Origin of the sequence: Pseudooceanicola profundi (assembly GCF_050897955.1) — a bacterium.
Taxonomy (GTDB): Bacteria; Pseudomonadota; Alphaproteobacteria; order Rhodobacterales; family Rhodobacteraceae; genus Pseudooceanicola.
Genome location: NZ_JBPAXZ010000002.1, coordinates 1 through 115,343, shown reverse-complemented (window position 1 = coordinate 115,343; position 115,343 = coordinate 1). Strand labels below are relative to the sequence as shown.

Genomic DNA, 115,343 nt, shown 5'->3' with positions numbered 1-115,343 from the left:
CAGCGCCGACTGGACCGAAGACTGGATCGTGACCTCCGCCGCGCCCAGCGATTCCAGAATGCCCGCCGCATCCATCGCAATGATCAGCGTATCCTCCAGCACAAGCCCGCGTCCGGACAGCCGGAACGCCTGTGCGTCGGTCTTGGGCGCGACCGGGGCCTGCGGCTCTTCGTCGGTCTCGGCCACCGAAGCGATGCTATTGGCAGGAATACGGAAACGGGCTTCCACACCCGAGATCTTGTAGTCGATCTCGGCATCCCCGCGCAGCTCGTGAGGAATGGACTCCTCGATGATCATCGATCCGAAACCGCGCCGTTTCGGGGGCTGGACCGGCGGCCCGCCGGTTTCCTTCCAGCTCAGCAACAGCGCGTCGGAATGGTCGAACGTGATATCCACATGTACCTGGCCCGACTGATCGCACAGGGCGCCGTATTTGATCGAATTCGTTGCCATTTCGTGCAGGACGAGGGCCAGGGTCGTATAGGCCCGTGGCTGGATCATGGCATCACGGCCGCGGATGATGACCCGTTGCGATTTCGTATCCGCATAGGCTGCAAATTCGCACTGGATCAGCGATTTCAGAGACGTCGGCTCCCATCGTTCCGACGTCAGCTGGTCATGAGCACGGGCCAGCGCATGGATCCGCCCGTCAAGGTTTTCGGTAAATTCCTCCAGCGTGCGGGCCGTGGATTTGGTCTGCGCCAGCAGGCCGCGCATCAGATTGAGGATGTTCCGCACGCGGTGGTTCAGCTCAGAGATCAGCAGCTGCTGCTGTTCCGACGCCCGCTTTCGTTCCAGGTTCGAGGCATCCGTGACCTTCAGGAACACCTCAAGAAGGATTTGCCGCAGAATCTCGGCGGCGTGGGTTTCCTCGGCCAGCCAGGGGGCGCTGTAGCCCGATACCGTCTCCTGCCACAGCTCAAAGCTTTTGCGTGGGGTGAGCCGCGATCCGTTTGGCCCCAGCGTCACTGGTTTCTCCGGGTTTCCGGCCCATTTCACGGTTTTCTGGACCGGCCCGCGGAACAGAACCAGGTAATCGCGCGGCCGGCGCGAAATCGGCACAGCCAGCAGGCCCGTAATCCTGTCCTCGTACTCCCGCGCGGGCTCGTGGACATTGCCTAGATGGTCCGAGGCAAAGACGCTCGTGCCAATGCTTCTGTCCAGCATGCGGGAGATCGACAGAAATTCATCTTGGGTCGGCACCTGTCCTGTCGCGAAAAAGCGGTCCTTTTCAAAAAGGACCAGCCCGTCATGGGGAATGATCTCGGAAATATCTTCGGACACGTCCAGAAGGCTGTCTGAAAGCGGCCGCCCGTCGGCCATATGCCCCATCAGCATGGTCTGCAGACGGCTGGTTTTGGTCGCGGCGATCTTGCGCTGTTCGTCTTCGTGCCGGCTCAGCTCGTAGGAGAACATATGCCCGAACATTTCGACGGCCGTTCGCCGTTCGTAATCGATATAGCGGGGTGACTGATGGTGACAGGCAAACAGCCCCCAGAGCTCCCCGTCCTTGATGATCGACACGGACATGGAGGCTTCGATGCCCATGTTCCGCAGATATTCGATATGAATGGGCGACACGGCCCGGGTCACGGCCAGCGACAAGTCGAGCGGTGCGCCGCCGGGCAGAAGACCGGGGCGGATGACGCTGCCTGGATCGTTGATATCGGCGATCAGCCTGAGCAGGGACCGTTTGTACAGCGTGCGGGCCTGAGCGGGAATATCGGATGCGGGAAAGGCCATGCCACCATAGCGTTTCTGGCCGTCCAGCCGCTGCTCGGCCAGAACCCGCCCGGACTGGTCGGGCTGAAACTTGTAGACCATCACGCTGTCAAAGCCGCTGATCGCCTGCAAGCCGCGGGCCGCATCCCGTGCCAGTGTTTCCAGACCGTTGTTGCGGCGCAGCGCAGCGATATGCGGGTAGACCTCCGTCATCACATCGCGCCCGCGCGGGGTGAGTTTCGGTTCAAATTCAACGATCAGATGCTGGCCCGACTGATGCAGGCTGACATCAAAAGCGCGGCCCGTCGATTGCAAGGTGACGTTGAACAGACGCACGCAGCCATCCGGATTCTCGACCGCGCGCAGATTCTGCCGGACACGGTCGAACCCGTCGGATACGATCAGCTCGGCCAGCGGACGGCCAAGCGCGTCCTCAAAACCGATGCCCAGAATTTCGGACAGGTTTTCAGAGGCATGCTGCACGATCCAGTCGGAGGATACAGCCAGAAGCGCGCCGTAGCTCTGCACCCGGCCCAGCAGGTGTATCGGTTCGCGGTCGCAATTGGTCAGGTCGACTGTCGGAGGAGCGGGGCTGTCTGGCGGGGTGGATGTCAAAACGACCTCAGTGCGTCTGTATCTGTGCGGCGCGGGAAAACAACGAGAACCCGGTCCGGGCATCGTCAATAATGCGGGCCGCACGTGGCAAAGCCGGATCAAGCGCGTTCAGCCGCTTGAGAAAGCGCTGCCACAGCGGCGTATCAGACGGCGCCAGGAAATAGGCCGGGATGCCAGGGCCATTGGCGGCAAACAGACGCCGGTAGAGCATCGTCGTGCCAAGCCGCGACCCGAGGATGAGATAATCCACCGACAGAGGGTCCAGCGGGCCTTCGGGGTCGATCTGGCGGGGCGACACATTGCGGACGGCCAGATCGAAATCCAGCCGGTCGAGCAAATCTTCGATGATATGGGCGCTGAGCGTATCGCTGCCCTCTGTCCGGCTCATGTGGACGCTCAGAAGCCCCGCTCTCTGACTGGCAAGGAACCAGCTCAGATGGCGCTCCGGGTTGCGCATGAAGTCTTCAAACAGGGTTTCTGTCGCCACATGCATGTCGCGCGTTTCCCGGCGCAATGTCTGATGGAAAGTTTCCGGTTTCGTCTGTGCTCGTGAAACGGACGGCTCCTCGACCCGTCCTTGTGCGATTTGTCCGACTGTCAATTGCCTGCCCTGCTTTTTGTGCCCAGCCGTCAACGCATGAGGTCGTATCCGGTTCCCGTCTTCCTCGAATTTATTTCGGGCCATTGCTACGGATCATACGGACATCAGGATCAGCCAGAGCGGCAGGGTCAGACAGCCGAGGAATGTCATCTGTGCGATCAGCACGGCGACCTCCTCGCGGTTGGCTCCGAAAACCGACGCGAGGACATGCGCGGCAGAGGCTGTTGGCAAAGCCGCAAACACCATCAGCACCGTCGCCCGGTCATGCGACACGCCGGCCAGCGTGGTGACCGCGTAAACGGTCAGCGGCAGCGCAATCAGCTTGATCGCCAGCAATGCCATCTTGAACGGATCGACCCGCCGCAGTGCCTCCCAGTGCAGGGCGCCGCCAATCGACAGCATTGCAATCGGCAGCGTCGCCTGAGACAGCCGGTCGATCGGGGCCAGCACGATCTCCGGCGGACGCAGATCGGCCACCGACAGCGCCAGCCCGGCGAGCGAGGCCAGTAGAAACGGGTTCAGCGCGATCTGCGTCATCGTATGGCGCAGTGACATCGCATTGCCGCGCGACAGCCCGGCCACGGCGAGGATGTTCGCCACCGGGATCGCCAGCCCCACGGCGATCGACAAAAGCCCGCGGTATTCCGGCGGAAACCCCTGAATGGCAACAAACCCGAGCGCCGTATTGAATCGCCAGGCACATTGCCACATCCCCGCGAAATCCAGGAACCGCGCCGGCCCCAGCGGTCGTACCAGCCAGGCCAGCGCCAGACCCAGCCCCATGATCGCCCAGACCCCCGGCCCGATCAGCAGCAGGTCGGCCCAGTCCGGACGGCGGCCAAGCGCGGCCAGAAAGATCAGCGCCGGGAAGAGGACAAAGTAGTTCAGCTTGTCGATCGCAAGCCAGCCCGCCTGAGGAATGCTGCGCCGCAGGGCTGCGCCCAGGGCAATCAGCACGAAATCGGGCAGCAGGGACAGGAGGATGGCGGACAAAGGCGGCTCCGGACGGGTCTTTGGTCAACAAGACCGGAAATTGGCCCGGATGCAATGACAGGGGCGGCGTTGCGCCGGGTCAGGCCCGCACAGTCAGCCCATCCACGAAGATGTCGAGCAGTTGCAGCGCGCCCACCTGCCAGTCCGGCGCGTCGCGCCCGTAACAGATGCTGAAAAAGGCACGCATGACCTCTTCGGCGCCGACATCGTCTCTGATCCGCCCCTCAGACACGCCGCGCGTGACGATCCTGTCGACCGCGGCGAGGGTGCGGGCGGAATTCTCGGCAAAGAATGTGCCGTTTTTGTCGAACACCGGCTTCAGCGCGGCCAGCATGCCGCGTTTCGTCGCCACAAGCCGCACGCAGGCATGCATCCAGCGGCGCAGGGCCACGATGGCATCGGGTTCCGCCTCCAGCGCCTGCGCCAGCGCGACCATCTCGTCCACCTCGTGGCTGTAGACGGCCTGAAACAACGCCTCTCTCGTCGGGAAATGCCGGTAAAGCGTGCCGATCCCCACGCCCGCATGCCGCGCCACGGCCTCCAGGCTCGCCTCCGGCCCGCCGGTGGAAAACACCTCCGTGGCAGAGGCCAGCAGCTTTGCCCGGTTACGGATGGAATCCGCCCGGACCTTGCGTGTGGATTTCTGCGAAACCTCGCCCATCTTTCCCGTCTGCACCTTTCGACTTGATAAACGGAGGCACCCTCCGTATATTGAGGATCGAGGGGCCAAGGATAGCCCCCATTCTGCACCCGATCCTCCGGGGACGAAAGAGCCCCCGGCCATTGCCATACATATCATATAGGGAGGGACCATGCCCCTTTCCATCCGACTTGCCGTCAACGGCGAGCCGCGCGATGTCGTTCTGGACGATCCGCGCGCCACGCTTCTTGATGTTCTGCGCGACCGTATTGGCCTCACCGGCTCCAAAAAGGGCTGCGACCGCGGCCAGTGTGGCGCCTGCACCGTTCTGGTCGACGGCCGCCGAATCAACTCCTGCCTTGCCCTCGCCGTCAGCCTCGATGGCGCCGAGGTGACCACCATCGAAGGCCTCGCCCAGGGCGAGGACCTGCATCCCGTTCAACAGGCCTTCATTGAACATGACGGCTTTCAGTGCGGTTATTGCACGCCCGGCCAGATCATGTCCGCCGTGGGCCTGATCGGGGAGGGGGGCGCCGCCGATCCCGAACATGTCCGCGAAGGCATGAGCGGCAATATCTGCCGCTGTGCCGCCTATCCCGGCATCGCCGCCGCTGTCGCAGACGCGCAGCGCCGCATGGCCGGGCAGAAAGGATAACAGTATGAAGACGTTTGACTATTCCCGTCCCGCCACGCTGGCGGAGGCGCTCTCCAAAGGTGCCGAACCGGGCGCGCGTTACATCGCGGGCGGAACCAACCTGATGGATCTGATGAAGGCCAATGTCGCCCGGCCAGACAAGATCATCGACATCTCCCGCCTGCCGGAACTCTCCGGCATCGACATGGCCGAAGACGAGGGGCTGCGCATCGGCGCGCTGGTGCGCAATGCCGATATGGCCCGCGATCCGCGCATCGCCCGTACCTATCCCGCGCTGGCGGAGGCGCTGCTCTCCGGCGCCTCGCCCCAGCTGCGCAATATGGCGACGCTGGGCGGCAACCTGATGCAATCGACCCGCTGCCCCTATTTCTACGATGCCCATTCCGCCTGCAACCGGCGCGATCCGGGCGCGGGCTGCGATGCCATCGGCGGGGAGACGCATAATCAGGCGGTGCTCGGCTGGTCCGATCAATGCATCGCGACCCATCCCTCCGACATGGCCGTGCCGCTGGCAGCACTGGGCGCGGTGGTGGAAATCGCCGGGCCCGAAGGCCAGCGCGATGTTCCGGTGATGCAGTTCTACGCGCTGCCGGATGCGACCTCTCCGGGCGGGCCAAAGCTCAATCAAGGTGAAATAGTCACTGGTATCCATATTCCCGGCGGGATGGAGGCCTTTGCCGATCACTCCCGCTACCTCAAACTGCGCGAACGCACCTCCTTCGCCTTTGCGCTGGTCTCTGCCGCGGCGATGCTGCGGATCGCCGGTGGCCATATCACAGAGGCGCGGATCGCCCTTGGCGGTGTCGCCGCTGCCCCCTGGCGCGTGGAAGAAGCGGAGGCGCTTCTGACCGGTACGACGCCGGGCACCGAGGCTTTCGCCCGCGCCGCCGATATCCTGACCGCCGGGGCCGCGCCTTCCGGTGACAATGCTCACAAGATCGACCTCGCGAAACGGATCGCGGTGCGGGCGCTCACGCTGGCCGCCGCCGGGACGCCCGCCGAAATGCCGGCGCTGCCCGCCTCCGTCTTTGCCGCAGAAACAGGGGAACCCGCCCATGCCTGATACGCTCTACGAAACCGGTCACGTCCGGCTCGGCTCCAATGCCGGGCAGCCGATGACCCGCCGCGACGGCATCGCCAAGGTGACCGGGACGGCCACCTATGCCGCCGACAACCGCCCCGAGGGGCTCTTGCATGCGGTCATTGCTACGGCCAGCATTGCGCGCGGCCGGGTCACGGCGCTGGATACCGCAGCGGCACTGGCCCATCCCGGCGTCGTTCATGTGATGACGCCGGAGAACCGGCCGCCGCTGTCGCTCGATCCCGATGGAAAGGCCTACCCCTTTGGTTTCCGTACCGAAGCTTTGCAGAGCGACACTGTCCGCTATGCCGGCCAGCCAATCGCGCTGGTCGTTGCAGAAACCGTCGAGGCCGCGACCGAAGGCGCCCGCCTGCTGAATCCGCGCTACAGCATGGACCCCGCCCGCGTCGATTTCGATACGATTCCGCCTGAAAAAGCGGAAACCGTCGGGATGGGGATGGAGCCCGTTTTTACCAAGGGCGATGTCGACACAGCCCTGCGCGACGCGGCCGAGACCTCAGAGACGCATGTCGCGACGCCACCGCAATATCATAATGCGATGGAGCCGCATGCCATGGTCGCACAATGGGACGGGGATCGCCTGACCCTGGATTCGCCCAATCAGGCGTTGGTCATGGCCAGCCGGACCTATGCCGCCTTCTTCGGTCTGCCGGAGGAGAATGTGACACTCCGTTCGCCGTATCTCGGTGGTGGGTTCGGGTCGAAAGCCATCGTGCTCGGCCCCTATCTGATGGCGATCCTCGCGGCGCGGGACCTGGGCCGTCCGGTCAAGCTGACGTTCCGGCGCGACCAGATGTATGGGCCCACCGGCCATCGCGGGGCTACACGGCAAAAGCTGACGATTGGCACGGATGCGCAGGGGCATATCCAGGCAATTGACCACCATGCGACGGCCGTGTCCTCCAGTTTCGACGTCTTCTCCGAACCGGCGGCGCGGGCCTCGCTCAACACCTATGCGGCGCCGGCGCTGCGCAGCTCGCATGACCTGGTGCGGATGGATGTCGGCACGCCCGGACCCATGCGGGCACCGGGAGAGGCGAGCGGCTCCGCCGCGCTTGAAATCGCCATGGATGTTGCTGCGGAAAAGGCCGGGATAGACCCGCTTGAATTCCGCCTGCGCAATTATGCGGAGGTCGATCCCGCCTCTGGCAAGCCGTTCTCTGCCAAGTCGCTGCGTGAATGCTATGCCGAGGGCGCGAAGCGTTTCGGATGGGAGGGGCGGCCGCTTGCCCCCCGCAGCATGAGCGACGAACAGGGCATGCTGATCGGCTGGGGCATGGGTACGGCGCTTTTCCCAGCCCCCATGTTCGCGGCTTCCGCCCGCGCCGTGTTGCGCGCGGATGGCTCGGCCTTGGTCGAAACCTCCGGCGCCGATATGGGGCAGGGGGCCTGGACGGCGCTGGCCCAGATCGCCGCCGACGGGCTGGGCCTGCCAATCGACCGGGTTGAGTTCCGCTCCGGCAATTCGACCCTGCCCGATGCCGGTGTCGCCGGCGGGTCCGGCCATACGGCCTCCGCCGGATCGGCGCTTTTTGCGGCGGGCGGAGATGCCATCCGCCAACTGGCAGAACTGGCCGAAAACGACCCTGACTCGCCTCTTTTCGGGTCCGGCAATGCCGGGTTCGAGGCGCGCGACGGCTACCTCGTAAGCCGTGCCGATGAAAGCCGCCGTGAAAGCTACGTCGATATTCTGGCCCGCGCCGGTCGGGCGGAGATCGAGGGCAAGGGCCAAGGCAGCCGCAACCCCTCTTATGCCGATAGCCACGCGATGTTTTCCCACGGGGCCGTCTTTGCCGAGGTGAAGGTTGATCCCGATCTGCTCCAGATCCGGTGCACCCGGCTGATCGGCGCCTTTGCTGCCGGTCGCATCATCAACCCGCATCTGACGCGCAGTCAGTTGACGGGCGGAATGATCTGGGGTCTGGGCTTTGCCCTGCAGGAAGAGGCGCTGCACGACCGGCGGACGGGACGCATCATGAATGCCGATCTGGCAGGCTATCACGTGCCGATCCAGGCCGATGTTCCGAATGTGGAGGCGTTCACGGTCGCGGAGGACGATCCTTATGTGAACCCGCTGGGCGTCAAGGGTGTGGGCGAGATCGGGACCACCGGGACCGCCGGGGCGATTGCCAATGCGGTCTGGCATGCAACCGGCGTTCGGCCACGGTCCTACCCGATCCATATTGCCGATCTTCTGGTCTGACAGACAGCTGCGGGACCGTGCCGCAACGCGCGGTCCCGCAGGGCTGAAATAAGTTGCGATCCGGCAGCTGAATTCCGCCGCACCCACAGGTGCCGGAGATCCCGGTTGCCTTTGAGCCAAGGCTCAGGCCATTGTTCGCAAAAGTCATTCTTCGGTCGGACTATGGACAGCAGCAAATTTTCAGACGGTCGCAGGGTCGCGATCATACATTACTGGCTTGTCGGGATGCGGGGTGGCGAAAAGGTGATCGAAGCCTTGTGCCGGATGTTCCCGCAGGCCGACATATTTACCCATGTCGCGGACCCGGAACGCCTGTCCGCCACATTGACCAAACATCGCATTATCGAAACGCGTATCGGCCGCCTGCCGCTGGCCAAGAAGATGTATCAGAAGTACCTGCCGCTGATGCCGCGCGCGCTGGAAGAGATTGATCTGACGGGATACGACCTTGTCATCTCGTCTGAGTCCGGTCCGGCCAAAGGGGTCATCGCACCGCCGGACGCGCCGCATCTGTGCTATTGCCATTCGCCGATGCGGTATCTCTGGGATCAGTACCATGTTTACCGGAACGGCGCCGGCCGGTTGACCCGGATGATGATGCCAACCCTTGCGCATTCGCTGCGTCAGTGGGATGTCACCTCGGCCGCGCGGGTGGACGGCTTTGCCGCAAATTCGCGGTTTGTCGCACAGCGCATCGAGAAATACTGGCGCCGTGATGCCGATGTCGTTCATCCCCCCGTCGCGGTAGAGGATTTTTCCGCCATCCCCGCGTCCGAACGCGGGGATTTCTACCTCTGGGCCGGAGAGCTGGCGCCCTACAAGCGGCCGGATCTGGCGGTCGATGCCTTCACCCGTCTCAAATTGCCGCTGGTTGTGATCGGCGGACCGGATGACACGGTCGAAAAGCTCAAGGCGCGGGCCGGTGACAATGTCACCTTCCTGGGCAAAGTGCCGTTCGATGTCCTCAAATCTCATATGGCGCGGTGCAAGGCGCTGATCTTCCCGGGAGAAGAGGATTTCGGCATCGTCCCGGTTGAGGTCATGGCGTCTGGCCGTCCGGTGGTCGCTTACGGGCGCGGGGGCATTCTGGATACCGTGGTTGACGGCGAAACGGGCGTGTTCTTCGATACTCAGACAGTGGACAGCCTCGTCGACGCCGTTGAGCGGATCGAGGCATCGGGCCTGACGGATGCCGATCCGGCAGCCTGCCTCGCCCGGGCGCAACAGTTCACCGAGGCCCGGTTTGCCCAGGGCATCGAAGCCGCGCTAGCCAAGATCGGCGCCTGAACGGCGCCCGATCAAAGGTCAGGAACGGTCTTCCAGCAGCGCCAGTGCGGTCAGCCCCAGCAGGCAGACCGTCCCAATGGCGGAATAGATTGGCAGCGCCCAAAACAGGCTGAACTGCCCAAGTACCATGACGCTGAACGTCAGAACGACAGACAGGGGGATGCTGACGAATGCGGCCTCCACCGCATAGTATCGCCGATCTCCCAAATTCTGATCCGCCAAACGCTCCTGTTCGATGGCCTCCCAAAGCCAGCTCGAGTCTTCAACCATCCGGGCCTCCTCCTCGGTTGAGTCCGAAGAGGTTAGCCCGTGATGGTTTCAAAACGGCTATTAAATTTCACAAATCTGCAACAGTCGGCGAAGTGTTGCAGATTTGTTTACAGTTTTTAAACAATCTCCGCCGACTGGACCGGTGAGTTAGCCTTTTGCACCCTGGCCGCGGGAATACATGTCCTCGTAACGGACGATATCGTCCTCTCCGACATAAGACCCGGTCTGAACCTCGATCAGAACCATCGGGACCTTGCCCGGATTCTCCATCCGGTGAATGGCGCCCAGCGGAATGTAGACGGATTCGTTTTCGGTCACGAGCTTGACCTCATCATCCACGGTGACCCGTGCGGTGCCCTCGACCACGATCCAGTGTTCCGAACGATGGAAATGCGACTGCAGCGACAGCGATGCGCCGGGATGGACCATGATCCGTTTGACCTGGAACCGCCCGCCGACAACAAGGCTTTCAAACCAGCCCCAGGGACGGTGATCCTTGGGGAAGGATTCCGCCTGAACGGCCTTCTTTTCCTTCAGCTTCGACACGGCCAGTTTGACATCCTGCGACCGGTCTTTGGGCGCGACCAGGACGGCATCGTTCATGGCAACGGCGATGATGTCCTTCACGCCGATGCCGACAACTTCCAGATTGTCGGAATCCGAGCGCAGGATGGAATCGGTACAGTCGATGGCGGTCGCCGCGCCATATAGCGCATTGCCCGATTCGTCTTTTTCCGAGGTCCGCCAGACCGCATCCCAGCCGCCCAGGTCAGACCATTCGGCGGTGTAGGGCACGACCGACAAGGCGCTGGCCTTTTCCATGACCGCATAGTCGATCGACAGATCGGGCGCCTTTTCCCAGGGCTCCGGCGCGAGGCGCAGGAAGCCCAGGTCAGGCTCTGCCTCCTGGACGGAGGCAGACACAGGCGGCACAAATTCCGGCGCAAACTTTTCGAATGCCGCGATGATGTCGGACACTTTGAACAGGAAGATCCCGGCGTTCCAAAGATAGGTACCGCTGGCAAGCATCTTTTCCGCATTGGCGAGGTCGGGCTTTTCGACAAAGCGCTTCAGCGGAAGCGGGCCATCGCCGTCAGACGCGGCTTCGAGATAGCCATAGCCGGTTTCGGGGCGGTCAGGTTTGATGCCGAAAAGTGTCAGATCACCTTTGGACACGGCGCCCAGACCGGTTGCCACAGCCGCACGCAGGGCGGCGGCATCGGGCATCAGGTGATCGGAGGGGGCCACCAGCATGATGGCTTCGGGATCGCTGGCCTGCAGATGCAGCGCGGCGGCCAGAACGGCGGGGGCCGTATTGCGCCCCGAGGGTTCGATCAGGATCGTGCCGGGATCGACGCCCGCCGCGGCGAGCTGCTCTGTCACGATGAAGCGGAAATCGGAATTCGTGACAACGATGGGCTTTTCGAATGAAATCCCGTCGCCAGATCCGGACAGCCGGCTGGCCGTGGACTGAAACAGCGATGTCTCGCTGGTCAGCGGCGCGAATTGTTTGGGGTAGCTCTTCCGCGAGAGCGGCCACAGCCGAGTTCCGGAGCCGCCACACAGGATGACAGGGGTAATGCTCTGCATTCTTGAAAAGCCTTTATCGTAGTGTGATCTTGATTGGCCGCAGAAGGGCGACCCAGGGTCAGCCTACTGCAACCGGCGCAGATGGCCAGAATTTAGCCGCACGGCAGCATGAAAATATGACGGTGATGGCTCAAACGGGGGCAAATGCAGGAAATTCAGCGATCATCCGCAAACAATCGCACAGGTTGCGCCGGAATAAGCGCGTCCTGCCCACCAATCGATCCGGCGCCCGGCGAAACAATCTCGCCTTCTGGTCGGTATTGTTGGCGACCAGGCCGGCGGGCCCGAACGCCAAAGGATGATCAGGCGGCGGCCTGATTCATGTCGGCGACGTCGCTGCGGCCGGACCGGAGCAGCAGCAGCGCGGTCAGCACGGCGATCGTGAGAACGCCGGAAATCGACACGATTGCAAGGCCTTGAAGAAAGCTTGCGCCACCCAGCCAGGCGATGGCGCCGCTCAGGTAGCCGACGAATGTGCCAATGAGAACCAGTCCGAACATGATGAGTCCTTTCAAATATGCTGGGGTCAGATAACCAGCAGCGAAAGGCGGCCCGATGGTGCAAATCGGGTCATTTCATGGCAGCGGCGGTAACAGACGCAGAAGGTATCGGCCGTAGTCGGTTTTTTCGAACAGGCTAGCACGCTCACGCAGCGCCGCCGCATCGATCCAGCCGTTTTCAAACGCGATCTCGTCGGGGTTGCCGACATGCAGCCCCTGCCGCAATTGCAGCGTCCGGACAAAATTCGCGGCATCCAGCAGGCTGCCATGTGTGCCGGTATCCAGCCAGGCATAGCCGCGGCCCATACGTTCCACTGTCAGCGCCTCGTCTTTCAGATAGCTGTCCAGCAGCGACACGATTTCCAGCTCGCCACGGCTGGAGGGTGTCACCTGCCGGGCCCGCTCCGACGCGGTGGCATCCATGAAATAGAGACCCGTGACGGCATAATCCGAAGGCGGCACCTCCGGTTTCTCGATCAGCGCCCGCACCCGGCCATCGGTGTCGAAATCGACGACGCCGTACCGCTGCGGATCGGCAACATGATAGCCGAAGACCGTCGCCCCCGAGGGTCGCGCATCTGCCGCCTCCATGATCCGGGGCAGGCCATGGCCAAAGAAGATGTTGTCACCCAGAACCATGGCGGAGCCTGCGCCATCGAGAAAATCCTCAGCAAGGATATAGGCCTGGGCGAGCCCCTCGGGCCGGGGCTGTTCGATATAGCTCAGGCTCAGCCCCCATTGGCTGCCGTCTCCCAGAAGCCGGCGGAACTGGTCGCGGTCCTGCGACGTGGTAATGATCGCGATCTCGCGGATCCGGGCCAGCATCAGGACCGACAGCGGATAATAGATCATCGGCTTGTCATAGAGCGGCAACAGCTGTTTCGACACGCCCATGGTAATCGGATAGAGGCGGGACCCGGTGCCGCCAGCCAGAATGATGCCCTTGCGCGCGCTCATGTTCGGATGTCTCCCAGTTCCGTCAGGACGTCTGTCAGCCCGGCGCGCCAGTCGGGCCGCCTGATGCCAAACTGCCGTTCCGTGTCCGTACAGTCGAGCCTCGAATTCAGCGGACGCCGGGCCGGTGTGGGGTAGCCGCTGGTCGGGATATCCCGGACCGTCACGGGCCGCCCCGACATCTCAAAAATGGCCCGCGCGAAATCGGACCAGCTGACCTCGGGCTGGCCGCTCAGATGATAGGTGCCGGATCGTCCCGTCCCACCGGTCAGCGCGGTCAGCATAATCAGGCAGGCATCGGCCAGTGCGGCCGCAGGCGTTGGCCCCCCGATCTGATCGGACACGACAGACAGTTCAGACCGGGTTTCGGACAGGCGCAGCATCGTCCGGACAAAATTCGACCCATGGGCGGAAAACACCCAGCTGGTGCGCAGGATGACATGGCGCGCCCCGCTCTCCCGTATCGCCATTTCGCCGGCCAGCTTGCTGCGCCCATAGGCATTGATGGGGTCCGGCCGGTCACTGGGGCGGTGCGCCTGCGTGCCATGGCCGTCAAACACATACTCCGTCGACAGATGCACCAGCGGCAGATCCAGCGCGGCGCAGGCCTGTGCCATGGCCCCGGGGGACAGCCCGTTGACGCGCAATGCGGCGGCCTCCTCCTCTTCGGCGGCATCCACAGCGGTCCATGCCGCCGCATTGATCACACCGTCCGGACGGATATCCCGTATGGCGGCCGCACAGCTTTCTGGATCGTCCAAATCCGCCTCTGACCGGTCCAGCGCCTGTATCCCGGGGCACAGCCGGATCACCTCCTGCGCAACCTGGCCGGTGCGGCCGAACATCAGGAGCGTCATCCCCGGCCAAGCCTCTTGCCGACCCCGTCCCGGTCCAGCAGCGCGGACCACCAGCTTTCATTGTCAAGAAACCAGCGGACCGTCCGGTCTATCCCTTCGTTCAGGGTGACGGAGGGGGCCCAGCCCAGCTCCTCCCGGATACGTGTCGGATCGATGGCGTACCGCGCATCGTGACCCGGCCTGTCTTCCACAAAGGTGATCAAATCCGCGTAGGGCGTCGCGGCGGGCCGCAGCCTGTCGAGCGTGGCGCAGATCATCCGGACCAGCGCGATATTGGTGCATTCGCTTTCGCCGCCAATCGCATAGGTGCGCCCGACAGCGCCCGCGGTCACGACGCGCAGCAGCGCCTCAGCATGATCTTCGACAAAGAGCCAGTCGCGGATATTCGCCCCGGTGCCGTAGACAGGGATCGGCCGGCCGGCCAGCGCGTTCAGGATGACCACCGGAACCAGCTTTTCTGGAAAGTGATAGGGCCCGTAATTGTTGGAACAATTGCTGATCACCACAGGCAGGCCGTAGGTCTCGTGCCAGGCCCGGACAAAGAAGTCGGATGCCGCTTTTGAGGCGGAATAGGGACTGCGCGGGTCATATGGGCTGTCTTCGGTAAAGCGCTGCTCCGGGTCTGGCGGGAGGCTTCCGAAAACCTCGTCGGTAGAGACATGATGAAACCGGAAGCCGGCCGGGCGCCCGGACTGAACCCAATAGCCCTGCGCGGCCTGCAACAGGTTGGTTGTTCCGGTGACATTCGTCGCGACAAACGCGTCCGGGCCGTCGATCGACCGGTCGACATGGGTTTCGGCGGCCAGATGCATGACCGCGTCGGGCGCATGCCGCTCGAACACTTGATTCAGGGCGGGTTTGTCCCTGATATCGACATGTTCGAAGTGATACCGGGGGCTCTGCGCGACAGAGGCGAGGTTGTCCAGGCAGGCGGCATAGGTCAGCGCGTCGAGGTTGATAACCTCATGCCCCAGCCCGATGGCCCTGCGGACCACGGCCGAGCCGATAAATCCGGCGCCTCCGGTGACAAGCAGTCTCATGCGTCACCCATCTTGAAAGGGCTTTTTAAGGTCGAAAATGCCGGGGCCTTTTGGTCCTTTTCAGACAGGATAGGCTCTGTTCCGGGTGGCAGAGGCCAGCTGATGCCGCAGCTCTGCCAATGCACGCTGCCGTCGCAGTCCGGCGCGTAATAATCCGTGCATTTGTAAACGATCTCTGTGTTCGGTTCGAGCGTGACAAACCCGTGCAAAAACCCGGCCGGGATCCACAACTGCCGGCCCAGCTCTGCGCAGAGCTCCCGCCCGACCCAGGCGCCGTAGGTCGCGCTGCCCGTGCGGATATCGACAGCGACATCGAACAGCCGTCCGCGTCCGCATCGGACAAGCTTGCCCTGCGCATGCGGAGGGGACTGGAAATGCAGCCCCCGAACTGTCCCCGCCGCGACAGAGAGGGAGTGATTGTCCTGCACAAAATCCGGAAGGTTCAGCCCGTGGCTTTCCAGCGTCCGCCGGCTCCAGCTTTCGGAAAACATGCCACGGTCATCCGCGAACCGCGCCGGCACAAGGCTCAGAACCTCGGGAATTTCCGTTTTCTCAATGATCACGCGGCTGTCTCCGTCGGGCGGTCGGCTTCTGGTTACCTGCGCCTGATGTGGCTGTCACGTTCTATCAAGATCGTCGCCGGCGGTCACACCGCTGATCAGGGAATAGGACAACAGGTCCGGCATATGGCGCGGATCGCGAACTAGCGGTCTGATCAGCCTGCGCGCCTGAGCGATCAGGCCGGTCAGCGGGGTTGAGGCCGTCGCCAGCTCCTCCGATGGCAGGCGCCGGAACGTCAGACGCATATCCGGTCGCGCCTGCGCGATCAGCGGCAGGTCGTCCGGCACGACGGTCCCGATCCGGGGGTATCCGCCCATGGTCTGGCACTCCGCCAGCAGGACATAGGGCACGCCCGCGCCGGTCATCTGGATATCGCCTTCGAAAATGAACTCTGAGGCGAGGTTCTCCGGCGCCTCGGACACAAAGGGCGGCACCTCCATCTTCAGCCGGACACCCTGCCGGTTGCCGCTCCGGTCCCGGAAAAACTCCGTGGCTTCAAACCGGCTGACTTCGGCGGCGGAAAACAGCCCGGTCTGCGGTCCGTAGACATAACGGACCGTACCGCCCTCGAACCGGGAAGACGGTGGCAAAACATAGCCCGGCAGCGCCACGTCCGGGTCCGGTCCCACAGGCAAGCGATCCCCGTCTGTGATCAACCGTCCGACGCCGCCGGCCAGATGGGTGGACCGGCTTCCAAGGACAGGATCAGTCACGATTCCGCCCGGAAAGCTCAGATATCCATAAATGCCAGCCGTGGCGGCGCCGATCGTCAGAACCTCTCCCGGCTCCAATCGGTGGCTGGCATTCCAGCTGACGGACCTGTCGCCGATGCGCGCGGTCATCGGCGCGCCGGTCAACGCGATCCGGGTCGGCTGCGTGACCTCAAACCGGCCGCCCATGCCCGCCATCTCCAGCGCCGCGCCCGGCTGCGCCTGTCGCAAAAGCGCGGCGCCCTCTGCCAGTGCCAGCCTGTCTGCCGCGCCGCCCCGCGACAGACCAATGCCGGTCATGTCGGGCCGGCCCGCGTCCTGAACGCTCAGACCGGGGCCGGCCTGCCGGATCACCAACTGACCCGTCATGGCGCGCCGAGGCATCGCGCCCCGCCCATCACATCGCCACTGTTCAGCAACCGGTCCATTTCCTCGTCTGACGCCCGGATCAGCCGCACCTCGTCCCCGGCACAGAGCGGGGCCGGCGTCTCTGCCTGTGGCTGAAACACCTGGAACGCGCATCGCGCGACCTGCCGCCACCCGGTCGGCGACTTATTGGCAAACAGCACGATCTGGCGCACGGCGACGGCGAGCGCTCCGCGCGGGACCATCGGGTTGAGTTCGGTCATGCGCGGCAGGTTCCAGCGCTCTGGCAGCGGGCCGAGATAGGGCTGCCCGGGGGCAAATCCAACGGCCAGAACCCGCGTGGACGTGGCCAGCAGCTCGTCAACGGCCTGGTCCGGCGACAGACCGGCGAGCGCCGCCGCCTCTGTCAGGTCGGGCCCGTTGTCGCCGCCAAAGGCAACAGGGATCTCCCAGATGCGGGTCGCCGGTGGCGCGGTCGCCGTCTCCCATGACACCTCTGCCAAAACAGTCTCTGTTTCGCCTGCAACGCGCTCTCTTTCGGCAGGATCGGCAAGTTTGACAAGAACAGATGTCAGGCTGGGATGCACGGAAACAAGGCGGTCGCCAAACCGGTCGCGCAGGTTGCGGCTCAGCAGCTGGACGGCGCCGGTTGTCCAGGGTTGCACCGTCAGAGAGAGCCGGACCAGAAGCGAGTCGATCCCGACCGGCAGGATCTGAGGACCATCTGCATCTGCGCGTCCGGGACCGAGTGCCTGTTCCAGCATCACCTGCGCCTTTCCGTCTGCCAATTTTCGGCACCGCCCGAAAACCTTCATTGACTTTAATTTCATTTCGATGACATTTTGTCAACGTTATGACAATGAGGCGTATTCAGAACGCCACACCCAACAGGAGTATCGTGATGCGTAGATTTGTGACCACCCTGGCCCTGGGCCTTGGCCTTGCCGGTGCTGCACAGGCCGAGACATGGGACATGCCGACGCCTTATGGCGACGCCACTTTCCACACCGTCAATATCCGCGAATTCGCCGCCGATGTTGAAACCGCGACCGAAGGGGCGCTGACCATCACCGTGCATTCCGCCGGATCGCTTTTCCCGCATGGCGAGATCAAGAATGCCATCCGCTCCGGCCAGGTGCCGGCGGGCGAATTCTTCCTCTCGACCCTCGCCAATGAGGATCTGGCCTATGGGATCGACAGCCAGCCCTTCGTCGCGACCAGCTATGATGATGCCAAGAAACTCTGGGCCGCGCAGAAACCCGTTGTGACGAAGCTGCTGGAAGGGCAGGGGCTCATGCCGCTCTTCTCCGTCGCTTGGCCGGCGCAGGGGCTTTATACCAATGGCGAGATTAAGACGGTGGATGACCTCTCCGGTCTGCGGTTCCGCGCCTACAACCCGGTGCTGGAGCAATTCGCCGCGCTGGCCAAGGCCGCCCCGGTTCAGGTAGAGGCCGCGGATATTCCCCAGGCGTTTACCACCGGGCAGGTGCAGGCGATGATCACCTCGCCCTCCACCGGTGCCAATTCCAAGGCCTGGGATTTTGTCGACACCTACACGCCGATCAACGCCTGGGTTCCGAAGAACATCGTCGTGGTGAACAAGCGCGCCTTTGACCGGCTTGACCCCGCCGTGCAGGAGGCCGTTCTGGCCGCCGCCGCAACCGCCGAGACCCGCGGCTGGGAGATGTCCGCCAAGGAGACGGAAGAGAAGGTCGCGGTCATGAAGGAAAACGGCATGACCATCGCGGAGCCGTCGCCGGAGCTGGTCGAAGGTCTGCAGTCCATCGGTGCGGAGATGCTGGAAGCCTGGGAAGAGCAGGCCAGCGACGACGCCAAGGCGATCCTGTCGACCTATCAGAACTGAGCTCATTAGACCCTGTTTCAGGCGGAACAGGGTCTTTTTCTATCCCCTTCGGACCGGAGCCGCACCATGCGCCGTCTGCTCGACACCCTCTATCTGACCGCAGGCGGGATCGCCGCCTTTGCGATCCTGCTCATCTGCTTGCTGGTGACGGCCCAGGTCGGGCTGAATGTCCTGGCGCGTATTGGCGGCCCGGCCTGGTCCTACACCATCCCCTCCTACGCGGATTTCGCCGGGTATTTCCTCTCCACAGCCAGTTTCATGGCCTTTGCCTATACGTTGCGGCAGGGTGGCCATATCCGGGTGAACCTTTTTGTCGGGCGGATGTCGGCCCGGATCCGCTGGAAGCTTGAGATGATGACGCTGGCCGTGGCCGGTGCGGCTTCGGCGTTTGCTTTCTGTTACGGCACCAAACTGATGCTGGAGAGCCTGCATTACGGCGACAAATCCACCGGCATGATCGCCGTGCCGATCTGGATCCCGCAATGCGCCATGGTCGCGGGCCTTGCCCTGCTGACCCTCGCCTTCTTCGACACGCTGGTGCAGAGCCTCCGGGCCGGTCAGTCGGTCATCGTGGATCAGGAGGAAGCATGATGAGCGATCCCCTCGTTTTCGGCACCCTCCTCGGGCTGCTTCTGCTGATGTTGGCCAGTGGCGTCTGGGTCGCCGTGTCGCTGCTGATCGTGGCGCTTGCAGGGCTCACCTTCTTCTCCAACGCACCCACGGGCCTCGTCATGGCGACAACCCTCTGGGGCCATTCGCACAGCTGGCCATTGGCCGCGCTGCCGCTCTTCATCCTGATGGGGGAAATCCTGCTGAGATCGAGACTGTCGGAGGATATGTTCACCGGCCTCGCCCCCTGGCTGGGGCGGGCGCCGGGGCGGCTGCTGCATGTCAATGTGCTGGGCTGCGCGATCTTCGCCGCCGTCTCCGGCTCCTCCGCCGCGACGGCGGCCACGATCGGCCGTATGTCGGTGCCGGAACTCACCCGGCGCGGCTATCCCGAAAGTCTGATCCTAGGCACGCTGGCAGGCTCCGCCACCTTGGGCTTCCTGATCCCGCCGTCGGTGATCCTCATCGTCTATGGTGTCGCGACGGAGCAATCCATCGCCCGGCTCTTCATCGCGGGTATCCTGCCGGGGCTGATGCTGGTGCTGATGTTCGGCGGCTATGTTGCGCTGATGGCCCTGATGAACCCGGGCAGTATTCCGCAGGAAGAGGGTCGATTTTCTCTCCTGGAGAAGCTCAAAGCCTCCCGTCGGCTGATCCCTATCGTCCTGCTGATCGGCGGGGTGATCGGCACAATCTACACCGGCGTCGCCTCTCCCACGGATGCCGCTGCCGTGGGCGTCGTCTTCTCCGTCATCCTCGCCGTGGCGACCGGGACCTTCCGCGTGAAGGACTTTATCGAGGCGCTGCTGTCGGCCACCCGGACCAGTGCGATGATCGCCTTCATTCTGCTGGCCGCCGCGGTCCTGTCCGTCGCCATGGGCTTCACCGGCATCCCGCGCAACCTTGCCGCCTGGATTGGCACCTTTGGCCTGTCGCAATATGCGCTGCTCGCCGTGCTGACGGTCTTCTTCATCGTTCTGGGCTGCTTCCTTGACGGGATTTCGGTCGTGGTGCTGACCACGTCGATCATCCTGCCGATGGTGACTTCGGCTGGAATAGACCCGATGTGGTTCGGCATCTACCTCGTGCTGGTGGTGGAGATGAGCCAGATCACCCCGCCCGTCGGCTTCAACCTCTTCGTGATCCAGGGCCTCACCGGATTCAACATCATGAAGATCGCCAGGGCCGCGCTGCCCTTCTTCGGGCTGCTGCTGTTGGCGGTGGTGCTGATCACGCTGATCCCGGGGATCGTGACCTACCTGCCGGACGCGATGAACAACTAAAGAGACGAGGCCGCCCGCCCCGCCTGATCATAGAACCCCGAGAGCACCCGCAGGGTGGAGGCGATGTCGCGCAGGTCCTGCCCCGCGACGCCGCCTCGGCTCAGCGGTTCCAGCAGGCATTCCTCCCGCACCTTGCGGTAGCGTTCGCACAGCGCACGGCCCTCTTCGGAGGTCTTGTAAAACACCTCCTTGCCGCGCTTTTCAGAGGCCAGAAGCCCCATCTTCAGCAGTTTCCGCAGGGCATAGTTGACCGTATGCGTATCCTCGATGTTTAGCAGGAAACAGATGTCGGTCAGCCGTTTTTCCCGGTCCCGATGGTTGGTGTTGTGCAACACGAGGATTTCCAGCGGCGACAGTTCGCCCATACCGGCGGCGGCCATGCAGCGCTGCATCCAGCGGGAAAAACTGTTGTAAGCGATGATCATCCCGAATTCGAATTCGGAACTTTCCCATCCCTGCCCTTCGGCAAGGTGGCGGGAGGAGACGATGCGACGGTCGCCTGCGGGCATTTCGGGGCCTCTTTCGCTGCTGTTCACCTGCGAGATATAGATAAATCATCAGCGTAACGCCATCGTTTCCCCTGACCCAAACGGAAAAGGCGCCGCGGAAGCGACGCCTTTCCTGTTCATGGATGCAGAGATCAGATGTCGAAGCGGTCCGCTTCCATCACCTTGACCCAGGCTTTGACGAATTCGCCGACAAAGCGTTCAGCAGTGTCGTCCTGCGCATAGACCTCGGCCAGCGACCGCAGCTGGGAGTTGGAGCCAAAGACGAGGTCCACCCGCGTCGCCGTCCCCTTCACCGCGCCGGTCTCCCGGTCGCGACCTTCGAACAGGCGGTCTTCCTCGACCGGGACCCATTCATTCTCCATCTCCATCAGCGTGACGAAGAAGTCGGAGGTCAGTGCGCCCGGATGATCGGTCAGCACGCCATGCTTGGTGTCGCCATGGTTGATCCCCATGGCCCGCATCCCGCCGACCAGAACGGTCATCTCCGGCGCGCTCAGGGTCAGCAGGTTCGACCGGTCGATCAGCAGCCGTTCCGCCGGGATCGTATAGTCGGGGCGGACATAGTTGCGGAACCCGTCGGCCAGCGGCTCCAGCGGATCGAAGCTTTCGGCATCGGTCTGCGCCTCGGTCGCATCGGTCCGGCCCGGGGTGAAGGGCACGGTGATGTCATGCCCGCCCGCCTTCGCCGCCATTTCGACACCGACGGAGCCGCCCAGCACGATCAGATCGGCCAGGGAGATCTTCATCCCGCCGGAGGCGGAACCGTCGAACTCCGACTTGATCGCCTCATAGGCCATGAGGACGCGCGCCAGGTTCTCCGGCTCGTTGACCTCCCAGTCCTTCTGGGGCGCCAGACGGATACGGGCACCATTGGCCCCGCCGCGCTTGTCCGATCCGCGGAACGACGCGGCAGAGGACCAGGCGGTATAGACCATGTCCCGCTGCGACAGGCCGCTCTTGGCGATCATGTCCTTCAGCGTGGCGATCTCGGCGTCTCCCACCAGCGGGTGATCGACCTCCGGAACCGGATCCATCCAGATCAGCTCTTCCTCGGGCACTTCGGCACCGAGGTAGCGGACCTTCGGCCCCATGTCACGGTGGGTCAGCTTGAACCAGGCGCGGGCAAAGGCATCCGCGAACTGATCCGGGTTTTCATAGAACCGGCGAGAGATCTTCTCGTAATCCGGGTCCATCCGCAGGGCGAGGTCGGTGGTCAGCATGTTCGGCGTGCGCTTCTTGCCTGCGACATGCGGATCAGCGACGCTGTCCTGCGCCTCTGCGTTCTTGGGCGTCCACTGATGCGCACCGGCGGGGGATTTGGTCAGCTCCCACTCATATTCAAAGAGATTGTGGAAGAAGCCGTGGCCCCATTGCGTCGGCGTGGTGGTCCAGATCACTTCAAGCCCGGAGGTAAAGGCATTGTCGCCCCCCTTGCCGTCGCCGGAGGTCCAGCCAAAGCCCATCTCGTTGATCTCCGCCGCCTCGGGCTCCCGCCCGACCTTGGTCGGATCGCCCTTGCCGTGGGTCTTGCCAAAGGTATGGCCGCCCGCGATCAGCGCGACGGTTTCCTCGTCGTTCATCGCCATCCGGCCAAAGGTGTCGCGGATGTCAAAGGCCGCGGCCAGCGGGTCCGGATTGCCGTCCGGCCCCTCGGGGTTTACGTAGATCAGGCCCATCTGCACGGCGGCCAGCGGGTTATCCAGCGCCCGGCCTTCCTTGTAGCGGCTGTTGGGCTTGTCGGAGGTGGCGAGCCACTCTTCCTCCGTCCCCCAGTAGACGTCTTCCTCCGGTTCGTAGATATCCTCGCGCCCGCCGCCGAAACCAAAGGTCTTGAACCCCATGGATTCCAGCGCGACATTGCCGGTCAGGATCATCAGATCGGCCCAGCTGAGCGCGTTGCCGTATTTCTTTTTTACCGGCCAGAGCAGACGCCGCGCCTTGTCCAGGTTGGCATTGTCGGGCCAGGAGTTCAGCGGCGCGAAGCGTTGCGAGCCGGAGGTCGACCCGCCGCGCCCGTCGCCGATCCGGTAGGTGCCGGCGGAATGCCAGGCCATGCGGATCATGAAGGGGCCGTAATGCCCCCAGTCGGCGGGCCACCAGGACTTGCTGTCCTTCAGCACGGTTTCGATATCCGCCTTCACCTCAGCGAGGTCCAGCGTCTTGAAGGCCTCTGCATAGTCGAAGCCCTTTTCCATCGGATTCCCGGCGGGCGTGTTCTGATGCAGGATTTTCAGGTTCAGCGCATTCGGCCACCAGTCGCGATTGGTGCGGCCTTCAGTGCCAGTGTGAATGACCGGGCAGCCGCCGGCCTTGGGTGCGTCATTGCCATCCATGGTTCTCTCCCTCAGAGCAATACGTCGCGAGTCGACGTCCTTGCGCGGACGATACCAACGGAAATCAATAAGAAAAACACCAGTCTTCTTATCGTAAGCATAAGTAGGACTGATATATCTCGTGCGGCTGCGCCACACTCCACAATCGCCGAGCGTTGAAACCATCGATGAGACAGCGGCGAACACTGTTTCCGCTAACGCCGCAATTTAGGCAAATTGGCCTGTAATCAACACGATGTCACTCCAAAGCCGCCCCATTTCCACCACAGCCGTCCAGCAAGGTCCGCTCCGGGCGAGGACGGATTGAGACGGAGTAACCGGAATGGACTTGAGTGTAGCGACACATTTTTCCCACGGCGGAAAATATGGCGAGCGCCATCTTGCCGACCTGCTTGAGCTGATTTCCAGAAGCGGATCGGAAGAGATCCGCGACGGGTTGAACTGGTGCCTGGTCGAGACCGAACGCGGCACCTACGATTTCTCGGATTTCCGAACCAGCTATTTCGACGAGATGGCCGCCGCCGGGCTGGACGTGACGCTGACCCTGCATCCCGGTGGAAACCCGCTCTATGACAATGGCGATACGGTGACCTCCGCCCGTGGCATCGCCGCCTTTGCCCGCTACGTCGATGCTGTTCTCACCGAATTCCCGTCGATCGACAGCATCGTTATCGGAAACGAATTCAACGGGTTGGATGGCCAGTTCGTGACAGGCGCCGCAGCGACGACGGATCTGGAACAGAGGGCATCCTATTATACAGACATCCTCAAGGCTGTGCACGACCGGGTGGCCGACAGTCACAGCGACGTCCAGATCGTTGGCGGCGCGCTGCATTCCATCGCAACAGGCTATGTCCAGATCCTCGTCGATCAGGGCGCCTTTGAATATATGGATGCGCTGGATATCCATCCCTATGGCCAGGACCCGATCGAAGTTGCGCAATCCCTGGCGCAGCTGAACGCGGTTCTCGACACGCTTCCGGCCGATCAGCGGCCCGATCTCGTGGTGACGGAATTTGCCCTGCCGGCCGAGTCCTCTGATCCGATGGCGAATTCCGAATATCTGGCCAAAATGGCGGCCGTGCTGGCCGCCGGCGGCGTGTCCGCCGCCTCCTGGTATGCGCTTCTTGACGAAAACTATAACCGCACGGCGGATATGGGCCTGTTCGACACGACGGATACCGCCAACCCGGTGCTCGACAGCTTCCGCTTTGCGGAGACGTTGTTTGATACCGGCGCGACCCCGGTTCAGATGGAGGCCGGCCCCGGTGTTGAACTCTATGATTTCGGCAATGGAACCTGGCTGGTCTGGGGCTCTGCCCAGTCGGTACAGTTCTCCGGCACGGGTCTGACCTTCCGCGATGCCTCCGGTGCTGTGATCGATCGTCCGGCCACGCTTTCGGATGCACCGATCTATGTGCAGGGCGCGGATATGGTGCTCAGCGCCGATCCCGATCACGCGGCACTTCTGGCCGACAGCTTTTACGATTTTGACCTGACCGCCGATCCCGACGGACCCTGGAGCTATTTCGGCCTCAAGATCCAGAACGGGGTCGAGCGTGATTTCGACCTGACCGTCATGGACGGGCAAAGCCGCATGAGCGAAAGCTGGACGCCCTATCTGGGCAATCAGTGGAACCGGCCCTTCCAGATGTCGGCCGATGTGTTGACCCCGGTCAGCTTCGGGCGCCGCAATAACGATTTCCGCGCGACGGTGGAACGGTTCACGGCCGAACAGACCGGAGCGCTTGATATCGCGGGCAGCTGGGACGTTTCGGATGACAGCACGGACGGTATCCGTATCGAGATCCGCGTCAACGGCGAAACGATTGCAGAGCAGACGGTGACCGGCACGGCACAGATCGCCCTGCGTGGGGTCGAGGTCGCGGCCGGCGACACGGTTGATTTCATCGTGCATTCCGGGGCGTCTTCAACCGGGGACAATACCACCCGCCACATCCGCGTCTTTGAAGCCGACGCAAACCTGTCGACATCGGAATTCATGGCCGAACACCTGTCAAATGACGTGATCTCGGACAATGAAACGCCGTCCTTTGACGTCTACGACTTCCGCGCTCCGGTCGCCGAGGCGCGCCCCGATGCCCCGACCTTTGGCGCATCCGAGGATCAGCTTGCCCGCTATGCAGAGGCGGCGAACTATGTCGACGATCTGAACGACCTGCGCCCCGACGAGTTTGTCAGCGGCACCGTGCGCGGTGCGGCCGGCGGCGATGTTCTGGCAGGCGACGACGGGCGAAATGTTCTGCTGGGTCTGGGCGGGGACGATATGTTCTTTGGTGGTGGCGGAACCGACCGGCTGATGGGCCGGGGTGGCGACGATACGCTGTTCGGGGATTCCGGCAATGACCTGCTGGTCGGCGGCAACGGCGACGACATTCTGATTGGCGGCTCCGGCCGCGATCGCCTGCGTGGCGGTGAAGGCAGCGACACCTTTGTGTTTGGCCCCGGCTATGAAAAGGACATCGTGCTGGATTTTGACGCGGGCGAAGGTGACGTGCTCGACCTGACCAGCTTCGACCTGCAGTTTTCGGATCTCAAGATAACCGAACACGGCAATTCGCTGTTGCTGCAGGCACAGGAAGATAACGGCGTGTCCACCATCGCCGTCCTGCGCGGCGTCGCGGCAGATGACCTGACGGAGAGCAGTTTCCTCTTCTGACATGATCCTGATGGCCCTGCGATCGGCACGGGGTTGCCGACGCCGGGCGCGCGCTTCGGCGGATGCTGCCGTGCAGAATATTTCGGTTGCGTCGCCTTTGCTGCCTGCGTCATGATACCGGCACAGATTTCAGGAGAAGCCGATCATGCAATTGTCAGTCCGGACCATGTCTGCGGTTCTCGCGCTTGCACTCTCGGCACCAGCTGGCTGGGCAGAGGGGTACCGCATTGTCGCAGGCGACGAGCTGAACATTTTTTATGCCGGTGCCACCACTTCCGAACTGGTTTCGGTCGATGCCGACGGGCAGGTCCGGCTGGTCGATCTTGGCGGAGTGACGGTTGCAGGGCTGACCCTCGATGACGCGGAAACCGCGCTGGTAACGGCCATGGAAACTCAGGGGCTCTATGTGTCGCCCCGTGTCAGCCTTGCTGTCGCAGATTATGCGCCGATTGTGGTCGCGGGGGATGTCAGCAATCCGGGCCGGGTCGATTACCTGCCCGGCATGACCGTCGGCTCCGCTCTGGCCCTGTCCGGCGGCAGCCAGACCAGCGGCATGACGCGGAACGAACTGGTCCGCGCCCGGACCGAGGCGGAAAGCAATCTGCGGACAACCAATCTGGACATTGCCGCAGCGGTAGTCCGGATGGCCCGGTTCGAGGCCATGCTGAAAGAGGATGATCAGCCACTTGTCCTGAGCGATGCTCTCAAGGCGCGGATCCCTTCGCCGGCGGCTGTAGATCTGGACACGCTGCTGGCCAATGAACAAAGCGTTCTCTCCAGCCTGCGCCAGCGCACCACGGAGCTTCAGGACTTCTGGGATCGCGAGATCGAGGTTCTGACAGCGCAGAGTGAAAACTACGACCGCCGCATGGCCGTGCAGGAAGAAATCGTCCTCTCGGCCGCCAAGGCCCTGGACGATGCGCGCGAACTGCAGGAACGCGGGCTGCAGACATCAAGCCGCCTTTCTGTCGTCGAACAGCGCGACGCCGATGCGCGCAGCCGGGTGCTGGAGCTGGAATCGGCGAAAATGCAGGCCACCCGCGCCATCGGCAATGCCGAGCGTGACCGGGTACAATTCCTTGCAAATCAGCGGGACGAGGCCCTGACCGGCCAGCAGTCCGCCGGGGTTGAGCTTGACGGTCTTGAGCTGCGCTACCAGCGGTTCACAGACCTTCTGGGCCTTTTGACGGGCGGGAACTCCGGGGCTCTGCTGGCCTCCGACGCCGTGTCGCTGAACTTTACGCTTCAGACCCCGCGGTCGGGGCGCCCCTCCGGATCCGACGTATCGCTGGAGACGCCGCTTCTGCCCGGCGAGACGCTCATCGTCACCATTTCCGCCGCGCTGGACGACCTGGGCGGCTGACCCAAATCCTCCGCCATGCGGAAAATCCGCGGCAAGAAGGGCCAGACCGTTGAACTTTTGCAACGGATCTGCGGTAACACGCGTGCCCGTGTCCTTGATATGTCTTGAAATGGGCAATTCGATGGTATGCCTGCTTTAACAATTCAGCCGAACGGCAAGAGCAGTATCAATGACCATCAAGACATTTGTCGGCGCAGCGTCGCTGCTGGCCCTTGCATCCTGCGGAGTCGTGGGGCCGGACTTCATGAAGCCGAAGATCAATATGGCGGAGAGTTTCGCCTTTGCGCCGCATTCCGCGCTGCGACAGGCCGCGCAGGATGACTGGTGGAAAGCGTTCCGCGCCCCGGTTCTGAACTCTCTTATGGAGCGGGGCCTGCGCCAGAACCTGTCGGTCCAGGCCGCACAGGCCCGTATCCTGGAAGCGGAATATCTGTTGCAGGCGGCGGGCCCGAATTCGCAGATTTCCGGCGATATCACCCTCTCTGCGCTCGGCGTCAAAACTGAAGGTGTGGCCGGCGATACCAGCCTGCGCGGCTCCAGCTCACCGTCTTTTGTGATCGATCTGTTTGGCGGCGCAAAGCGGCAGCGGGAACAGAGCGGCGCCAACCTCATGGCGGCCGTTTTCAACAAGGCCTCCGCACGGCTGGCCATTCAGCTGGCCATTGTCAGCGCCTATCTCGATCTGCGGTATTTCCAGCAGACGCTGGCGATCCAGCAGCGCGCTGTCGCCAACAAGCGCGAGATCGTCAACAATATCAATCTGCGGGCGAATGTCGGCGATGCCACCCGGGTTGAGGTGCGGCGCGCCGAGGCAGAGCTGGACCTGGCCACCGCACAGCTGCCCGATTATATCGCCGGCCAGCGCGTGGCTGTCCTGGCACTGGCCGCCCTTCTGGCAGAGCCGGGCGCGACCATCAATGCAGAGCTTCGCAAGGGCGGGACGCAGCCCGTCCCGCGCAATGGCGTCCATACCGGCGTGCCCTCTGAACTGCTGCGCAACCGCCCCGACATCCGGTCTGCAGAAGCCCGGCTTGCCGCGGCCGTGGCCGAGGTGGGCGTGCTGGAGGCTCAGCTTTACCCCTCCCTTCGTCTGGGTGGTACCGTGACCGCGGCGACGACAAGCTCTGTCTCTTTCGGCCCCAGCCTGACCCTGCCCATATTCGACCGGCCGACGCGGCTGGCCCGGCGCAATGCAGCCGCCGCCCGCGTCGAACAGGCCGAAATCGACTGGCGCCAGACAGTTGTCGACGCGCTGGAAGAGGTCCAGACCGCGCTGGTTCGCCTCGATCAGGCCGACGACCGGATGAGCGCGCTGCGCAAGGCCGAGGTGACCTATCGTGACGCACAGAACCTGTCGGAAGAGGCGTTCCGGCTTGGCTCTGTCACCTTGCTTGACCTGCTCAGCACTCAGGACAGCCTGACATCGACCCAGCTTCAGCTCGCCTCGGCGCGGCGCAGCTATGCGCTGTCCTGGGCACAGGTGAACGTGGGGATCGGGCAGGGCTGGTATGCCGAGGCGCCGCTCAGCCATACGGCGGCGATCCAGTAGGGCCGCGGCCTGAAAGCTTTGCCTAAATCGTAAATCGTTTCTTACTAGACCGTACGGTCTGGTCCGATTTCTTTAACCAGTTTCGACAATCTTCCTCCCGTCCGGCGCTTTGGAGGAATGAACGTCATGAAGTCGATCAAGATCAACGCATCTGTCGCGGGCGAATACAGGAACATTCACTTTTTTGACGGCGAGGACCTGCGATTTGCAATTTCAGGCCGGACCGATCCGGCCGAGATCGTCGTCACCATAGCCACGGATCACAGCGCCGCGCCCTTTATCGAAGCGGTCGGCGGCGATGAGGTCATCCTGACTGCGGCGGTTCTGGCCGATATGCCCGAAGGCGAGCGCTGCGCCTATAATGTCTGGACCCGAACCGCCGCGACGCTGGTGCTGCTCTGCCGTGGCTATATCACGGCGCAGGATACCATTCAGCCGGGCGAGGAAGAGCCGGTGCCGCTCGCCATCTCCGGCCAGCCCGGGGGGACCGGACAGGTCGGCGAGAGCTACAGTTTTCAGCCTGCGGTCATTGGCGGGGCAGCGCCCTATATGTTCGCCAGTACCGGGACCGGCCTGCCGGCCGGGCTGGCTCTGGACCCCGATACCGGGCTTCTGTCCGGCACGCCGGTGACCCATGGCAGCTATACGGGCTTCGTGATCACCGTCACCGATGCGGAGGGGGCAAGCGCGGCTCTGCCCGCCTTCAGCCTGACTATCACCCCTGCGACCCTTTCAATAACGGGCACCCCATCCCTGAACGTGGCAGAGGGCGCCCCCTACCTGTTTGAACCTCAGATCACGGGGGGTGTCCCGCCCTATTTCTTTGATCTGGCCACCGGCACCCTGCCGGCTGGTATCGTTCTGGACAGCGCAACCGGCATCCTGTCGGGGGCCGCGACCGAATGGGGAAGTTTTGCGGATATCGCGATCCGGGTGACCGACGATACCGGGACGACAGCCCTGCTGCCCGCCTTCGACCTGACCGTCACGGAACTGATTGTGCCCGAAGGTATCGCCTTTGTCTGGCGTTGGGGTCAGTCGAATGAAGGCACGCTTGGCAATAACCCGGGCCAGACGGATGCCCAGTATCGCGGCGCCTTTCCCACCATCCGGCAGGCCGACAATGACGGTAACACGCTTGGCCCGGACGAGACCTACGCACTTGTGCCCTATGCGATCCTGAACGACGGGGATGCTGACGTGGTGATCGGCGGGGATACCATCAGCGCGCCGCAGGGCGAATACACCGTTATCGGGGACGGCATCCCCGTGGGTCCGTCCTTTGGTATTGCGGTTGATATCCGCGACAATGGGCTTTTTGCCCATGCGGAGGAAACCTGGTTCTGGAAGGCGTCGAGCGCCGGCAAACCGATCCGCTACTTCATGCCGCCCGGAGAGATCGCGGCCTATCATTCGGGTGAAAGCGACACGATCCGGGGCTGGCAATACAAATGCTACGCCAACCGGCAGCTCCGGGCCGAACTGGCCGCAGAAACGCGCCCGGTCTATATCCAGTGCACCGGGCAATGGCAGGGCGAGGCCGATACCAATCCCGCGCGCACGGCAGAGGATACAGGCAGCGCCTATATCGTGAATTACGGGGCAGAGCACCAGAAGGTCTACCAGTCCGATGTCGATGTGCTGGGGGTAGAACCGCCCTATTTCGTGGTGCAGCTCGCCCCGGTCTGGAACGACACCCTCTCGGCCCGTGATCCCTACACGGATGCGCTGAACGCCGCGCGTAAAGCGATGTGCCGCTACACCGTCGATATCAGTGGCGCGATCACGGATAACGGCTCGGGCCATGCCAAGATGTACTTTGTGGAGCATGATCTGGGCGGAAAGATCGCGGCGCAGAGCCCCGATCCGCATGTCACCTCCGATGAACAGCGCCGGATCGGCCAGGCGATTTCCGCTGCGCTGCGAACTCTGCACGGCAGCGACGGGTTTACCACGGCCTACCCGCTGACAGAGGTCAAACCGCAGCTTGTCGGCATCGGGTCCTCTCTGAACGGCACCGTTCTGACCGTCACCGGCTACTATTCGGATCCCGGCGTGATCACCGTGACGGCGCGTCAGGTCTCTGACGACAGCGTCGTGGCGACCGGCAGTGCCACGATCACCGACACCTATGCCGGGGCGACGCCCTTTTCCATCGATATCCCGCTGCCCGGCGACACAGAGATCGCCTGGTCTGCCGCGCTGGAACTGGCCAGCGGCGAAATCTCCGTGCCCAAGGGCGGAAGCCTGATAACGCCGTCGCTGGTCCGCTCCTATGATGCGACCTTCGGGACCGAAGATTTCACCTATTCGACGGTCACCTCCCTGAACGATACGGCTTTGCGAAGCTCGGCCACCGGATCGCGTTACGCGCGCGGGACACCGCCCAGCAATGGCGGCAAACGGTATTTCGAAATTGCGCTGACCGGCGATTGTGCATTTCTGGGCCTTGGTCTGCCCGACACGCCGCAGGCCGGCGGCACCAACGGCATTGACCGGTCCGGCATTCTGGGGACGAACATCCAATATTCCGGCGGGTCCGTTTCTGTCGGATCGGGGATTGTGACAGATTGCACGGCTCAGGTCGCTTTTGACGCGGACGCCGGGCTGATGTGGATCCGCGCTGACTATATGACGGACTGGAATGTGGACCCGGCGGCGGATCCGGCCAGCGGAACCGGCGGGCTGGACATATCCGGCATGGACCTGACCCGGATCGTGCCGCTGGTCGGGTTCTCTGCATCGCACACGGGCGCTCTCGCGACCCTGGTACTGGAGCCAGGGAACTGGACGCTGTCACCGCCTGCGGGATATGGGGCGATTGGCTAGGTTCCTGCGCTAAGTCGACGGCAGCTCTGCCAGACAGGCATTCAGCGTCTCGGCCGCGCGTCGCCATGTGAACCGGGCGACGCGCTGTCGACCCGCCTCTGCCAGACGGTGGCAGAGCTCGGTTGAAGCGGTGACCTGGTCCATCGCATCGGTCCATCCATCCCTGTCCGTCGGGTCGCGTGACAGGGTCGCATCGCCGCAGACCTCGGGCACCGCGCCGCCGGTGGAGGAGATGACCGGACAGCCGCAGAACATCGCCTCTGCCGGCGGAAGTCCGAACCCCTCGGTCAGTGACGGGAAGACCAGCGTAGTGGCCGTTTCATAAAGCGCCCGCAGCTCTTCATCAGAGACACGGCCGATCATGCGGACGTCTTCCGAGGCCTGCAGTCCGGCCGCCCCGAAGACCTGAGCATTGCCGCCGCCGGCGATCACCAGCGGAATGGACCGATCGGTCCGGCGCCGTGCCGCGTCGATCAGCATGGCGAGGTTCTTGTGTGGTGCAAGGCTGCCGATGGCCAGCAGGAACCGGCCGCGTTCCAGCCCGTGTTTCGCCAGCACGCCCAGGTCGGGTTGCACGCGCAGGATATGATCGGCCCCGTTGGGGATCACACGGGCCTTTCCGGGCGGGACCACGCCGAAATGTTCCAGCTCCTTCTTGGAATGTTCGGATACCGTGAGCACCATCGCGGCGCGGCGGCCAAGCCGGGGCTGCATAACGTGGTACCATGTCCGAAAGGCGCGGGAATAGCTCTCCGGCTGACGGAACACCTGAGCATCATGCAGCATTGCGATCTGCCGTCGCCGGAACACAGGCCCCATATTGCACAGCGACAGCAGCCAGTCCGATCCGGCCTCCCGGGGGAGGGCGATCTGTTCCCAGGGATGACCGCGCAGCTCGGAGTTCGTGGCGCGCGCCATGTCCAGAATCGCCTTCGGCCGGTCGCCCGGGGCGACGATATCGCCGCGGGGATGCAGCGCCGACAACCCGCCGAACCCGTCAGGCAGGCCAAGCTCGATCAAGGCAGCGATTAATTCTGTAGCGACACGGTCGACACCGGTCGGCTGACGCATCAGAAACCGGGCGTTCAGCAGAAGATCAGGCATTGCGGATTGTTCTTTCCCGAAAATTTGGTAACGTCGTTAGGAAATTTTTAAGACAAATTTCTGAGATTGGTACCAGTTGTCCGGCCAGGTTGGCCCCTTGCTTTGGTCCCATTGTTGCAGACAATTCGTAACCTTCAAGTGCTTCGCGCGGTGGCAGCCGGAATGGTTGTCGTCCACCATTCTATCGACATCCTGAGCAACACTTTTCCCGGTGTGCACAGCGTCGTTGTTGGGGCCGCGGGCGTCGACATTTTCTTTGTCCTGTCGGGCGTGGTGATCGCCCTGTCAGAACATGGCCGTCCGCCCGCGCCGGGTGGGTTCCTGCTGCGACGGATCATCCGCGTCTGGCCCATGTACTGGCTGGCGCTCTGGCTGATTGGTCTGGGTGTGATCGCCGGCGCCTCGCCTGTCGGGGTGCAGCCGGTCGACGGAACAATTGGCAACATGTTGAAATCCATGTTCTTTATCCCGTTCGAAAGGGCGCATGGCGCGATCATGCCGCTGCTGGGCGTGGGCTGGACACTGAACTACGAGATGTTCTTTTACCTGGTTTTCGCCCTGCTCATCTTCCTGCCGGACCGGGTCCGCGCGCTGGCGCTGATGGGAACGATGGTGGTGCTGGCCCTTCTGGGGCTTGCCCTGTCGCCGGAAAATGTCGTGCTGTCCTTCTTCTCCAATCCGATCCTGCTGGAATTTGCGGCAGGGGTCGGTCTGGCCCAGCTCTGGATCGCGAATTGGGGCGCGGGTCGCCATGACCGGGTCGCGGGCGCGGCTCTGCTGGCTCTGGGTGTGGCGGGTTTTGTGCTGATGAATAGCCCCGAAGGCTTTTCGCAGCTCATGCTGTCCCGGGTTCTGGTCTTTGGCATTCCGGCAGTGCTCTGCGTGGCCGGGGCGATGCTGATCGAACGCAGCGGCCTGTCGATCAAAAGCCGGTTCTGGATGGAACTGGGCGCGGCGAGCTATGTGCTCTACCTCTTCCATTCCTTCGTGCTGCAGATCGTGTTCAAGGGCGGCAATGCGGCGGGCCTTCAGTCGCTAGGGCCGGTGGCCCAGGTGGCCGCGGCGATCTTCGCATTCGTTCTGGCGCATCTGGTGGCTGTTTTCCTCCACCGCCGGGTGGAAAAGCCGGTGACGGCGATGCTGAACCGTATCGTTGGCCGTCAAAGCGACAGGCTGGCAAGCTCGCCGGTCAGCTGATGCCGGCGAGCGCTGCCTGATCCCTTACGAATAGATCGCCTGAAGGCCTTTGCCGATCAGCTGGATGGCAATACGCTCCGGCGCGGCGAATTTGGACCGGTCTGTCGCATGCTGGGGACGGATGACGATATCCTCCCGGCTGAACCGGTCCGGATTGCCCAGGACGGAGTGGTAATTCTCCGAAGGCCGGACAGAGTTTTCCGACACCCAGGAAATTTCACCGGCAAGCCCCGGAAAATCGGGCTCAAGCGCGCGCTCAAGCGCGGCTTTGGGATGCCGCGAGAAATCGGGATAGTCGATCCGGCGCAGCGTCGATTTGCGCGACAGGGACCGCGCCGCCTGTTCCACCTTGATCCAGTCCGCCGCGGCCTCGCGGATTGGTGGCTTTTTCATCGGCGAATTGGTCGAGGGTTCGAATTTTGGCCGCCGCCAGGAGGCGATCACATCCTCCGCCGCGCGATAGGCATGCAGAAAGACGGGCGAGAGGCCCGCGGCAAGCACCCAGGCCCGCGGCCCGGCTTTGGAACTGTCCAGCACGACGTCGCCACCGCCCGCCTTGCGCGTCCCGTCAAAGAGCCGCCGCTGCAGATCAATGAATTCCGCCAGCCGGTCATCGGCGCGGATCCGGTCCAGATTGTACCGCAGGGTCATCAGGTATTTGTTGCGCACGACGCTAGTCTCAAGCTCGGCCAGCCGCGCCAGTTCGGCGGGGCCGATATCGGCGTGGCCAAGCGCCTCCTGCCAGAATGAGCACTCCGGGACCCGCTTGCCGCAGGAACACAGCAGCGTCTCCACCGGCAACCGCCAGAGCGCGTGAATCTCTCCCACGCCGACAACGCGGGGCGCGGTGTTGAGAATGCGTTCCATGACGGTGGACCCGCTCCGGCCGGAACCGATGATATAAATGAGGTCAGCCAAAGAATTCTCCGATAATGTCTTAACAAGCTTTTATACGTTGTTGACGCGGGGCATGCTTGCAGGCAACCCCTTAGGTGGACAAGGATATCGTAACATGGCTTGCCGGACCCGGGCGGTAAAAAATGGGGCGCTTGCAGAGGTTTGCCTGCGCCGCTTCAAGATCGGGCAGGTAGGACCAAAGACAGATGAAGGCAGACAGAGACGTGACTGAAAAGGCCGCACTTCCGGGCAGGGACGATCGGATCGACCTGGCGCGGGGCATCGCGATGATCCTGGTTGTCTTTGGCCATGCGCTGGTCGGGGCCAAGGATGCCGGGCAGGATACATTCTGGGTCCGCTTTCTGCTGGTGGTGATCTATTCCACGCATATGGCGCTGTTTTTCGAAGTGTCGGGCATTTTGTCCGGCAGCATGGCAAAGCGTCCCTGGGCTCAGTTCACCACCTCGATGCTTCAGCGCATCGTCTGGCCCTATGTGCTGTGGAGTTTTGTGATCTACTCCATCCACTTCATGATGAGCGGCTACACCAATGCCGTGATCGCAGAATATCAGCCCTGGCGCATCTTTATCCGGCCGCCGGCTGTGATGTGGTTCCTCTATGTTCTGTTCATCGCCATGATCATTCTGCGGGTCCTCGCCCCGCTGGACCGTCGTGTGACCTTGGTCGTGGGGGCGGTCCTTCTGTTGGCGCCCTATGTCTATTCAGGCTGGCCGGAAAACAGCCGGTTCGTCGGGCTGTTTCTGCTGGCCGCGGTGGCGGGCAAGGCCGCAATTCCCTATCTGACGCGGCCCGCCTTTGTTGCCGTTTCAGCGGCGATCATGTGCGTGGTGGTCGTGATGGCCTGGATGCAGTCGCTTGAGCTTTTGCCCGGCTATCCCGCCAGCCAGGCCCGGTATATCCCGGCGCTTGTTGCGGGCCCCGCGCTGATCTTTGCGGCCTGTCATCTGGCCCGCTCCACTGGCGTGATGTCCGGCGTTCAGCGCTTCCTTGTCTATGTCGGGCAAAAGACGATGGCGATTTTCGTCACGCATATCCTGATCACCGCCGGAAGCCGGATCGGCCTGCGTCTGGTCGGGATCGACAGCTGGCCGCTGATCATTCTGATCGCGACGGTGCTGGGGGTCGGGCTTCCGCTGATCGCCGTGACCATCACGGACCGGCTGAACCTGTCGAAATGGCTGGGCTGGCGCTGATGCCGAAGCTGCTGATCAACGGCCGGTTCCTGGCCGGAGAGGCAACGGCGGTCAATGCCGTGGCGCGCGATCTGTCGCGGGCGCTTATTGAGGCGCCCGGCCGCTGGGACATCGCCCTCGCGATCCCGCCGGGGCTGGCTGATACCGCGCGCGACCTTGGCCTGCCGGCCCGGGTCACAGGCACCCGGGACGGGATTGCCTGGGAACAGCGCGATCTGCCCCGCCTGCGGAAAGAGGCGGTGATTGCCGGTTTTTTCAACACCGTGCCGCTGATCGGGTCGGGCTATGTCACGATGCTGCACGACGCCCATGTTTTCACGACGCCTGCCTCCTATTCGCTGCCAACCCGGCTGTGGCGGCAACTGCTGTCGCGTCGGGCTGGCGCGGCCGGAAACTACGTTTGCACGATTTCCGACTATTCGCGCGACAGCCTGCTGACCTGCGGGATCGGGTCCCCGGACAGGCTGGCGGTTGTGCCCAATGGCATCGGCGGGGCGGGATTGGCCGCACCGGACCGGACGGTGCTGGATCGGCTTGGTCTGACGGGGCGCGATTTTGTCGTCGGCCTGTCCAGCCTCTTGCCGCATAAGAACATCGGCGTGCTGCTGCAGGCATTTGCCGATCCGGCGCTGGCGGATATGCAGCTGGTTCTCTTCGGCAAGGCAGACCGCGCCGCCTTTGAGGCCGCAGGCCACAGCATCCCCGACAATGTGACCTTTGCCGGGTTTGTCTCGGATGCCGAGCTGGCGGCGCTTTACGACGCAGCCGTCGCCGCCTGCATCCCGTCGACAGAAGAAGGGTTCGGCCTGCCGGCGCTGGAATCGATGGCCCATGGGACGCCGGCCATCGTGGCCCCCTGCGCTGCCCTTCCCGAAGTGGTCGGACAGACCGGGCTTTATGCCTCTGCCACCGATCCGGGGGAATGGGTTGCCGCCATCCGGCGTCTGGCCGGAGAAGAGCCGGGACTGCGGGCGAGCCTTAGCGAACAGGCCAAAGAACGGGCGGAGGGCTTTAGCTGGGCGGCCTCGGCCCGGGCTTTTCTGACCGCGCTGGACGGCTGGTTCCCGGCCTGAACCGGGCCGGGGTCCTTGCGGGCCGCCGGTCTGACGGCATGACGCGATGGCGCCCCGGCGGTCAGTCGGAAAAGATCGACAGGTTGAGGACGCGCCACTTCAGGCCGACAAAGGCCAGGCTCAGCCCGAACACCACCGCAAAGCCGATGCTGGCGATCAGGGCCCAGGCTTCGGTCAGGCCGGACTGCGACACCAGAAGGTAAAAGCCGGCCAGAGCAACGGCATAGATCGCCACCAGCACGATCGCCTTGCCGCCGCGCTTCAGCCCCGGCCCGATGTCGATCCGGCCCCAGCGACGGATGACCAGCAGCGTGATCGGGACCGACAGCACCTGCAGCACCGCTTGCGCGATGGCGAGGGTCTGGAACCCCTGCGGCGCGAAGATCAGGATGGAGATCAGGATCATCGTCGTCAGGCCGAGGTTATTGTACATCGCGACCCGCGTATTGCCGCGCGCGGCAAAGATCGGTTCGACCATGCTTTGCGTGACCCGGGCGGCGGCGACGATGGACAGGGCCTGAACCGCGATGATGGCGGCCTGATATTCGGTGCGGAACATCGTGTCGACCACGGCCCCGCCCAGGACCATGACCGTGGCGGCAACGCCGCCGATCAAAAGCGTGCCCGCGCCAAAGAAATTGGCAAAGACCGGGTCGAGGCTCTGCCCCTTGCGGCTCTGCTGGCCGAAGCTTTTCAGCGAAAAACTGCGCAGCGGCTGCGCGACGATTTCCACCGTCGCCATGGCAAGCCGGTTGGCAAACCGGTAGAGGCCGGATTCGGCCGTGGAAAAGATGAAGGCCAGAATCAGGTCGGTGCCGAAGTTGGAAAAGAAGGTCAGCAGCCGTGCACCGTAGAGCCCGCTGGCATAGCCGGCGGCCTTGCGCGCCAGTGCCGCGTCGAACACGAATTTCGGCCGTTCCGGCACGCTAAAGAAGAACATGGCAAGCGCAAGAGCGATGCGCGCGGCCCGGAAGGCGACCAGCGCAAAGACCGACTGCCAGTAGATCAGTGCCAGAATGCCCACAAAAAGGGCACCAAAGTTGGACCCGCCGACACAAAGGAAATATCGCCGCATCATTCCGGCCCGGGTCAGCGCAGCCGACCCCCAGCCGATCATCGACGCAAAGGGTTGAAGCGCGCCAAGCCATCGCAGCACGGGCGCCAGGCGGGGCGCGTCAAAGACATTGGCCAGGACATCCGCAAAGATGAAAATCAGCCCGCCGCCGATGGCGCCGATGCCGGTCAGGACCCAGAACATGGTCGACAAAACGCTGGTATCGTCTGCATCGGAATTGACCACGAAGTGGAAAAAGCCGGTGTAGGTCAGCATGATCACGAATTCGACAAACACCACCGACAGCGTGTACACGCCATATTCCGCCGCCGTGAGGTAGCGCGCGGCAAGAAGGGTGATGACGAAGGCGGAAAGCTGCTGGGAACTGAGGCCGATCATCGACACGACGGCGTTGACGCTGCCTCGTCTGGAGGCACTTTGCCCTTGCTGGTCGGTCATTCGCCTCGCTCACGCAGAATTTTGTGTATTCTCAAAGCTATGATTGCCATTCGGGCAGTTCCGGAAAATAATTCTTTCCGAGACTTAAGGCACAAGGCTATGTAGTTGGCAACGAACTTTCCTTTCGTAAACATCAAGTTTGAGAGCCAGCCGTCCGGCGCCAAAATTCTTAGCAGTTGCAGGAGCGATTAGTACCATGGCCGAGTTAAAGCCCACACGTGCGGGCAGCAGTCCTGAACCCGGCGCTCTGACGACCAACCAGAACGACTATGGCGGTGAGGCGGACGATCGGATCGAATTTAGCCGGATCATTCGGTCGATCTGGTACCGCAAATGGCTGGTCGTTGCGATGATGGTGGGTCTGGCGGCGATCTTCTTTGCCTTTACGGTTGTGCAGCCCAAAACCTACATGGCCGGGGCAACTGTCATGCTCGACCCGCGGGAACAGCAGGTCATCGCGGCGCAGGATCAGGTGGTCTCCGATCTCAAGCTCAGCAATCCGATTGTGGAGAGCGAGGTCACGCTGCTTCGCTCCAGCACGTTGATGGGCCGCGTCGTTGATGCCATCGGGATCGACCGGTTCAACATTATCGACCCGGCTATGGCACAACCCGGCATGCTGGACCGTGTCAAATCGCGGATCACTTCGCTGATCCCCTCCGGACCGTCTGCACCTGCCGCAGATCCCGCCGCCGCGCCAGCCATGAGCCCCGAAGAACGGCGCAAGATGCGGATCGTGGATCAGCTCCGCCGGTCGCTGTCGGTGCGGCGTGTAGGTGAGTCCTATGTGATCGAAATTGCCGTCGCCACGGTCGATCCGGAACTTTCGGCAATGGTCGCGAATACCCTGGCCGAGACCTATATCGAACAGCAGCTGAACGAACGTCAGCGGGTCGCGGAATCGGCCACGCGCTGGTTGGCCCAGCAGGTCGAAGAGCGTCGCGGAGAGCTGGCCGCAGCTGAGGCCGAGGTCGAGGCGTTCAAACGGACCCAGCTGGACCAGACCGGCGCATCGATCGAGGTTCTGGAACAGCAGCTGGCCGAATTGAACCAGCAGCTTGCGCTGGCACGGTCGGACCGCGCGACGGAACAGGCCCGCCTGCAACAGATCGAAACGGTTCTGTCCTCCCAGGGGGCCGCCGCGGCGGCCGAACTGCAGAGCTCGACCTATATCAGCAGTCTCAGGGAAATCCGGGCGGAACTGATCCGCGAGGATTCGCGCCTGTCGCTGACCCGGGGGCCAAACCATCCGGACCGCGCCAGCATTCGTTCGGAACTCGAACAGGTGAACGGCTCCATCGAGGCTGAGGTCAGCAATATCGCGGCCACGCATCGCAACGAGATCGACATCCTGCGCACGCGGGAGGCGTCCTTGCAGGCGGATGTCGACGGGATCGAGGGTCAGCTGTCGGAAATCGCGACCTCCTCGCTGCAACTGCGGCAGCTGGAGCGGGAATCCGAAGCGGCGCGGTCGTCTTACGAAGAACTGCTGAGCCGGCTGGGCGAGATCCGGGCCCAGGCCGAAATTCAGCGCGCAGAGGCGCGCATGGTCAGCCCCGCTCAGATCCCCGGCGGGCCGTTTTCGCCCAGGGTCAAGCTGATGACAGCCTTTGGCGCAACGCTGGGCCTGACGATCGGGCTTCTGCTGGCGCTGGCGATGGAGATGATCAGTTCCGGCTATCTGCAGAGCACCGAACTGGAGCGCGCCACCGGCCTGTCTGTTCTGACCGTGATCCCGAAAGAGCGGCTGCAGCGGCCGTTGTCGGTTCTGGCGCGGCTCGACGGTGGGACATATTCGTTGTTTGCCGAACGAATACGGCAGCTGCGGACCGTCATCGGGCTGAACATGACCCGGGGCAAGCCGCATAGCGTTGTTGTCATCTCCTCCCTCCCGGACGAGGGCAAGACGGCGACCTCCATCGCTCTGGCCCGGTCCCATGCCATGGCCGGCAAACGCGCGATCCTTGTCGATCTCGATACCCGGCGGTCCGTCCTGCACAAGGAGCTGGGCGGCGCCGATGCGACCGACATTGCCGATTATGTCGCCGGGCGCGTGCCTTTGGAAAAGGCCATCGTCTATGTCAAACGGTTCGGGTTCTCTGTCACCGGCACACGCCAGCACGAGGCGCTGATGGCCGACAGCGTCTCCACCGCCGTGATCGAGGATCTGATCAAGGAACTGGGCAAGCGGTTCGATGTCATCATCGTCGACGTGCCCCCGGTTCTGGCCGTGTCCGATGGCCTGTCGATCGCCGCGGCCGTGGACAGCATTCTCTATCTTGTGCGCTACAGGAAGACCTCCAGAAAGTCCGTGGCCTATGGACTGGCGGCCCTGAAACACGTCGGTCTGCGGCCCACCGGGCTGGTCCTGACCATGGCAGACGTCGAGGCGGACCCAGATATCTATGCAGGAACATACACTTACTGATGTCTTAATTCGATTGTTGAGAATTAGGCAAAAAACTGGCAACACTGTGATTAGCGTTTGACTTTATTTGGGCGCTATACGACATTTTCCGCAGCGCAGCATCGCGGACCGAAAGATTCGCTCGGCTGCATTTTCATTTCGGGCCCACGTTTTGAGTGGCCAATTTTGATGCGAGGGTTTGGGCTAGGGAGGTAGCCGCGGAACTTGTCGCATGTGTCCAGAAGGACATGAAACCAATATCGATGGCTGATCAGGGCAGGGGGCGGCCCAGCGTTTGGCCATATCAAGATTTTTTTAAGGAAAGATCCATGAGTGACACTTCGACGACGGAAAATCGTATTTCCGAAATTTCAGAAGTGCGTGCCGGCCTCGTTTACGTTTCCAGCTATGCCGGGTTTCTGAAGCGCACGTTCGACATCCTGCTTTCGATTCTGATGCTGCCCGTACTCATCCCCGTGATCCTGCTGCTGGCGATTGCCGTGCGGCTTGAAGGCGGTCCGGGCTTTTTTGGCCATCATCGGGTCGGCCAGGGCGGCCGTCTGTTCCGCTGCTGGAAAATCCGGACCATGGTGCCTGATGCGCAGGCGCGTCTTGAGGCTCTGCTGGCCTCCGATGCTCTGGCCCGGGAGGAATGGGCGCGCGACCAGAAACTGCGCAACGACCCGCGCGTGACCCGCCTGGGCAATTTCCTGCGGAAGTCTTCGCTGGACGAGCTGCCGCAGATCTGGAACGTGCTGCGTGGCGACATGAGCCTGATCGGCCCGCGCCCCGTGACCGAACCGGAGCTGGTGAAATACGGTGCCAAGAAATGGGCCTATCTTGCGATGCGGCCGGGGATCACCGGGCTGTGGCAGGTGTCTGGCCGGAACGACGTCAGCTATGACGAACGGGTCCAGCTGGATGTCGACTATCACAACAGCATGTCCTTTGCCGGCGATTTGCGCATTCTGGTGCAGACGGTTGGCGCGGTGCTGGGAAAAACTGGCATGTGATCCGACAGCTGCGACAGTGGCAAATCAAGGGGGGCTGCGGTATCTGAAAGATGCCGTGGCCCTTTTCCTTAGAACAGGATGATCTCTCCATGACTCATAAAATCGCCGTCGTCATTTGCTCCGTCGGCAGGCCGGACGCGCTGACCGATACCCTGCCCTGGGTCTACCGTCAGACCGTGCCGGCAAGCGATGTGCTTCTCGTGGTGACGAAACCGGCAGACCTGCCGCCTGCGGATGTCCTTGAGGGCTATCCCGGTTTGCAGGTGATCTATTCGGAAAAGGGCCTGCCACGGCAGCGGAACAAGGGGCTGGACGCGGTCCAGAGCACTTGTGATGCGGTGTTCTTCATCGATGACGATTATCTGCCGGCGCGCGACGCCCTTGCCGGGATCGGTCGCGCACTGGACGCTTTCCCCGAAGCGGCCGGGTTCACCGGCCGGCTGCTGGCGGATGGCATCCATACCGGCGGGGTGGAGCTGGACGAGGCATCGCAGTTGATTACGGCCTATGAGGACAGCGCAGCAGGTACGGCGGCGGATGTCCCGGTGATCAAGCGGGAGCTCGTCGGCCTCTACGGGTGCAATATGGCCTATCGCTGCAGCATGATCGGCGAACACAGGTTCGATGAGCGGCTGCCGCTTTACGGCTGGCAGGAGGATGTCGATTTTGCCGCGCGTCTGCCGGGCGAAAAGATCAAGGTCGGATCGCTTGTCGGTGTCCATTGCGGCACACGGTCCGGGCGGGAAACCAGCGGCAAACTGTTGGGCTACAGCCAGGTGGCGAACGCGATTTACCTGTTGCGCAAGAAGTCGCTCCCCGCCGGGTTCGCGCTGAAGCTCATGGCGCGGAATGTGATGTCGAACCACGCAAAGCTATTGAAGCCGGAGCCCTGGATCGACCGTCGTGGCAGGGCGCGGGGCAATTGGATCGCCTTCCGCGATCTCTGCGTCGGACGGCTTCATCCTGAACGCATTCTCGATCTGATTGCCGGAAAATAAAGAGAAACCCCCGGATCCCAGGCGGGATCCGGGGGTATTGTATCAGCCGAACAGCAGCTGCTGGTTCAGGGCTTCCACCCCGGCTTCGGTAAAGAAGGCGAAGTAGTCGATGACGCCGTCATGTTCCAGCCCGAGATGGGTGCCGGTGCGTGTTTCGTCATAGACGAGCGTCCCGCTCACATCGTCGCCGAGACGGACAATGATGCTGTCCATTCCGCCGTCAAAATCGATCACGCGGTTGGACGCGCCGGCTTCGAAATTGAGGATGATCGTATCGGCGCCATCCTGACAGACATACCGGTCGCTGCCGAACCCGCCATCCATGACAGAGGACGCGCCACGGCTGGCCACAAGGGTATCGTCGCCCTCGCCGCCGAACAGGGTGTCGGCATCGCGCCCGCCGACAATCCGATCGTCACCGTCGCCGCCATAGAGCATGTTCTGGCCGGAGATCGCCGAAAGCACGTCATTGCCGTCGTCGCCCCAGATGGTGTCGTTGCCGGCACCACCGACGATCCGGTCGTCATCCGCGCCACCATGGATGGCGTCGTTTCCGGCATCGCCGAACAGGCGGTCGTCGCCCTCGTCGCCCCAGATCGTGTCACTGCCGGCACGGCCCCGGATGGTATCGTCGCCCGCATCGCCATAAAATTCATTGGCGTAACGGTCGCCCAGCAGCGTATCCGACCCGAGCGTGCCGTAGATCGCATCCGTCGCGTCGGGCGGGGTCGGGGTGTCTTCCGGCTCTTCCACAATCGGGTCTTCCTCGACCGGTGTCTCGACGACAGGTTCCTCGACAGCGGGTTCCTCGACCACCGGCTCCTCCGGCGTTTCGACCGGGGTTTCCGGTTCCTCGATCACGGGGGGTGTCACCACAGCGTCGCCCAGCTCTGCCAGAAGCTGCTCCAGCGTGTATTCGATATTGGTGAAGACGAAATTCTCGATCCCGGTGATGTATTCGATCGTCACGCTCTGGTTCTGATACCAGCTGAAACCGAAGAAGTTATCGAGGCTCTGCGTCGCCCGGCACAGCAGCGAGCTGTCGAAGTCAAAGACCAGAGTGTCATTGCCCTGACCGCCTTCGATCGTGTCATCGCCGCCGCTGATGTAGAACGTATCGTTCCCGCGTCCGCCGGAGAGGAAGTTGTCATCCTCCGACCCGAAGAGCGTGTCGTTGCCGTCGCCCCCAAAGGCATTCTCGATCGTATCCGGTTCGATCACGATGGTCTGACCGCCAACGTGGCTGCGCCGTTCGCCGGACAGGTCGATCTGGTTGCCGGTGGTGGTCATGGCCAGGTTGATGCTGTCGCGCCCGCCGTCGGTATCCGTGACGGTGGACCGGTCGGCCAGATCTTCGGCGTCGTAATAGCCGTTCGCGAATTCGTCGTTGAAGTAGTAAACGTCGTCCGCTTCGAGGTCGCTGCCATAGACCGACAGCTCAACACCGCGCAGGGCGGCAGACATCGGGCCGGACCCGTTGGTCAACAGGGCATCCGGGTTGGTGTTGTAGATATCCAGCGTCCAGGTGCCGCGCGCCAGTTCACCCAGCAAGGCGTTGGTCGTGAACGGGAAATTGGTAAAGCCGCCGCCGCCGTTGACCGTGGAATAGTCATATACCAGCTGGCTGACAGTGCCGTCGGGGCTGGTCAGGTAGACCTCAAGATCGTTGGAATGGAACCAGGCAAAACGCATGGAGAGCTGCGCGCTCTCGATCTCCATATCCTCGGTAAATTCGATCTCGACGCGCAGGTGATCGTTTTCGCCGGCGGTCATGACCTCGTTCATGCGCAGGCTGACGGTCTCTGTCCGGAGGGTGGCGTAGGTCTGCTGGTATTCCCAGGTTTCCGCCAGACGCACGGCATCATGCACGTTGAGGTAGCCATAGCCGTAGCTGTCGGAATAATGCATGCCGCCGCCGTTGAAATTGTCGGCGCCATTGGTCACCCAACCCAGCCCGACGCGGCTGTCGGTGCCCAGCTGATCGGCCCGTGCCGACAGCGCGAGGATTTCCATCACGTCGCGATAGCCCAGGTCTTCGTTCGCATCGAGGATCAGCGCGGCTGCCGCCGAAACGGCCGGCGCGGCGAAAGAGGTGCCGTTCATCTCACGGACACTGCCATAGGCCCAGCTGGTCAGAATGTCTTCGCCGGGCGCCGAGAGCAGCAGGTTGGACCCGAGCGAGCTGAAACCAGAGACTTCGCCTTCCGAATCGACCGAGCCCACGGCGATGGTGAAGGGAGAGTTCTGATAGCCGTGGTAGTTGGAGGATTCGCTGCCGCCTTCATTCCCGGCGGCAAATACGATGACGGTGCCCAGACCGTCACGTCCGTTTTCGACGGCATTGACCAGGGCGTTGTAGCCGTCCGACCCGATTGTCAGCTTGTCCGAAAAGGCGGTCGTGTAAGACCAGCTGCAATTCAGAACGTCGACATTCGTGGCAAGGTTGATGCCCATCAGAACCTGCGATGTGACGTCGGAGGAAGAGAAGTCCATCGCGTAGTTGGTGATGGTCGCGTCATAGGCGATACCCATGCCACCAAACCCATTGTCCTTTTCGGCCGCGATCACCCCGGCAACGGCGGTGCCGTGGGAATGCTGGCTGATCACGCTGTCCCAGTCGAAGTCATCGGTATTCTCGCCCAGGTGGTAGTCGAGCGAGGAATCGTAATTGTCATCGAGGTCCGGATGAAAGTTGTTGATGATGGAGTCCATCACCGCGACCACGATCCCGGATCCGGTGTAGTCTTCCCAGACGGATTCTACATTGATCGACATCTCGGACTGGTTGGGACGATCAAAATACCACTGCCCCGAGGTGTTCGGGTCTGAAAAGCCGGTAAGCTCAACAGTGGATTCTTCGACTGTGGAAGTGAAATCTTTGGGCATCTTTTTTCCTCTTCGGACAGTCGGGATTTCTCCGGACCATCGGGATGGCAAGTGCCGGCCTTCTGTCCGACGTCACCCAGAAGCTGACGGCGAAACATGGTTGAAAAACGGCGACCCGTGGAACTTTGTGAGGAAATAAGACACAAACCTTAGTGTATGGTTTACTAACCGTTCTCAGTTTGGAAACGACGAAAGCCCGCCAGATTGTGGCGGGCTTTCTTGTGGTTTCAGTCGTGTGGGGCGCGGGGCCCGGGACGTTACGAGTAGATGAAGTCGTCCATATCGATCTGCTGGTTGTGCACCGTGATCGTGGTTCCGCCGAAGGTGATAAAGGAGTTCTGAACAGACGGATCGTAAACAATCGTCGGTTCGACACTGCCCAGCACATAGCCATCCAGTTCGATGAAATCGGTGCCGGAGACAAAGTCCCAGATTTGGTCGTGCCCGCCATCGGTGGTGAAGACGAAGATATCGCTTCCGGAGGCGCCTTCATACTGGTTGTCGGCATCGCCGTACAGAACGTCGTCGCCGCTGCCGCCATAGAGCGTGTCGTCGCCATAGCCGCCGAACATGCGGTCATCGCCGGAGCCGCCGTACAGCACGTCCTGATCGTCGCCGCCATACAGTTTGTCGTTGCCGACTTCGCCGTAGATCTCGTCATTGTCGGCATCGCCAAACAGCGCATCGTCACCGTTGCCGCCGTAGATCAGGTCGTCGTCATCGCCACCGCGGACGCGGTCAACCTGTTCGACACCAAAGATCGTATCATTGCCGGCACCCGCCAGAACGAGGTCATAATCCGGGCCGGGGTTCGTGCCGATGAACGCATCGCCGTTGTCGATCTGATCACCGTCTTTATCGACATAGAAGAGGTCGATCAGGTCGGCTTCATCGGTCCCGTCCACATAGCCGTTGGGCATGATTTCCGGTTCGGGCTCGGGCTCGATGATGCATTCGATATCGGAGAAGCACAGCACACCCTTGGGGCAGCCGTCGTCATCCAGGAAGACAACCTTGCCGACAAGATCGCCGCACCAGGTCTTATAGGTGCAGAGTTCGTAGCTGTCGGGTTCGAGGTTCGACAGATCGAGCGTGTCTTTGCCGCGATTGCCATCGACAGAGGCATAGCCGCAGAAGGGCTCGATAACGAAGGTGTCGTCGCCGCAGCCGGCTTCGATCTTGTCGCCGCGACCGATGTCGTCATAGGTCACGTCGCTGTGCGACCGGCGGTTGTAGTCCCAGCTGGACCACGAGAAACTGGACTTGAAAAGGCTGAAGAACATGGTTTTCCCCTAGATGACTTTGCTTCAATTTCTTTTCGGAATTGGCAACAATAGCTGTGAGCCGCTCCGCGATGTTCCAGCCACCAGAAATCTCCGGCACGGGGTGTGACACCCGGCCCGACGGCGACCATTAAAGGAAAGTTAAAGTATTTGGGGGTGGTCCGGCGAATCCAAAATGAGGCGGGACTGTGGCCAAGTTTGACTGCTTGGCGCCCAATTTGGCCGCAATCAGCCGGTTTCCGCCACAAAATTGCCTGATAAATAAGGCAAAAAGGTGTTGAACAGGGGTATGATAAGTCTATCTGACGCGGTCACAGCGTGTGTGTAGGAATTTGTGCTCACGACCGCACTTTCGTCACGATTGATGCACAATATCGCCGTCGAGTTTGGATTGTTTCCTAACCGGAAGTTGAAGAAAGAGCAGACGATTCGGTTATGAGTGTTGAGCTTGCCGGCTGGTCCGGCGTACCTCTTGGTATCGGGTTACAGAAAATTGAATTTGATGCATTGAAACCAAGAGAGCTTGATCCAGGGGTTTAGTGATGGAAATTGATCATTCACTTGCGCGCAACGTGATCCTTGTGACAGGCACACCGCGGTCGGGGACCACGGTTGTCGGGACACAGCTGGGCCTGGCACGGCATTCCGCCGCGCTTTACGAGCCCATGAACGCCGATAGCGGCGACAGGACAATCAGCCGGTATTTCGAATGCCCCGGCGCCAATGGCTATGATTACGACACGTTCGATGACCTGGTGCGCCGGATCGCGGCGCTGACGCTGCGGCTGAAGCCCGGTGTTTTCGAACATGAAAACGGTGTGCGGCGCTGGCTGAAATACGTCATCGGCGGCCAGTCGCGGCAGTCGCTGCGCAAGGCGCGGTTCTCCGGCAAGGTGGAAAACGTGATCTGGAAAGATCCGCTGGCCGCGCTTTCGGCGCGCGCCGCTGTGGCGCGGTTTGGCCTGCCGCTTGTCATTACCTACCGCCCGCCTCTGGCCGTTGCCGCCAGTTTCAAGCGGCTGAACTGGCGTTTCAACGCCCATCAGATGCTGGAAACGCTGGGCGGCGCCTATTTCGAAGACGATCCGCTGCCGGACCGGGACAATCTGAGCATTCCGGAATGCGCCGCTGCCATCTGGACCATGATCTACGGAGAGCTCTACAAGGCGCTTCAGGACCATCCGGGCCACGTATTTCCGGTCACAATGGACGATCTTCTGGTCGATCCGCGCGGAACCTATGCCCAGCTTTATGAAGAGCTTGGCCTGGAAGCGACCGAGGCCTCCGAGGCCGGTATTCGGGAAGCCGAAGAGAAAATCCAGGACAAGGAAAAGAGCGACCTGCCATCCGGGCATCCGCATACCAAGGACCGGAATATCAGCGCGGCGAATTCTTACTGGAGCTCGGTGCTCGACCAAGACGAGATCGAGGTCGTCCTGCGCCGGGCCGGCATGCTGCCCCAGCAGTTCGAACAGCATTTCGACCAGCGCCGGGCGAGCCGGAAGGCAAGCGCCGAAGCGGTGTGACTGCGCGCCGTAGCTAGGTCGCGGCCCCGAACTTTGTCACCAGAGCCTCGAATGCTGCATGGCAGCGTTCCGACAGCGCATCGCTGACACCGTCGACAGCGCTGGTGTCTTCCGGTTTGGGGCTGGCTTCGATCTGGGTCAGGCCGGCACTGCGGAGCGGATCGCCGCCGCCGCCTTTCTGCGTGGCGCCATGGCTGACATATTCATTCTTCAGCTCCGGCGTGAGCGAGAGCCAGCCACCGATCCGCGCAACCTGCGCCTCCGGATCGGTCAGCAGCGCCTCGGCCGTCAGTCCCAGCTTTTTCTCGGGCGCGAAGCTGTCCCAGAGGTCGGACAGATGTTCGACCCGTTCGGCATAATAGGTCGCAGCGCCGTTGGCGGGCACATATTCCGCCATTCCGGTCTTTGCGGCGAGGTTGGAGATGGATTTGACCGCGGGGGCAGGCCGGCGGATCATGAAAATCGCCCGGGCCTGATAAAAGGCAGGTGGCGGTGCGATATCCAGCCGGTTGTGCAGGACCTTGTCGAAGAAGAACTCCGCCCCCGGCGAATAGGCGCGCCGCAGCGCCAGATTGACGATCACCAGCCCGGGGCTCATCCGTGAATGATGCGGCACATGGGTTTCGCCATAGCCGGAAACGGCGCCATGGCTGCAGATCACATTGGACAGGGCCGTGGTCGCCGCCCGCATATGCGAGAGAACGAGGATTCCGCGATCATACCGGGCCTGTGGGGCAAGGCATGCGATCTGGCCGGCGGTGCGCTTGACCTTGTCTCGGACTGTTAATGTCATTTTCGTACTATCAATCTTCTGGAATGGCCTGGTCCGCACCAGGGTCTTTCCGATCGTACAAGGATATTCTGAATTTGCCAGCATCGCCCTTGGGTGTTTTGCCCGGCTCCAGCAGGATATCGATAACATCGCCTGCCCGAGCGGCAAAACTGTCGAAAATATGATCTTCCTTGCCGGATGCGCGCAGGCTCTGACGCGGCGTGTCATTGTGGACGAGCGAGAGTGTGACGCCATCCGCGCTATTGGGATTGATGTCGGTCACGACGGCCACGTCGACCTGCATATCCCGGGGCGCGACGAAGCGGTGACGGATGGTGACCGGGTCCTGCGCGGTGCCACCCAGAGCGAAGCCCCGGTCGTGCAGGACGGTACGGGCCGCGTCATCACTGCACAGATAGGGGAACCAGGGCGCCTGCGGTCTGTCCTGTCCGGGGCATGTCCGGATCGGCAGGGTCCGGCCATGGCGCAGAAAGGCCCGTTCAAACCCGGTCGCAGCATCCTGATCCGCCGGAACGGTCGCCACAGGCTCTGTCGGAAAGCTGAACTGGTCGAAACTGTCCGCCTGCAGGCTGAGCGGTCCAAGCGTGATCACCTCTTCCATCGTGCCCTGCTCCGGAGGCGCGTCCCGCTCCAGAACCAGAACTCGGTCGCGGTGCAGCCGGATATCGCCTTCAATCGGGGCACCCGTGCCGGAGCTGGCGGTTATCGTGTCATCTGTCACCTGAACCTGACGCGGCGCGCCCCAGACGACCAGCGTGCGATCGTCGAAGATGCAGCCGTATGTAAACGGATCGGGGTTGTAGGCGCGAACCGGCTGTCCCATGAAATCGGTCCTGATGCGCTGAAAGGCGCGCCCGGTTTCGGTCGGCCTCAGATCGGCGTCCAGCAGCGGCGCATAGCCATCCTGGCGAAGCTCCAGCGGATACCAGACCACCCGGCGCACGTCCGACAGGGCCATTTGACAGTAGTTGCGCCACAGATAATCCGTCGCCCGGCCGGTCGCGGTGGTGCCGATCTCCGTAATCTCGATATCCAGCCGGGCCGCATCTGGATGTCGGCGCAGAACCTCGATCTGCCGGGGGAGGGCCTCGGGCGCGGTTGTATAGGGGTGAATGGCCAGGGCGCTCATATGATCTGCGCCGCCAGCGTCAAGCACAGTCCACAAGAACCCGGCGGCGATGGAATGTGCGGCGCCGCCGATCACCCGGTCGCGCGGCACGCCCGCAGCGCCCAAGGCCTGCAGCATCTGCGCCAGAAGCTCGGCACGACCCGCAGGCGTCATGTCCCGCGCCGGTCCTTTGACAAAGCCGCGCCCGTTGAATTCATTGGCGACCTCGATCCGGATATCGGGCAGCTGCTGCGCAACCGCGGCGCCATAGGCGGCAAATTCGCGAATCTCATCGGGAGAGGTGGCCGTGTTGCCCTGGCTGAAGGCCGGGTTTGACGGATGTATCGTGACCGATCCAAGCAGCCCCTTCCGGGCGAGCTCCAGAATGGTCTGGCCACTTTTCTGTTCGAAACTCAGCTGACCCGCCGCGGGTTCGATATCCCCCCAGCGAAGCCCGTCGCGCAGATCGTCCAGGCCCATTTCCTCAACAACCCGCTGCTTTCGGGGGGCGGCGCCCACCTGAAAATTACTCGCCGCGCCCAGCTCCGGAGCGGTCAGGGGCGTGTCGGCATGGGCGGGCGTTATGCCGATTATAGCCGAAATCAATAACAGTATGATCGAATTCTTGCTCATTGTTGGCGTCTCTCTGGACATTGAGGGAGCGATATGATTCGTTATACATGTAACTAGGGTCAATTTTGGCATCGCTCATTTTTACATCGGGCACATGCCAAGCAGTTCAAGTGCAAGAATTCATTATATTTTTCGAAGGTCAGATTCTGATAGATTCGATGGGTCGTCGTGACGGTGTCGCGTGCGAACCTTGAGGCTATGAAAAATGTGGCTTGAATTTGGCCGGTTTGTGTCGCAATCTGTTCGTCGAGTGGGGGAACTGCTTGGTGACGTTGGATGGGCGGCCGGCTGCTGGCGGCGTATCTGCTTCATTCTATAAAATATGCGTTGGCCCTTTAGGGCGAGTAAGTACCACGCGCTTTAAATTTTCAGCTTAACTCTCTTCAGGAGTGACATAACATGCCTATCGAATTCACAAACCCCGATCAGGGTACTGCCGCTGCCGATACGCTCGACTATGCAGGCGATCCGAATTTTGCCGGCCCCCTGCGCGTCGATGGCGCGGAAGGTGACGACGAAATCCGCCTGAACGGCTACACCGGCATCGCGCTGGCCGGCTCCGGCGATGACTTCGTTGCTGCAAACCACGGCGACGACACTGTCAAAGGCGAAGAAGGCAACGACACCCTTCTTGGTCAGGGCGGTTCCGACAAGCTGTTCGGCGGTGACGGCGACGACGAGCTCGAAGGCGGCTCCGGCTTCGACCGTATCTTCGGCGGCTCCGGCGACGACCGTATCGTTGGCGGCAACGACGATGACGTCCTGTACGGCGACAACCGTGGCCCCGGCCTCGACGGTTCCGTTGGCGACGACGTTTTTGTCTTCGACGATGACGACGGCAACGACAAAGTGTGGGACTTCTCCGTTGGCGACGACCTGGTCGAGCTGACCGACGGCACCGGCTACACGCTGTCCTACAGCGGCGACAACACGATCATGACCTACGGTGCAACCACGGTCACGTTCTACAACGCAACGCTGACCGCAGACGACATCTACTACGCTACGGACATGATGATGGCTTGATCTCAGGATCAATAGGCACTGAAAAGGCACCGTTCGCGGTGCCTTTTTTCTTGTCGCTGCCGGTGGCCCTGATAGCCTGAACGCAACATCGGGAAATCGCCAGATGCAGCTCGTCGTCACAACACCTATCGCCTTCCTCGTTTTCTTCGCGATCCTCTACGTCGGGCCGGTGCGGGGGGTTGTGCTGTTCTTTGCGACCATGCCCTTCAACAGTTCTGCGGCCTTCAACCTTTCGGGTCTTGGCACTGTGTCCCTTACGGATTTCGGGATCGTGGCACTGTTCCTTGCGCTGCTGCTGCACGGGTTCACGCTGTCGCAGATTTTCAGCACGCTGAAACCCGGGCAGCCGGGGTTCTCCCTTCTCATTCTGGTTATCGTCATCGCGATCGGTGCGGTGTTCCTGCCCCGGATCAATGCCGGCAATACAGAGGTGTTTGTTCTGGCCCGGCGCGGCGATCAGGGCGCCATCTTTCTGGCGCCCCTGACCCCGGTCGGCGGCAATATCGCGCAGGTCATAAGGATGATCCTGTCCGGCGGCGCCTTTGTGGCGCTGGCGGCGGCGTTCCGGCGCTATCCGGATGCGAATATGGTGCTGAAAGGTATGACGGCGGCAACGCTGATCCACCTGCTGTTTTCCATAGCAGACCTTCTGTCGCCCTATATCGGTGGCAATCCCTTTGCCTTCCTGCGCACAGGGCTGGTGATGATCCTCGACAGCCAGGTGCTGCTGGGCGTGCGCAGGCTGATCGCGGGTTTCCCCGAGCCGTCGGCCTTCAGCTACTATACTGTCGGCCTTTACGGGTTCTGGCTGCGCTACTGGTTCGGGGCGACAAAATCCCCGGCGAGCACGATCTTTGCGCTGCTGATGGGGCTGTTGCTGATCCGGTCGACCTCCAGCGCGGCCTATGTGGCGCTGACGGCATTCACATTCCTGTTTCTGGCCTGGCAGCTGCGCACCGTCGCCAAAAGCCGGCGGTCGGTGATGCTTTATTCGGTCATGACCCTGGCGATCCCGGCCATGTTCGGAGCGATGGTGCTGCTCTACAGCCTGGTCCCGGCCGTGTCCGAGATGCTGGACCGGATCGTCTTTACCAAGCTGAACAGCCACTCCGGCGAAGAACGCATGAGCTGGAACACACAGGCGCTGACCAATATGGTCGAAACCTCGGGGCTGGGCGCCGGCATCGGCAGCGTGCGCGCGTCCAGCTGGATCTTTGTCTGCCTTGGCAGTCTGGGGTTGCTGGGGACGGGGATCTACCTGTGGTTCATCGGGAAGGTCCTGCTGGCACGTCCGCCGTCAGCCATGAAGGCGACCCGCACGGCCGAGGTCGTCGCCGCGCTTCAGGCGGGCTGCGTCGCGATCCTGATCCAGGCCTGCCTGACAAAACCCTATCCCAATCTGGAAACGCCATTCTTTGCCATGGCGGGTCTGGTGGCCGGGCTGTGGTACGCAATGCGGGCCGCGCAGCGTTCTCATGCCCCCGTTCCCCCGGCGCCGCCGGTCAGGATCGCCGGGACAGCTCCGGTTTTCAGGAGTTGACGGTTGCCGGCGGGCGAACCGCCTTTTTCACCGAGTCGTAAACCGAGGCGACGGCGACATAAACGCGGGGTTCCAGGAACCGCGCGACCACCCAGGCCGCAAGAATGGACACCGCAATGGCAAGGATAACGGCCAGAGTCAGCGGGACACCCATATCGACGGCCAGGACGATCACCGGCTTTCCGGTGTGGTTGTGCAGCAGGTACAGCGGATAGGTCATCAGCCCTGCCGTCCGGATCGCCTGAGCCGTGCCGGGGGTGAGCGCCGCATGTACGGTCGCATTGTAGCGCAGGGCAATCGCGGTAAACCCGACGGTCAGGGCGAAGACGGCAAAGGCAACAGGCCAGTAACCCTGCAGACCGGCGGCCCCGGCTTCCCAGCCGGCAGAGATCCTGATCTGCACAGCGGCCACCGCAAGCCCGGCAATGATGGCGGGCCAATGGTTGGACCCGCGCCGGTTCATATCCGCCAGCAGGATGCCAATGCCGAAATATGTGCCATGCTGCAGCAGGATCAGCTGGGTGATCCGTCCGAACGGGTCCGTGCCACCGCCGGCAATCCGGGCCGCCCAGTAGGCGCCGCACAGCCCGATCGCCAGATAGCCAAGCGCCGGCAGCCAGGTCTGACGGCGCAGGATCACGAGGGCGAGCACGACGACATAAAACCCGATCTCGACGCCAAGCGTCCAGAATTGCCCCATCAGCCATGGCGGCAGCGGGAAAAATGTGACGGTCTTGACCCAGAGGACCACGGCCTTGGCAACAGGCATGTCGAAGAACAGGATTTCGACAACAAAGGCAAAGACCGCGGCAATCAGCACGGCCGGCACCAGTCGCAGAACGCGGCTCCGGACAAATCTTGCCCCCGTTGCCCGCGCGCTGCAGGCAGAGAAAGAGATCACGAGGCCGGACACGACAAAGAATATCTGCACACCGACCCAGCCCCACCAGATCAGCGGCCAGCTGACCGGAACCCTGGGCTCCAGCGCGGTCATCGTGGCGATCAGCCCGTCGCTGTCGTTCAGGGCCTTAAAGCCCAGGTGAAAGGCCACGACCGACAGGGCGGCAAAAATCCTGAGAAGATCTATGCCCAGAACAGGCAAAGGCTTGCTGTCCCGTGGGGCAGGAGATTGTTCGACCAATGCGTTGATCCTCATCATCCGGTGCGAACGACGCCCTGAGGCGATGTCCGACATCGCTTGAAACTGACTTCAATACTCGAAACGTGAGGTGACCAGATAACTGAGTCTGCGTAATGTGCCTTCTTTTTCACCGAAAACGGTTAACGATTGCAAGGGAATCTGTCGCCGATCGCGGGATTCGGCAGGCCCTGCCCAATGATTAACGGAAAATTAAGAAATCTGGGTCAGGCAGCCCTGCCTCAGCCGTCGGGGTTTTCCGCGGCGACGGTATCGGGCCGGTTGGCCATCACCTCTTCGGCTTTGCGCGTGCTGTCTGCGGCGATCGGCTGGTAGTCAAACCCGCCCTGTCGCCCAAAGCTGGAAATTCCGATCTTTTCGAAATCGTCGAGGATGCGTTCAGAGGCCGCGGTGGCGCCTTCGGTATAAACCGGATAGGCGCTTTCGGTCAGGCGGTGACCTTCAAGCCTGATATCGCCGTCGAACAGCCCGGCCCGCCGCGTCACCGAAATGAAATCTTCGAACAGGGCCTCGGCGTCGATGTCGGTCCCGTCTGTCGTAATCTCGACGGAGAAATAATCGCGCCCGTTGATCTTGCCATAAAAGTCGGAATGCATGGTCAGCCGTTTCCAGGCGCCATCCTTGGCAAAATTATAGACGACGTTTTCCTTGAACCCGCGCTTGCCTTCGAAGCTGATAAACAGGGAGGTCAGGTTCAGGGTGCGCACGGCCGGTTCCGGGGGCTGGCCATACAGTTCCATCAGACGGTTCACGGGGATCGTCGAGATCACCTCATCCGCGAGAATGGAGTCACCATTGTCAAATGTGATCGTGAACCCGGTTTCTTTGGTTCCGGTGACGGACTGAAGCTGCACGCCCAGCCGAAACTCCACGCCCTGCGCCTCCAGCAGCCGCTGCACCGTACCGTAGAGCCGCGCGAACCCTTCGCGGGGGCGGACGAGCTGGCGCGGCGCGGCGTCCGGCGCGACCTTTTTGCGATTGAGGAACCGCTTCGAGACCATCTTCAGGCTGGCGTTATTCTCGATCCAGTACATCCGCTTTTTGGCGAAGGTACCTTCGATCAGGGCCGGGTCGATGCCGTAAAACCGCGCCATGTAGGAATCGAGGCCGGTCTTCTGATAAAACCGGTTGCCGATCCAGTAGCGGGCATATTCAGCGGCGCTCGCCCCTTCTTTTTCGGTCAGGCGACCCCAGATCAGCGACAGCACATGCAGCAGCGGGTTGCCCTTGAGCAGGTCCAGGCGAAAGTCATAGGGATAGCGCGCAAGCGCATAGCCCGGGGTAATCCGGGTGATCCGGTAAATACCCGGGTCATGATTTTCGTAAAGTGGCAGAATCTCCGGAAACCGGCGGATGAACGGCGACCGGTCGGCAAAGAAAAAACTGCCGATATCAAACGTATACCCGTTCAGGTCCACGCTGATGTGATTGCCGCCCGGGTCCGTGAACTCATCCAGGACGAGGACCTCATCCAGGCCATCCTTGTTCCGGTCCGCCAGTATCGAGGCCGTAACGAGGCCAGATATCCCCGCACCCAGCACAACCTTGCGGAGCCGGGGCGGCTTGTTCGGAGTGACTTTCTTGTCCACGAATGGTCCAACGTCGTAAAAATCAGTATGAATGCGTGTATTCACAACAGCTCTCAGCTATTCGTCCAGCCTAGCCGTTTTTGTACGACTTGCCATATTTTGCACCATTTTCGCGTCAGTCTTGTGATGACAGCGGGATTTTGCTTACAGAGCGGGCGAAATAGACGGTTCGTGCATCGTGGCCATAGCCTTTGACCATGATATGTGCCCGTTTCGACCGCCGCACGGACAATTGAGGGCATCGGGCCCGCCGACGGTTGACTTGGTGCGGCGAGGTGTGGAGACCGTAAAGCGATATTGATGCGAACTCTTTTGACCGAGCAGGTGCATGAGCCAGAACCGGATATTCTTTCTTGATGGTCTGAGAGCTGTTGCCACGATCGCCGTCCTTGCACAGCATTATCTGGAATATGTGGCCCATGACACGTTTCGCCCGTTTCTGTCGCTCGGGCCGGGTGTCTTCGGCGTGGTTCTGTTCTTTTTCATCAGCGGCTATGTCATTCCGTTCAGCGTGAAAAATGGCCTTGTGCCGGTGAACTTCCTGACCCGCAGGGTGTTCCGCATCTTTCCACTGTTTCTGTGCGTCCTGTTCTGCATCACCGTCCTGGGGCTGGTCGGTATTCCGCCCTATGATGCCCGGCTGGCGCGGCTGGACGGGTTCGATTACCTCGCCAACGTGCTTCTTCTGTTCGAATATACCGGGTCGCCGGCAATGCTGGGCGTGTCCTGGACCCTGTCGATCGAATTCGCCTGGTATGTCCTCTTCATGGTCTATTTTCTGGCCTACGGGCACCGCCGGGTGACCGAGGCGTCGCTGCTGTTTTCCGCCGGTATGATTGCGCTTGCCGGAGTGTCTTACCTCTTGGAAGCCCGGATGCCTTTCGGGCGTCTCGGTATGCTCAATGCGGCGCTGATGGGATATGTCTTCTGTTGCTGGCACCTGGGGGAGTCGACACGGGCTCGGGCATTTACGGCGGCGGGCGGCTTTGTCGTGGCGACGGTGGTGTGCCAATATGTCGGTTTCGCCGCGATGGAACACCACAACATTACCTTTCTGAGCGCATCGGTCAGCTGGACAACGGCGACGGCGGTTTTCCTCGTCGTGTGCAGTGTCCCGGCCCTGCGGAACACGCGGTTCTGGCAGAACGCCGTGATCGGCAAGATCGGCGAGCTGAGCTTCAGCATCTACCTGGTCCATGCGCCGGTCATGATCGTGCTGGCGAATGTCCTGTCGGGCACGGCGCTGTTTGTGGTGGCGCTGATCTGCACCTACGCGATCTCGGAGCTGACGTTCCGCTATGTCGAGATGCCGGGCAACCGGCTGGGCCGGAACATTCCGCGCCTTCTCAAGGCCTGACGCGACGGCCGGTTACACCCGCAGCCGGATGAGGCCGCCGGACAGAGGCGCGACGTCCAGAAGGCTTTGCGAGGCCGAGATCCTGTCGGATCCGGCCACTACGGATTTCGCGACCGGACCCCGTGCGAGGCCCTGAAGATTAGGCACCGGAACGGCAAGGAACTGCGAAGCGCCGGTCGCCGGATCGAACAGGGCCAGAGACCAGCTCTGATGCCGGGCCAGCCAGATCATGCCGCTGGCATCTTCACACAGGCCAGTGACCTTGCCGGTTCCGGGTGCGGCGATGACATCCGTCTGATCAACGCCGCCCGAGGTCGCGGACAGGGTCACCGCAAGGACCTGCTGATCCAGACGCCGCACGGCCATCAGCCGGCACCCGTCGTCCGACAGCGACAGGCCGGCGGAGTCGTCGAGCCCGGTCAGCAGGGGGGTCGCCGCGCCGCCCCCCGCCGGGTGCAGGGAAAGGGTTCCATCTTTCAGCATCAGGATACGGTCTGCGCGGGGCGCAGCAATTGCGGCGATCCCGCCATGCGGGACGGTGACGGGTGTCACCACCGGCTGCGTCTCACCCGGGTTCATCCGGAACAATTTGTCAGACGCCACGAAATAGAGCGTGCCATCCGTCGACAGGGTGGCCGCAAGGATATTGTCCAGTTTGACGATCTGCCGGCTTTGCGTTTCCGTTTCAAGCTGCACCATGCCGGCCGGCCCGTCGTACCACAAAAGCCCACCCCACTGGCGGCTTTCCCCCAGCACGCGCGAGGAAAAGGCGCGTCTGTCCACAATGTCGATCTGGGCGCCGGAATTGAGCGCCCGCGTCGCCGGACGCGCCGGGCGGCGGGGCAGCAGCAGCTGGCTGATGCTGCGGGTTGTCATCTGAAGCACGGAGGCGAGTTCAAGCCGTCGTTCCTCTGTCATCCGGTGCGCCGGCCCGGTGAGCGAGACGGAGGCGATCGGCCGGTTGTCTTCGGTCATGACCGGGGCGGAAACACAGACCGTGCCCTCGATGATCTCGTTATCGTCCAGCGCGAAGCCGCGCGCGCGGGTGATGTCGATGTCCGCTCTGAGGTCATCGGCATTGGTGATCGTGCGGGGGGTATAGGCGGTGAGTTGCAGCCGCCCGATCAGCGCTTCGCGTTCGTCGCGGGGCAGGAAAGACAGTAGGCATTTTCCCAGCCCCGTGGCATGGAGCGGCTTGCGTTCCCCCAGCGGAGAGGAGAACGGCTGTGCCAGCCGTCCCTGCCAGCGCGAGATCGTCAGCTGCGCGGTGCCGATCAGGATGGAGAGGTTCACGCTTTCGCCGTGTTGATCGGCCAGCGTCTTGAGGGGGCCGGCCGATACCGCGATCAGGTCGGAGGAATTGTTGATGGAGCCCGCCATCTCGGTAAATTTTGGTCCCAGAACATAGGACTGGTCACGCTGATCGACGTCGATCATGCCGCGCGCCGAAAGTGCGGCGAGGATGCGGTAGAGGGTCGATTTGGAATGCCCCGTACGTTCCGCGATATCCTTGAATTTCAGTCTGTTATCGCTTTCGGAGATCAGCTCGACAATATCGAGGGCCTTGGTCAGAAGCGCCGTTCCTCTGACCGGCGCATTAGGTTCGTTCATGACTCTCTACTCCGGGTTCCGGACAGTATTTAAGCGAAATCGGGCAGAATCGTCCAGTCGTGGCGGTGGAGCGCGGCGGTGTATCCGCACATGCAAAAATTGCTACATTGTGAATAGTTCATCTTCGGGACGGGAAAGCGCTCATTTAGGTCAATACGCCTATGATAATCGCTTAAATATTTAAAATAAATAACTAAAATGCAAAATTTGACAGTATCTCTGCAGTGGGGCACGGGTGCGCAGGGTGAGTTTCTGTTTGCAAAGGCCGGCTGTGAAGCCTAAAGATTCCTACAATGTGAATTGACCCTCTCTGCCCCTGCGGCGAGAGGCAAGGTCCGAGGAGAGGAGCCGCGATGACCACACCCGCGCAGAAGGCCGAAGCCCTGATCCGGCACTATTTCGACATGTGCAATCTGGCCGACCGCCAGGGCCTGATCGACTGTTTCACCGAGGACGGCGTGCATTATTTCCCGCCCGGCCTGCCCGGCGCACCCTGGCGCGGTGCGGAGGCAATTGCCGATGGCTGGGTCTGGTGTGTGGAGAATATGGGCTCCAAATGGACCATCGAAAAGGTGCTTGCAGGGGCGGACGGCAAGGAAGCCGTGATCGAATGGACCCATTGGAAGACCGGCATCGGCGAGGCGCTGCGCGGGGACGAGTGGTACATCTTCAACGATGACATCACCAAGATCGAAGAGATCCGCGCCTATTACGCCAGCCCGGTGAACAAGGCGGAGCCGGTGAACAAGCTTTACGACTTTGACTATGAGGGGCGCGGCTTCCATATGGAGCCGCCCGTTGTGAAGGGGCGCGACTGATGCAGCAATTTGCCCTGATCTGCCGGGACGCGCCCGGCGTGCTGGAGAAACGGCTGGCGGCACGCGCCGAACATATGGCCGGGCTGAAGGTCGAAAAGGCCGCCGGTCGGATCGTCGACGGCGGCGCCATCATCGACGATGACGGCAATATGGCCGGGTCCGTCGTGCTCTGCGCTTTTGAGGATCGCGCCGGGCTCGACGCCTATCTTGAACGCGAGGTCTATGCCCGCGAAGGCATCTGGGGCGATATCGAGATCGTTCCGCTCAAGATCGTCGACTGGGACAAGCTGATGGCGGGCTGATTGCAGTCCGTCTGAAAATTCTGAAATCACGGAAGGAAATGAAATGGACGGCAACGTCATGCCTTTCACGCCCCATGGCAAGCACCTGATCGCGGGGGAGTGGGTCGCAGGGGACGCGACCTTCACCTCCGAACCGGCCTCAGGGCCCGCCTACGACTATTCCGTGGGCACGCCCGCGCTGGTTGATGCCGCTGTTCAGGCGGCAGAGGATGCCTTCTGGTCTTTCGGCTATATGAGCCGGGAGAAACGGGCGGTCTTTCTTGAGACCATCGCGGATGAGATGGAGGCCCGGGCCGAAGCGATTACGGCCATCGGCACGTCCGAGACCGGCCTTCCCGAGGCGCGGCTTCAGGGTGAGCGGGGGCGGACAACCGGCCAGCTGCGGCTTTTCGCCGATCACATCCGCAAGGCCGATTACCTCGACCGGCGCTTTGACGAAGCGCTGCCCGACCGCCAGCCGCTGCCGCGCCCCGACCTGCGGATGATGCAGCGTCCGATCGGGCCGGTTGCCGTCTTTGGCGCGTCGAACTTCCCGCTGGCGTTTTCGACGGCGGGCGGGGATACCGCCGCCGCGCTGGCCGCAGGCTGTCCGGTGGTCGTGAAAGGCCATTCCGCCCATCCCGGCACCGGGGAAATCGTGGCCGAGGCGATTCTTGCCGCCATCAAGGCCTGTGGCATGCCCGCCGGGGTTTTCTCGCTGATCCAGGGCGGCAAGCGCGACGTCGGGACCGCATTGGTCCAGCATCCGCTGATCAAGGCCGTGGGCTTTACCGGGTCGCTGGGTGGGGGGCGTGCGCTTTTTGACCTCTGCGCTGCACGGCCGGAGCCGATCCCGTTTTTCGGCGAGCTGGGTTCCGTCAACCCGATGTTCGTCCTGCCGGAGGCGCTGAAGGCGCGGGCGGCGTCGATGGGCGAGGGCTGGGCCGGGTCGCTGACCATGGGCGCGGGGCAGTTCTGCACCAACCCCGGTATTGCGGTTGTCGCAAAGGGCGCCGAGGGCGATGAATTTGTCGCCGCCGCCAAGGGCGCGCTGGAGAAGGCCGCGCCGCAGGTCATGCTGACCGACGGGATCGCCGCCGCCTATCGCGACGGCAAGGCCCGGTTCGACGGCCGCAATGCGGTGACCCCGGTGCTGACCACCGTCAGTGAGGGACGTCAGGCGAGCCCGAACCTCTATGAAACGGATGCGGAGAACTACCTGCAGGATCATGCACTGGGTGAGGAGGTCTTCGGGCCGCTGGGTCTGGTCGTGCGGGTGTCGGGGCCGGAGGAGATGGCGACCCTTGCCAAGGGGTTCGAGGGCCAGCTGACTGCGACGATCCATATGGATGCGGGCGATGCACCCGCCGCGCGCGACCTGCTGCCGATCCTGGAGCGCAAGGCGGGCCGGATCCTTGTGAACGGCTTCCCGACCGGCGTCGAGGTGGCCGATACGATGGTGCATGGCGGGCCCTATCCGGCGTCGACCAACTTCGGCGCCACCTCGGTCGGGACGCTGTCGATCCGGCGGTTCCTGCGGCCGGTCTGCTACCAGAACATTCCCGGCGACGTGCTGCCGGAGGATCTGGTCTGAGAGGGCGGCGGAGGGGCGCTGCCCCTCTGCGCTGACGCGCATTCACCCCGGAGTATTTCCGGCCAAGATGAAGATCAAACGTGAAGATTGATATGGCCCGGGCGGGCCGGCCCGCCGGGCGGGGAGGAAGGAAACAGACATGACAGAGACCATCGAGATCACCGAGGATACGCTGGAAAAGCTCCGCAATTCCTCTACCGCCACCGTGACGAGCCAGCTGTTCAAGCTGGGCTATCGCCAGCAGTTCGTGGTGGGCGTGAATGCGCTGAACCCGTCGGCCAAGCCCTTTGCCGGGGAGGCCTATACGCTGCGCTTCATCCCTTCGCGGGAGGACAAGGACTGGGATCTGTCGGACCTGGCCAAGCGGGGCGATGTGAACATGCAGTGGGAGGCGGTCGAGGCCGTGGGCAAGGGCCAGGTGCTGATGATCGACAGCCGCAATGACACGCGGGCGGCCTCGGCCGGGAATATCCTTGTCTATCGCATGATGCTGAAGGGCGTGGCGGCGGTGGTGACCGATGGCGCCTTTCGCGACGGGCATGAGATCGGGGAGCTGGATATCCCGACCTATGCGCGGGGCAATACGGCGACGACCCGGCCGGCGTTTTTCCGCGCCGCCGATGTGCAGTTGCCGATCGGCTGCGGCGATGTGGCGGTCTATCCGGGCGACGTGGTGATGGGCGACCGCGACGGGGTCTGCGTGATCCCGCGGCATGAGGCGGCGAAGGTCGCCGACATGGCGGCCTCGCAGGAGCTGGCGGAGGTCTTCATCTACGAGAAGATCAAATCCGGCGCGCCGATCTGGGGCAATTTCCCGATGGGGCCGGAGACCAAGGCCGAATTCGAGGAATGGAAGAAGACGCGCGGCTGAGCGCTTCCGTTGCAGCTGGCGGGGGGAGGGTGCAGGATCACCGGAACCTCGGGGCAGGGCAGCGGGAGGCGGGCGTGAGTGCGACGCATATCCATATGATCTTTGAGACGGGGGTGCGGGCCGGGCGGCTTGCGCCCTCTCTGCATCTGATGTGTCCCGATCTGGCGGGACTGGAAGGGCTGGCGCTGGTCGAGGCGGTTCGGGCGGCGCATCCGGGGGTCAGCTGGAGCTGTGGGCCGCTGCCTGTGCCGGAGGTGGGGCTGGTGCCTGCGGAGGTGCTGGGGGCGCTGGCGGGGTATCCACTTTGTGTTGGGATGACGGAGGAGGTGCCGGATCCTGCCGGGGTGGAGATGTTGCGCTGTCTGACAGGTGGCGTGCCGGGCGCAATGCCTGAGGGGGCGGTGGAGATTGTTGCGCTCGGTCAGGAGGTACGGCTGCTGCTGTGTTCGCCGGTGGCGGCGGGGGCGCGGGACCTCGTGGCGCGGATCAGTTTCGAGATTGACGATATGACCGGGGAGGAGATCGCCCATGCCACGGCTTGGCTGCGGCGGACCCTGGGGGTGATCGACCTGGTGCTGTCGCAGGGGCAGGGCAAGAAGGATCGGCCCGTGACGCGGTTCGACCTGTTGGCCGATCCGCAGCGGCTGGGCGCCGTGGGAGATGCGGTTTTCCTGCAGACCACGACGCTGGGGTTCCGGGAGGAGATCGTGCAGCGCCGCCTGCTGGAGCGCTGGCCGGAAGTCGCGGGCGGGCAGCGGCGCAAGCGCGCGCGGCGGCCCGGTGGGGGCGAGACGGTGAAGGTAGAGGCGGATGATCTGGCCGAGCTGCCGACGCTGCAGGCCCGGCGGGCGGCGGCGCGGCGTTAGGCCAGCTTTACCAGCAGGACGATCCAGGCGGTCGCCATGACAGCGCTGACCAGTGTGAAGAGCCCGTTCCAGACGATCCCGACCCGCAGCGGGCTGACGCCCGCGAAGCGGCCGATCAGCACGGTGGCCGCCGTGAAGGGCGAGGTTGCGCCGCTGAGGGACCAGCCCGCCGTCAGGGCGCAGATCATGACGGCGGGGGAGACGCCCATGGCTTCTGGCGCGGGCAGCAGCGGGAAGAGCAGGGAGACCGAGAGCAGCGGGTGCGCGCCGAGGTAGCCCATGACCGGGATCACCCAGATGGCGGAGCAGAGCACCAGCACCGACGGCAGCGCGGCAAGATCGACCCAGTTGGTGACCAGCGGCGCAATGGCCAGACCCCCCGCCGTGCCGAGGAAGCTGGCGGAGGAGAGCAGCACGATTTCGCCGCGGAAACCGGGCAGGCGGGTGCCGATGAAGGTCCGCGCCTCCTGCGGGAGACGGCCGAAATAGCCCGGACCCTGGCGGTCGCCTGTCGCGATCCAGAGGGCGGAGAGGATCGGAACAATGATCATGACGCTCTGCGCGGCGGTAAGCCCGATCACGAGGTGCGAGATCGTGAGCAGGCTGGCCAGCACTACCAGCAGCAGGATCAGCGGTTTGAGGTCGCGGGCGCGTGACCCGTGATCGGGCGGGACGACGGTCAGGCCGGTGGTTCTGGGTTTGAGCAGGGTGTCGAGGGTCCAGCCCACCGTGCAGAAGAGCGCGGCGGTGACCAGCGCATAGGGCAGGGCCCCGGCCCATGTGCCGCCCGGCACCAGCTGCACGCAGAGCACCATGCCGAAGGACAGCGGCGACCAGGCGATGCAGGAGACAAAGCCGTGCTGCACCGCCAGCAGCATGCGGCGGCGGCGGATATTGCGGATCGTCTCGTTCGGCTCATCCGCTGTGCTGGACATGACGAGGGAACCGAGGAGGGAGATCGCGCCATAGCCCAGCAGGAGGGAGAACGCCTCTCCTCCGGCGAGCAGGGCGAGGTAGCGTTTTCCCGGCGGCCGGTCAGCGAGGTAGAGCGCAGCGCGCGCGATGGAGGCGGAGAGCTCTGCCGCGTGGCGCAGCGTGCCGAGGGCGGCGAAGAAGGCCGCGACGAAGGCGGCGCTGTCGAGCGCGTGGCCAAGGATCGCGGCCCAGTCCGGCCGCGTCGCCACGATCCAGGCCGACAGGATCGCGCCGACGATGAGGAAGGGCAGGCGGGGCGGCGACCGGCGGAAGGAGACCACGGCAACCGCGATCAGCAGCATCGCCCGGGCGGCATAGCGCAGGGCGTCGCTCTGGCTCGCGTCCCGCAGGATGACCGTCAGCACCAGCAGGGTGATCGCAATGCCGGAGATCCGGTCCAGACGTCTGGGCTGCGGGGCGGGATCGGCGGGGCTGTTGGTCAAGGGGAGGGGGCCATGGTGAGGATCGTGCTGGTTACGCTCCTACGCCCTGTCGGCGAAACGTGCCACCTCTGCCCCTGCGACAGTGGCGCGAAATACAAAAAGACTGCCCGCATGTGGGTAAGAAGCCAGCACCTCCGGCGTCATCTGGTTGCGATGACCGGTGACGAAGACAGTCTTCAGGTCGGGCCCGCCGAAACAGGGCATCGTCGGTTTGGGGCAGCCGGGGATCTGGATGGTGTCGAGCAGTTCGCCGTCACGGCTCCAGATATTCAGGCGGGAGGCGGAGACGCCGGCGGACCAGTAGCGCCCATCCGCATCGGCGGCGGCCCCATCGGGGCGGCCGATGGCCTCCTGCGGTTCGGCGATGCGGGTGCGATTGGTCTTCGCGCCGGTCGCCGGGTCGAAATCCCAGCGGTCGAGCCAGGGGGCGCAGCTGTCGGTGTGGTACATTGTGCGCCCGTCCGGCGTCCAGGCGAGGCCGTTGGAGACCTTGAGGCCGGTGACCTCTTCGGTGACCGTCCCGTCCGGTGCGATGCGGTAGAGGGAGGAGATCGGCTGCATCAGCGCGATCTCCGTCTCATGCATGGCGCCGACCCAGAAGGCGCCGTCGGGGCCGACCTTGCCGTCGTTCAGCCGTTCCTCCGCGCCCAGCCGGTCGAAATCGGCGAGGGGCGTGCGCGCGCCGCTATCGGGATCGAAGAGGATCACGCTGCGGCGCAGGGCCACGACGATCCTCCCGGACTGGCAGAGGCCGATGCTGCCGACATCCTCGCCCATCTCATGGGCTGCGGTGTGCATTGTTTCGGGGTCCAGCATATGGATCCGGCCTGCCTTGATATCGACCCACCAGAGGCAATTGCGGCGATCGTCCCAGACCGGCCCCTCGCCCAGCTGTTGGCGGCAGTCGAGCAGGATCTCGGGGCGGGAGGCGGCAAAGCCCGCCTGATCGAGGTCGGCCATGGTCAGTTCCCTCCCATCATGTTGCGCACGAGTTCCGGCAGCCAGAGCGTCAGGTCCGGCACGAAGGTGATCATCCCCAGCATCGCAAAGAGAGACACATAGAAAGGGGACACTTCGCGTAAGAGGGGCACAAGCCGGACCTTGGCGATGTTCATCATGATGAACAGGATGATGCCGAAGGGCGGCGTCAATGTTCCGATCATCAGGTTGAAGACGATCATCACGCCGAACTGCACCGGGTCCAGCCCGATCTGCGTCACGATGGGCAGCAGGGCGGGCACGGCGACGATCAGGATCGCGGTCGTCTCGATAAAGAGCCCGGCGATCAGCAGGCCGATATTGATCAGCAGCAGCGTCAGGATGGCATCCGTCGTCAGCCCCGCAATGCCGCCTGCCAGCTGCTGCGGCACGTTCAGCACCGCGATCAGCCAGGCAAAGGGCGCGGCGGCGGCGATGATGAAAAGCAGCACGCCGGAGGTCACGACCGTATCGACGAGGCAGCGGAACATGTCGATCAGTTTGAGCTCGCGGTAGGCGACGCCCAGCAGCACGGCATAAAGGACGATGATCGCCCCCAGCTCTGTCGGGGTGGCGATGCCCATGAGCAGCCCGCCGATCAGGATCGTCGGGGCCAGCAGCCCGGGTAGCGCACGCCAGAAGGAGGTGGTGAGCGTCGGCAGCGGCGCGCGCGGGCTGCGCGGCATGGCATCGCCCCGGCGCAGCGCGATGATATAGGTGGTCAGCGACAGGGCCAGCGTCAGCACCAGCCCCGGCACGACCCCGGCAAGGAAGAGGTCCGCGACGGAGACACCCGCCAGCACCGCATAGATCACCATGATGACGCTGGGCGGGATGATCGGGCCGATGATGGCCGAGACGGCGGTGACGGCGGCGGCGAATTCGCCGGTGAAGCCCGCCTTCTTCATCGCCTTGATCTCTACCGTGCCGAGGCCCGCGGCATCGGCCTGCGCCACGCCCGACATGCCCGAAAAAATCAGGCTGGCGAGGATGTTCACATGTGCCAGCCCGCCACGGATATGGCCCACGAGGTTGCCGGCGAAGTCGAAGATCCGTTCGGCAATGCCCGAGCGGTTCAGCAGGTTGCCCGCCAGCACGAAAAGCGGCACGGCCAGCAGCGGGAAGCTGTCGAGTGAGGGCGCCATGCGCTGCGCCACGATGGAGACGGGCAGCCCGCCGTCCATCACCATCCACAGCAGCGCGCCCGCGATCATGGAAATGCTGACCGGCACCTGAAGCACCGCCAGCAGGAAGACTGTTCCGAAAAGAAACCAGAGCGACATGTCAGAGCACCCCGTCGCTGTGATCCGCACCCATCAGCCGCCACTGCATATCCTGCAGCGCGTCCCGGCCCTGTTTCGTGCGCCCGATCAGCGCCGCCATGGCAAAGCTGAGGGTCATCGAGAGGGCCGAGTAGATGAGCGGGATGGAGAAGAAATAGGCCTTGGGAATGTCGATCGGCAGGGCGATGGAGGTCGTCCGCATCTCGATCGGCAGGAAGCCATAGGCGAGCCATCCGATATAGAGCAGCGCCACACCCGCAACGGCCGCACCGAAGATGTTGAGCGCAACGGCCAGCCCGTCGCCGCCCAGCCCCTCCAGCGCGGAGACCTGGATGTGCTGGCCGAGCTTAGCCGCCAGCCCGGCGCCGAGGAAGACGACCCAGAGGAAGGCGAACATCGCCGCTTCCTCGGCCCAGACAAGCGGCGCGCCGAAAGCAGAGCGCGCGACGATCTGGTAGCCGATGATGAGAACGATCAGGACAAGCAGGGCACAGGCGATCACAAGCTCGACCCAGGCCCATTTCCTGAGAAATGACAGCAGGTTGGATTGGTACATGGTGGTCTCCGCCTATCAAAAAACGGGCCCGCGCAGAGCGGACCCGAGGTTGGGAGCTCTTATTGGATCGCCTGAATTTCTTCGATCAGGCCGGTCTTCCACAGGCCTTCCGCCTCGATGGTCGGCACGGCGGCCAGGGCGGCCTTGCGGAAGCTCTCGATATCGGGCTCGTGGACCTCGCCGCCGCTCTCGCGGATCATGTCGAGCGTCTTCTGCAGCTCGGCATCCGACTCCTCGGCGGCATAGTTCACGGCGGCCTCTGCGGCGGCCATCACCGTCTCCCGCCCCTTTTCGTCAAGCGACTGCCAGAAGCCTTCGTTCACCGCGATGACATTGCCGGTGATGACATGGTTGGTCATGGAGATATGCGGGCCGCTCTCATGCATCCGGTTGGCAAAGCCGTTGGTCGGCTGACCCTCAGCCGCCTCGACGACGCCGGTCTTCAGCGCGAGGTAAACCTCGCCCCAGGCGACCTGCGTGGGTTCGGTGCCGAAGGCCTTCCAGAGTTCGACATAGGATTTGATGCCGGGCACGCGCATCTTGATGCCCTTTACATCCTCCACCGACATGATCGGCTTTTTCGCGAACATGACGCGGGCCTGCGTCGGCGCGACCGCGAGGATGCGGATATCGGCCTTGTCGATGATATTCTGCTTCATCGTGTCAAAGAGCGGGCTCGCCAGGAAGGCGCGCATGTGGTCGGAATCGCGGAAAGTGAAGCCCCAGGACAGCGCCTGCAGGTCCGGCTCCAGCGAGGAGAACCAGTCGAGCACGGTGCCGAAGCCCTGGACAGAGCCCTGGCTGAGCTGGTCGAGCACCTGCTGCCCGTTCCCGAGCGCACCGCCGTTCACGTAGTTGACAGAGACGCCGGAGTCGCGCGCGGCGAGCTCCTCGATGAACTTGTTGTTCATATTGTCGTTGAGCGAGCCGGCCGGATCGACGGCCGTCAGCAGCATGTTCTGCGCCTGTGCTGGCGCCGTGATTGCAAGCGCCAGAGCTGCCGCCGTGGCCATGCCACGGAGTGAGAATCGTTGTGTCATAATATCCTCCCAGAAACCCGGCCTCCCGCCGGGGGTCCCATGTTGTGGTGTCAAACATTCTCACAATGTGACGAGCCCAGTCAATCCGCATCTTCCAAAAAGCAATTTTCTGACGGGCGGAGCTGTGATGTCTTCTTTTGAGGTTCGGTTATAATATCCTGTAATAGAACAGAAAAAAATGAAAACCGCTGCGGATTTCTTCATATGCGGGCCGCGGTGCGCGTCGCGTGGTTCGAGGGGTGTGTCGTGAGATTCCACCCACAGTGTAATAATTAATGTTGCGCCCTCGGCATGTTTCTGGCAAAGATTCTCAAAATGTGAGAGGCCGATCTACGGTCCGCCACGTCATCGGGAGGAACATATGACGATGCCGCCAAGCATGACGGCCTATTGTGCGCGACATTACGAAGACGCGCCGCAGGTCATCGAAGCCGACGGATCTCGTACCTGGATCACACGGGGGGTAAGCCTCTGTGTGGCGGTGACGGAAGCCGTTCAGGGCACAGTGTTGACCCGCGACGCGGTGGACCAGCCTGACGAATATATTCTGCTTCTTCCTGAAGGTGTGACGGCGCAGATCGCAACGCCGGATGAAACCGTCGATGTCGAGGCCGACAGCCTGACGATCGTGCCGCCCGGCGCGTCACGCATCGTCATCTCCGGGGCAGGCACGGTGTCCCGTGTGTTTTCTGACAAGCCTGTGGATCTTCTGGATCTGGCGATTAATGCGCAGGTCTATTCCGGCGATATCGAAACGGATGTGGCCAAGGCTGTGGCCTGGCCGGATCCGCCCGGCGGTTTCCGGGTCCGCAGCTATCCGCTGGCGCAATATGTCGATCCTGACGGTCCGCGCATCCAGCCGCGGGTCTTCCGGTCGACAAATCTGATGATCAATGTCTTTGCGCCCTGGCACAGCCGTCGCGATCCCGCCACGCTCAGCCCGCACTGGCATGCCGATTTCGAACAGGCGTCGCTTGGGATTTCCGGAGAGTTCATACATCACATCCGCTATCCTTGGGAAAGCGACTCGACAAGGTGGCAGCCGGACGAGCATGCCAGAGCCGCCAGCCCTTCGGTTATGATTATTCCGCCGCCGTCGCAGCACACGACACAGGATGTCGGGGACGGGACGGCGCGGCTTGTTGACATCTTTGCACCGCCGCGGGCCGATTTCTCGCAGCGGCCCGGCTTTGTGATCAACGAAGCCGAGTATCCGGCGCCGGACTGGGTGGCCGGCGCGAAAGCCAGCAGTGGCGGCGCTCTTGCCGGCTGGCAGAAGGGGTAACGAGATTTTTACCGGCCCCGGGGATGCATCTGGCATTCCCCCGGCCAAGACCATGCGGGCCCGATCCGCAAAACCGTTTCCAGGGAGGGAAGCACATGATCCGTACGAAATTTACCGCCAGCTTGATTGCCGCGGCCGCGATCGGACTGGGATCCGTTGCCATGGCACAGGACAAGATCGACTATCCTGTCGACAACGTCCGCCTTGTCGTTCCGCAATCGGCGGGCGGCGGCACCGATGCCAGCGCCCGGCTCTTCGCCGAGATGTTCAATGAATATACGGACGGCCAGATGGTTGTGGTGAACCAGAAAGCCGGCGGCGGCGTGGTGGCCCAGCAGACCGTTCTGACCGGGCCGACGGATGGCAGCCAGATCTATTTCAACCATGCTGCCGATCACGTTGGCAATCTGCTTGGCAAGACGCCGTTCAGCTATCAGGATTTCCGCGCGCTCGGCACGACGTCTGCGCTGAGCGATATCGTCCTGGTGCCGGTGGACGCGCCTTATGACACGCTGGCAGAGCTGATCGATTATGTGAAAGAACATCCGGGCGAGCTGACATATGTCACCCAGTTCGGCGGAACGACCGAGGTCAAGGCGAACGCGCTGAATGCCGCTGCCGACAACGGGTTCAAGATTGTCGACGGCGGATCCGGCGCGGACCGGATTGTGCTTCTGCTGGGGGGCAATGCCGATGTGTCCGTCGAGGGCGTGCGCTTTGCCAAGGAACACACCGGCGCAGGGACGCTCAAGGCTCTGGCAGTTCTGCGGGCGGACCGCGATCCGCTCATGGCGGATGTGCCGACCGCCGCAGAGCAGGGGTACGACATCGACATGCCGTATTACATGACCATTTCCGGTCCGAAAGACATGGACGATGCTGCCGTGTCAGCGATTGACGCTGTGCTCGAAAAGCTCAAAACGGATGATGTCTTTGCAGAACGGCTGGCCACGCTCGGGCAGTCGCCTGCCATTCGCACCAGTGAAGAGGCCGGGCCCTTTGTCGAAGACGAATTCAAGGTCATCGAGATGTTCATTTCGAATTGATCCCGCAACCGCCGTCCCGGACTTGTCCGGGGCGGCATCAAGGAGTGACGGACATGTCCGGCAAGTTAAAGGCAGCGGATCTCTTTGCTGCGGTACTGTTTGCGGGTCTCGCGGTTTTTATCCTGATCCAGCCGTTCCTTGGCCGGGCGCCGCGTCTCAGCCCGGGTGATCCGGGCCCCTGGCTTTTGCCTGTCGTTTATGGCCTGGGCCTTGCCGCCCTGTCGGTGGCGCTGTTCCTTCAGGCCTTTCGCAAGGCACGGATGAGCCAGGAAACCAGACATGCGGTCGAAACCTATCGCGACGTGACAGAGCCTGCCGTCGAAGAACAGAACGACACATCTCCGCTGATTGCCCTCTCCGGCATGGCTGGTGTCACGCTGTTTTATGTCGTGTCCTTCGAAAGGCTGGGCTTCTATCTGTCCACGGGTGTCTTTCTGTTCCTTGCAATGGTCGTGCTTGGTCCGCGCAGGGGCAGATCCGTATTGATCGCGGCCGGTATCGCGGTTGTCACTACATTGATCGTCGGCCTGACACTGACCCAGTTCCTCGAAGTCAGCCTGCCGCGCGGCCTTTTGTCCTGAGAGATCGACATGCTTGATTTTTTCCTCGGTAACATCGTTTGGCTGCTGTCACCGACGGTGTTGATCTTTATCGTGCTTGCCACGCTGTTCGGTCTGGTGCTGGGCGCTTTGCCGGGCATGAGCGCCACCATGGCAATCGCGATCATTCTTCCCCTGACCTTTGCCGTCGAAACCAAGTTCGGCATCGCCCTGTTGATCGCGGTCTATATCGGCGGCGTGACCGGTGGCCTGGTGTCGGCAACGCTGCTGCGTATTCCGGGAACGCCATCCTCGATCGCAACCACCTTCGACGCCTATCCCCTGGCGCAGAAGGGCTTTGCTCAGAAGGCGCTTGGCACAGCTATGGTGGCCTCTGCCGTGGGCGGTGTGATGAGCCTCGTTGTCCTTGTGGCTTTTGCGCCTGCGATCTCTGCTTTTGCGGTCAAGCTGGGCCCGCATGAATATGCGATGCTGTCGCTTGGAGCGATTGTTCTGGTCGTCTTTCTGGCCAGCGGAAATTACATAAAGGGCTTGATTTCGGCCATTCTCGGGATGTCGATTGCAACCATCGGTTTTGCGCCCATCGACGGGACGGCGCGGATGAGCTTTGGTGTGATCGACATCATGGCCGGCATCTCTCTTGTTCCTCTCATGGTGGGGCTGTTCGGCGCATCGCAGGTGATTTCGAGCCTGCGCGCCCCGCTGGTCGCCACCAAAGACAAACTCAAGGTATCGGGCGAAGGCATCACCCTGTCGGAAATCCGTGCCAATGCATGGAACATGCTTCGATCCGGCGGGATCGGCATCGGCATCGGCATCCTGCCCGGCATCGGGGGGTCGGCCTCGAACCTGCTGGCCTATGGGGCGGCAAAGCAAAGCGCGAAAGACCCGGAATCTTTCGGGACCGGCGATGTCCGTGGGATCTACGCTTCGGAGGCTGCGAATAATGCCAGCGTTGGCGGTGCTCTGCTGCCACTGATTACGCTGGGCATTCCGGGCGACGGCGCGACCGCGATCCTGATCGGCGGGTTTACCATCCACGGGCTGCAACCCGGGCCGCTGCTGTTCCGCGAACAGCCGGACCTGATGTCAATGATCTACGCGGCCTTTGCGATCACAACGCTGGCGCTGCTGGTGATCCAGCTTGGCACGATCCGGCTGTTTCCCAAGGTGCTGCTGGTGCCGCCGCAGATCCTGAACCCGCTGCTGCTGATGCTCATGGTCGTGGGGACCTATGCCTCGGACAACCGGCTGTTCGACGTCTGGCTGATGCTGGGTTTCGGGGTGCTGGGATATCTGTTGGAGAAATACGGCTTCTCGCTGGCGCCGCTGATCCTCGGCTTCATCCTCGGCCCGATTTTCGAGGCGAATTTCCGGCGGGCGATGATGTTCTCCGACGGTAACATGGCGGATTTCCTGGCACGTCCGATCTCTGCCGCGCTCTTTGTCATGGTTCTGGCGCTGCTCTTCATCGCCCTCGGCGGGGTCAAGGCGGTCAGGCGGATGGCCTTCAGCCACTGACGTTTCAGGCCAGCGGGGGGGCATCCCGCTGGCCCACCACCCGCGCCAGCTCGGCCAGCTGGTGCACCGCCCGGTTGCGGGTATCGCGCCAGTGAATCAGGTGCAGTTCGGCCTGCACCGGACGTTTCAGGATCAGCGGCCGGAAGACGATATTGTCGAAACTGGCATAGCGCGCATCCTGCGGCACAATGCCGATCCCCAGCCCCACGCTGACCAGCGACAGGATCGATTGCGCATGCGCCACCTGCTGGGCGATCTGCGGAAAGACCTGTTCGCTGCGGAAAATCCCGTCGAGCATCTGGTGCATATAGGGCGCCATGGCCTGAAAGCTGACCAGCCGTTCGTTGCGGATATCCGGCATGGTGATCCGCCGTTTGCGGGCCAGCGCATTGTCGAGCGGCAGCACCACGGCCAGCTGTTCAGTCCAGACCGGCAGGGTTTCCACCTGGCTGGGCGGCACGACGGGGCGGACAAGGCCGATATCAATCTCTCCCAAGGCCAGCGCATCAAGCTGCTGCGCCGCCGTCATCTCGAAAAGCGAAATCTGCAGGTTCGGGAAATCCTGCGCGGCCTGCGCCAGCAGCATCGGCATGTAACGATAGGTGGAGGCGGCGATGAACCCCATCCGCAGCGCCCCCGCCGGACGGTCAGCCCCGGCGCGCGCCGTTTCGGTCAGCTGGGCACAGCGCTGGAGGATCTCCGTCGCCTCCGGCAGCAGGTCGCGCCCGGCGGCGGTGAGTTCGACCGAATGGCTGGTGCGGTCGAAGAGCGTGACGCCCAGCGACTCCTCCAGTTTCCGGATCTGACGGCTGAGCGGCGGCTGGGTCATGTTCAGCTTTTGCGCCGCCCGCCCGAAATGCAGTTCGCGGGCAAGGGTGACGAAAGAGCGGAGTTGCGTCAGGTCCATATGGCGATACCTATCGTGCATCGTTGATATGCTGAAATAATGTTAGATGGGTATCGTGTGACTGTCTATCTTCGCCGCAACGAAACCTTGCGCGGGGAGAGCCATGACCGTTTCAGCCGATATCCCAACCGTCAGAACCCGGACAGGCGACACCGTCGCCGTGGCGCTGGCCCCCATTCCCGAAGGCACTGTCGTGGCCGAGGGTGTCACCGCACTGACCGAAGTGCCCGAGGGCTACAAGATCGCGCTGACCGACCTCGCGGCGGGTGACCCGGTGATGAAGCAGGGGCATCTGATCGGCTGGACCTCTGCGGCGGTCAAGGCGGGCGCGATTGTGCATACCGACAACCTTGTTGTCGACAAGGACCTGCCCGCGATCTCTGCCGAGACGCGCGCCCTGTCGCCCATCCCGGAGGCGCATCGCGGCACCTTCATGGGGTTCAAGCGCGCCGATGGCCGGGTCGGCACGCGCAACGTGATTGCGGTTGTCATCGTCGGCAACTGTGCGGCCACGGCGGCGCGGCAGGCGGCGGACCTTTTCGACGAGGATGAGCTGGAAGCCTATCCGAACGTCGATGCGGTTGTGCCCTTCATCCATTCCATCGGCTGCGGCATGGAAATGACCGGGGAGCCGATGGACCTGTTGCGCCGGACCCTCTCGGGTTATGCGCGTCATCCGAATGTCTTTGGCACGGTGGTCATGGCGCTTGGCTGTGAGCGTAACAACCTCGGCGTTTTCCTTGAGCAGGAGAAGCTGGAGGTTGGCGACCGGCTGAAGACCGTGACCCTGCAGGAGGTCGGCGGCGTGGTCAAAGCCGTGGAAACCGCGCGCGGCTATATCGAGGCGATGCTGCCCGAGGCCAACAAATGTGTGCGCGAAGAGGTGACGGCGGACAAGCTGGTCATCGGGTTGCAGACCTCTGGCGTCGACGGGCTGTCGGTGCTGACGGTGAACCCTGTGCTGGGCCGCGTGAACGATCTGGTGGTCGCCAGCGGCGGCACGGTGATCCTGTCGGAAACGCCGGAGCTGGGCGGCTGCGAGGCTGCGTTGCGCGGCCGGGCCGGGGCGGAAGCGGCGGAAGCCTTCGACACGATCCTTGCCGAATGGCAGGAGCGCAGCGCCGGCCGTGACACGGTGCTGAGCGGACGCCTGCCACGTTCCGCCGCCGAAAAGGGCGTGACGACGCGGCTGGAACGGGGCTTTGATGCGCTGCCGAAACACGGCTCCGCCCCGCTGGCCGCCGTGCGCCGCTATGCCGAACCGCTGGGCGATGCCAAGGGTCTGGTCTTCATGGACAGCCCCGATTTTGATCCGGTGTCGATCACCGGGCAGATCGCCACGGGCGCGACGATGATCCTGATGGGCACGGCCACCGGCAATGTGGCGGGCACCATGCCCGCGCCGACGTTAAAGCTGGCCTCTACCACCGGGCTCTACCAGAAGAAGTTGGCTGATCTGGATATCGACTGCGGCCCGGCGCTGGCCGGACCCGAAGCGGTGGAGGAGATCGCGCAGGCGACCTTTGCCGCGCTGCTGGAGGCGGCCTCGGGCAAGCAGACGAAAAGCGAATACGAGACCATGCGCGAGACGGAATTCGTGCCCTGGTCCATCGGCGTGCTGGCATAAGCGGGAAGGAAGAGACAGATGACCATTACCAATGCCCCCGTGAACCCGTTCATCCGGCTCGACCCGCTGGACAATGTCGTCGTCGCGCGCATGCCGGTGTCGGCCGGAACGCCTGTGCCTTCCGAAGGGGTGACGACGCTGCAGGACGTGCCCTCCGGCCATAAGATCGCGGCGCGGGACATCCGCAAGGGCGAGGCCGTGCTGAAGTACAACACCGTCATCGGTTATGCCGCCGAGGACCTCGTGCCCGGCACCTGGATGCACAGCCACAACATCCTCTTTGACGAGGTCGAGAAGGATTATGCCTTCACCACCCGCTATGAGCCGACGGATTTCGTGCCGCAGCCGCAGCGCGCGACCTTCGACGGCATCAAGCGGCCCGACGGGCGTGTGGCCACCCGCAATTTCGTCGGCGTCTTCGTCGTCAGCGCGGCCAGCGGCACCGTTGCCCGGCGCATTGCCAAGTCCTTCAAGGAGGACGACCTGAAGTCTTTTCCGATGATCGACGGCGTGGTGCCCTACGTTCACGATCAGGGCGACGGCATGGAATGGACCGGGGAGCCGATGGACCTGCTGCGCCGCACGATCGGCGGCTACCTCAAGCATGTGAACACCGGCGCCGCGCTGATCATCGCACAGGGCGATGAGGCCAACGACCTTGAGGCGCTGCTGGCGGATCAGGGGCTGAAACGCGGGCCCACCCTGCAGACGATGCTGGTGGAAGAGACGGAGGGGTTGCGCGCCGCCATCGCCGCCGGCCGGTCCAAGATCGAGGCGATGCTGCCGCTGGCAAATGCCTGCCACCGGGAGCCCTGTTCGGCCGAACATATCACCGTGGGCCTGCAATGTGGCGGCTCTGACGGGTTTTCCGGCCTCTCGGCCAACCCGGCGCTTGGCGCGGCGATGGATCTGTTGGTGAAGAATGGCGGCACGGCGATCCTGTCCGAAACCTCCGAGATTTTCGGGGTTGAACACACACTGACCCAGCGGGCCGTGACGCCCGAGGTGGGCCAGAAGCTGGTCGACCGGATGAACTGGTGGCTGGAGTATAACGCCGGCAAGGACACCCAGATCAACGGCCGCGTCAGCCCCGGCAACAATGCGGGCGGCCTGGCCAACGTGCTGGAGAAATCGCTGGGCGGCGCCAAGAAGGGCGGCAATACCGGGCTGATGGGCGTCTACAAATACGCCGAGCCCGTGGATGCGCACGGGTTTGTCTTCATGGATACGCCCGGCTATGATCCGGCTGCGGCCACCGGGCAGATTGCCGGTGGCGCGAACATGGTGTGTTTCACGACGGGGCGCGGCTCCTGTTTCGGGTCGGTCCCTGCGCCCACGATGAAGCTGGCGTCCAACACGCCGATGTATGACCGGATGAAAGCCGATATGGATGTGAACTGCGGCCGGATCATCGACGGCGAGATTTCCGTCGAGGATCTGGGGAAAGAGATCTTCGAGCAGCTGCTGGAACATGCCTCCGGGCACCAGCCGACGAAGAGCGAGCTGTCCGGCATGGGCACGAATGAGTTCATGCCCTGGCCCATCGGGATCGTCGCCTGATGTCGGTGCCCGGATACGTCAAGCTGCTGGAGGGGACGCGGCTTCCACGCCTTGCCCCCATCCGGCAGAGCTTTGCCGCCAAAGAGGCGGGCGATCCGAAGGCCGCTGTGCAGAAGGCGATGCAAGAGACCGGATGCGCGGCGCGGGTCCGGCCCGGCATGTCGGTGGCCCTGACCGTGGGCAGCCGTGGCATGGCGGCGCTGGACGCGCTGGTCCCGGCCATCGTGGCAGAGCTGAAGGCGGCAGGAGCGGAGCCCTTCATCGTGCCCTCAATGGGCAGCCATGGCGGTGCCACGGCGGAGGGTCAGCTGAAGGTCCTGGCCAAGCTGGGCATCACGGAGGCCAGCGCGGGCTGTCCGATCCGCTCGTCGATGGAGACGGTGCAGATCGGGGAACTCGACAACGGCATGCCGGTGCGGATGGACAAGCTGGCGCAGGAGGCGGACGGCATCGTCCTATTCAACCGGATCAAGCCGCATACCTCCTTCCGGTTTCCCAATGAAAGCGGGCTGATCAAGATGCTGGCCATCGGGCTGGGCAAGCAGTCGGGTGCCGACAACTGCCACGCCTGGGGCATCGACTGGCTGGGCCCGCTGATCGTTGAGATGGCACGGGTCAAGCTGCAACGCTCCCCGATCCTGTTTGGCATCGGGACGATCGAAAACGCCTATGACCGCCTTTCGGAGATCGTGGTTCTGCCGCCCGAGGGGATGGTGGAGGCCGAACAGCCCTATCTGCAGCAGGCCATGCGCAACCTGCCGCGCCTGCCGCTGGGGCCGTTGGACGAACCGCTGGCCTCAGGCCCCCTCGACGTGCTGGTGGTGGACGAGATCGGCAAGGAATACGCGGGCACCGGAATGGATCCGAATATCACTGGGCGGGCGTCGTCGAATGCGCTGACCGGGGGGCCGGATGTGGCGCGGATCGCGGTTCTGGATGTCAGCGAACGCAGCGGCGGCAATGCCAATGGCGTGGCGCGTGCGGATGTGATCACCGACCGGCTGTTCAACGCCTTCGACCGGGAGGCGGTTTATGCCAATTGCCTGACCTCCAACATGCTGAACTCCGGCGCGCTGCCGGTGTCGATGCCCGATGACCGCTCGGCCATCATGGCGGCGGTAAAGACCTGCGGGGCGCGCGATCCGTCGGCCATCACCATGCTGCGCATCCCGAATTCGCTGCATCTGGAATATCTTCTGGCGTCGGAGACCCTGCTGGACGATCTGGCCAAACGGCCGGGGATCGACATTCTGAGCGAACCGGAGGAGATGGTCTTTGACGCGGCGGGCAATCTCGACCGCCAGGTCTGGAGCGCGCTGCACGGATGACCATGTCCCGCCATATCCACCTCGACCCTGTTGGCGGGCTGGCGGGCGATATGTTCATCGCGGCACTTCTGGCGACCTGTCCCGAATTGACGGGGCAGGTGATGGCAGAGATCGCCGCAGCGCTGCCGGACGGCATCGTGGCCGGGCTGGAGCCGGGCACAAGCGGCGGGCTCAGGGTGCAGCGGTTCAGGGTGACTCTTCCGGAGCAGGACCATCAGCCCCGCCACGCCCATGATCACCCCCATCATCACGAAGATTTCCGGTCTATTGCCGAGCGGCTGAAATCCGCACCCCTCGATAATGAAACGCGGCGACACGCGCTGGCCATCCTCACCCGGATCGCGGAGGCGGAGGCAGAGGTGCATGGCGTGCCGCTTGATGAGGTGCATTTCCACGAACTGGCCGACTGGGATTCGCTGGCCGATGTGGTCGGCGCCGGCGCGATCATCGGGGCACTGGATGGCGCGGGCTGGAGCATCGGCCCGTTGCCTCTGGGTGGCGGTCTGGTCAGAACCGCGCATGGCAGACTGCCCGTGCCGGCCCCCGCGACAACCCTGTTGCTGCGCGGCCTGCCGGTCACCGACGACCGCATCGCGGGGGAACGTGTGACCCCCACAGGGGCCGCGATTGCCGCGCATCTCTCCGATGGGCTGCTGAAACCGCGTCCGGCGCAGGCGCGCATGGGGTCGACGGGGATGGGGGCCGGGACCCGCGATCTGCCTGACCGGCCCAATATTCTGCGGGCCTTTGTCCTGGACGTCGCAGAGCCCCCGGATGACCGGACCCCATCCCACGCTCATCGACGGACCACACACGCAGAGCGGACAAAACCATGACGGCGTCGCAGGCTCTTCCGATCGCCCCCGAAGATCTGGCCGCAGCGCGGCAAGGTCTGCGCGATCTGCTGTGTCGGGGCGACCGCTGGAGCATCGCCGTCAGCGGCGGGGTGGATTCTGTAACACTCGCCACTCTGGCACATCGCGATCATGGCGGCGTGCCGCCTGTGATGGTGCACGCGACCTCTCCGGCCGTGCCGTTTCAGGCCCTGCCCCGCCTGCGCGACCATGCCCGGCAGGAAGGCTGGGATTTCAGGATTGTCACGGCAGGAGAGCTGCAGGACGCAAACTACCGGGCCAATCCCTATAACCGCTGCTATTTCTGCAAGTCATCGCTTTATACGACCATGTTCCGTGAGCTGTCTGCGCAGCAGCGGGACGGTGTGATCATGGCCTCCGGGGCCAATACCGACGATCTGGGCGAACATCGACCGGGCCTCGTGGCAGCCGCCGAGTTCGGCGTGCGGCATCCCTTCGTCGAGGCGGGGATCGGCAAGGAGATGATCCGCGCTCTGGCCCGGTCTCTCGGGCTCACCGGGTTCAGCGAATTGCCGGCCCAGCCATGCCTTGCCAGCCGGGTGGAGACCGGGCTGCGCATTCAGCCAGCCGACCTGCAGAGCATCGATCGGCTGGAGACGCGGCTGCGCGAAATGGCCGGGCCGTCGGTGACGCTGCGCGTCCGCCTGAGACGGAGCGGCATGTGTCTGGAACTGGACAGCGCGGTTCTGGACGATCCCGTCCTGACGGCGCGGCTCGACACAGAGGCGCGGCGGAGCGTGGCCGCAGGTGGCTACGACTACGGTGGTATATCGCCGTACCGCCGCGGCTCCGCCTTTGTGAAGGAGTTGGAGCAGTAATGGAGTTCAAGATGGACTGGCAGAGGGCCGAGCGGATCGGCCTTCCGGAAGCCATTCACGCCGAAGCGAAATCCGCCGAGCAGATAGATGCCGTGCTGACAGAGGCGCGCCGTCTCCGGGTGGCGCTGCTGATTACGCGGCTTGGCCCGGAGAAATTCGCGCAGCTGGAGGAGGCACACCGCCAGCTTCTGGATTTCGACCCCGTGTCGCGTACGGCAATCCTGCCGGGTCTCGCGGCGCCGGCGCATAGTGCGCTGAGCGTTGGCATTGTGACGGGCGGCCTGGCAGACATGCCAACTGCGCTGGAGGCCGCGCGGACACTGGCCTTTAGCGGGGTCTCGCATTCGGTCATCCCGGATGTCGGCGTGGCCGGGCTCTGGCGGCTGACGGACCGGCTGTCCGAGATCCGTCGGTTTGATGTGATCATAGCTGTGGCAGGAATGGAGGGGGCGTTGTTCTCCGTTCTGGGGGGGCTGGTCTCGGCCCCGATTATTGCTGTGCCCGCGCCGGTCGGCGACGGCGTGGCCGCCGGCGGGATCACCGCTTTGCATTCCGCGCTGGCCAGCTGTTCCAGCGGGCTCGTCGCGGTGAATATCGGCAATGGTTTCGGCGCAGCCCATGCCGCGATGCGGATGGGGCGGCTGCAGAGCGCGCCCGCAGCACCAGCCACCCCTCTGTCGGAGCCGCGATCATGACCCGGCCGGTGGTTCTGCTGAACACGGTCCTGCCCGAACAGGCGCAGCAGCTGGCCGAAACGGCGTTTGAGATCCGTCGCACCACGCAGGCGACCGGCGACGCGATTGCCGACGGCGACCTGACAACGGCCCGCGCCATGATCACCGCGCCCAGCACAGGCGCGCCGTCGTCACTGATCGCCGCCATGCCGGCGCTGGAGCTGATTGCCGTAACCGGGGCAGGGCTTGACCTCGTCGATACCGATCTGGCCCGGCGCCGAGGGATCGAGATTTACCCGACCGGCGGCTGGCTGGCCGAAGATGTCGCGGATACGGCGCTGATGTTGATGATGGCGACGGTCCGGACCCTGTTGAAGGGCGATCAGCTGGTCCGCAGCGGGGGCTGGGCCTCTGCCCGGCTGCCATTGACCCGGTCCGCTCATTCGCGGCGGGTGGGGCTTGTCGGGTTCGGCAGCATTGGTCAGGCTCTGGCGCGGCGGCTCGCCGCCATGAACTGCGACATCCGCTATTTCTCCCGCCGCCCGGTGCCTGAGCGGACGGAACGTCACGAGCCCGACCTCCGCGCGCTTGCGGACTGGGCCGAGGTTCTGGTTCTGGCGCTGCCGGGCGGGGCGGCCACCGAAGGCTTGATAGATGCCAGTATTCTGGCCGCGCTTGGACCGCAGGGGGTCCTGATCAATGTCGCCCGGGGCAGCGTTGTTCGGGAAGAGGATCTGATCGTCGCGCTACAGACCGGCGGGATTGCCGGGGCGGGGCTCGATGTTTTCGAAAACGAACCGCAGCCCGACCCCCGGTTCCGCGATCTGACCAATACGGTCTACATGCCGCATTGCGGCTCTGCCTCTGTCGAAGCCCGCGAAGCGGCTGCGGGAGAGGCGGTCAGGCGCGTGATGCAATCGCTGACGGCCTGACGTCAGCCAGACTCGGGCCCTTCTGGGCCACCCCAATGGCGGCGTCAGCCCAGAACGATACACTCCGGATCGATCGGCGCGCCGGTCGCATGTTTGCGGATATTGCCGGCCCAGTGCCGGACCATCCGGTCGAAATTGTCCAGCGTCCGGCCCGCAACATGCGGCAGGGTCACGGTGGCGGGATGGGACAGCAGCGGACCGGGACGGGTCACCGGCTCTCCCTCGAAGACATCAAGACCGGCGCCTGCCAGATGGCCACGCTCCAGCGCGGTCAGCAGCGCGGTCTCATCGACCAGCCCGCCGCGCGACGTATTGATAAGGATCGACCCCTGCGGCAACTGCGCGATGGCATCGGTATTCATCAGATGGCGCGTCTGGTCCGTCAGCGGAAGGTGCAGGCTGACGATGTCGGAATTGGCCAGCAGCTCGTCCAGCGGCAGGTATTGGAGATCGAGCGCCGCATCCGGCCCGGAGGCCCTGGTATAGGCGATGGGGCAGCCGAAACCGCGCAGCCGTATGACAACTTCCTGCGCGATGGCCCCCATGCCGATCAGGCCGACCCGGCAGGCGCTCAGATCACGGGCCTGACGCCACAGATCGGGCATATCCCATTGTCCGGCACGAAAGGCGTTATGGACCTGCGGCAGCTGGCGCAGCGTGGCCAGCATCAGCGCCAGCGTCGCCTCTGCCACCGTTGGCGCATTCATCCCGGGGCTGCGCGCCACCTGGATGCCCCGCGCGCGGGCGGCGTCCAGCGGAATGCCATCGGTGCCAGTGCCCCACTGGTGGATGAGTTTGAGCGCCCGCGCGGCCTCAAGCGCTTCGGGAGGGAAGCGGAGGCCGCGCGTCACGACATATTCGGCCCCGTCGACGGCGCGGATGAAATCGTCAACCGCGCTGCCTTCGACGAACCGCAGATCGAACCCGTGACAGAGGGTTTCGATCCGCGCCCGCATCTCCGCGCTGGCAGGTTCCAGCACGGCGACGGGACCGATTGCCATCAGGACCGCCCGTCGATGAGCTTGCGCATCATCTCGACTTCTTCCTCGGTCAGATCGGTCAGCGGCGCGCGCACCGGGCCGGTTTCAAACCCGCGCAGTGCCACGCCCGCCTTGATCGCGGAGACGGCATAGCCGCTCATCCGGTCCCGGATCTTGGCGAAAGGATAGTAGAAGTCGGACAGCAGCTTTTCGCAGGTCGCGTCGTCTCCGGCGGTGAACGCCTTGTGGAAGGTCAGCGCGGTTTCGGGCACGAAGTTGAACACGGCCGAGGAATAGGTCGGCATGCCAGCGCCGCGATAGGCCTGTGCAAACAGCTCATGCGTCGGCATCCCGCCGATATAGGACAGCCGGTCACCCAGGGTGATCGTCACACGGCGCACGGTGTCGATATCGCCGGTGCCGTCCTTGAAGCCGATCAGGTTCGGACATTCATCGGCCAGCTGCATCAGCGTCTCGGCCGAGACACGGGACTGACCGCGGTTATAGACGATCACGCCCATATTGGTCGATTTGCAGACCTCCCGGATCCGGTTGGCCACGCCTTCCTGCGGGCCTTCGGTCAGGTAGTGGGGCAGCAGCAGAATGCCGTCGCCGCCGGCCGCCTCGATCTCCTGCGCGAGGTCACAGGCCATGCGCACGCCGTAGCCGCAGCCGGCGATCACCGGCGCGTCACCCGCGACGGAACGGGCGGTTTTCACCACATCCACGATTTCACCGGGGGTGAGCGAGAACATCTCGCCCGTACCGCCCGCGACGATCAGACCGGCGACAGGGTAACCGGCCAGCCATTCCAGGTGAGAGGCAAACGGCTTCGGCGCGAAGCGGTCCTCTGCATCGAAGGGCGTGACCGGGAAGGACAACAGGCCCGTGCGAATGATCTCGCGCAGATCATTGGGTGCGATCATGTGAATTTACTCCTCGTTCGTATTTCTTGGGGCCTTGCGGGCCATCAGCTCCAGTCGACGGGCATCAGCTCCGCCGGGATGTTCTGGTAACAGACCGGACGCAGGAAGCGCCGGATCGACAACGTCCCGACAGAGGTCGCGCCGAAATTGGTCGAGGCGGGGTAGGGGCCGCCATGCACCATCGTGTCGGAAACCTCGACGCCGGTGGGGAAGCCATTGGCCAGCAGACGCCCGGCCTTCCGTTCGACGATCGGCATCAGTTTCTGCGCCAGCGCCTTGTCGCCCGCATCCATGTGCAGGGTGACGGTCAGCTGGCCTTCAAAGCTCTGCGCGACCTTCAGCATTTCCGCCTCATCCGCCACGGTGACGATCAGGCCAAGGGGGCCGAAGACTTCTTCGGTCAGGGCATGATTGCCCAGCCAGTCGCTGCCTTTGACGATGTAAAGATAGGGCGTCGCGTTGCGCAGATCGCAGGTGGTGGTCAGCACCTCGCGGACACCGGCCCCGGCGCCGATCCGGGCGGCACCGCTGCGGTATGCGTCGGCGATGCCGTCGGTCAGCATGACCTGCGCGCCAACGCCGGCCAGCGCGTCCTTTGCGGTGTCGGCCAGCAGCCCGGCATGCTTTTCCAGCACGACGGAGATGCCGGGGTTGGTGCAGAACTGGCCCGCACCCATGGTCAGCGACCCGGCCCAGCCTTTGGCAATCTCGGCACCGCGTGCCTCCATCGCTTCGGGCAGCAGGAACATCGGGTTGACGGAGCCCAGCTCGCCGAAGAAGGGGATCGGTTCGGGGCGCTGAGCACAGAGGTCAAACAGGGCACGACCACCGCCGAGAGAGCCGGTAAAGCCCACGGCCTTGATCAGCGGATGCTGGACGAGGGTCTGGCCCACCTCCCGCGTGCCGCCTTGCACGAGGGAGAAGACACCCTTCGGCATGCCGGTCTTTTCGATGGCGGCCTGCACCGCCTCTGCGACGATCTCGCCGGTGCCGGGATGCGCGCTGTGGCCCTTGACGACAACGGGGCAGCCTGCGGCCAGCGCGGCAGCGGTATCGCCACCGGCGGTCGAGAAGGCCAGCGGGAAGTTCGACGCGCCAAAGACGGCCACAGGGCCAATCGGGCGCTGGATCATCTTGAGGTCGGGCCGGGGCAGGGGCTGACGGTCAGGCAGGGCATCGTCATGGCGCCGGTCGAGATAGGCGCCCTTGAGGATATGGTCCGCGAAAAGGCGAAGCTGGCCGGTGGTCCGCCCGCGTTCGCCCTGAAGCCGCGCTTCGGGCAGGCCGGTTTCGGCGGACCCGATGGCGGTGATCGCCTCGGCCCGCGCTTCCATCTCGTCGGCGATGGCGTTGAGGAAACGGGCGCGGGTTTCGGCATCGGTGTAGCCGTAGGTCCAGAACGCCTCTTCCGCCGCCTGAACGGCCGCGTCGACCAGGGCCGGTGTCCCATGGGCAAAGGGATAGGCCTCTCCGCTGGCGGGCGAGGACATGAAGGTCGAGTCGCCGCCGACCCATTCACCTGCAATCAGATGCTTGCCCCTGGGCATGAAATTTCCGGTCGTGCCGTCCATGTCTTTGATCCTCCGATAAATTCTGCGAAGCAGATGCGCCGCATTCGGTCCGATTTTCAGGCCATCGGCCCGGTGCCGGACCGCATGAACCATGACTCCACTTGAAATGCACTAATATTTTAGTTTATCACGATGGTCAACCAGCCGAATTATGGGATTATCTGTGCAAGGACTGCCCGGAAACACGTCAGGAAAACCCATGACAAGCGCCACGCACGCCGCATTGGATCTGATGCGCTACGAAAGCCCGCTGCCCCGCACGACGGCGTCGTCGCGAATCTATGACGATCTGCGTCAGCGGATCCTGTCGCTGGAACTGCCGCCGGGCACCAACCTGCTTCGGGCAGAGCTGGCGCGGGAATATGATGTCAGCCAGACGCCCCTGCGCGATGCCCTGCAACGGCTGGAACAGGACGGGCTGATCAAGACCTATCCGCAATCCCGCACCCTGGTCACCCGGATCGACATGCCGATGATCAACGAGGCCTTGTTCCTGCGTCGCGCGCTTGAGACAGAGGTGGTTGTCGGCCTGTCGCAGAACGCACCGCCTGAGACGATTGCCCGGGCCCGCACCGTGATCGAGATGCAGGTGGAGGTCGCCAAGGACCGCAGCCAGCTGCGCCGGTTTCAGGAGCTGGACGAATATTTCCATTTCCTGCTGTTCGAGGGGCTGAGACGCGAAAATCTGCACAGCCTTTTGCGCTCCCGCTCCGGGGATCTGGACAGGGTGCGGCGGCTGCAGGTCCATTCCGACGAAAAGCTGCGCGTGATCCTCAAGGGACATGCCGATGTGATCGATGCGATCGAGGCCGGCAAGGTTCAGCGCGCCATAGAAGAGATCCGCCACCACACCTATAAGCCCGCCGACTGGGCGGATGAGTATCGCGACAAGTTTCCCGATTACTTCGCCTGACGCGGCGAAGATCCGGTTCTGACGACGCCCTTAACGACACAGAGCGCGACCCGCCACGGGCCGCGGAGAGGAGAGATATGCTTAAAGATACCAAAGGTTTGCACGTTGTCGCCCAGACCCCCTTCCTGCCCGATGGCGCGGTGGATCTGGAGAGCGTCGCGACGCTTTCGGCATTTTACTACCGCCACGGTGCGCAGGGGCTGACCGTCCTGGGTGTGAGCGGCGAGGCGCAGAAGCTGACGCTGGACGAGTCTGTCTCGGTCGCCTCTGCCTATGTCGCTGCGGCGTCGGGCAAACGCATCATCGTGGGGGTGTCCTCCTCCAACCTGGCCTCTCTGGTGGAGCTTACTCAACTGGTCATGGGGGAAGGAGCCGATGCGGTCATGATCTGCCCGCCGGGCGGCATCAAGACGGACGAGGATCTGATGCGCTATTTCGATGCCGTTTTCGAACGGATCGGCGATACGCCCGTAGTGTTGCAGGATTTCCCGGCCAATTCCGGCGTCGTCATGTCGGTGCCCGCGATGGCGCGTCTGATCGCGGATTTCCCCCAGATCGCCGTCGTGAAGGAAGAGGATTTCCCCAGCCCGACCAAGATCACCCGCATGCGCAAGGAACTGCCGGAAGGGACGCGCATCCTGACCGGCAACAACGGCCAGTATCTGGTGCAGGAGATGGAGCGCGGCGCCGACGGCCCGATGGCCGGTTTCTCCTATCCGGAGATGCTGTCCGGTGTTTATGACCTCATGGTCGCCGGTCAGAGGGCAGAGGCGCATGACCTCTTTAACCGTTTCCTGCCGCTTCTGAAGCATGAGGCGCAGGGGCAGTGGGGCATCGCGATCCGCAAAGAAATGATGCGGCGGCGCGGGGCGCTTGCGCATAACGTGTTGCGCGGACCGGGGCCGGTTCTGAGCGAAACGGACCTTGCAGAGCTCGATTTCCTTGTCAGCCGTATGGATTTGTCGACCGGGTGAAATCCGGCGCAGGCGGGATGGGTGCTTTGGTGCGCCAAAAATAATATCTCAATATCAATGTGTTAATTCACGATAGAGCGGCATTCCGGAAATAACTTGCCAGCGCGAAAACGATTCATATAGTAATGTATTAGTTAACCAATCGTCGTTCCGATGCCGGAAGAGGACCGGCTTCCCCGATCAAGGGGATCGTTGGAGCTGCTGACACGGTTCGGGCCGTTCACCGGCTGAATGTGTGAATAACCTGGCCCAAGGGCCAAAACGGTAAAATGTGGAGGAGAACACATGAAAAGACGTCAATTCCTGGCCGCCGTCGCGCTGGCCACCACGGCTCTTGCCCCTGTTGCGGCGCTGGCCGACTATCCCGAACGTGACATCCGCGTCGTTGTGCCCTGGGGCGCAGGCGGCGGTACCGACGGTATCGTGCGCAAGATCACGACCATTGCCGAACAGTCCCTCGATGGCGCGTCCATGTATGTGGAAAACATCGAAGGCGGCGTGAGCGCCACCGGCGTCGGGCAGGTGATGAGCGCCAAGCCCGATGGCTACACCATCGGCGCACTGACCTATGACAGCGTCGTGACCGTTCCGTGGCAGGGCATGCTGCCCAGCTACAAGATGGACAAGCTGAAGCTGATCGCCCGCCTGACCAGCGAAGCCGATGCCATGATTGTCGACGCGACCTCCGACTACCAGTCGATGTCCGACCTGATCGCGGCGGCCAAGGCCGATCCGGGCAAGGTGCGGGTCGCTGTGCAGAACCTCGGCGGCCGGGTTCACCTGACCCTGCTCCAGCTTGAGGCAGAGACCGGGGCGAAGTTCAAGATCGTCTCCTACCCCGGCGGCGCGGCCCCTCAGAAAGAGGCGCTGCTGTCGGATGAGGTGGACGTGGTCCTGACCAGCCTCGGCGATTTCGCCAGCCTGCTGGAAGACGGCACCGCAAAGGGGATCATGGAATTCTCCGACGCGCGCAACCCGACCTACGATGTGCCCACGGCGCCCGAGGAAGGGATCAGCGTTCTGAACGGCAGTTTCATCGTGATCGCGGCCCCCGCGAATACGCCCGATGATGTCGTTGCCAAGATCGAAGGCGCCTACAAGGCCGCCTATGACAGCGAGGAGTTCCAGAGCTGGATTTCCAAGATCGGCGTGACGCCGAACTGGATGGGGTCTGACGAGGTGACCGGCTGGGCCGACGAAACCGCACAGGGCCTCTTCGAGGAGATGGACGGGCTGGTCGAAAGCGGCATCCTGTCCAAGTAAGCCCTCAAACGACTGTGGCACCGGGGTCCGCCCCGGTGCCCGTATCTCCGGAGGACCGATGAACGACCCGAAGACCCTGTTCAGGATCGGCCTGCTTCTGCCGCTGTTCCTGATGGCGGCGACAACCGTCTACCTTGCGGCGGCCTTTGACATCCGCACCCAGTTCACCGGCGATGGCGAGATGAGCCCGCGCTCCATCCCGATCCTTGCCGCCGGGCTGATGTATATCGCGCTCGGCGTGGTTATCTGGGGAGAGGTCCGGACCCCCACCGATGACGGGCCGTTGAAGGATATGCTGCGCCCGCTGCTCGTCGTTCTGGCGACCGCCGGGTATATCGCGCTCTTCCGGCCGCTGGGCTATGTCGTCTCGACACTGCTCTTCGTTGCGGCGCTGTTCCTGATCTTCCAGTTCTGCACCCGACGGCCTGTGGCCTTCGTGCTTTATGCCATCGGCGTGACAGCGGTGTTCTACGGGCTCTTCGCCGTGATCTTCGGCGTGCGCCTGCCCAGCCTGACGGGCGGTCTTATCTGATGGACGTTTTCCTCAATATCTTCGGCGGGTTCTCGGCGCTGGCCGACTGGACCGTCATTGCCTTCATGATCGCGGGCTTCCTGATCGGGACCTTCTTCGGGGCGATGCCCGGTCTGACCTCCGTCCTCGCCATCGCGCTGCTGCTGCCGATCACCTACACGATCGATGTGGTGCCCGCGCTGGTGATGAGCGCGTCGATCTTCATGGCCGGGATGTATTCCGGCTCCATCACCGCGACGACCATCAATATCCCCGGCGCGCCGTCTTCCATGATGACGGCGATCGAGGGCAATCAGCTGATGAAAAAGGGCTTTGGCGCCAATGCGCTTGGCCATGCCGCGCTTGGTTCGATGATCGGGGGCAGCATCGGGGCGGTGCTGCTCATGGTCTTCATGCCCGCGGCGGCAGAGCTGTCGCTGCTGATCCGGACGCCCGGCAAATTCTCTCTCGTGCTTTTCGCCCTGATCGTCATCATCCTTGTCGACAAGGAGAATATGGCCAAGGGCATCGTCTCAACCCTGCTGGGGATCATGATCGCCACAGTTGGTATCGACGTGCTGCAGCCGATCCCGCGGTTCAACTTCGGCACCGAAACGCTGGTCGAGGGCATCGATATCATGCCGCTCGTCATTGGCGCCTTTGCGGTGAGCGAGGTACTGATGCAGGCGCAGACCTGGCGGGAGTCGCTGAAAGGTACGCTCGACGCGGCCAGGAAGGTCGAGATCCGGCGGCGCGATTTCATCCCGCCCATGTCCGAGATTCGGGAGATCGGGTTCTGGGCCTATCTGCGCAGCGCCTTCATCGGCTATGGCATCGGCATCCTACCCGGCGCGGGCGGGTCGATGGCGGCCTTTGTCTCCTACGCCGTGGCGCGCAGCGGGTCGAAGAACTCCAAGGAATACGGTCACGGATCCCGCGAAGGGATCGCCACGGCGGAATCGGCCAATAACTCCATGTGCGGCGGGGCCTTCGTGCCCATGCTGATGTTCGGTATTCCGGGCGACCCGACCACGGCCATCGTGCTGGGCGTGCTGGTGATCAACGGCCTTCAGCCCGGTCCGCGCCTGCTGGAAACACAGGCGGATCTGCTGGCGCCCATGCTCGGCTCGCTCTTCATCTCCGCGCTGATCCTGATCCCGCTGACGCTCTATCTGCTTGGGCCCTATTTCGTGCGGATCGTGTCGATCCCCAAGGGTCTGCTCTATGCGGCAATTGCCGTGGTGGCGCTGGTCGGGGCCTATGTGGCGACCTATTCGGTCTTCCAGATGACGCTGGCGCTGATCTTCGGCGTGCTGGCCTATATCATGCGGCGGCAGAATTATTCGACCGTGTCGCTGCTGCTGGGCTTCATCCTTGGCCCGGATCTGGAGGAGTACCTGCGCCGGACGCTATCACTGAACGATGGCAATCCGTCCATCTTCGTGACCAGCCCGGACAGCCTCTTCTTCCTCGTTCTGACAGCGATCTTTGCCTATGCGATCCTGTTCCGGGGACGTGGCAAAGCAAAGCAGCCTGTTGAAGAGTAACGGGCCCGGCCGGGCAGGGGTTTGACCCGCCCGGCCAGGCCCTTTGGGTCAATCCTCAAGCAGCATCTTGGGTGACAGGGCCTTGGGGTCCATCACCAGATGCAGGATCGCCGGTTTGCCGCCGGCGCGGGCCGCCGCAAAGGCCGGGCCGAATTCCGCATCCGTTGTCACCGTGGCGCCGAACCCGCCATGCGCCTTCGCCAGTGCCGCGAAATCGGGGTTGCTGAGCCCGGTGCCGGAAGGCCGGCCGGGATAATTGCGCTGCTGATGCATACGGATCGTGCCGTACATGCCATTGTCACTTACCAGCACGATGACATTCGCCCCTTCCGCGCAGGCGGTGCCGAATTCCTGGCTGACCATCTGGAAACAGCCGTCACCGGCAAGACAGATCACATCGGTCGCCGGCTGCTCCAGCTTGGCGGCGATGGCGGCAGGCAGGCCATAGCCCATGGAGCCGGAGGTCGGCGCCAGTTGCGACCGCCAGGCCCGGTAGCGGTAGTAGCGGTGCAGCCAGGCGGAGTAGTTGCCGGCGCCATTGGTCAGGATCGCGTCATCTGCCAGCACTTCGTTCAGATGGGTGATGACGTTTTCCATCTTCAGCGGGCCGGGGGTTTCCTGCGGGGTCTGCCAGCTGTCGTAGATCGCGCGGGCGGCTTTCAGGCGCGGGGTTTCGCCCGCGGTGATGCCCTTGGCGGCGGCCAGTTTGGCCAATTGAACCACGGCGGCCCCGGGGCTGGCGCAGATCGCCAGTTCCGGGCGGTAGACGCGGCCCAGCTCATCCGGGTCCGGATGGATATGCAGCAGGGTCTGCGCGGGCACCGGCGGGGTGAGGAGCGTATAGCCGGAGGTCGTCATCTCACCCAGCCGGGCGCCCAGTGAGAACACCAGATCGGCATCCCTGACCTGTTGCGCCAGCGCCGGGTTCACCCCGATGCCGACATCACCCGCATAGGCCGGGTGCCGGTTGTCGAGGAAATCCTGACAGCGGAAGGAGGCGCCCACGGGCATGTCGAGCGCGGTCGCCAGCTCTCCGAGCGCGGTTGCGGCCTCTGCCGACCAGCCGCTGCCGCCGACGATGCAGAAAGGCCGTTCGGCTGCCGCGATCCGGTCGAGCAGGGCCGACAGGTCATCCTCCGACGCCTTGCCGGAGGCCAGCACGGCGGGCGGGGCAGGGGTGCCTTCGGCGAGGGAGGAGAGCATGTCCTCCGGCAGGGCTAGCACCACGGGGCCGGGGCGGCCATTCTGGGCGACATGGAACGCGTGGCTGATGTATTCGGGAATGCGATCCGCCCGGTCGATCCGCGCCACCCATTTGGCGAGCGGTCCGAACATCATCTCGAAATTCACCTCCTGAAAAGCCTCCCGGTCCTTCTGGTCGGAGGCGACATCGCCAAGGAAGAGCACCATCGGCGTCGAATCCTGGAACGCCACATGCACCCCGGCGGAGGCATTGGTGGCCCCCGGCCCGCGGGTGACGAAGGCCACGCCGGGGGCGCCGGTCAGCTTTCCATGCGCCTCTGCCATCATGGCGGCGCCGCCTTCGTGTCGGGCGGTGACGATGCGGATATCGCTGTCGCGCAGCCCGTCTAGCGCGGCGAGGAAGCTTTCGCCGGGCACGGAATAGACGCGCTTCACCCCCTGGGCCGCAAGGCAGTCGACAAGGAGCGCGCCGGCGTGACGCGTGTTCTGGGAATCTTTCATGATGGCTCCTGAAGGGAGGGTCAGACGAAATCGGCGCGCTCGGCGAGCCGTTCGGCAGCGCGTTCAAAACGGCTGCGGGTGGCAATGCGGGCGGCCTCGGCATCCTGCCGCTGCAGCCCGTCGATGACGGCGGCATGTTCGGCGACGATGGCCTGCCCGAATTCGGAGGTGGCCGCGTTCTTGAGGAAGGCGGAGCGGAGATTGTCCTGGATATTCGTTTCGATCATTCCGACGACCTCCACGTAATAGCCGTTGCCGGAGGCTTCGGTGATGCGACGGTAGAGCAGCAGTTCCAGGTCCACACGTCGTTCCAGCGCCTTTTCCGGCCCTTCGGCATCGGCGGCGCGCATCTCTTCGAAAATGCGCGTGATTTCAGCCATTTCGGCGTCGGACCGTTCGGTGGCGGCGAGGGCAGAGGCCCCGGCCTGAACGCCGGTCCGCAGCTGCAGCAGCTGCACGATCTGTTTGCGTTTCTCGAAACAGGCGGGGCTGATCCGGAAGGAGGTGCGGCGGGAGACGTCGGAGACAAAGGCGCCGACCCCCCGGCGGGATTCGATGATGCCGTCATAGCGCAGGAGCGAGATCGCCTCCCGCACGACGGTGCGGGCGACGCCGAATCGTTCGGACAGTTCCGCCTCTGTCGGCAGGCGGTCGCCGGTGCCCAGACGGCCCTCTTCGATCGCGGAGGTGATGGAATTCGCCACCTCGTCAGGAAGGCGTTTGGGCCGGTCGATCCGGCCGAACATCTCTGCGGACTGGGGCATCTGAACTCCTTCCTCGGTGGGATGACGGGATTTTGCCGCGCTGCAGCTGGAAAGACAATATCATTTTTCCTGTTGTCAGACAACTGACGATATGGTTTGCATGAGGGCAACGAGGGAGGATGCCATGAAAATCGCATTCGTCGGTCTGGGCGGCATGGGCCGTGGCGTGACCAAGAACATGGTGCTCAAGGGGCTGGACGTAACCGCCTATGACATCGATACCGCGCGGCTGGACGATGCCGTCGCTCTGGGTGCCAAACGCGGCACCGGCCCGGCGGAGATGGCGGCAGAGGCGGATATCCTGTCGATCTGCGTGACCACGGCGGAGGTGGAGCAGGCGATCCTGCTGGGCCCCGACGGCGCGCTGGCGCGGATGAAGCCGGGGTCTGTGGTGATCGATCATACGACGGTTTCTGTCGCGCATGTTGAGAAGATGCGCGATGCCTGCGCGGCCGCAGGTATTCTTTATGCCGAGGCGCCGATGACCCGGACGCCGATGCATGCCGACCGCGGCGAGGTCAATGTCCTCTTCGGGGGGGAGGCCGATCTGCTGGAGAGGCTGCGCCCGGTTTTCGCGACCTATGCGGAGAACATCTTTCACGTCGGCCCCGCCGGCCACGCGACCAAGCTGAAGCTGATCCACAACTATATCGCGTTTTCCAACGTTGCGGCCTTTTGCGAGGGCTTTGCGCTCGCCGCGCATGAGGGGCTGGATATGACCAAGGTGATTGGCATCATCTCCGCCGCCGGGGGAAAGTCGGGGATGATGGACCTCTACGGAGAGGCGACGCTGAACCGCGATTTTACCCCCTATATGACCCTGTCCAACGCCCAGAAGGACGTCCGCTATTATGCCGAATGGCTGGAGGAGGCGGGGCTGCCTGCCTTCCTCGCCCGGTCGGTGCATCAGAGCTATGCCATGGCCTCCATCAAGGGGCACGGGGGCGAGGGCTGCACCGCCATCATCAAACCATACGAGGAGCTTTCGGGCACCATCGCGAGACTGCCCGCCAAAGGGTAGCACCACTGGCCGGGCCGGGAGAGCCCGCCGTTTCACCATCCATGGGAGGACTACACATGATCAGACAGACCCTGCTGGCGGGCGTTGCCCTGACAGCCTTTGCCGGGGCCGCGTTCGCGCAGGACGTGACCCTGAAATTCGCCCATTACGCGGCAGAGAGCCATCCCGGCCACGCCGCCGCCGTCCAGTTCGCCGAAAAGGTCGCCGAACGCACCAATGGCGCCATCAAGGTGGAGATCTATCCGGCGAATGAGCTCGGCTCTCCGCCGGAGCAGCTGGAACAGACCGTGCTGGGCGCGATCGACATGAACGTGCCGACCCATGGCGGGCTGGATAAATACGAGAAGGCCTTTGGCACGGTGATGACGCCCTTCGCCTTCGGCTCCTATGATGAAGCGCATAAGGTGCTGGACGGTCCGTTTTCCGACTGGGCCGGGCCGAAACTTCGCGATCAGGGGCTGCAGCTGCTCTGCCACTGGGAATACGGGTTTCGCAATATCACCAACTCCAAACAGGCGATCAATGCGCCGGAGGATGTGGCGGGGCTGAAGCTGCGCACGCCGCCGGAGCTGCAGATCGTCGCCGCACTTGAGGGGCTGGGCGCCTCGACCACGCAGATCGCCTTTCCGGAGCTTCCGAACGCGCTGAACCAGGGCGTGGTGGACGGTCAGGAGAACCCGATCGGCGTGATCTACCACTACAATCTGAACGATTTTCAGAAGTATCTGGCGCTCACCCGGCACGTCTATAACTCCATGGTCCATGTCATCAACCGCGACACCTATGACAGCCTGACCACGGAACAGCAGACCATCCTGATGGAGGAAAGCTGCGCCGCCGGCAACATGATGCGCGAGGCCGTGCAGAAGCAGGAGGCCGAGGAGATCGAGGAGCTGAAGGCGCGTGGCATGGAGGTGACCGAACCGGACCTCGCCCCCTTTGCCGCGATGATGGGCGATGCCCGCGCGCGGGTGGCCGAATATTCCGGGCAGGAGAACATGGACAAGTTCCTGAGCTTCCTCGACTGACCCAACGACCCTGATGGGCTGCCGGTCCCGGTGACCGGCAGTCCGAAGATCGGATCCCGACATGACGACCTTTCTCATCCTGGGCGCGCTGCTGCTGCTGATCGTGCTGGGCCTGCCGGTGGCGGTGGCGCTTGGCCTGACGGCGGTGGGGTTTTACGTGCTGACCGGCGATTTCCGCATCCTTGCCATGCTGCCGCAGCGGATGTTCTCGGCCACGACGGGGTTCACCCTGCTGGCGATCCCCTTCTTCATCCTCGCGGGCAATCTGATGAACACCGGCGGGATCACCCGGCGGATCTTTGATTTCGCCGATGCCTGCGTCGGTCATATCCGGGGCGGGCTGGGGCAGGTGAACGTTCTGGCCTCTCTCTTCTTCTCCGGCATGTCGGGGGCGGCGGTGGCCGATGCGGCGGGCCTCGGCCAGATCGAGCTGAAGGCGATGAAGGACAAGGGTTATGACCCGGATTTCTCCGCCGCGATTACGGCGGCGTCCTCCACCATCGGGCCGGTCTTTCCACCCTCCATTCCCTTTGTCCTCTATTCCTCCATCACCGGCGTGTCGGTGGCCAAGCTGTTCCTCGCCGGGGTCGTGCCGGGCGTGCTGATGGCGCTGGCGCTGATGGTGGCGGTCTGGATGATGGCCTGGCTGCACCAGATGCCGCGCCGCGACTATATCGACTGGGCGGGTATCTGGCGCGGGTTCCTCGACTCGGCGCTCAGCCTCGTGACGCCTCTGATCATCATCGGCGGCATTTTCGGCGGGTTCTTTACGCCCACGGAGGCCGGCGTGATTGCCACGGCCTATGCGCTGGTCCTGTCGATGCTGGTCTACCGGGAGATCACACTCCGCGACTTGCCGCGCATCCTGTGGGAGTCGCTGACCCATACGATCCGGGTGATGTTCGTCATCGCCGCCGCCGGGTTCTTTGGCTGGCTGCTGGTGCACCAGCGGGTGCCCAATGAGATGGTCAAGCTGCTGCTTGGCGCCTCTGACCAGCCGTGGATCATCATGACGATCATCGTCCTCATCCTGCTGGTGCTGGGCATGTTCCTGGAGGGCATCGCGGTGATCGTGCTGACCGTGCCGCTGTTCCTGCCGGTGGTGACGCAGATCGGCGTGGATCCGATCCAGTTTGGCGTGATCATGATCATGTGTTCCATGGTCGGGCTGCTGACGCCGCCGGTGGGCATGGTGCTGTTTGCCGTGTCGGCCGTGGCGGGGCTGCCGGTCGGGCGGCTGTCCAAGGCGCTGATGCCCTATCTGCTGGGCCTGTTCCTCGTGCTGATCGCGGTCTGTATCTTCCCGGCGGTGTCAACATGGCTGCCCAACCTCGTGCTGGGGGACTGACCATGCTGGACCGTGTGACCGGATACATCCTGCGCGGCGTGGCCATCGCCTGTCTCGTCGCGCTTTTCCTGTTGATCTTTGTCAATGTGGGGGCGCGGACCTTTCAGCTGGCCAGCTTTCCGTGGTTCGATGAGGTCATTCAGGGGCTTTTTGCCTGGATGGTGTTCATCGGCAGTGCCGCGCTCTGGCGGGAACAGGACCATTTCCGGGTTGGATGGCTGGCCGATGTGCTGCCGGACCGGCCGGGCCGTGTGCTCGCCATTGTCGTGGTGCTGCTGGAGGCGGCCTTCCTCATTGCCATGACCCGCTATGGCTGGGACCTGACGGTCCGGTCGCGGGCGCTGACCCCGATCCTCAACCTGCCCACCGGGCTTCTTTACGCGTCTATCCCGGCTGCCGGGGCGATCATGCTGATCTACACGGCGCGTGACTTTTACCGTGCCGCAATCGGGCGCGACCCCATCGAAAGGATGCCATTCTGATGCTCTACGACCACCGCACCTATACCTGCCGTCCGGGCACCATCGTCAAGCATATGAAGCTGTACGAGGACCACGGCTGGGCGACGCAGTCGAAACATCTGGGCCAGCCCGCGGTCTATGCGCGGGTCGAGACGGGGGATGTGAATTCCTACATCCATATCTGGGTCTATGAAGATGCCGCCGACCGCGCACGGAAACGCGCGGCTCTCGCCGCCGATCCGGCCTGGGCCGACTATCTGAAGAAAAGCGCTGAGGCCGGGTATCTGATCAGCCAGGTCAACACGCTGCTGACCCCGGCGGCATTTTTTAAACAAGGCGGTGCCTGACATCGGCTGTATCCCGCCGGGGAGGCGCGACACTTCTACCTTGCACAGGTAGGAGCTTCTGATTTTGTGCGCATGCCTGGGCTTGGGCGCCTGTACGCCCTGGCCCGGATTGGACTTCGGGTAATCCGTGTTATGTTGCGTCAGAATCTGTCTGCGACGTCTTCTGGTGATTACACCCCTGCGCTGTTGCGACCTTTCGCTTCTTCAACGATCCAGGCCTTGAAGGCCTGCACCTTGGGGATATCGCTGTAAACGGGCGGGTGAACCATCGTATGTGACCCCAGAACGGTGTCGCCAAACTCCTCCGGGAAGATGCGGACGAGACGGCCAAGGTTGAGGTCCCGCTCGGCAAATGTCGTGCTTTCAAGCGCGATGCCCAGCCCATCCCGCGCCGCCTGCAGGGCCAGGTATCCCCGGTCAAAGCGCAGCCCCCTGTGCGCGACGACCGGCAGCTTGCGCTGGCGGAACCAGTCGTCCCAGAGGATCGGCGCGCGTTCGGACACGATGAGCGCTGCACCGGCGAGGCGATCTTCAAGAGGACGCTCCAGCCTGTCCGCCACATAGTTCGGCGCGGCCATGGGGGCCAGACGGTCTTCGATGATCGGCGTCACGACCAGCCCCGCCCAGTCGCTGTTGCCGTAGCGGATTTCCACATCGGTGTCGCTGCGGAAGAAATCGACCGGCTCTGGCGAGGCATGGATCCGCAGATCGATATCGGGATGGCGGGACATGAAGCCCGGCAGACGCGGCAGCAGCCAGGACGGGGCAAAGCTGGGCGGGCAATGGACGGTAAGCACATCGCTGGCCATATCGCCGGCCAGCCGGTCGGTCGAGCGTTCGATCCGGTCAAACGCGCTGCCGATCGTGCCGATATAGTCCTTTCCCGCGTCGGTCAGAAAGATGCGCCGGTTGGTCCGGTGGAACAGCCGGGCATTCAGGCGCTCTTCCAACGACCTGAGCCGGTGACTGACGGCAGAAGGGGTCAGCGACAATTCCTCCGACGCCCGCTGCACCGATCCCAGGCGCGCGACGGCTTCAAAGGCTTCCAGACCGCGGAGCGGAGGCATACGTCGTCTCATGTGAATCCATTTCATCTGACCATGCAAAACTTGTCATTTGCCACCGATGATTTCAACTGAAAGGATCGGTTCACCAAGGTGGGAGGACACATGGCCCTGGGATCGGACACCCGCGCGCAACTTGCGGCGCTGAGCGGTTATCTGCACGAAGAAGGTGCGGCGCTGGCCATCGACGGGGACGTTCACCCGACCCCGAAGGATCTCCTGCCCCCTAACATACGCGAACGTATGGATGGCGATCATGGCTATTACCATGGCCGCCCTCTGCTTGCCGAAGACCTTATTGCGACGCTGGATCTGGCCAGGGTCGACATGGCCCTTTGCTGGCAGAACCCGGCGGTACTGAGCTACGGGACCGATCAGGTGGAAAACGCAGAACGCCTGACTGCCGCGAACAGGGCCATCGCCGATCTGGCGCGCTCCCATCCGCAGCGGGTCATCCCCGCGGGCTGGACGGATCCAAAAGCGCTCGGGCTGGACGAGGCCAAGCGGCTGGCACGCCGCTGTGTGGAGGAATTCGGCATGCCGGTGGTCAAGATGAACCCGGCACAGAACGAATATCCGATCGACGATCCCATGGTGTTCGAGGTCGTGGACCTGATCGTGTCGCTTGGCGCCGTGCCCGCCTTTCATTTCGGGTCTGACGGCCCGTTCACACCGCCCGAGGGGCTGGCGCGGGTGGCCGCCCGCCATCCTGACCACCCGGTGATCGGGGTCCATATGGGCGGCGGCGGCGGTCATTTCGTCGAGGCGGAAGAAACCTATCAGAAGGCCCGCCGGCTCGGGCTGGAGCAGACCAACATTTTCTACGTCCTTTCCGCAATCCGGGATCCGCATATCGAAAGTGCGCTGATCGGGTATTCTGCGGCCGGAGGCGCTGCGGCGCGCAATATCGGTGCGGGAAGCGATGCGCCCTACGGCAATATGATGTGGAACTTCGGCGGCTTCCGGACCCTGCTGACGGCGCTACGGTCCGGGCAGTATCCCGACCCCCGTCTCGGCCCGGACGGCGCGCCGTTTGACGATGCGCAGGTCAATGCGATCATGGGCGGCAACCTGGCCGCGCTGGTTGCCGCGGCCTGTGACAGGGTGCTGGAGCGCGGGTAATGCAGGTCAGGGACGTCAGCCACTGGATCAACCGGGGCACAGAGCCGGTCGTGGCCCTGCTGGCCGCGTTCTTTACCGGGCTGCTCTTCGTATCGGTCTTTTCGCGATACGTCTTCGACATCTCGATCGTGCAGAGCGTGGAGCTGACGCGCATCGCCTTTGTCTGGTCCGTGTTTCTGGCCGCGTCTGCGGTTGTCGGGCGGGATGCGCATATCCGGATCACCTTCTTCTCCGACCTCCTGCCCAGCCGAGCGGCACCGATCCTCGCCCGGCTGATCCACCTGATGACGCTGGCCTTTGGTCTGGCCATGGTCTGGCAGGGCTGGCTGCTGGTCTCCAAAATGGCGACGACCACCCTGCCCGCGCTCGGCATCTCGCAGGTCTGGCTCTATGGCGGGCTGCCGGTCAGCGGTGTCCTGATCTGCCTGCATGCGCTCTGCCGCGTGATCGACCCGCTTGCCCCGGCGGAGGCAAAAGCATGATCGCGGCGGTTCTTGTCATCTTCGCGGGACTCACGCTGCTGAGCGTGCCGATTGCCTTTGCGACCGGCATTGCGGTGGCGCTTGCCCTGTCGGTCTTCAGCCCCTTTCCGGTCACGGTGATGTTCCAGAAGATGGTCACGGGCATCGACAATTACACGCTCGTTGCGATCCCGCTCTTCGTGCTGACCGGCAATCTGATGAATGCCGGCGGGATCACCGACCGCATCTTCGCCTTTGTCCGGGCCTGTCTGGGCCATCGGCGCGGCGGGCTGGCCCATGCCAATGTCGGGGCGTCGCTGCTCTTCGCGGGCATGTCGGGCAGCGCTGTGGCCGATGCGGCGGGCATGGGCGCGGTTGAGATCAAGGCGATGCGCGATCAGGGCTACAAGACCGATTTCGCGGCCGCCGTCACCGCCGCCTCCTCCGTCGTGGGGCCAATCATCCCGCCCTCGATTCCCTTCGTGATCTACGGGGCGCTGTCAGAGGTCTCCATCGGTCAGCTCTTTGTGGCGGGGATCGTACCGGGGATGCTGGTGGCGCTGTCGCTCTCGGGCATGATCGCCTGGCAGGGCCGCGACGGCCGCTTCCCGTCCGAACCGCGCGTGGCCTGGGGGCCGCGCCTGACGGCCTTTGCCCGCGCGGGCCTCTCGCTGGCGACGCCCGCCATCATCCTTGCCGGCATGATCGGAGGCATCTTCACCGCGACGGAGGCCGGGGCCGTTGCCGCCGCATGGGCGCTGTTCCTCAGCCTCGTGATCTACCGGACCATCCGTCTGCGCGACCTGCCGCGGGTGCTGACCGAAACCATGCTGACGACGGCGATCGTGACATTCATCATCTCCAACGTCTCCGCCTTCCAGTGGATCCTCGCGATCTCCCATGCAGGTGACCGCTTTGTCGCGGGGATCACGCAGCTGACGGAAAACCCGGTGGCCATCCTGCTGATCATCAACCTCTGTCTTCTGGTCATGGGCGCGCTGATGGAGGCCGGAGCAGTGCTGATCATCATGACCCCGATCCTGCTGCCGCTGGCGCTTTCCGTCGGGGTCGACCCGGTGCATTTCGGCGTGATCATGGTGCTGAACCTGATGATCGGCGTCGCCACACCGCCGGTCGGGATGAGCCTGTTTGTCACGGCTCATGTCGCCGGAATATCGCTGGAACGCATGATGCGGGCGATCCTGCCCTTCCTGGTTCCGCTCTTCATTGCACTTGTGCTTGTCACCTACTGGCCCGCGCTGGTGCTTTTTCTGCCGCAGCTCATGTTCCGCTGACGGCAAACACTTAAGGGAGGACAAAATGTTCACACGGAGACAGACCCTCGCCACATTGGCGGGGACAGCCAGCGCAGCCGCGCTTGGCCTGCCGGCGCTTGCCGCGGGGGCCAAAGAACTCAAGATCGGCCATGGCCATACGGAATCGCATAGTTTCCACATGGCGATGGAACAGTTCTCGGCCCTTCTGGAGGAGAAGGCACCGGGCGCGTTCAACGTCTCGCTTTACGCCAACTCGCAGCTTGGCAATGAACGCGAGATGCAGGAACAGCTGACCTTCGGGACGCTGGAAATGACAGTGACCGGGGTGCTTGGCATTTACGAGCCGATGCTGGCCCTGCTGGAACTGCCCTTCCTCTTTCCCGACCGCGATGCCGTGCGCAAGGCACATGACAGCGAGGCGGTGGCCGGGCTCGTCTCGACCCTGCCCGGCAAGGGGCTGCGCCTGATCGGGTTCGTGGAAAACGGCTTCCGCAATATCACCAATAATGTGAAGCCGATCATGACCCCAGCGGATGTCGCGGGCCTGAAGATCCGCACGCCGGAGAACCCCGCCCAGATCGAAACCTTCAAGGCCCTGGGCGCACAGCCGACGCCCATGCCCTTCTCCGAGCTCTACGCGGCGCTAAAGCAGGGCGTTGTCGACGGTCAGGAGAACCCTCTGCAGAACATCTATGACGGCAAGCTGCACGAGGTTCAGAAGCACCTCGCCCTCACCGGGCATATCTACAATTCCGCCTATACCGTGATTTCCGAGAGCTTCTACGCCGGGCTGGAGCCGGAGCTTCAGGCCGCCGTCACGGCCGCCGCGACCGAAGCCGGGAACTGGCAGATGGACATGCTGGCCAACAAGGATGCAGAGCTGCTCGCCACGCTGAAGGAGGCTGGCATAGAGGTGACGGAACCCGACAAGGCGGCCTTCCTTGAGGCAACCGCACCGGCCTATGACATTTTCTATGCCAAATACGGCGACGACGCGAAAACCTTCGTGGCGGCTATGAAGGAACTCTGACCTCCGTCACTCAAATCTACGAACCGGCCGACGTCCTGTTCGGCCGGTCTTGGCAAAACCAACTCTTTGACTTTGGCGCATGGTGTTCCGAACCGACCATGTCTGAAGAACTGAAACCTCGTGATACCTGCAAGCCTAGCCCTGGCAGGCAACCTGCCGCCTGATCGAGGGTCAACGAAACATCTGGCCTAGTGCGTCAGCCCGCCGCGCCAAAAGCCCGTCGCAGGCCGCGTTGCGTTCCGGGACCAAAATCGCCGTCGATCGCGCCCGTGTAGAAGTTGAAACTGCGCAGCTTTTCCTGCAGCGCCCGGCGCGTCGTGGCCTTGAACATGGTCGGCCGGTTGGCCAGCAGCTCCATCACATCCTGGCTGCCCGAGCGGAGCGCATCGTAGAGATACCGCGCAGCATCTTCGGGACCCTTGCCCGAGACGACGCCATCATCGATCAGCGCGGCAAAGTTGAACATCGCCTCCGGATGGCGCTGATTGGCGGCGCGTTCGAAATATGTCATGGCCGTGGCTTCGTCCCGCTGGAGCCCGAGCCCACCCTGATAATACAGAAACCCAAGGTCGTTGAGCGCATCCGCAAATTCCTGATCCGCAGCCTGTTGGAACAATTCCAGCGCACGGGCCTGATCCTGACCGACGCCCAGCCCCTTTTCGTACAGTTTGGCAAGTTCGAACTGCGCTTCCGGTGACCCGGCTTCGGCGGCGCGCTGCAGGTATTGGACGGCCGAGTCGGGATCGAAACGATCCGCTTCTGGATTAAGCCGGATATAGGCCAGACCCAGCATCGACCTTGTATCGCCGGTATCGGCCAGCGCGGCGAGTTGCAGTTCCTGTTCCGGGCGCAGTTGAGACCACGCCGCGCGCCGCCCGTCTTCGGTATCTTCGGCCAGCGCATTGTCCCCGTTCAGGTAAAACGGAATGCCGGAGAGCGACCCGTAGGTATAGGGCTCCTGCAGGTTTGCGGTCTGCTCCAGAACCTGGTCGCGGACCTGCCGGAACATCAGAGAGATCTCCAGCCCCGGCTTGCTGATCCGGTCGGACAGCGCGATGGCAAAGGGGCTGTTGGCGCCGGAGCCGTCCAGCGCAACCTGACCGTCGCGCGCGGCAAAGGCCACCAGCGTACCGCGATCGGGGTCCGCAGGTGCCAGCCCGCCGCCACCGCGGGTCTGCGGCCCGCCGGTCTGCGCCTCGGCCACGGCGGTTTCAACCTTGTCCAGCGCATCCCCAAATGGGTTGTCGCGGCAGGAATCGAGAATGACGATCCGCATTTTCCGCGCCTTGTCGACGGCGGCCAGCAGATCGTCCAGAGACACGGCCTGGCGCTGGACATCCCTGTTAGAGCTCACCTCCGCATCCGAGGGGATCAGGAAATTCTGGCCTTCGACCTCCACCCCGTGCCCGGCAAAATAGACCATGGCCAGATCGGCAGTTTCAGCCCGGAAGGCAAAGGCATCGATGGCGTCGCGCATCTGTTCGCCGGTCGGGTCGATGGCCGTTTCGACCTCAAAGCCGATACGGCGGAGCGAGTCCGATATGAGCCTGGCATCGTTGACCGTATTGTCGAGCGCGGGAATGCTGGAATATTCCGCCACGCCAAAGACCAGAGCGACCCGGTCGGCGGCCTGGGCCGTGGTTGCGGCGACAATCATGAAGAGCGGTATCAAAAAACGCATGCGCGAGATCCGGAAAAAGGGGCGGTGCAATTCCTGACAGACTACTCCCCCGTTGCGTTGCGATCAAACCCCGTTGCAGGAAAACACGCCGGGCTCAGATCCGGCCCTCCTCGCGCCATTCCTGAAGCTTTTCGCGGCTCACCTCGAAATGCATGCTGTCTTCCCGGCGGAAGCCTGCCCCCCAGATCCAGCCCTCTTCCCGGAAGAAATCGGCCAGAATGGTCAGGCCAAGCTGGGTTTTGCCGTCGGTGAAATTGTCGAGCTGCCCGTCGATATTCAGGTCAATTGCCGTGCCGAAGGAATGCGAGGACAGGCTGGCCGAGGTCCCCCTGATCCGCCGCACACAGAGCGATCCGGAGGTGTTGATCCGGTCATACAGGTCCTGATCGGCCCGGCGCACGTTTTCAAACACGGTTCTGAGCGACTCGACCACCGGGCGCAGCATGTTCACCTTGACCGGCCCGACATCGGCGATCTCAAGCATCTCGCGCAGGCGGGGATTTTCCATCGCTTCGCAATTATCCGACAGCACCTGGCGCGGCCGCCCCAGCAGACCTTCGAGAAAGCTCGGCGTGGCGGTGGTGAGCGACCTGTTCACCCCGGTCCGGTTGGCAATCAGAACAACCTGCGCATAGGCATCCACAATCGCATTCGGGCCGCTGCGTGGCAAAGCCTGACCCGGATCGGCCGGAACCAGAGAGGCGGGCCCCCGGCTGACCGAAGACTGCAGCTGATCGATCCGCTTCGATTGTTCCGCGATAAGGTCCTGCAAAGCCTCGATCTGTTGCCGCAGCACCTCGATTTCGATCCGGGCGGAACTGTCGACGGCCGTGCCGCTGGTGTCGGTAATATCGAAGACCGCGCCGCCGCTGCCCGATCGGGGCATGAACTGGATGGCCGCGAAAACGGCCAGCGCGAGCAGAATGACCGCAATTGCACCGATGATGATGGGCACCGGCCGCATCTTGCTCTTCTCCGAATATTCAGCGGTCTGTCGACCTGCTTGAAAGGACTGTTATGGAAGGTGCGGTACGGCAGGACAATCTGTCAACGCCCCGGAGCGGTCAAATGTGTTGTCGTGATCTGGGCAGTGAGGTAGTGTTCGGGCAGGTTTTCAATAAGATATTATGAACGGAGGCTCTCATGTACGCTCTCTGCCTGGCCCGCTCCCTCGCTCTTGCCGCGCTGATGGCTGGCGCGCCTGTCGTCGCAGTTGCACAATCCTCCGACGCCTCCACGCTCAGCCAGGAAGAACTGATGCAGCGGTTCCAGCGGCAGAAAACCCGTGGGCTGCTGCTTGCACCGAAACCCGGAACGGAAACCGAGACCGCCGAAACCACTCAGACGGCCGAGACGACTTATGTTCAGGTTGACCCGCAGGATCAGGTGAATATCCGGATCAGTTTCGATTTCGACAGCGCCGCGCTGCGGGATGACGAAAAGCCCAAGCTGACAACCCTGTGCGACGCCATGAAGGCGATGGACGGTCAGGTGTTCCGGATCGTGGGGCATACCGATTCCGCCGGCTCCGCCAGCTATAATGAAAACCTGTCCAAGCTGCGCGCGGAAGAGGTCAAACGCTTCATGGTCGGCTCCTGCGGGATCGCGGCAGAGATGTTGCAGACCGTGGGCGCCGGCGAAAGCTTTCCGGTCAATGAAGCCGACCCGCGGGCCGATGAAAATCGCCGCGTTGAATTCCAGGCGCTGAGCTGACCGTCGCGGACGGGCGCGGCCGTTTCCGATGAGCGGAGGGCATTTCAACCCCGGCGATCTGCTGAACAACACCTATCGCATCGACAAGCTTCTTGGTCGTGGCGGGGTGTCCGAAGTCTATCTTGCCACATCCGACATTTCCGGCCGGCAGGTTGCCGTCAAGGTTCTCAAACCCGAATTTGCCGCGAATGCCGACTACCTCGTTCTCATGACGCGCGAGGAAGACGTGCGCGAGATCCGCGACCCCGCGGTGGTGCGCTATTTCGACAACCAGCGGACCGCCGACGGTCTGGTCTATCTGGTGATGGACTTTATCGACGGGCCCGGGCTGGATGCCCGCCTGAAAGACGGCGCCATGCCCGCAGAAGAGGTTCTGGTTCTGGCCCGGCGGGTCCTTCAGGGCCTGCGGGCGGCACATGACCACCGGATCGTGCACCGTGACCTGTCGCCCGACAATATCATCCTGAGGGGGAGCGACCCTGCCGAGGCGGTGATCATCGATTTCGGCATCGCCAAGGACACCAAGCCAGAGGCGGAAACCATCGTCGGCGGAGAGTTCGCCGGAAAATATGCCTATGCGGCGCCGGAACAGCTGGACGGTCAGGCCGACGCGCGGTCCGATATCTACGCGCTTGGCATGGTTCTTCTGGCCGCAGCGCGCGGCAAGGCGCCGGATTTCGGGACCTCGCCCGGCGAGGTGGTCCGCCGCAAAGCCGCCCCTGTGGATACGGCGGGCCTGCCGGAGCCGCTGAAGACCCTGATCGACAGAATGACCACTCCGGATCCGGAGGACCGCCTGCAGAGCGCGGAGGCGGTTCTGGCGCTTCTGGACGGGGAGGCTCCGCAGGAACATCCGGAGCTGGCGGATGCCACGATCATCGCCCCGCCCCCGGCCCGGACTGTGACCGAACCGCCTGCCCCCACACCGCCTGCGGCGTCCAGGGCAGACGCGGCGCCTGCCACGCCCGATAAGCCGGCGCGCCGGTCCATGATCCCGCTGGTGCTGGGTCTGGTGGCCCTGCTGGCCATTGCCGGGGCCGGGGCCTGGTTCGGCGGGCTGCTGGGCCCCAGCCTGCCCTTTGCCGACCGCTATGTCCTTCATGCGACCAAAACCGCCGATGGCGGACCGACAGCTGATGGCGTCCTGCCGGACGAGGACGCGCTGTCTGCCCTGGTCGGCATGCTGGACCGCGCCGGTGGCGACAGCACGGTGACGCTTGCCCGCGGGGATATCCCGGACAACTGGGGCGCCCTGTCGGTCGATGCGGTCGGCGCGGCGCTGGAGCTGGACAGCTTCACCCTCTCAATCGCGCCTGAAGGGGTCGAAATCGAAGGACGTGCGCCGGATGCCGCCACCCGCGACAGGGTGACGGCGGCGCTGACCGCGCTGCCGGCGACCATCACCCGGAACGACATTCAGGTCGGCCCGCTGATGCTGCCTGCGGCGCGGCTTGAGCCCGTGCTGCAGGCGCATGCAGACTGCGGCCCGCTCTCTCTGCTTGACCCGCCCGCCGCCGGCTACGGCCCGCAGGATCCGATCACGGTCACCGGGCGGCTTGCCACTGTCGGCAGCCGGATTGACCTCTTCGATGCTCTGGGCACTGTGGCAGGGCAACGCCCGGTCGATCTGAGCGTCGACATGCTCAACCCCGTGCTCTGCACGATCGAAGCCGCGCTTCCGCAGGCCGACAGCGGCGGTTTCGGCGTTCAGTTCGGGTTTGGCAACCGGCCGGACAAGAACCCGGACGGGCGCTATTTCACCGGCGAGAACCCGGTCATCGATGTCATCGTCCCGGACGATGTGACGGATGGGTTCCTGTGGGTCTCCATCGTCGATGTCACGGGCAATGTCTTTCACCTCCTGCCCAATATCAACCGCCCGGACAATTCCATCGCCAGCCTGCGGGAAGAGGCCGGGGTATCAGGGCCGATGCCGGTGCGTGTCGCCTATTCTCTTGAGGAGGCCGACGGCGCCCGCCGGCTGGGCTTTACGGTGGATGACAGCACGCTGGGCAAAAGCAAGGTCGTGGTCATCCATTCCGACGGGCCGATCTTTCCAGAACTGCGCCCGACGACAGAATCCGTCGAAGGCTACGCCGCCGAGCTGGAGGCGCGCGCCGGTCTGGCCGAGGCCGGCATCCGGTCGCTGGACAGTGCCACGCTGGTCACCGCCAAGCCCTGATCGCCGGGCTACAGGACATCCACCACGATGATGGAGATATTGTCGGCGCCGCCGGACTCCAGCGCGCCCTCCAGCAGCCGGTCGGCCAGATCGTCGATCCGCAGGCCGTCGGCAAGCCGGTGCAGATCCGCCGCGCGCGCATATTTCGTCAGCCCGTCTGAACACAGAAGGAACCGGTCGCCCGACCGCAGATCCCCCCGGACCTTGTCCAGCTCCAGCTCTTCGCCCACACCGACAGCCCGCAGGATTTCATTGGATCGCGGGTGCGCCTCTGCCTCGTCCCAGCTGATCCGGCCGGCCTCGACCAGGGTGGCCACGAAACTGTGGTCGGTGGTCAGCATCTCCAGCATATGATCGCGGAGCCGGTAAATCCGGCTGTCCCCGGCCCAGAACGCAGCAAAATGGCCCTCCGTCAGGACAAGTGCGGCGACGGTGGCGCCAATGGTCGCAGCCCTCTGCACCGCCTCGGCACGGACCATGTCATGTGCGCGTGCGATGGCCGCCCGCAGCGCATCGACCGTTTCCTGCGGGGTCAGCCCCAGAGGGATAGTGGCCAGTTCGCCGGTCACGGTCTGGCTGGCGTAGTCACCGCCTTCATGCCCGCCCATGCCGTCAGAAACCGCCCAGATCCCCTGATCGGGCAGCGCGATCACACTGTCCTCATTGACCTTGCGCACCCGTCCGACATGCGTGCGCGCAACATATCTGAGACGGTCGGCAGGGATCATGCGACCGACCCCGTCCAGATATCCGCCAGCGGATCGAACAGGGCGGCGAAACCGGCAAGATCCGGCAGACCGGCGGTTTTCATCAGCCGGGCCTCGCCGTCGATCTGGCTGGACCACAAAGCGGCCTCCTGATCCCCTCCCCCGCGCCCGACGGCCAGAACCGGCAACAGCGCTCCCGAACCACGGACAAGAACGGCATCGGACCCGCCGCTTATCACCGGCGGATCGCCCGGCGCGAGGTCTTTCAGGCGCGCTTCCAGCTGATCCAGAGAGGCGCCATCCTCAAGCGTTTCAAGCGCAGCATCCTCCAGTTGGCGGAACACCGGGTCAGCGGCAAGATGCGTGGCCAGCCCCTGCCCCTGTGCCGGACCGGCAAGGGTCAGTGGAAACTCCCGCCCCACCCGGTCGACGGAGGGCATGATAACGCCCATCACGGGCGCTGGACCGATCAGCCCAGCCGGTAGATGAAACCGCCAGATCGGGGCGGAAAAGTACAGCGCCCGCCAGCGTGCGCCGAGCCTGTCCTGCGCTGCGGGCAGACGATCCTGCAACCAGCTGTCCCAGTGGCTGCAGAATTCCGGCGTCAGCCCCCGTTTCAGGAAATCTCCCATGCCCGAGATTTTTCCGAATATTCCGAAAGTCGCCATTCAGAAGGACTTCGGACAGGAAAAATTGGCGAGGGCCGGCAGGGCGAAGGGGTCATTCACAGTGCTCGACTGCATCTGGAAAATGGCGATGCGTCCGCCCACGCGGAAAATGATCCGTTTTCGGTCAGAGGCATTGGTCCGCCGGACTTCGGCCGCATCCAGCAGGCGGAACCAGGCCCAGGGTCCGTCCCGGCTGAGGCTGCTTTCCGACCCGTTTGACGCCGGGCTGAAAGCGATCCGCGCCAGACCGACCGATCCGGGCCATGTCACCGCAACAGGCCGGGGCTGTCCGCTGCCCTGCTGGAAAGCAATCTCGGTGCCGTCGATCTCCAGCGATATCGCCTTGGCGTTTGGGTCCAGCGCTTCGGGCGTCATCTGGAAATTCACGCCCATCCCACCGCTGGCAAAGAAGGCATCCCGGATCACTGCCGCATTTTCGATCTGCGTCAGAACCGCCTGGCTGATACCCAGATCCGTGCCGTTCACGGTTTTCCATGTCCAGGGTCTGGTGCTGGTGTTCACAAAATCCGCCAGATGTTCATCGAAGAAGGCGGCGATCATGCCGCCAGGCCCAAAGAGTTTGGCAAAATCCTGAACCGCCGCATCCGCCCTGGCGCGTCGGTTGAAGGGATAGGCGTCACCGGTGACTTGGGTGCAGAAGGGCAGAACCGCGCTCTGCCATTCGGCATTGATCCCGGCGCGCGTCCCGCCTGCCGCAATCCCGGAGGAGCCGACCGCCACCTGCTGGCTCCAACGCTGCATCGGTCCCTCGATCCGCGCGGCCTCCTGCTGGAACGCGGCCAGCGCGGTGCTCTGCGTCGCCGAGGATCCGATCCCACCGGCAAAATTGAGCTTGTTAAGCTCCTGATAGACCTGCGTCAGGGATTCCAGCAGGCGATCCAGCTGAGAGGGCTGCCCCTCCTGCCGGGCCACCAGATCCTGCAGCCAGGCGAACCGCTCCTCGACATATTCGCCGGGCTCCTGGAAATCTTCACCGCTGGCACTGGCAGCCGCACGCATCGCTTCGAGGATGACACCGCGTCGTCCCGTCAGCAAAGCCCCCTGAAACTGCGTCTGGTTTTCCTGAAGCGACTCGGCGCCGGCTTCGGCACGGCCCTCCGCCTCAGAGCTGCGCGGCTCGGAAAGATGGGTCTCTTCTGCGACGGCCTCCAGCACTTTGGCCAGGGGCGAGGTCGGGCCGCTCAGGACATTGGTGATTTCGACCGCGTGGCTGAGGCTTTCCAGGGGCACAACATCCAAATCGCCCAGCAGCTTGTCATAGCGGGAAATGTAGTCGTTGTAATAGAGATCGAATACGTCGCGACTGATGGCCGCGAGCGTGGTCTCGCTCTGCGCGGCCTCATTGGCCGGTCCCAGAACCCAGGCGTCCCGCTGGATCCGTTGGGCAACGCTCAGCGCCTCGCTCAGAAAGACGTCGTGGAATCCGGAACGTGTGAAAATGCCCTCGATCCCTTCAGAGAGCGCCTGCCCGGAAGAGCGGACCATGGACCGCCCGATCGCCGGCCCGCCGATATCGCTGAGCCGGAATTCCGGCAGCGCGGTGGCGGCGGGGCTTTTCAGAATACCGTTATAAACACGTTGAGCCTGCGGCATCTCGCTGAGAATGGTCTGGACGTGATCCACCAGATCGCCGTTCAGCTCGACCTGGGTCATGGGCTGCGACAGCAATGTGTCCAGATGGCTCTCCAGATCAGCCCGAAGCCCGGCCCGCGTCGGCCCCGGAAAGGCCAGCGACCAGTCGAGCGTCATCCATTCCCGGATCAGATCGGGGTTGAGCGGCCCCGCCTGACCCAGCATGAGATAGACTTTCAGCGCTTCGAACAGAACGTCGGAATTGTTCACATTCCCCGTCAGCTGATCTTCCAGCCGCAGCAGAAGGCGCGGCAGGAAATGCCGGTTCAGGGCTTCCCGATAGGCCTGGCCGGCGGATGAGCCCAGCACGTTGCCCTGATAGAGACCCCAGCCCAGCCCGTCGGGCACATCATCGGCCGCGACCTGCTGCGCTACCGGCATGTCTCGCAGAATATTCAGCGCGGGCAGGACCGATGGCAGATCGCTGTCGGCCACGGGGTTTCCCGGGATATCGGCCGCCGCAGCGCGGTAGGCCCCGATATCCTCCGACACCTCTGCGGCCAGGGCCCGGTTGCCGAAATAGCTGCGCAGCCAGAAACTGCCCAGCCCAACCGCCACCAGGATGGTTGCTGCCACCGCCGCGCGACGGGTCCACCGGAACCGGCGGGCCACCTTGTCATCTGCTGACACAAGCCCGGATTCCCGGAAAATCACGTTCTGAAACAGACCCGTCAGGAAGTAAGACCGCCCGGAGCCGCGGCCACTGCCAAGCGCCTGCCGGCCAAGGCCAAAGGTCCGCGCCATGCCAACAAGCAGACGGTCGACCGGAGTGCCTTCCTGCGTTCCCGAGGTGAAATAGACCCCGCGCAGGAGCTGCCGGTGTTCATAACGGCTTTCCTGGAAAAGCTCCGTCAGGAACGACCGCGCCGTCTGCCGCGCCGAGGCGAGCTGCATCGGAAAGCCCGCGATCAGGCTGCGGCGCTGCGGATCGGTCTCCGACTGCATCCGGTCGAGCGATTTTTCGTTCAGCCGCGCCAGAAGCGTCGAAAACTCCTGATCAAAGGCCGGGCCGACCTCGGGCGCCGTTTTGGTGGCCGTGTCCAGTGGATAGCTCCAGCCCCAGACCTGTCCGCGGTCGTTCTGGCCCAGGCTGTCGAAAAATTCGCTGAACCCGGCAACGAGATCGGCCTTGGTGAACAGGACATAGACCGGGAAGCGGACGCCAAGCTTTTCGCGCAGTTCATTCAGGCGCCGCCGGATCGCCTGCGCATGGGCCCGCTGCGTCACCTCGTCCTGCAAGGACAGGTCCGACAGCGAAATCGCCACCAGCGCGCCATTGATCGGCTGCCGCTTGCGATGACGTTTCAGAAGGTCAAGAAACCCGAGCCAGCCCGCATTATCAGCCGCCTTGTCGCTTTCCTGTGTGGTGTAGCGGCCGGCCGTGTCGATCAGAACCGCTTCGTCGGTAAACCACCAGTCGCAGTTGCGGGTGCCGCCAACGCCGCCAATGGCGGCGCGTCCGGTTTCTTCCGCCAGCGGGAAGTTCAGACCCGAATTCACGATGGCCGTGGTCTTGCCCGCGCCCGGCGGGCCGATCATCACATACCAGGGCAGTTCATAAAGCGATTTGCGGCCATGCTTGGATTTGCGTAGCCGCGCCAGAGCGGTCTTGAGCTTGCCCCGCATCTCGACCAGCTCTTCCGTCACCACGGCATCTTCGCCGGTGCCGGCCGGTTCGGGCGTCGCCACGATATCCTCGGTCAGCGCGGCATCGCGGCGTTCCCGCCGCAGCAGAACGATCAGGATCGTGACCAGCGCCGCGACCCAGATCAGCGCGATCCCGACGACTCGGCCAAAGACGCTTTCCAGCGGGCGGCTGTCACCGAAGCCGAGAAAGCCGCCCAGAAACCAGACCAGAGCCGTAAAGACCAGCGCCAGCATGACCGTGATGCCGACGCCCGATACCAATGCGCGGAGAATGCGTTTCATCAGCCCTGCTCCTGCTTGACCAGTACGATCTCGATCCGGCGGTTCACCGCCCGCCCCTCGCGCGTGTCGTTCGAGGCGATCGGTTCCTTGTCGGCCCGGCCTTCGGCCTTGAGCCGGGCCGGATCGTCTAGCTTTTCCGCGACCTGTGTCATGACCGATTCCGCCCGGGCCAGTGACAGATGCATATTGGAGGGGAACCGGGCCGAACGGATCGGCTGGTTGTCGGAATGGCCGACGATGATCACCGGCCCCTGAGTTTCGTTCAGGGCATCTGAGACACGTGCCAGAGCCGTATCGAATTCCGACTTCAGATCCGACGATCCGGACCCGAACATGCCGGCACCGGCCATGCGGACCGTAATCGTGGTCGCATCCTGAAAGACTGTGACAAGACCCTGCGCGATCTCTTCCTCAAGGAAGGAGGACACGCGCTTGAGCTCACTGTCGTCGGGGGGGCGGACAATCGGCGGCGGCGCGCGCCGTTCAAGCTCGACCGGGCCGGCAGGGTCCAGCGCATCAAACTGCCCGATCAGCTGTTCGGTCGGACCGTTCAGCGCCCAGGTCAGGCCACCGAACAGGCCGCCGCAAAGCAGAAGCGCCACCGCCAGCGCAATCCAGAGCGGTTTCCAGACCGACAGGCGGCGATGCGGGCTGTTCACGCCGCGCCAGTGCGGCGCCAGCTCTGCCTCTGTATCGCCCCGCTGGGCGCGGATGATCCGGGCCAGCCCGGCGCGGATTTCCAGATGACGCTCGGCGCCACGATCCTCGACCCGCAGCCGCCCCTCAAACCCGAGAGACAGGCACATGTAGAGAAATTCCAGCAGGTCGATATTGCGACCGGGATCCTGCTCCAGCCGAGCGAGAAGATCGTAGAACCTGTCCCCGCCCACGGTTTCGCGATGGAATGTCGCCACCATGGACTGCTGCCCCCAGACCGATGTCCCGCCCCAGGGCGTATTCAGAACAACGTCGTCGATCGTGGCGCAGATGGCATAGCGGGCGATACGGATGTTCTGCGGATCCGTGCCGGACTGAACGGCGCGCTTTTCGAACTCTCCCACCTCTTCGACGACGGACCGGCGCAGCGCATCGGGGTCGGCATGCTGCGCCCGGTTGCGGATCCGGCTGATCAGGGCAAAAAGAGTTGCCGCCGCCGCGGTCAGCGCATTGGTCCCGGTCATCCCGTCCGCCAGCGCCTCTCTATCGGTCGGAGGCGGCGCGGCCTGCGGCTGCGACGGCACACCAAACCCGGACCCGGAGGCAGCAGCACCGGTTGCCGGCGCCGGGCCCGGTGCCACAGACGCGCCGCGACGGCCACCCGGATTTGGCCTTATGACGGTGCGATCTGTGTCGCCCGGTTCGGCAAAGGGATCCTCGTCGGCCATCTAACCCTCCTCAGCCCCTGCGCACCGCCCAGAGTTCCATCTCCAGCCCCGGATAATCGCCGGACACATGCACGGCGATCCCGCCGGATGTGCTCATCTTTGCCCAGTAGGGGCTGGTCCCGCTGACCGAGAAATAGACGGAATTGGCGTTATAGGGCACCTGTCGTGGTGCAACCGGAAGCGGCGTCAGCTCTATCCCCGGCAGCGCCGAATTCACCAGCTGGCGGATTTCCTCGACCGGGCCGACCTTGGACTGCGCGGCAAAGTGGCGCCGGATCTTTTCCGCGGGCAGGTCCGCCGAAACCGACAGGAAAAAGTCGGCCGTGTTCAGCAGTTTGCGGTCGGCGATCACGCCAACGGAAATGCCGTATTTCCGCGGATCGAGCGGGATCGAAACCGCATTGGTCTCGATCGCGGCCGAGAGGTAGCGTCGCAGATCGCGCACCACGGGCTGAAAGCTCGAGGTCAGATCGTGGTGCTGGTAAGGCGGGTAGGCATTGGGTTCACGAGTGGGTTCGAGATAGGTCGCGAAATCCCCGGCCAGGGCCAGGCAGTCGCGATAGAAGTCAGCCGGGTGAACGTTTTCCATTGATTTGAGATGCCGCAGGACCGGCAGCGCACGGTTAATCGCCCCGAGTATCAGAACATCCTGAATTTCCGCGG

Annotated in this window: 97 protein-coding genes (1 of these 97 running past the window's edge); 53 read left to right on the top strand and 44 right to left on the bottom strand. The window is 63.3% G+C overall.

Annotated features, from left to right (window positions below; all coding sequences use genetic code 11):
* The 4 genes from ACRARG_RS17450 to ACRARG_RS17435 all read right to left on the bottom strand — a co-directional run.
* Positions 1–2,337, bottom strand: the 5' portion of a protein-coding gene (locus ACRARG_RS17450; protein ID WP_432691489.1) for an HWE histidine kinase domain-containing protein. 234 nt of this gene lie to the left of the window's left edge; the window shows 2,337 of its 2,571 coding nt (coding positions 1–2,337); its start codon is at positions 2,335–2,337; the stop codon falls past the left edge of the window.
* Positions 2,338–2,344: 7 nt separating this feature from the next.
* Entirely contained in the window at positions 2,345–2,830 is a 486-nt protein-coding gene (locus ACRARG_RS17445; protein WP_432691488.1) for a heme oxygenase-like domain-containing protein, read from the bottom strand.
* Positions 2,831–3,031: 201 nt separating this feature from the next.
* Positions 3,032–3,931, bottom strand: coding sequence for an AEC family transporter (locus ACRARG_RS17440; RefSeq protein ID WP_432691487.1), 900 nt, complete (start codon positions 3,929–3,931; stop codon positions 3,032–3,034).
* A gap of 79 nt (positions 3,932–4,010) precedes the next feature.
* Complete coding sequence (locus ACRARG_RS17435) at positions 4,011–4,592, bottom strand: TetR/AcrR family transcriptional regulator (RefSeq protein WP_432691486.1); 582 nt, start codon at positions 4,590–4,592, stop codon at positions 4,011–4,013.
* A 151-nt stretch (positions 4,593–4,743) separates the two neighbouring features.
* On the opposite strand from ACRARG_RS17435, the gene ACRARG_RS17430 reads away from it, so the two are divergent.
* From ACRARG_RS17430 to ACRARG_RS17415, 4 genes are all read left to right on the top strand, one after another.
* Positions 4,744–5,226 (top strand): (2Fe-2S)-binding protein, encoded by a 483-nt coding sequence (locus ACRARG_RS17430; protein WP_432691485.1) that lies wholly within the window; start codon positions 4,744–4,746, stop codon positions 5,224–5,226.
* Positions 5,227–5,230: 4 nt separating this feature from the next.
* Positions 5,231–6,289 carry an FAD binding domain-containing protein gene (locus ACRARG_RS17425; RefSeq protein WP_432691484.1) on the top strand — a complete coding sequence of 353 codons (1,059 nt, stop codon included), beginning with the start codon at positions 5,231–5,233 and terminating at the stop codon, positions 6,287–6,289.
* Positions 6,282–8,531: a xanthine dehydrogenase family protein molybdopterin-binding subunit gene (locus ACRARG_RS17420; protein ID WP_432691483.1), complete on the top strand. Its 2,250-nt coding sequence runs from the start codon at positions 6,282–6,284 to the stop codon at positions 8,529–8,531. Before ACRARG_RS17425 ends, ACRARG_RS17420 begins: the two co-directional genes overlap by 8 nt.
* A 162-nt stretch (positions 8,532–8,693) precedes the next feature.
* Positions 8,694–9,818, top strand: coding sequence for a glycosyltransferase (locus tag ACRARG_RS17415; protein ID WP_432691482.1), 1,125 nt, complete (start codon positions 8,694–8,696; stop codon positions 9,816–9,818).
* Positions 9,819–9,836: 18 nt separating this feature from the next.
* Here the strand turns inward: ACRARG_RS17415 and ACRARG_RS17410 are convergent, their stop codons facing one another.
* The 9 genes from ACRARG_RS17410 to ACRARG_RS17370 all read right to left on the bottom strand — a co-directional run bounded on the left by ACRARG_RS17410 (position 9,837) and on the right by ACRARG_RS17370 (position 17,454).
* The gene (locus ACRARG_RS17410; protein ID WP_432691481.1) at positions 9,837–10,088 is read right to left on the bottom strand and encodes a hypothetical protein; all 252 of its coding nucleotides are present in this window, start codon (positions 10,086–10,088) and stop codon (positions 9,837–9,839) included.
* A 147-nt stretch (positions 10,089–10,235) separates the two neighbouring features.
* Positions 10,236–11,678, bottom strand: a complete 1,443-nt coding sequence (locus tag ACRARG_RS17405; protein WP_432691480.1) for a mannose-1-phosphate guanylyltransferase/mannose-6-phosphate isomerase — start codon at positions 11,676–11,678, stop codon at positions 10,236–10,238.
* Between the two features lie 302 nt (positions 11,679–11,980).
* Entirely contained in the window at positions 11,981–12,178 is a 198-nt protein-coding gene (locus tag ACRARG_RS17400; RefSeq protein WP_432691479.1) for a hypothetical protein, read from the bottom strand.
* A gap of 75 nt (positions 12,179–12,253) precedes the next feature.
* A complete protein-coding gene (rfbA, locus tag ACRARG_RS17395) occupies positions 12,254–13,135 on the bottom strand; it encodes a glucose-1-phosphate thymidylyltransferase RfbA (RefSeq protein ID WP_432691478.1) in 882 nt (293 codons plus the stop codon).
* Positions 13,132–13,989, bottom strand: coding sequence for a dTDP-4-dehydrorhamnose reductase (rfbD, locus tag ACRARG_RS17390; protein ID WP_432691477.1), 858 nt, complete (start codon positions 13,987–13,989; stop codon positions 13,132–13,134). The genes rfbA and rfbD overlap by 4 nt, the downstream gene beginning before the upstream one ends.
* Positions 13,986–15,029 (bottom strand): dTDP-glucose 4,6-dehydratase, encoded by a 1,044-nt coding sequence (gene rfbB / locus ACRARG_RS17385; protein WP_432691476.1) that lies wholly within the window; start codon positions 15,027–15,029, stop codon positions 13,986–13,988. The genes rfbD and rfbB overlap by 4 nt, the downstream gene beginning before the upstream one ends.
* Positions 15,026–15,592 (bottom strand): dTDP-4-dehydrorhamnose 3,5-epimerase, encoded by a 567-nt coding sequence (gene rfbC / locus ACRARG_RS17380; RefSeq protein ID WP_432691475.1) that lies wholly within the window; start codon positions 15,590–15,592, stop codon positions 15,026–15,028. The genes rfbB and rfbC overlap by 4 nt, the downstream gene beginning before the upstream one ends.
* Before the next feature lie 54 nt (positions 15,593–15,646).
* Positions 15,647–16,684 (bottom strand): 5-oxoprolinase subunit C family protein, encoded by a 1,038-nt coding sequence (locus ACRARG_RS17375; RefSeq protein ID WP_432691474.1) that lies wholly within the window; start codon positions 16,682–16,684, stop codon positions 15,647–15,649.
* Positions 16,666–17,454: a 5-oxoprolinase subunit B family protein gene (locus ACRARG_RS17370; protein WP_432691473.1), complete on the bottom strand. Its 789-nt coding sequence runs from the start codon at positions 17,452–17,454 to the stop codon at positions 16,666–16,668. The genes ACRARG_RS17375 and ACRARG_RS17370 overlap by 19 nt, the downstream gene beginning before the upstream one ends.
* Before the next feature lie 113 nt (positions 17,455–17,567).
* On the opposite strand from ACRARG_RS17370, the gene ACRARG_RS17365 reads away from it, so the two are divergent.
* From ACRARG_RS17365 to ACRARG_RS17355, 3 genes are all read left to right on the top strand, one after another.
* Positions 17,568–18,530, top strand: a complete 963-nt coding sequence (locus tag ACRARG_RS17365) for a TRAP transporter substrate-binding protein (RefSeq protein WP_432691472.1) — start codon at positions 17,568–17,570, stop codon at positions 18,528–18,530.
* 66 nt (positions 18,531–18,596) lie between these two features.
* The gene (locus ACRARG_RS17360; protein ID WP_432691471.1) at positions 18,597–19,121 is read left to right on the top strand and encodes a TRAP transporter small permease; all 525 of its coding nucleotides are present in this window, start codon (positions 18,597–18,599) and stop codon (positions 19,119–19,121) included.
* A complete protein-coding gene (locus ACRARG_RS17355) occupies positions 19,121–20,422 on the top strand; it encodes a TRAP transporter large permease (RefSeq protein WP_432691470.1) in 1,302 nt (433 codons plus the stop codon). Before ACRARG_RS17360 ends, ACRARG_RS17355 begins: the two co-directional genes overlap by 1 nt.
* Here ACRARG_RS17355 and ACRARG_RS17350 read toward each other — a convergent pair.
* Positions 20,419–20,931 carry a winged helix DNA-binding protein gene (locus tag ACRARG_RS17350; protein WP_432691469.1) on the bottom strand — a complete coding sequence of 171 codons (513 nt, stop codon included), beginning with the start codon at positions 20,929–20,931 and terminating at the stop codon, positions 20,419–20,421. The two genes, ACRARG_RS17355 and ACRARG_RS17350, sit on opposite strands and share 4 nt — an antisense overlap.
* A gap of 131 nt (positions 20,932–21,062) precedes the next feature.
* On the bottom strand, positions 21,063–23,264 hold the full coding sequence (gene katG, locus ACRARG_RS17345) for a catalase/peroxidase HPI (protein WP_432691468.1): 2,202 nt from the start codon (positions 23,262–23,264) through the stop codon (positions 21,063–21,065).
* A gap of 322 nt (positions 23,265–23,586) precedes the next feature.
* On the opposite strand from katG, the gene ACRARG_RS17340 reads away from it, so the two are divergent.
* The 4 genes from ACRARG_RS17340 to ACRARG_RS17325 all read left to right on the top strand — a co-directional run bounded on the left by ACRARG_RS17340 (position 23,587) and on the right by ACRARG_RS17325 (position 31,685).
* A complete protein-coding gene (locus tag ACRARG_RS17340) occupies positions 23,587–25,944 on the top strand; it encodes a calcium-binding protein (protein ID WP_432691467.1) in 2,358 nt (785 codons plus the stop codon).
* Between the two features lie 166 nt (positions 25,945–26,110).
* On the top strand, positions 26,111–27,307 hold the full coding sequence (locus ACRARG_RS17335) for a polysaccharide biosynthesis/export family protein (RefSeq protein WP_432691466.1): 1,197 nt from the start codon (positions 26,111–26,113) through the stop codon (positions 27,305–27,307).
* A 169-nt stretch (positions 27,308–27,476) separates the two neighbouring features.
* The gene (locus tag ACRARG_RS17330) at positions 27,477–28,856 is read left to right on the top strand and encodes an efflux transporter outer membrane subunit (RefSeq protein WP_432691465.1); all 1,380 of its coding nucleotides are present in this window, start codon (positions 27,477–27,479) and stop codon (positions 28,854–28,856) included.
* A 117-nt stretch (positions 28,857–28,973) separates the two neighbouring features.
* On the top strand, positions 28,974–31,685 hold the full coding sequence (locus ACRARG_RS17325; protein WP_432691464.1) for an Ig domain-containing protein: 2,712 nt from the start codon (positions 28,974–28,976) through the stop codon (positions 31,683–31,685).
* 9 nt (positions 31,686–31,694) lie between these two features.
* On the opposite strand, the gene ACRARG_RS17320 is transcribed toward ACRARG_RS17325, so the two are convergent.
* On the bottom strand, positions 31,695–32,789 hold the full coding sequence (locus ACRARG_RS17320; protein ID WP_432691463.1) for a glycosyltransferase family 4 protein: 1,095 nt from the start codon (positions 32,787–32,789) through the stop codon (positions 31,695–31,697).
* A 138-nt stretch (positions 32,790–32,927) separates the two neighbouring features.
* Here ACRARG_RS17320 and ACRARG_RS17315 point away from each other — a divergent pair, with 138 nt between their 5' ends.
* A complete protein-coding gene (locus tag ACRARG_RS17315) occupies positions 32,928–33,986 on the top strand; it encodes an acyltransferase family protein (RefSeq protein ID WP_432691462.1) in 1,059 nt (352 codons plus the stop codon).
* Positions 33,987–34,010: 24 nt separating this feature from the next.
* Here the strand turns inward: ACRARG_RS17315 and ACRARG_RS17310 are convergent, their stop codons facing one another.
* Positions 34,011–34,904 carry a hypothetical protein gene (locus ACRARG_RS17310; RefSeq protein ID WP_432691461.1) on the bottom strand — a complete coding sequence of 298 codons (894 nt, stop codon included), beginning with the start codon at positions 34,902–34,904 and terminating at the stop codon, positions 34,011–34,013.
* 185 nt (positions 34,905–35,089) lie between these two features.
* On the opposite strand from ACRARG_RS17310, the gene ACRARG_RS17305 reads away from it, so the two are divergent.
* Both ACRARG_RS17305 and ACRARG_RS17300 read left to right on the top strand, forming a co-directional pair.
* Positions 35,090–36,097 (top strand): acyltransferase family protein, encoded by a 1,008-nt coding sequence (locus ACRARG_RS17305; protein ID WP_432691460.1) that lies wholly within the window; start codon positions 35,090–35,092, stop codon positions 36,095–36,097.
* Positions 36,079–37,170 (top strand): glycosyltransferase family 4 protein, encoded by a 1,092-nt coding sequence (locus ACRARG_RS17300; RefSeq protein ID WP_432691459.1) that lies wholly within the window; start codon positions 36,079–36,081, stop codon positions 37,168–37,170. The genes ACRARG_RS17305 and ACRARG_RS17300 overlap by 19 nt, the downstream gene beginning before the upstream one ends.
* 61 nt (positions 37,171–37,231) lie before the next feature.
* On the opposite strand, the gene ACRARG_RS17295 is transcribed toward ACRARG_RS17300, so the two are convergent.
* Positions 37,232–38,683 carry an oligosaccharide flippase family protein gene (locus ACRARG_RS17295; protein WP_432691458.1) on the bottom strand — a complete coding sequence of 484 codons (1,452 nt, stop codon included), beginning with the start codon at positions 38,681–38,683 and terminating at the stop codon, positions 37,232–37,234.
* Between the two features lie 196 nt (positions 38,684–38,879).
* Here ACRARG_RS17295 and ACRARG_RS17290 point away from each other — a divergent pair, with 196 nt between their 5' ends.
* The 3 genes from ACRARG_RS17290 (at position 38,880) to ACRARG_RS17280 (ending at position 43,101) form a co-directional block, all read left to right on the top strand.
* Entirely contained in the window at positions 38,880–41,111 is a 2,232-nt protein-coding gene (locus ACRARG_RS17290; RefSeq protein WP_432691457.1) for a GumC family protein, read from the top strand.
* A gap of 308 nt (positions 41,112–41,419) precedes the next feature.
* Positions 41,420–42,103 (top strand): sugar transferase, encoded by a 684-nt coding sequence (locus tag ACRARG_RS17285; RefSeq protein ID WP_432691456.1) that lies wholly within the window; start codon positions 41,420–41,422, stop codon positions 42,101–42,103.
* Positions 42,104–42,192: 89 nt separating this feature from the next.
* A complete protein-coding gene (locus ACRARG_RS17280) occupies positions 42,193–43,101 on the top strand; it encodes a glycosyltransferase family 2 protein (RefSeq protein WP_432691455.1) in 909 nt (302 codons plus the stop codon).
* Positions 43,102–43,143: 42 nt separating this feature from the next.
* Here ACRARG_RS17280 and ACRARG_RS17275 read toward each other — a convergent pair whose 3' ends face one another.
* Positions 43,144–45,987 carry a S8 family serine peptidase gene (locus ACRARG_RS17275; RefSeq protein WP_432691454.1) on the bottom strand — a complete coding sequence of 948 codons (2,844 nt, stop codon included), beginning with the start codon at positions 45,985–45,987 and terminating at the stop codon, positions 43,144–43,146.
* A 257-nt stretch (positions 45,988–46,244) separates the two neighbouring features.
* Positions 46,245–47,270, bottom strand: a complete 1,026-nt coding sequence (locus ACRARG_RS17270; RefSeq protein WP_432691453.1) for a calcium-binding protein — start codon at positions 47,268–47,270, stop codon at positions 46,245–46,247.
* Between the two features lie 542 nt (positions 47,271–47,812).
* On the opposite strand from ACRARG_RS17270, the gene ACRARG_RS17265 reads away from it, so the two are divergent.
* The gene (locus ACRARG_RS17265) at positions 47,813–48,796 is read left to right on the top strand and encodes a hypothetical protein (RefSeq protein WP_432691452.1); all 984 of its coding nucleotides are present in this window, start codon (positions 47,813–47,815) and stop codon (positions 48,794–48,796) included.
* 13 nt (positions 48,797–48,809) lie between these two features.
* Here ACRARG_RS17265 and ACRARG_RS17260 read toward each other — a convergent pair whose 3' ends face one another.
* Positions 48,810–49,589 carry a sulfotransferase family protein gene (locus tag ACRARG_RS17260; RefSeq protein WP_432691451.1) on the bottom strand — a complete coding sequence of 260 codons (780 nt, stop codon included), beginning with the start codon at positions 49,587–49,589 and terminating at the stop codon, positions 48,810–48,812.
* A 10-nt stretch (positions 49,590–49,599) separates the two neighbouring features.
* The gene (locus ACRARG_RS17255; RefSeq protein WP_432691450.1) at positions 49,600–51,330 is read right to left on the bottom strand and encodes a hypothetical protein; all 1,731 of its coding nucleotides are present in this window, start codon (positions 51,328–51,330) and stop codon (positions 49,600–49,602) included.
* 399 nt (positions 51,331–51,729) lie between these two features.
* On the opposite strand from ACRARG_RS17255, the gene ACRARG_RS17250 reads away from it, so the two are divergent.
* Positions 51,730–52,356, top strand: a complete 627-nt coding sequence (locus tag ACRARG_RS17250; RefSeq protein ID WP_432691449.1) for a calcium-binding protein — start codon at positions 51,730–51,732, stop codon at positions 52,354–52,356.
* A 103-nt stretch (positions 52,357–52,459) separates the two neighbouring features.
* Positions 52,460–53,896, top strand: a complete 1,437-nt coding sequence (locus ACRARG_RS17245) for a hypothetical protein (RefSeq protein WP_432691448.1) — start codon at positions 52,460–52,462, stop codon at positions 53,894–53,896.
* On the opposite strand, the gene ACRARG_RS17240 is transcribed toward ACRARG_RS17245, so the two are convergent.
* Positions 53,886–55,055, bottom strand: coding sequence for an acyltransferase family protein (locus ACRARG_RS17240; protein ID WP_432691447.1), 1,170 nt, complete (start codon positions 55,053–55,055; stop codon positions 53,886–53,888). The two genes, ACRARG_RS17245 and ACRARG_RS17240, sit on opposite strands and share 11 nt — an antisense overlap.
* A 221-nt stretch (positions 55,056–55,276) precedes the next feature.
* Positions 55,277–56,644: an FAD-dependent oxidoreductase gene (locus tag ACRARG_RS17235; protein WP_432691446.1), complete on the bottom strand. Its 1,368-nt coding sequence runs from the start codon at positions 56,642–56,644 to the stop codon at positions 55,277–55,279.
* 328 nt (positions 56,645–56,972) lie between these two features.
* Here ACRARG_RS17235 and ACRARG_RS17230 point away from each other — a divergent pair, with 328 nt between their 5' ends.
* Positions 56,973–58,001 (top strand): acyltransferase family protein, encoded by a 1,029-nt coding sequence (locus ACRARG_RS17230; RefSeq protein WP_432691445.1) that lies wholly within the window; start codon positions 56,973–56,975, stop codon positions 57,999–58,001.
* Positions 58,002–58,013: 12 nt separating this feature from the next.
* Here ACRARG_RS17230 and ACRARG_RS17225 read toward each other — a convergent pair whose 3' ends face one another.
* The gene (locus ACRARG_RS17225; RefSeq protein ID WP_432691444.1) at positions 58,014–59,612 is read right to left on the bottom strand and encodes an IclR family transcriptional regulator domain-containing protein; all 1,599 of its coding nucleotides are present in this window, start codon (positions 59,610–59,612) and stop codon (positions 58,014–58,016) included.
* Positions 59,613–59,965: 353 nt separating this feature from the next.
* On the opposite strand from ACRARG_RS17225, the gene ACRARG_RS17220 reads away from it, so the two are divergent.
* The 5 genes from ACRARG_RS17220 to larC2 all read left to right on the top strand — a co-directional run bounded on the left by ACRARG_RS17220 (position 59,966) and on the right by larC2 (position 64,042).
* Positions 59,966–60,430, top strand: coding sequence for a nuclear transport factor 2 family protein (locus tag ACRARG_RS17220; RefSeq protein ID WP_432691443.1), 465 nt, complete (start codon positions 59,966–59,968; stop codon positions 60,428–60,430).
* On the top strand, positions 60,430–60,732 hold the full coding sequence (locus tag ACRARG_RS17215) for a YciI family protein (protein ID WP_432691442.1): 303 nt from the start codon (positions 60,430–60,432) through the stop codon (positions 60,730–60,732). Before ACRARG_RS17220 ends, ACRARG_RS17215 begins: the two co-directional genes overlap by 1 nt.
* Positions 60,733–60,790: 58 nt before the next feature.
* Entirely contained in the window at positions 60,791–62,305 is a 1,515-nt protein-coding gene (locus tag ACRARG_RS17210; protein ID WP_432691572.1) for an aldehyde dehydrogenase (NADP(+)), read from the top strand.
* Between the two features lie 139 nt (positions 62,306–62,444).
* Positions 62,445–63,176 (top strand): RraA family protein, encoded by a 732-nt coding sequence (locus ACRARG_RS17205; RefSeq protein WP_432691441.1) that lies wholly within the window; start codon positions 62,445–62,447, stop codon positions 63,174–63,176.
* A 74-nt stretch (positions 63,177–63,250) separates the two neighbouring features.
* Positions 63,251–64,042: a nickel pincer cofactor biosynthesis protein LarC2 gene (larC2, locus tag ACRARG_RS17200; protein ID WP_432691440.1), complete on the top strand. Its 792-nt coding sequence runs from the start codon at positions 63,251–63,253 to the stop codon at positions 64,040–64,042.
* Here the strand turns inward: larC2 and ACRARG_RS17195 are convergent.
* Genes ACRARG_RS17195 through ACRARG_RS17175 form a run of 5 tightly spaced genes read right to left on the bottom strand, consistent with a single transcriptional unit; the run spans position 64,039 to position 69,317 of the window.
* The gene (locus ACRARG_RS17195; RefSeq protein ID WP_432691439.1) at positions 64,039–65,460 is read right to left on the bottom strand and encodes a hypothetical protein; all 1,422 of its coding nucleotides are present in this window, start codon (positions 65,458–65,460) and stop codon (positions 64,039–64,041) included. The genes larC2 and ACRARG_RS17195 overlap by 4 nt on opposite strands.
* Positions 65,461–65,499: 39 nt before the next feature.
* Positions 65,500–66,420, bottom strand: a complete 921-nt coding sequence (locus ACRARG_RS17190; protein WP_432691438.1) for an SMP-30/gluconolactonase/LRE family protein — start codon at positions 66,418–66,420, stop codon at positions 65,500–65,502.
* 2 nt (positions 66,421–66,422) lie between these two features.
* Entirely contained in the window at positions 66,423–67,721 is a 1,299-nt protein-coding gene (locus ACRARG_RS17185) for a TRAP transporter large permease (protein WP_432691437.1), read from the bottom strand.
* Position 67,722: 1 nt separating this feature from the next.
* Positions 67,723–68,277, bottom strand: coding sequence for a TRAP transporter small permease (locus tag ACRARG_RS17180; RefSeq protein ID WP_432691436.1), 555 nt, complete (start codon positions 68,275–68,277; stop codon positions 67,723–67,725).
* A gap of 59 nt (positions 68,278–68,336) precedes the next feature.
* A complete protein-coding gene (locus tag ACRARG_RS17175) occupies positions 68,337–69,317 on the bottom strand; it encodes a TRAP transporter substrate-binding protein (RefSeq protein ID WP_432691435.1) in 981 nt (326 codons plus the stop codon).
* Positions 69,318–69,678: 361 nt separating this feature from the next.
* On the opposite strand from ACRARG_RS17175, the gene ACRARG_RS17170 reads away from it, so the two are divergent.
* From ACRARG_RS17170 to ACRARG_RS17155, 4 genes are all read left to right on the top strand, one after another.
* Complete coding sequence (locus ACRARG_RS17170; protein WP_432691434.1) at positions 69,679–70,602, top strand: cupin domain-containing protein; 924 nt, start codon at positions 69,679–69,681, stop codon at positions 70,600–70,602.
* 95 nt (positions 70,603–70,697) lie between these two features.
* The gene (locus ACRARG_RS17165) at positions 70,698–71,648 is read left to right on the top strand and encodes a Bug family tripartite tricarboxylate transporter substrate binding protein (RefSeq protein ID WP_432691433.1); all 951 of its coding nucleotides are present in this window, start codon (positions 70,698–70,700) and stop codon (positions 71,646–71,648) included.
* Between the two features lie 53 nt (positions 71,649–71,701).
* Positions 71,702–72,229 carry a tripartite tricarboxylate transporter TctB family protein gene (locus tag ACRARG_RS17160; protein ID WP_432691432.1) on the top strand — a complete coding sequence of 176 codons (528 nt, stop codon included), beginning with the start codon at positions 71,702–71,704 and terminating at the stop codon, positions 72,227–72,229.
* Between the two features lie 9 nt (positions 72,230–72,238).
* Positions 72,239–73,729, top strand: coding sequence for a tripartite tricarboxylate transporter permease (locus ACRARG_RS17155; protein ID WP_432691431.1), 1,491 nt, complete (start codon positions 72,239–72,241; stop codon positions 73,727–73,729).
* Positions 73,730–73,733: 4 nt separating this feature from the next.
* On the opposite strand, the gene ACRARG_RS17150 is transcribed toward ACRARG_RS17155, so the two are convergent.
* Positions 73,734–74,636 (bottom strand): LysR family transcriptional regulator, encoded by a 903-nt coding sequence (locus ACRARG_RS17150; RefSeq protein WP_432691430.1) that lies wholly within the window; start codon positions 74,634–74,636, stop codon positions 73,734–73,736.
* Between the two features lie 103 nt (positions 74,637–74,739).
* On the opposite strand from ACRARG_RS17150, the gene ACRARG_RS17145 reads away from it, so the two are divergent.
* The 7 genes from ACRARG_RS17145 to ACRARG_RS17115 are packed head-to-tail and all read left to right on the top strand — an operon-like array spanning position 74,740 to position 82,450.
* On the top strand, positions 74,740–76,263 hold the full coding sequence (locus ACRARG_RS17145) for a UxaA family hydrolase (protein WP_432691429.1): 1,524 nt from the start codon (positions 74,740–74,742) through the stop codon (positions 76,261–76,263).
* Positions 76,264–76,281: 18 nt separating this feature from the next.
* Positions 76,282–77,823 (top strand): D-arabinonate dehydratase, encoded by a 1,542-nt coding sequence (locus ACRARG_RS17140; RefSeq protein ID WP_432691428.1) that lies wholly within the window; start codon positions 76,282–76,284, stop codon positions 77,821–77,823.
* Positions 77,823–79,151: a nickel pincer cofactor-dependent isomerase, group 22 gene (locus ACRARG_RS17135; RefSeq protein ID WP_432691427.1), complete on the top strand. Its 1,329-nt coding sequence runs from the start codon at positions 77,823–77,825 to the stop codon at positions 79,149–79,151. Before ACRARG_RS17140 ends, ACRARG_RS17135 begins: the two co-directional genes overlap by 1 nt.
* Positions 79,148–79,987: a nickel pincer cofactor biosynthesis protein LarC gene (larC, locus tag ACRARG_RS17130; protein WP_432691426.1), complete on the top strand. Its 840-nt coding sequence runs from the start codon at positions 79,148–79,150 to the stop codon at positions 79,985–79,987. The genes ACRARG_RS17135 and larC overlap by 4 nt, the downstream gene beginning before the upstream one ends.
* Positions 79,984–80,844 carry an ATP-dependent sacrificial sulfur transferase LarE gene (gene larE, locus ACRARG_RS17125; protein ID WP_432691425.1) on the top strand — a complete coding sequence of 287 codons (861 nt, stop codon included), beginning with the start codon at positions 79,984–79,986 and terminating at the stop codon, positions 80,842–80,844. The genes larC and larE overlap by 4 nt, the downstream gene beginning before the upstream one ends.
* An 11-nt stretch (positions 80,845–80,855) precedes the next feature.
* Positions 80,856–81,539: a nickel pincer cofactor biosynthesis protein LarB gene (gene larB / locus ACRARG_RS17120; RefSeq protein WP_432691424.1), complete on the top strand. Its 684-nt coding sequence runs from the start codon at positions 80,856–80,858 to the stop codon at positions 81,537–81,539.
* A complete protein-coding gene (locus ACRARG_RS17115) occupies positions 81,536–82,450 on the top strand; it encodes an NAD(P)-dependent oxidoreductase (RefSeq protein ID WP_432691423.1) in 915 nt (304 codons plus the stop codon). Before larB ends, ACRARG_RS17115 begins: the two co-directional genes overlap by 4 nt.
* Positions 82,451–82,494: 44 nt before the next feature.
* Here ACRARG_RS17115 and ACRARG_RS17110 read toward each other — a convergent pair whose 3' ends face one another.
* From ACRARG_RS17110 to ACRARG_RS17100, 3 genes are read right to left on the bottom strand one after another with little or no spacing between them, the layout of a single operon-like run.
* The gene (locus ACRARG_RS17110) at positions 82,495–83,451 is read right to left on the bottom strand and encodes a 2-hydroxyacid dehydrogenase (protein ID WP_432691422.1); all 957 of its coding nucleotides are present in this window, start codon (positions 83,449–83,451) and stop codon (positions 82,495–82,497) included.
* A complete protein-coding gene (locus ACRARG_RS17105) occupies positions 83,451–84,353 on the bottom strand; it encodes a 5-dehydro-4-deoxyglucarate dehydratase (protein ID WP_432691571.1) in 903 nt (300 codons plus the stop codon). The genes ACRARG_RS17110 and ACRARG_RS17105 overlap by 1 nt, the downstream gene beginning before the upstream one ends.
* A 47-nt stretch (positions 84,354–84,400) precedes the next feature.
* A complete protein-coding gene (locus ACRARG_RS17100) occupies positions 84,401–85,927 on the bottom strand; it encodes an aldehyde dehydrogenase (NADP(+)) (RefSeq protein WP_432691421.1) in 1,527 nt (508 codons plus the stop codon).
* Between the two features lie 199 nt (positions 85,928–86,126).
* Between ACRARG_RS17100 and ACRARG_RS17095 the strand changes: the two genes are divergently transcribed.
* The 5 genes from ACRARG_RS17095 (at position 86,127) to ACRARG_RS17075 (ending at position 91,135) form a co-directional block, all read left to right on the top strand.
* Positions 86,127–86,840: a GntR family transcriptional regulator gene (locus ACRARG_RS17095; protein ID WP_432691420.1), complete on the top strand. Its 714-nt coding sequence runs from the start codon at positions 86,127–86,129 to the stop codon at positions 86,838–86,840.
* 77 nt (positions 86,841–86,917) lie between these two features.
* Entirely contained in the window at positions 86,918–87,814 is an 897-nt protein-coding gene (locus ACRARG_RS17090) for a dihydrodipicolinate synthase family protein (RefSeq protein WP_432691419.1), read from the top strand.
* A 285-nt stretch (positions 87,815–88,099) separates the two neighbouring features.
* The gene (locus ACRARG_RS17085) at positions 88,100–89,077 is read left to right on the top strand and encodes a Bug family tripartite tricarboxylate transporter substrate binding protein (protein ID WP_432691418.1); all 978 of its coding nucleotides are present in this window, start codon (positions 88,100–88,102) and stop codon (positions 89,075–89,077) included.
* 58 nt (positions 89,078–89,135) lie between these two features.
* On the top strand, positions 89,136–89,609 hold the full coding sequence (locus tag ACRARG_RS17080) for a tripartite tricarboxylate transporter TctB family protein (RefSeq protein ID WP_432691417.1): 474 nt from the start codon (positions 89,136–89,138) through the stop codon (positions 89,607–89,609).
* Positions 89,609–91,135, top strand: a complete 1,527-nt coding sequence (locus ACRARG_RS17075; RefSeq protein WP_432691416.1) for a tripartite tricarboxylate transporter permease — start codon at positions 89,609–89,611, stop codon at positions 91,133–91,135. Before ACRARG_RS17080 ends, ACRARG_RS17075 begins: the two co-directional genes overlap by 1 nt.
* Before the next feature lie 48 nt (positions 91,136–91,183).
* On the opposite strand, the gene ACRARG_RS17070 is transcribed toward ACRARG_RS17075, so the two are convergent.
* Positions 91,184–92,839: a thiamine pyrophosphate-binding protein gene (locus tag ACRARG_RS17070; RefSeq protein ID WP_432691415.1), complete on the bottom strand. Its 1,656-nt coding sequence runs from the start codon at positions 92,837–92,839 to the stop codon at positions 91,184–91,186.
* A 20-nt stretch (positions 92,840–92,859) separates the two neighbouring features.
* Positions 92,860–93,603: a FadR/GntR family transcriptional regulator gene (locus ACRARG_RS17065; RefSeq protein WP_432691414.1), complete on the bottom strand. Its 744-nt coding sequence runs from the start codon at positions 93,601–93,603 to the stop codon at positions 92,860–92,862.
* 91 nt (positions 93,604–93,694) lie between these two features.
* Between ACRARG_RS17065 and ACRARG_RS17060 the strand changes: the two genes are divergently transcribed.
* The 5 genes from ACRARG_RS17060 (at position 93,695) to ACRARG_RS17040 (ending at position 97,808) form a co-directional block, all read left to right on the top strand.
* The gene (locus ACRARG_RS17060; protein ID WP_480382096.1) at positions 93,695–94,624 is read left to right on the top strand and encodes an NAD(P)-dependent oxidoreductase; all 930 of its coding nucleotides are present in this window, start codon (positions 93,695–93,697) and stop codon (positions 94,622–94,624) included.
* A 56-nt stretch (positions 94,625–94,680) separates the two neighbouring features.
* Positions 94,681–95,652: a TRAP transporter substrate-binding protein gene (locus ACRARG_RS17055; RefSeq protein ID WP_432691412.1), complete on the top strand. Its 972-nt coding sequence runs from the start codon at positions 94,681–94,683 to the stop codon at positions 95,650–95,652.
* Positions 95,653–95,713: 61 nt separating this feature from the next.
* The gene (locus ACRARG_RS17050) at positions 95,714–97,000 is read left to right on the top strand and encodes a TRAP transporter large permease (RefSeq protein WP_432691411.1); all 1,287 of its coding nucleotides are present in this window, start codon (positions 95,714–95,716) and stop codon (positions 96,998–97,000) included.
* The gene (locus ACRARG_RS17045; protein WP_432691410.1) at positions 96,970–97,482 is read left to right on the top strand and encodes a TRAP transporter small permease; all 513 of its coding nucleotides are present in this window, start codon (positions 96,970–96,972) and stop codon (positions 97,480–97,482) included. The genes ACRARG_RS17050 and ACRARG_RS17045 overlap by 31 nt, the downstream gene beginning before the upstream one ends.
* Positions 97,482–97,808 carry an NIPSNAP family protein gene (locus tag ACRARG_RS17040; RefSeq protein WP_432691409.1) on the top strand — a complete coding sequence of 109 codons (327 nt, stop codon included), beginning with the start codon at positions 97,482–97,484 and terminating at the stop codon, positions 97,806–97,808. The genes ACRARG_RS17045 and ACRARG_RS17040 overlap by 1 nt, the downstream gene beginning before the upstream one ends.
* Positions 97,809–97,978: 170 nt before the next feature.
* On the opposite strand, the gene ACRARG_RS17035 is transcribed toward ACRARG_RS17040, so the two are convergent.
* The gene (locus ACRARG_RS17035; RefSeq protein ID WP_432691408.1) at positions 97,979–98,875 is read right to left on the bottom strand and encodes a LysR substrate-binding domain-containing protein; all 897 of its coding nucleotides are present in this window, start codon (positions 98,873–98,875) and stop codon (positions 97,979–97,981) included.
* Between the two features lie 102 nt (positions 98,876–98,977).
* Here ACRARG_RS17035 and ACRARG_RS17030 point away from each other — a divergent pair, with 102 nt between their 5' ends.
* From ACRARG_RS17030 to ACRARG_RS17015, 4 genes are read left to right on the top strand one after another with little or no spacing between them, the layout of a single operon-like run.
* The gene (locus ACRARG_RS17030) at positions 98,978–99,994 is read left to right on the top strand and encodes an amidohydrolase family protein (protein ID WP_432691407.1); all 1,017 of its coding nucleotides are present in this window, start codon (positions 98,978–98,980) and stop codon (positions 99,992–99,994) included.
* Positions 99,994–100,476, top strand: a complete 483-nt coding sequence (locus ACRARG_RS17025) for a TRAP transporter small permease (protein ID WP_432691406.1) — start codon at positions 99,994–99,996, stop codon at positions 100,474–100,476. Before ACRARG_RS17030 ends, ACRARG_RS17025 begins: the two co-directional genes overlap by 1 nt.
* Entirely contained in the window at positions 100,473–101,750 is a 1,278-nt protein-coding gene (locus tag ACRARG_RS17020; RefSeq protein ID WP_432691405.1) for a TRAP transporter large permease, read from the top strand. The genes ACRARG_RS17025 and ACRARG_RS17020 overlap by 4 nt, the downstream gene beginning before the upstream one ends.
* Positions 101,751–101,775: 25 nt before the next feature.
* Positions 101,776–102,762, top strand: coding sequence for a TRAP transporter substrate-binding protein (locus ACRARG_RS17015; protein ID WP_432691404.1), 987 nt, complete (start codon positions 101,776–101,778; stop codon positions 102,760–102,762).
* 196 nt (positions 102,763–102,958) lie between these two features.
* On the opposite strand, the gene ACRARG_RS17010 is transcribed toward ACRARG_RS17015, so the two are convergent.
* Together ACRARG_RS17010 and ACRARG_RS17005 are read right to left on the bottom strand one after the other, a co-directional pair.
* The gene (locus ACRARG_RS17010; protein ID WP_432691403.1) at positions 102,959–104,443 is read right to left on the bottom strand and encodes a caspase family protein; all 1,485 of its coding nucleotides are present in this window, start codon (positions 104,441–104,443) and stop codon (positions 102,959–102,961) included.
* Between the two features lie 94 nt (positions 104,444–104,537).
* A complete protein-coding gene (locus tag ACRARG_RS17005; RefSeq protein ID WP_432691402.1) occupies positions 104,538–105,407 on the bottom strand; it encodes a M15 family metallopeptidase in 870 nt (289 codons plus the stop codon).
* Positions 105,408–105,586: 179 nt separating this feature from the next.
* On the opposite strand from ACRARG_RS17005, the gene ACRARG_RS17000 reads away from it, so the two are divergent.
* Both ACRARG_RS17000 and ACRARG_RS16995 read left to right on the top strand, forming a co-directional pair.
* Positions 105,587–106,156 carry an OmpA family protein gene (locus ACRARG_RS17000; protein ID WP_432691401.1) on the top strand — a complete coding sequence of 190 codons (570 nt, stop codon included), beginning with the start codon at positions 105,587–105,589 and terminating at the stop codon, positions 106,154–106,156.
* 28 nt (positions 106,157–106,184) lie between these two features.
* The gene (locus ACRARG_RS16995) at positions 106,185–108,338 is read left to right on the top strand and encodes a serine/threonine-protein kinase (RefSeq protein WP_432691400.1); all 2,154 of its coding nucleotides are present in this window, start codon (positions 106,185–106,187) and stop codon (positions 108,336–108,338) included.
* Between the two features lie 8 nt (positions 108,339–108,346).
* Here ACRARG_RS16995 and ACRARG_RS16990 read toward each other — a convergent pair whose 3' ends face one another.
* From ACRARG_RS16990 to tssK, 5 genes are all read right to left on the bottom strand, one after another.
* A complete protein-coding gene (locus tag ACRARG_RS16990; protein ID WP_432691399.1) occupies positions 108,347–109,066 on the bottom strand; it encodes a PP2C family protein-serine/threonine phosphatase in 720 nt (239 codons plus the stop codon).
* Positions 109,063–109,713: a type VI secretion system-associated protein TagF gene (tagF, locus tag ACRARG_RS16985; protein WP_432691398.1), complete on the bottom strand. Its 651-nt coding sequence runs from the start codon at positions 109,711–109,713 to the stop codon at positions 109,063–109,065. The genes ACRARG_RS16990 and tagF overlap by 4 nt, the downstream gene beginning before the upstream one ends.
* Positions 109,714–113,295: a type VI secretion system membrane subunit TssM gene (gene tssM / locus ACRARG_RS16980; protein ID WP_432691397.1), complete on the bottom strand. Its 3,582-nt coding sequence runs from the start codon at positions 113,293–113,295 to the stop codon at positions 109,714–109,716.
* Positions 113,295–114,680, bottom strand: a complete 1,386-nt coding sequence (gene tssL, locus ACRARG_RS16975; protein ID WP_432691396.1) for a type VI secretion system protein TssL, long form — start codon at positions 114,678–114,680, stop codon at positions 113,295–113,297. Before tssL ends, tssM begins: the two co-directional genes overlap by 1 nt.
* A gap of 10 nt (positions 114,681–114,690) precedes the next feature.
* A partial coding sequence (gene tssK, locus ACRARG_RS16970; protein WP_432691395.1) for a type VI secretion system baseplate subunit TssK occupies positions 114,691–115,343 on the bottom strand: 653 nt, incomplete at its 5' end.

Bases quoted from the DNA above. Each gene is read 5' to 3' on its own strand.
- ACRARG_RS17445 (WP_432691488.1), bottom strand. From the start codon at position 2,830: ATGCATGTGGCGACAGAAACCCTGTTTGAAGACTTCATGCGCAACCCG.
- ACRARG_RS17435 (WP_432691486.1), bottom strand. From the start codon at position 4,592: ATGGGCGAGGTTTCGCAGAAATCCACACGCAAGGTCCGGGCGGATTCC.
- ACRARG_RS17430 (WP_432691485.1), top strand. From the start codon at position 4,744: ATGCCCCTTTCCATCCGACTTGCCGTCAACGGCGAGCCGCGCGATGTC.
- ACRARG_RS17425 (WP_432691484.1), top strand. From the start codon at position 5,231: ATGAAGACGTTTGACTATTCCCGTCCCGCCACGCTGGCGGAGGCGCTC.
- ACRARG_RS17420 (WP_432691483.1), top strand. From the start codon at position 6,282: ATGCCTGATACGCTCTACGAAACCGGTCACGTCCGGCTCGGCTCCAAT.
- ACRARG_RS17415 (WP_432691482.1), top strand. From the start codon at position 8,694: ATGGACAGCAGCAAATTTTCAGACGGTCGCAGGGTCGCGATCATACAT.
- ACRARG_RS17410 (WP_432691481.1), bottom strand. From the start codon at position 10,088: ATGGTTGAAGACTCGAGCTGGCTTTGGGAGGCCATCGAACAGGAGCGT.
- ACRARG_RS17405 (WP_432691480.1), bottom strand. From the start codon at position 11,678: ATGCAGAGCATTACCCCTGTCATCCTGTGTGGCGGCTCCGGAACTCGG.
- ACRARG_RS17400 (WP_432691479.1), bottom strand. From the start codon at position 12,178: ATGTTCGGACTGGTTCTCATTGGCACATTCGTCGGCTACCTGAGCGGC.
- rfbA (WP_432691478.1), bottom strand. From the start codon at position 13,135: ATGAGCGCGCGCAAGGGCATCATTCTGGCTGGCGGCACCGGGTCCCGC.
- rfbD (WP_432691477.1), bottom strand. From the start codon at position 13,989: ATGACGCTCCTGATGTTCGGCCGCACCGGCCAGGTTGCGCAGGAGGTG.
- rfbB (WP_432691476.1), bottom strand. From the start codon at position 15,029: ATGAGACTGCTTGTCACCGGAGGCGCCGGATTTATCGGCTCGGCCGTG.
- ACRARG_RS17375 (WP_432691474.1), bottom strand. From the start codon at position 16,684: ATGCCTCGGCGCGCCATGACGGGTCAGTTGGTGATCCGGCAGGCCGGC.
- ACRARG_RS17365 (WP_432691472.1), top strand. From the start codon at position 17,568: ATGCGTAGATTTGTGACCACCCTGGCCCTGGGCCTTGGCCTTGCCGGT.
- ACRARG_RS17360 (WP_432691471.1), top strand. From the start codon at position 18,597: ATGCGCCGTCTGCTCGACACCCTCTATCTGACCGCAGGCGGGATCGCC.
- ACRARG_RS17355 (WP_432691470.1), top strand. From the start codon at position 19,121: ATGAGCGATCCCCTCGTTTTCGGCACCCTCCTCGGGCTGCTTCTGCTG.
- ACRARG_RS17350 (WP_432691469.1), bottom strand. From the start codon at position 20,931: ATGCCCGCAGGCGACCGTCGCATCGTCTCCTCCCGCCACCTTGCCGAA.
- katG (WP_432691468.1), bottom strand. From the start codon at position 23,264: ATGGATGGCAATGACGCACCCAAGGCCGGCGGCTGCCCGGTCATTCAC.
- ACRARG_RS17340 (WP_432691467.1), top strand. From the start codon at position 23,587: ATGGACTTGAGTGTAGCGACACATTTTTCCCACGGCGGAAAATATGGC.
- ACRARG_RS17335 (WP_432691466.1), top strand. From the start codon at position 26,111: ATGTCTGCGGTTCTCGCGCTTGCACTCTCGGCACCAGCTGGCTGGGCA.
- ACRARG_RS17330 (WP_432691465.1), top strand. From the start codon at position 27,477: ATGACCATCAAGACATTTGTCGGCGCAGCGTCGCTGCTGGCCCTTGCA.
- ACRARG_RS17325 (WP_432691464.1), top strand. From the start codon at position 28,974: ATGAACGTCATGAAGTCGATCAAGATCAACGCATCTGTCGCGGGCGAA.
- ACRARG_RS17320 (WP_432691463.1), bottom strand. From the start codon at position 32,789: ATGCCTGATCTTCTGCTGAACGCCCGGTTTCTGATGCGTCAGCCGACC.
- ACRARG_RS17305 (WP_432691460.1), top strand. From the start codon at position 35,090: ATGAAGGCAGACAGAGACGTGACTGAAAAGGCCGCACTTCCGGGCAGG.
- ACRARG_RS17300 (WP_432691459.1), top strand. From the start codon at position 36,079: ATGGCTGGGCTGGCGCTGATGCCGAAGCTGCTGATCAACGGCCGGTTC.
- ACRARG_RS17295 (WP_432691458.1), bottom strand. From the start codon at position 38,683: ATGACCGACCAGCAAGGGCAAAGTGCCTCCAGACGAGGCAGCGTCAAC.
- ACRARG_RS17290 (WP_432691457.1), top strand. From the start codon at position 38,880: ATGGCCGAGTTAAAGCCCACACGTGCGGGCAGCAGTCCTGAACCCGGC.
- ACRARG_RS17285 (WP_432691456.1), top strand. From the start codon at position 41,420: ATGAGTGACACTTCGACGACGGAAAATCGTATTTCCGAAATTTCAGAA.
- ACRARG_RS17280 (WP_432691455.1), top strand. From the start codon at position 42,193: ATGACTCATAAAATCGCCGTCGTCATTTGCTCCGTCGGCAGGCCGGAC.
- ACRARG_RS17275 (WP_432691454.1), bottom strand. From the start codon at position 45,987: ATGCCCAAAGATTTCACTTCCACAGTCGAAGAATCCACTGTTGAGCTT.
- ACRARG_RS17270 (WP_432691453.1), bottom strand. From the start codon at position 47,270: ATGTTCTTCAGCCTTTTCAAGTCCAGTTTCTCGTGGTCCAGCTGGGAC.
- ACRARG_RS17265 (WP_432691452.1), top strand. From the start codon at position 47,813: ATGGAAATTGATCATTCACTTGCGCGCAACGTGATCCTTGTGACAGGC.
- ACRARG_RS17260 (WP_432691451.1), bottom strand. From the start codon at position 49,589: ATGACATTAACAGTCCGAGACAAGGTCAAGCGCACCGCCGGCCAGATC.
- ACRARG_RS17255 (WP_432691450.1), bottom strand. From the start codon at position 51,330: ATGAGCAAGAATTCGATCATACTGTTATTGATTTCGGCTATAATCGGC.
- ACRARG_RS17250 (WP_432691449.1), top strand. From the start codon at position 51,730: ATGCCTATCGAATTCACAAACCCCGATCAGGGTACTGCCGCTGCCGAT.
- ACRARG_RS17245 (WP_432691448.1), top strand. From the start codon at position 52,460: ATGCAGCTCGTCGTCACAACACCTATCGCCTTCCTCGTTTTCTTCGCG.
- ACRARG_RS17240 (WP_432691447.1), bottom strand. From the start codon at position 55,055: ATGATGAGGATCAACGCATTGGTCGAACAATCTCCTGCCCCACGGGAC.
- ACRARG_RS17230 (WP_432691445.1), top strand. From the start codon at position 56,973: ATGAGCCAGAACCGGATATTCTTTCTTGATGGTCTGAGAGCTGTTGCC.
- ACRARG_RS17225 (WP_432691444.1), bottom strand. From the start codon at position 59,612: ATGAACGAACCTAATGCGCCGGTCAGAGGAACGGCGCTTCTGACCAAG.
- ACRARG_RS17220 (WP_432691443.1), top strand. From the start codon at position 59,966: ATGACCACACCCGCGCAGAAGGCCGAAGCCCTGATCCGGCACTATTTC.
- ACRARG_RS17215 (WP_432691442.1), top strand. From the start codon at position 60,430: ATGCAGCAATTTGCCCTGATCTGCCGGGACGCGCCCGGCGTGCTGGAG.
- ACRARG_RS17210 (WP_432691572.1), top strand. From the start codon at position 60,791: ATGCCTTTCACGCCCCATGGCAAGCACCTGATCGCGGGGGAGTGGGTC.
- ACRARG_RS17205 (WP_432691441.1), top strand. From the start codon at position 62,445: ATGACAGAGACCATCGAGATCACCGAGGATACGCTGGAAAAGCTCCGC.
- ACRARG_RS17190 (WP_432691438.1), bottom strand. From the start codon at position 66,420: ATGGCCGACCTCGATCAGGCGGGCTTTGCCGCCTCCCGCCCCGAGATC.
- ACRARG_RS17185 (WP_432691437.1), bottom strand. From the start codon at position 67,721: ATGTCGCTCTGGTTTCTTTTCGGAACAGTCTTCCTGCTGGCGGTGCTT.
- ACRARG_RS17180 (WP_432691436.1), bottom strand. From the start codon at position 68,277: ATGTACCAATCCAACCTGCTGTCATTTCTCAGGAAATGGGCCTGGGTC.
- ACRARG_RS17175 (WP_432691435.1), bottom strand. From the start codon at position 69,317: ATGACACAACGATTCTCACTCCGTGGCATGGCCACGGCGGCAGCTCTG.
- ACRARG_RS17170 (WP_432691434.1), top strand. From the start codon at position 69,679: ATGACGATGCCGCCAAGCATGACGGCCTATTGTGCGCGACATTACGAA.
- ACRARG_RS17165 (WP_432691433.1), top strand. From the start codon at position 70,698: ATGATCCGTACGAAATTTACCGCCAGCTTGATTGCCGCGGCCGCGATC.
- ACRARG_RS17160 (WP_432691432.1), top strand. From the start codon at position 71,702: ATGTCCGGCAAGTTAAAGGCAGCGGATCTCTTTGCTGCGGTACTGTTT.
- ACRARG_RS17155 (WP_432691431.1), top strand. From the start codon at position 72,239: ATGCTTGATTTTTTCCTCGGTAACATCGTTTGGCTGCTGTCACCGACG.
- ACRARG_RS17150 (WP_432691430.1), bottom strand. From the start codon at position 74,636: ATGGACCTGACGCAACTCCGCTCTTTCGTCACCCTTGCCCGCGAACTG.
- ACRARG_RS17145 (WP_432691429.1), top strand. From the start codon at position 74,740: ATGACCGTTTCAGCCGATATCCCAACCGTCAGAACCCGGACAGGCGAC.
- ACRARG_RS17140 (WP_432691428.1), top strand. From the start codon at position 76,282: ATGACCATTACCAATGCCCCCGTGAACCCGTTCATCCGGCTCGACCCG.
- ACRARG_RS17135 (WP_432691427.1), top strand. From the start codon at position 77,823: ATGTCGGTGCCCGGATACGTCAAGCTGCTGGAGGGGACGCGGCTTCCA.
- larC (WP_432691426.1), top strand. From the start codon at position 79,148: ATGACCATGTCCCGCCATATCCACCTCGACCCTGTTGGCGGGCTGGCG.
- larE (WP_432691425.1), top strand. From the start codon at position 79,984: ATGACGGCGTCGCAGGCTCTTCCGATCGCCCCCGAAGATCTGGCCGCA.
- larB (WP_432691424.1), top strand. From the start codon at position 80,856: ATGGACTGGCAGAGGGCCGAGCGGATCGGCCTTCCGGAAGCCATTCAC.
- ACRARG_RS17115 (WP_432691423.1), top strand. From the start codon at position 81,536: ATGACCCGGCCGGTGGTTCTGCTGAACACGGTCCTGCCCGAACAGGCG.
- ACRARG_RS17110 (WP_432691422.1), bottom strand. From the start codon at position 83,451: ATGGCAATCGGTCCCGTCGCCGTGCTGGAACCTGCCAGCGCGGAGATG.
- ACRARG_RS17100 (WP_432691421.1), bottom strand. From the start codon at position 85,927: ATGGACGGCACGACCGGAAATTTCATGCCCAGGGGCAAGCATCTGATT.
- ACRARG_RS17095 (WP_432691420.1), top strand. From the start codon at position 86,127: ATGACAAGCGCCACGCACGCCGCATTGGATCTGATGCGCTACGAAAGC.
- ACRARG_RS17090 (WP_432691419.1), top strand. From the start codon at position 86,918: ATGCTTAAAGATACCAAAGGTTTGCACGTTGTCGCCCAGACCCCCTTC.
- ACRARG_RS17085 (WP_432691418.1), top strand. From the start codon at position 88,100: ATGAAAAGACGTCAATTCCTGGCCGCCGTCGCGCTGGCCACCACGGCT.
- ACRARG_RS17080 (WP_432691417.1), top strand. From the start codon at position 89,136: ATGAACGACCCGAAGACCCTGTTCAGGATCGGCCTGCTTCTGCCGCTG.
- ACRARG_RS17075 (WP_432691416.1), top strand. From the start codon at position 89,609: ATGGACGTTTTCCTCAATATCTTCGGCGGGTTCTCGGCGCTGGCCGAC.
- ACRARG_RS17070 (WP_432691415.1), bottom strand. From the start codon at position 92,839: ATGAAAGATTCCCAGAACACGCGTCACGCCGGCGCGCTCCTTGTCGAC.
- ACRARG_RS17065 (WP_432691414.1), bottom strand. From the start codon at position 93,603: ATGCCCCAGTCCGCAGAGATGTTCGGCCGGATCGACCGGCCCAAACGC.
- ACRARG_RS17060 (WP_480382096.1), top strand. From the start codon at position 93,695: ATGGTTTGCATGAGGGCAACGAGGGAGGATGCCATGAAAATCGCATTC.
- ACRARG_RS17055 (WP_432691412.1), top strand. From the start codon at position 94,681: ATGATCAGACAGACCCTGCTGGCGGGCGTTGCCCTGACAGCCTTTGCC.
- ACRARG_RS17050 (WP_432691411.1), top strand. From the start codon at position 95,714: ATGACGACCTTTCTCATCCTGGGCGCGCTGCTGCTGCTGATCGTGCTG.
- ACRARG_RS17045 (WP_432691410.1), top strand. From the start codon at position 96,970: ATGGCTGCCCAACCTCGTGCTGGGGGACTGACCATGCTGGACCGTGTG.
- ACRARG_RS17040 (WP_432691409.1), top strand. From the start codon at position 97,482: ATGCTCTACGACCACCGCACCTATACCTGCCGTCCGGGCACCATCGTC.
- ACRARG_RS17035 (WP_432691408.1), bottom strand. From the start codon at position 98,875: ATGCCTCCGCTCCGCGGTCTGGAAGCCTTTGAAGCCGTCGCGCGCCTG.
- ACRARG_RS17030 (WP_432691407.1), top strand. From the start codon at position 98,978: ATGGCCCTGGGATCGGACACCCGCGCGCAACTTGCGGCGCTGAGCGGT.
- ACRARG_RS17025 (WP_432691406.1), top strand. From the start codon at position 99,994: ATGCAGGTCAGGGACGTCAGCCACTGGATCAACCGGGGCACAGAGCCG.
- ACRARG_RS17020 (WP_432691405.1), top strand. From the start codon at position 100,473: ATGATCGCGGCGGTTCTTGTCATCTTCGCGGGACTCACGCTGCTGAGC.
- ACRARG_RS17015 (WP_432691404.1), top strand. From the start codon at position 101,776: ATGTTCACACGGAGACAGACCCTCGCCACATTGGCGGGGACAGCCAGC.
- ACRARG_RS17010 (WP_432691403.1), bottom strand. From the start codon at position 104,443: ATGCGTTTTTTGATACCGCTCTTCATGATTGTCGCCGCAACCACGGCC.
- ACRARG_RS17005 (WP_432691402.1), bottom strand. From the start codon at position 105,407: ATGCGGCCGGTGCCCATCATCATCGGTGCAATTGCGGTCATTCTGCTC.
- ACRARG_RS17000 (WP_432691401.1), top strand. From the start codon at position 105,587: ATGTACGCTCTCTGCCTGGCCCGCTCCCTCGCTCTTGCCGCGCTGATG.
- ACRARG_RS16995 (WP_432691400.1), top strand. From the start codon at position 106,185: ATGAGCGGAGGGCATTTCAACCCCGGCGATCTGCTGAACAACACCTAT.
- ACRARG_RS16990 (WP_432691399.1), bottom strand. From the start codon at position 109,066: ATGATCCCTGCCGACCGTCTCAGATATGTTGCGCGCACGCATGTCGGA.
- tagF (WP_432691398.1), bottom strand. From the start codon at position 109,713: ATGGCGACTTTCGGAATATTCGGAAAAATCTCGGGCATGGGAGATTTC.
- tssM (WP_432691397.1), bottom strand. From the start codon at position 113,295: ATGAAACGCATTCTCCGCGCATTGGTATCGGGCGTCGGCATCACGGTC.
- tssL (WP_432691396.1), bottom strand. From the start codon at position 114,680: ATGGCCGACGAGGATCCCTTTGCCGAACCGGGCGACACAGATCGCACC.